Source organism: Treponema denticola ATCC 35405 (genome assembly GCF_000008185.1).
Taxonomy (GTDB): Bacteria; Spirochaetota; Spirochaetia; order Treponematales; family Treponemataceae; genus Treponema_B; species Treponema_B denticola.
Genome location: NC_002967.9, coordinates 1,438,568 through 1,553,910, shown reverse-complemented (window position 1 = coordinate 1,553,910; position 115,343 = coordinate 1,438,568). Strand labels below are relative to the sequence as shown.

General features: G+C 36.8%; 103 protein-coding genes and 1 tRNA gene (2 of these 104 running past the window's edge). 35 read left to right on the top strand and 69 right to left on the bottom strand.

Translation table 11 applies throughout. The features are described 5' to 3' along the window. From TDE_RS07210 to ppdK, 6 genes are all read right to left on the bottom strand, one after another. A protein-coding gene (locus tag TDE_RS07210) for an NfeD family protein (RefSeq protein WP_002671223.1) crosses the window boundary here: on the bottom strand, window positions 1-157 show its 5' portion. Its footprint begins 287 nt before the window's first position; only the first 157 of its 444 coding nucleotides appear in the window; the start codon lies at window positions 155-157; its stop codon lies beyond the left edge, outside the window. A 60-nt stretch (window positions 158-217) separates the two neighbouring features. Further along, on the bottom strand, window positions 218-421 hold the full coding sequence (gene rpmE / locus TDE_RS07205; RefSeq protein ID WP_002669000.1) for a 50S ribosomal protein L31: 204 nt from the start codon (window positions 419-421) through the stop codon (window positions 218-220). A 36-nt stretch (window positions 422-457) separates the two neighbouring features. Then, window positions 458-2,056 carry a transcription termination factor Rho gene (rho, locus tag TDE_RS07200; protein ID WP_390903209.1) on the bottom strand — a complete coding sequence of 533 codons (1,599 nt, stop codon included), beginning with the start codon at window positions 2,054-2,056 and terminating at the stop codon, window positions 458-460. 250 nt (window positions 2,057-2,306) lie between these two features. Continuing rightward, window positions 2,307-2,378 (bottom strand) — tRNA-Glu (locus TDE_RS07195). A 95-nt stretch (window positions 2,379-2,473) separates the two neighbouring features. Then, entirely contained in the window at window positions 2,474-2,851 is a 378-nt protein-coding gene (gene aroH / locus TDE_RS07190) for a chorismate mutase (RefSeq protein ID WP_002679161.1), read from the bottom strand. A 77-nt stretch (window positions 2,852-2,928) separates the two neighbouring features. Continuing rightward, window positions 2,929-5,730, bottom strand: coding sequence for a pyruvate, phosphate dikinase (gene ppdK / locus TDE_RS07185; RefSeq protein ID WP_002679160.1), 2,802 nt, complete (start codon window positions 5,728-5,730; stop codon window positions 2,929-2,931). A gap of 95 nt (window positions 5,731-5,825) precedes the next feature. Here ppdK and TDE_RS07180 point away from each other — a divergent pair, with 95 nt between their 5' ends. Beyond that, complete coding sequence (locus TDE_RS07180; protein ID WP_002679158.1) at window positions 5,826-7,058, top strand: CapA family protein; 1,233 nt, start codon at window positions 5,826-5,828, stop codon at window positions 7,056-7,058. 4 nt (window positions 7,059-7,062) lie between these two features. On the opposite strand, the gene TDE_RS07175 is transcribed toward TDE_RS07180, so the two are convergent. The 4 genes from TDE_RS07175 to TDE_RS07160 form a co-directional block, all read right to left on the bottom strand. Then, complete coding sequence (locus tag TDE_RS07175) at window positions 7,063-8,505, bottom strand: lyase family protein (RefSeq protein ID WP_002679156.1); 1,443 nt, start codon at window positions 8,503-8,505, stop codon at window positions 7,063-7,065. A 91-nt stretch (window positions 8,506-8,596) separates the two neighbouring features. Then, a complete protein-coding gene (gene bamD / locus TDE_RS07170; protein WP_002679155.1) occupies window positions 8,597-10,150 on the bottom strand; it encodes an outer membrane protein assembly factor BamD in 1,554 nt (517 codons plus the stop codon). Continuing rightward, window positions 10,147-10,563 (bottom strand): hypothetical protein, encoded by a 417-nt coding sequence (locus TDE_RS07165; RefSeq protein ID WP_002678158.1) that lies wholly within the window; start codon window positions 10,561-10,563, stop codon window positions 10,147-10,149. Before TDE_RS07165 ends, bamD begins: the two co-directional genes overlap by 4 nt. After that, window positions 10,544-13,486, bottom strand: coding sequence for an AAA family ATPase (locus tag TDE_RS07160; protein ID WP_002679154.1), 2,943 nt, complete (start codon window positions 13,484-13,486; stop codon window positions 10,544-10,546). The genes TDE_RS07165 and TDE_RS07160 overlap by 20 nt, the downstream gene beginning before the upstream one ends. Window positions 13,487-13,604: 118 nt before the next feature. Here TDE_RS07160 and TDE_RS07155 point away from each other — a divergent pair, with 118 nt between their 5' ends. After that, complete coding sequence (locus TDE_RS07155; protein ID WP_002671240.1) at window positions 13,605-14,225, top strand: helix-turn-helix domain-containing protein; 621 nt, start codon at window positions 13,605-13,607, stop codon at window positions 14,223-14,225. Window positions 14,226-14,254: 29 nt separating this feature from the next. Here the strand turns inward: TDE_RS07155 and TDE_RS07150 are convergent, their stop codons facing one another. Genes TDE_RS07150 through TDE_RS07135 form a run of 4 tightly spaced genes read right to left on the bottom strand, consistent with a single transcriptional unit; the run spans window position 14,255 to window position 18,962 of the window. Next, on the bottom strand, window positions 14,255-14,695 hold the full coding sequence (locus TDE_RS07150; RefSeq protein WP_002668975.1) for a response regulator: 441 nt from the start codon (window positions 14,693-14,695) through the stop codon (window positions 14,255-14,257). Window positions 14,696-14,716: 21 nt separating this feature from the next. Next, window positions 14,717-15,181 carry a chemotaxis protein CheX gene (locus tag TDE_RS07145; RefSeq protein WP_002668974.1) on the bottom strand — a complete coding sequence of 155 codons (465 nt, stop codon included), beginning with the start codon at window positions 15,179-15,181 and terminating at the stop codon, window positions 14,717-14,719. 24 nt (window positions 15,182-15,205) lie between these two features. Further along, a complete protein-coding gene (locus TDE_RS07140) occupies window positions 15,206-16,540 on the bottom strand; it encodes a CheR family methyltransferase (RefSeq protein WP_002671242.1) in 1,335 nt (444 codons plus the stop codon). 16 nt (window positions 16,541-16,556) lie between these two features. Further along, complete coding sequence (locus TDE_RS07135) at window positions 16,557-18,962, bottom strand: chemotaxis protein CheA (protein WP_002671244.1); 2,406 nt, start codon at window positions 18,960-18,962, stop codon at window positions 16,557-16,559. A 129-nt stretch (window positions 18,963-19,091) separates the two neighbouring features. On the opposite strand from TDE_RS07135, the gene TDE_RS07130 reads away from it, so the two are divergent. The 3 genes from TDE_RS07130 (at window position 19,092) to gap (ending at window position 22,217) form a co-directional block, all read left to right on the top strand. Beyond that, complete coding sequence (locus TDE_RS07130; protein ID WP_002679153.1) at window positions 19,092-20,249, top strand: hypothetical protein; 1,158 nt, start codon at window positions 19,092-19,094, stop codon at window positions 20,247-20,249. Continuing rightward, on the top strand, window positions 20,249-21,091 hold the full coding sequence (locus tag TDE_RS07125) for a hypothetical protein (RefSeq protein ID WP_002671248.1): 843 nt from the start codon (window positions 20,249-20,251) through the stop codon (window positions 21,089-21,091). Before TDE_RS07130 ends, TDE_RS07125 begins: the two co-directional genes overlap by 1 nt. 76 nt (window positions 21,092-21,167) lie before the next feature. Further along, complete coding sequence (gene gap, locus TDE_RS07120) at window positions 21,168-22,217, top strand: type I glyceraldehyde-3-phosphate dehydrogenase (RefSeq protein WP_002668968.1); 1,050 nt, start codon at window positions 21,168-21,170, stop codon at window positions 22,215-22,217. A 105-nt stretch (window positions 22,218-22,322) separates the two neighbouring features. Here gap and TDE_RS07115 read toward each other — a convergent pair whose 3' ends face one another. The 7 genes from TDE_RS07115 to TDE_RS07085 all read right to left on the bottom strand — a co-directional run bounded on the left by TDE_RS07115 (window position 22,323) and on the right by TDE_RS07085 (window position 28,114). Further along, window positions 22,323-23,066 carry a YebC/PmpR family DNA-binding transcriptional regulator gene (locus TDE_RS07115; protein WP_002668967.1) on the bottom strand — a complete coding sequence of 248 codons (744 nt, stop codon included), beginning with the start codon at window positions 23,064-23,066 and terminating at the stop codon, window positions 22,323-22,325. Between the two features lie 91 nt (window positions 23,067-23,157). Beyond that, window positions 23,158-23,472: a winged helix-turn-helix domain-containing protein gene (locus TDE_RS07110; RefSeq protein ID WP_002668966.1), complete on the bottom strand. Its 315-nt coding sequence runs from the start codon at window positions 23,470-23,472 to the stop codon at window positions 23,158-23,160. Then, window positions 23,469-24,074 carry a hypothetical protein gene (locus TDE_RS07105; protein ID WP_002679152.1) on the bottom strand — a complete coding sequence of 202 codons (606 nt, stop codon included), beginning with the start codon at window positions 24,072-24,074 and terminating at the stop codon, window positions 23,469-23,471. The genes TDE_RS07110 and TDE_RS07105 overlap by 4 nt, the downstream gene beginning before the upstream one ends. A 32-nt stretch (window positions 24,075-24,106) precedes the next feature. Further along, the gene (locus TDE_RS07100) at window positions 24,107-24,616 is read right to left on the bottom strand and encodes a hypothetical protein (protein ID WP_002679151.1); all 510 of its coding nucleotides are present in this window, start codon (window positions 24,614-24,616) and stop codon (window positions 24,107-24,109) included. Between the two features lie 167 nt (window positions 24,617-24,783). Beyond that, the gene (locus tag TDE_RS07095) at window positions 24,784-25,008 is read right to left on the bottom strand and encodes a hypothetical protein (RefSeq protein ID WP_002668962.1); all 225 of its coding nucleotides are present in this window, start codon (window positions 25,006-25,008) and stop codon (window positions 24,784-24,786) included. A gap of 109 nt (window positions 25,009-25,117) precedes the next feature. Continuing rightward, the gene (locus TDE_RS07090) at window positions 25,118-26,875 is read right to left on the bottom strand and encodes an aminopeptidase P family protein (RefSeq protein WP_002679150.1); all 1,758 of its coding nucleotides are present in this window, start codon (window positions 26,873-26,875) and stop codon (window positions 25,118-25,120) included. A gap of 102 nt (window positions 26,876-26,977) precedes the next feature. After that, window positions 26,978-28,114 carry a hypothetical protein gene (locus tag TDE_RS07085; protein WP_002679144.1) on the bottom strand — a complete coding sequence of 379 codons (1,137 nt, stop codon included), beginning with the start codon at window positions 28,112-28,114 and terminating at the stop codon, window positions 26,978-26,980. 125 nt (window positions 28,115-28,239) lie between these two features. Between TDE_RS07085 and TDE_RS07080 the strand changes: the two genes are divergently transcribed. From TDE_RS07080 to TDE_RS07025, 12 genes are all read left to right on the top strand, one after another. Further along, window positions 28,240-28,659 carry a hypothetical protein gene (locus tag TDE_RS07080; protein ID WP_002678138.1) on the top strand — a complete coding sequence of 140 codons (420 nt, stop codon included), beginning with the start codon at window positions 28,240-28,242 and terminating at the stop codon, window positions 28,657-28,659. A gap of 69 nt (window positions 28,660-28,728) precedes the next feature. After that, a complete protein-coding gene (locus tag TDE_RS07075) occupies window positions 28,729-29,730 on the top strand; it encodes a DHH family phosphoesterase (RefSeq protein WP_002679142.1) in 1,002 nt (333 codons plus the stop codon). 73 nt (window positions 29,731-29,803) lie between these two features. Continuing rightward, window positions 29,804-30,346 (top strand): hypothetical protein, encoded by a 543-nt coding sequence (locus TDE_RS07070; RefSeq protein WP_002668953.1) that lies wholly within the window; start codon window positions 29,804-29,806, stop codon window positions 30,344-30,346. A 141-nt stretch (window positions 30,347-30,487) separates the two neighbouring features. After that, window positions 30,488-31,348 carry a flagellin gene (locus tag TDE_RS07065; RefSeq protein ID WP_002668952.1) on the top strand — a complete coding sequence of 287 codons (861 nt, stop codon included), beginning with the start codon at window positions 30,488-30,490 and terminating at the stop codon, window positions 31,346-31,348. A gap of 281 nt (window positions 31,349-31,629) precedes the next feature. Then, window positions 31,630-32,487 (top strand): flagellin, encoded by an 858-nt coding sequence (locus TDE_RS07060; RefSeq protein ID WP_002668950.1) that lies wholly within the window; start codon window positions 31,630-31,632, stop codon window positions 32,485-32,487. Window positions 32,488-32,689: 202 nt separating this feature from the next. After that, window positions 32,690-33,061: a flagellar protein FlaG gene (locus TDE_RS07055; RefSeq protein WP_002668949.1), complete on the top strand. Its 372-nt coding sequence runs from the start codon at window positions 32,690-32,692 to the stop codon at window positions 33,059-33,061. Between the two features lie 44 nt (window positions 33,062-33,105). After that, the gene (fliD, locus tag TDE_RS07050) at window positions 33,106-35,064 is read left to right on the top strand and encodes a flagellar filament capping protein FliD (protein WP_002679139.1); all 1,959 of its coding nucleotides are present in this window, start codon (window positions 33,106-33,108) and stop codon (window positions 35,062-35,064) included. A gap of 9 nt (window positions 35,065-35,073) precedes the next feature. Beyond that, window positions 35,074-35,676 (top strand): hypothetical protein, encoded by a 603-nt coding sequence (locus TDE_RS07045; RefSeq protein ID WP_002668947.1) that lies wholly within the window; start codon window positions 35,074-35,076, stop codon window positions 35,674-35,676. A 118-nt stretch (window positions 35,677-35,794) separates the two neighbouring features. Continuing rightward, window positions 35,795-36,055, top strand: a complete 261-nt coding sequence (locus TDE_RS07040) for a hypothetical protein (protein ID WP_002668946.1) — start codon at window positions 35,795-35,797, stop codon at window positions 36,053-36,055. A 1-nt stretch (window position 36,056) separates the two neighbouring features. Then, window positions 36,057-36,488, top strand: coding sequence for a tRNA (adenosine(37)-N6)-threonylcarbamoyltransferase complex ATPase subunit type 1 TsaE (gene tsaE, locus TDE_RS07035; RefSeq protein ID WP_002679136.1), 432 nt, complete (start codon window positions 36,057-36,059; stop codon window positions 36,486-36,488). Beyond that, window positions 36,485-37,141 (top strand): tRNA (adenosine(37)-N6)-threonylcarbamoyltransferase complex dimerization subunit type 1 TsaB, encoded by a 657-nt coding sequence (tsaB, locus tag TDE_RS07030; RefSeq protein ID WP_002679135.1) that lies wholly within the window; start codon window positions 36,485-36,487, stop codon window positions 37,139-37,141. Before tsaE ends, tsaB begins: the two co-directional genes overlap by 4 nt. A 28-nt stretch (window positions 37,142-37,169) precedes the next feature. After that, window positions 37,170-38,330: an HD-GYP domain-containing protein gene (locus TDE_RS07025; RefSeq protein WP_002679131.1), complete on the top strand. Its 1,161-nt coding sequence runs from the start codon at window positions 37,170-37,172 to the stop codon at window positions 38,328-38,330. Between the two features lie 3 nt (window positions 38,331-38,333). On the opposite strand, the gene hemW is transcribed toward TDE_RS07025, so the two are convergent. Both hemW and lepB read right to left on the bottom strand, forming a co-directional pair. Next, the gene (hemW, locus tag TDE_RS07020) at window positions 38,334-39,506 is read right to left on the bottom strand and encodes a radical SAM family heme chaperone HemW (RefSeq protein ID WP_002679120.1); all 1,173 of its coding nucleotides are present in this window, start codon (window positions 39,504-39,506) and stop codon (window positions 38,334-38,336) included. Beyond that, window positions 39,506-40,207, bottom strand: coding sequence for a signal peptidase I (lepB, locus tag TDE_RS07015; RefSeq protein WP_002668934.1), 702 nt, complete (start codon window positions 40,205-40,207; stop codon window positions 39,506-39,508). Before lepB ends, hemW begins: the two co-directional genes overlap by 1 nt. A gap of 73 nt (window positions 40,208-40,280) precedes the next feature. Here lepB and smpB point away from each other — a divergent pair, with 73 nt between their 5' ends. Both smpB and TDE_RS07005 read left to right on the top strand, forming a co-directional pair. Continuing rightward, on the top strand, window positions 40,281-40,745 hold the full coding sequence (smpB, locus tag TDE_RS07010) for an SsrA-binding protein SmpB (RefSeq protein ID WP_002668932.1): 465 nt from the start codon (window positions 40,281-40,283) through the stop codon (window positions 40,743-40,745). A gap of 3 nt (window positions 40,746-40,748) precedes the next feature. Further along, complete coding sequence (locus TDE_RS07005; RefSeq protein WP_002679119.1) at window positions 40,749-41,615, top strand: TP0183 family DNA metabolism protein; 867 nt, start codon at window positions 40,749-40,751, stop codon at window positions 41,613-41,615. Here the strand turns inward: TDE_RS07005 and TDE_RS07000 are convergent. Together TDE_RS07000 and TDE_RS06995 are read right to left on the bottom strand one after the other, a co-directional pair. Beyond that, window positions 41,612-42,166 (bottom strand): L-threonylcarbamoyladenylate synthase, encoded by a 555-nt coding sequence (locus tag TDE_RS07000; protein WP_002679118.1) that lies wholly within the window; start codon window positions 42,164-42,166, stop codon window positions 41,612-41,614. The genes TDE_RS07005 and TDE_RS07000 overlap by 4 nt on opposite strands. Further along, entirely contained in the window at window positions 42,141-42,590 is a 450-nt protein-coding gene (locus TDE_RS06995; protein WP_002671296.1) for a septum formation initiator family protein, read from the bottom strand. The genes TDE_RS07000 and TDE_RS06995 overlap by 26 nt, the downstream gene beginning before the upstream one ends. Window positions 42,591-42,729: 139 nt before the next feature. Here TDE_RS06995 and TDE_RS06990 point away from each other — a divergent pair, with 139 nt between their 5' ends. From TDE_RS06990 to TDE_RS06970, 5 genes are read left to right on the top strand one after another with little or no spacing between them, the layout of a single operon-like run. Further along, complete coding sequence (locus TDE_RS06990; RefSeq protein WP_002679117.1) at window positions 42,730-45,114, top strand: hypothetical protein; 2,385 nt, start codon at window positions 42,730-42,732, stop codon at window positions 45,112-45,114. Then, window positions 45,114-46,049, top strand: a complete 936-nt coding sequence (locus TDE_RS06985) for a hypothetical protein (protein ID WP_002679116.1) — start codon at window positions 45,114-45,116, stop codon at window positions 46,047-46,049. Before TDE_RS06990 ends, TDE_RS06985 begins: the two co-directional genes overlap by 1 nt. Beyond that, window positions 46,033-47,562 carry a 6-hydroxymethylpterin diphosphokinase MptE-like protein gene (locus tag TDE_RS06980; protein WP_002679115.1) on the top strand — a complete coding sequence of 510 codons (1,530 nt, stop codon included), beginning with the start codon at window positions 46,033-46,035 and terminating at the stop codon, window positions 47,560-47,562. Before TDE_RS06985 ends, TDE_RS06980 begins: the two co-directional genes overlap by 17 nt. Then, window positions 47,559-49,082, top strand: coding sequence for a motility associated factor glycosyltransferase family protein (locus TDE_RS06975; RefSeq protein ID WP_002679114.1), 1,524 nt, complete (start codon window positions 47,559-47,561; stop codon window positions 49,080-49,082). The genes TDE_RS06980 and TDE_RS06975 overlap by 4 nt, the downstream gene beginning before the upstream one ends. Further along, complete coding sequence (locus TDE_RS06970) at window positions 49,082-50,509, top strand: diguanylate cyclase domain-containing protein (protein WP_002679113.1); 1,428 nt, start codon at window positions 49,082-49,084, stop codon at window positions 50,507-50,509. Before TDE_RS06975 ends, TDE_RS06970 begins: the two co-directional genes overlap by 1 nt. A gap of 130 nt (window positions 50,510-50,639) precedes the next feature. On the opposite strand, the gene TDE_RS06965 is transcribed toward TDE_RS06970, so the two are convergent. The 3 genes from TDE_RS06965 to TDE_RS06955 form a co-directional block, all read right to left on the bottom strand. Then, window positions 50,640-50,906 carry a type II toxin-antitoxin system Phd/YefM family antitoxin gene (locus tag TDE_RS06965; RefSeq protein ID WP_002671306.1) on the bottom strand — a complete coding sequence of 89 codons (267 nt, stop codon included), beginning with the start codon at window positions 50,904-50,906 and terminating at the stop codon, window positions 50,640-50,642. A gap of 62 nt (window positions 50,907-50,968) precedes the next feature. After that, window positions 50,969-52,333, bottom strand: coding sequence for a melibiose:sodium transporter MelB (locus TDE_RS06960; protein WP_002679112.1), 1,365 nt, complete (start codon window positions 52,331-52,333; stop codon window positions 50,969-50,971). Between the two features lies 1 nt (window position 52,334). Continuing rightward, window positions 52,335-54,659, bottom strand: a complete 2,325-nt coding sequence (locus TDE_RS06955) for an alpha-galactosidase (RefSeq protein ID WP_002679111.1) — start codon at window positions 54,657-54,659, stop codon at window positions 52,335-52,337. A gap of 112 nt (window positions 54,660-54,771) precedes the next feature. Here TDE_RS06955 and TDE_RS06950 point away from each other — a divergent pair, with 112 nt between their 5' ends. Further along, a complete protein-coding gene (locus tag TDE_RS06950; RefSeq protein ID WP_002679110.1) occupies window positions 54,772-55,971 on the top strand; it encodes a hypothetical protein in 1,200 nt (399 codons plus the stop codon). A gap of 23 nt (window positions 55,972-55,994) precedes the next feature. On the opposite strand, the gene TDE_RS06945 is transcribed toward TDE_RS06950, so the two are convergent. The 5 genes from TDE_RS06945 to TDE_RS06925 are packed head-to-tail and all read right to left on the bottom strand — an operon-like array spanning window position 55,995 to window position 61,801. Beyond that, window positions 55,995-58,451 (bottom strand): endonuclease MutS2, encoded by a 2,457-nt coding sequence (locus tag TDE_RS06945; RefSeq protein WP_002679109.1) that lies wholly within the window; start codon window positions 58,449-58,451, stop codon window positions 55,995-55,997. A 20-nt stretch (window positions 58,452-58,471) separates the two neighbouring features. After that, window positions 58,472-59,419 carry a ribosome small subunit-dependent GTPase A gene (gene rsgA / locus TDE_RS06940; protein WP_002679106.1) on the bottom strand — a complete coding sequence of 316 codons (948 nt, stop codon included), beginning with the start codon at window positions 59,417-59,419 and terminating at the stop codon, window positions 58,472-58,474. Window position 59,420: 1 nt separating this feature from the next. Then, the gene (murI, locus tag TDE_RS06935; RefSeq protein WP_002679098.1) at window positions 59,421-60,236 is read right to left on the bottom strand and encodes a glutamate racemase; all 816 of its coding nucleotides are present in this window, start codon (window positions 60,234-60,236) and stop codon (window positions 59,421-59,423) included. Window positions 60,237-60,262: 26 nt separating this feature from the next. Then, on the bottom strand, window positions 60,263-61,159 hold the full coding sequence (gene miaA, locus TDE_RS06930; protein ID WP_002679096.1) for a tRNA (adenosine(37)-N6)-dimethylallyltransferase MiaA: 897 nt from the start codon (window positions 61,157-61,159) through the stop codon (window positions 60,263-60,265). Window positions 61,160-61,171: 12 nt separating this feature from the next. Then, window positions 61,172-61,801 (bottom strand): hypothetical protein, encoded by a 630-nt coding sequence (locus TDE_RS06925; protein WP_002679084.1) that lies wholly within the window; start codon window positions 61,799-61,801, stop codon window positions 61,172-61,174. Between the two features lie 92 nt (window positions 61,802-61,893). On the opposite strand from TDE_RS06925, the gene TDE_RS06920 reads away from it, so the two are divergent. The 3 genes from TDE_RS06920 to rlmB all read left to right on the top strand — a co-directional run bounded on the left by TDE_RS06920 (window position 61,894) and on the right by rlmB (window position 65,012). Further along, window positions 61,894-62,742: a hypothetical protein gene (locus TDE_RS06920; RefSeq protein WP_002678060.1), complete on the top strand. Its 849-nt coding sequence runs from the start codon at window positions 61,894-61,896 to the stop codon at window positions 62,740-62,742. A 74-nt stretch (window positions 62,743-62,816) separates the two neighbouring features. Next, window positions 62,817-64,229, top strand: coding sequence for an MBL fold metallo-hydrolase RNA specificity domain-containing protein (locus TDE_RS06915; RefSeq protein WP_002679079.1), 1,413 nt, complete (start codon window positions 62,817-62,819; stop codon window positions 64,227-64,229). A 6-nt stretch (window positions 64,230-64,235) separates the two neighbouring features. Further along, window positions 64,236-65,012 carry a 23S rRNA (guanosine(2251)-2'-O)-methyltransferase RlmB gene (gene rlmB / locus TDE_RS06910; RefSeq protein WP_002679077.1) on the top strand — a complete coding sequence of 259 codons (777 nt, stop codon included), beginning with the start codon at window positions 64,236-64,238 and terminating at the stop codon, window positions 65,010-65,012. Here rlmB and hisS read toward each other — a convergent pair. From hisS to TDE_RS06765, 29 genes are all read right to left on the bottom strand, one after another. Then, entirely contained in the window at window positions 65,009-66,355 is a 1,347-nt protein-coding gene (hisS, locus tag TDE_RS06905; protein WP_002679075.1) for a histidine--tRNA ligase, read from the bottom strand. The genes rlmB and hisS overlap by 4 nt on opposite strands. 80 nt (window positions 66,356-66,435) lie before the next feature. Continuing rightward, a complete protein-coding gene (rfbB, locus tag TDE_RS06900; protein ID WP_002679073.1) occupies window positions 66,436-67,524 on the bottom strand; it encodes a dTDP-glucose 4,6-dehydratase in 1,089 nt (362 codons plus the stop codon). Window positions 67,525-67,542: 18 nt separating this feature from the next. Then, window positions 67,543-68,418: a glucose-1-phosphate thymidylyltransferase RfbA gene (gene rfbA / locus TDE_RS06895; RefSeq protein WP_002679070.1), complete on the bottom strand. Its 876-nt coding sequence runs from the start codon at window positions 68,416-68,418 to the stop codon at window positions 67,543-67,545. 47 nt (window positions 68,419-68,465) lie between these two features. Next, window positions 68,466-69,455: an NAD-dependent epimerase/dehydratase family protein gene (locus tag TDE_RS06890; protein WP_002679067.1), complete on the bottom strand. Its 990-nt coding sequence runs from the start codon at window positions 69,453-69,455 to the stop codon at window positions 68,466-68,468. A 5-nt stretch (window positions 69,456-69,460) separates the two neighbouring features. Then, window positions 69,461-70,531 carry a glycosyltransferase gene (locus TDE_RS06885; protein ID WP_002679065.1) on the bottom strand — a complete coding sequence of 357 codons (1,071 nt, stop codon included), beginning with the start codon at window positions 70,529-70,531 and terminating at the stop codon, window positions 69,461-69,463. Window positions 70,532-70,564: 33 nt separating this feature from the next. Continuing rightward, on the bottom strand, window positions 70,565-71,539 hold the full coding sequence (locus TDE_RS06880; protein ID WP_002679062.1) for a glycosyltransferase family 2 protein: 975 nt from the start codon (window positions 71,537-71,539) through the stop codon (window positions 70,565-70,567). 21 nt (window positions 71,540-71,560) lie between these two features. After that, on the bottom strand, window positions 71,561-74,311 hold the full coding sequence (locus TDE_RS06875) for a YidC/Oxa1 family membrane protein insertase (RefSeq protein WP_002679058.1): 2,751 nt from the start codon (window positions 74,309-74,311) through the stop codon (window positions 71,561-71,563). Next, the gene (locus tag TDE_RS06870; protein ID WP_002679056.1) at window positions 74,308-75,522 is read right to left on the bottom strand and encodes a CDP-glycerol glycerophosphotransferase family protein; all 1,215 of its coding nucleotides are present in this window, start codon (window positions 75,520-75,522) and stop codon (window positions 74,308-74,310) included. The genes TDE_RS06875 and TDE_RS06870 overlap by 4 nt, the downstream gene beginning before the upstream one ends. Before the next feature lie 26 nt (window positions 75,523-75,548). Next, the gene (locus TDE_RS06865; protein ID WP_002679054.1) at window positions 75,549-76,571 is read right to left on the bottom strand and encodes a glycosyltransferase family 2 protein; all 1,023 of its coding nucleotides are present in this window, start codon (window positions 76,569-76,571) and stop codon (window positions 75,549-75,551) included. Between the two features lie 2 nt (window positions 76,572-76,573). Continuing rightward, a complete protein-coding gene (locus TDE_RS06860) occupies window positions 76,574-77,893 on the bottom strand; it encodes a sulfotransferase (RefSeq protein WP_002671344.1) in 1,320 nt (439 codons plus the stop codon). After that, the gene (locus TDE_RS06855) at window positions 77,881-79,314 is read right to left on the bottom strand and encodes a glycosyltransferase (RefSeq protein ID WP_002679052.1); all 1,434 of its coding nucleotides are present in this window, start codon (window positions 79,312-79,314) and stop codon (window positions 77,881-77,883) included. The genes TDE_RS06860 and TDE_RS06855 overlap by 13 nt, the downstream gene beginning before the upstream one ends. A gap of 25 nt (window positions 79,315-79,339) precedes the next feature. Continuing rightward, on the bottom strand, window positions 79,340-80,347 hold the full coding sequence (locus TDE_RS06850) for a glycosyltransferase family 2 protein (protein WP_002679050.1): 1,008 nt from the start codon (window positions 80,345-80,347) through the stop codon (window positions 79,340-79,342). Continuing rightward, window positions 80,344-81,327: a glycosyltransferase family 2 protein gene (locus TDE_RS06845; RefSeq protein ID WP_010956968.1), complete on the bottom strand. Its 984-nt coding sequence runs from the start codon at window positions 81,325-81,327 to the stop codon at window positions 80,344-80,346. The genes TDE_RS06850 and TDE_RS06845 overlap by 4 nt, the downstream gene beginning before the upstream one ends. Continuing rightward, a complete protein-coding gene (locus TDE_RS06840; protein WP_002679047.1) occupies window positions 81,324-82,664 on the bottom strand; it encodes a hypothetical protein in 1,341 nt (446 codons plus the stop codon). The genes TDE_RS06845 and TDE_RS06840 overlap by 4 nt, the downstream gene beginning before the upstream one ends. Continuing rightward, complete coding sequence (locus tag TDE_RS06835; protein ID WP_002679045.1) at window positions 82,661-84,058, bottom strand: glycosyltransferase; 1,398 nt, start codon at window positions 84,056-84,058, stop codon at window positions 82,661-82,663. Before TDE_RS06835 ends, TDE_RS06840 begins: the two co-directional genes overlap by 4 nt. Then, window positions 84,046-85,152, bottom strand: coding sequence for a DegT/DnrJ/EryC1/StrS family aminotransferase (locus TDE_RS06830; RefSeq protein ID WP_002679043.1), 1,107 nt, complete (start codon window positions 85,150-85,152; stop codon window positions 84,046-84,048). The genes TDE_RS06835 and TDE_RS06830 overlap by 13 nt, the downstream gene beginning before the upstream one ends. Before the next feature lie 63 nt (window positions 85,153-85,215). Then, the gene (locus TDE_RS06825; RefSeq protein WP_002679040.1) at window positions 85,216-86,223 is read right to left on the bottom strand and encodes a GNAT family N-acetyltransferase; all 1,008 of its coding nucleotides are present in this window, start codon (window positions 86,221-86,223) and stop codon (window positions 85,216-85,218) included. Then, window positions 86,220-86,636 carry a sugar 3,4-ketoisomerase gene (locus TDE_RS06820; protein ID WP_002679039.1) on the bottom strand — a complete coding sequence of 139 codons (417 nt, stop codon included), beginning with the start codon at window positions 86,634-86,636 and terminating at the stop codon, window positions 86,220-86,222. The genes TDE_RS06825 and TDE_RS06820 overlap by 4 nt, the downstream gene beginning before the upstream one ends. Window position 86,637: 1 nt before the next feature. Beyond that, the gene (locus TDE_RS06815) at window positions 86,638-86,985 is read right to left on the bottom strand and encodes a WxcM-like domain-containing protein (protein ID WP_002679036.1); all 348 of its coding nucleotides are present in this window, start codon (window positions 86,983-86,985) and stop codon (window positions 86,638-86,640) included. A 15-nt stretch (window positions 86,986-87,000) separates the two neighbouring features. Further along, window positions 87,001-88,026 carry a glycosyltransferase gene (locus TDE_RS06810; RefSeq protein ID WP_002679034.1) on the bottom strand — a complete coding sequence of 342 codons (1,026 nt, stop codon included), beginning with the start codon at window positions 88,024-88,026 and terminating at the stop codon, window positions 87,001-87,003. 170 nt (window positions 88,027-88,196) lie between these two features. Continuing rightward, window positions 88,197-89,396 carry a hypothetical protein gene (locus tag TDE_RS06805; protein ID WP_002679028.1) on the bottom strand — a complete coding sequence of 400 codons (1,200 nt, stop codon included), beginning with the start codon at window positions 89,394-89,396 and terminating at the stop codon, window positions 88,197-88,199. 1 nt (window position 89,397) lies between these two features. Next, window positions 89,398-90,435 carry a glycosyltransferase gene (locus tag TDE_RS06800; protein ID WP_002679026.1) on the bottom strand — a complete coding sequence of 346 codons (1,038 nt, stop codon included), beginning with the start codon at window positions 90,433-90,435 and terminating at the stop codon, window positions 89,398-89,400. A gap of 35 nt (window positions 90,436-90,470) precedes the next feature. Then, window positions 90,471-91,853 (bottom strand): hypothetical protein, encoded by a 1,383-nt coding sequence (locus TDE_RS06795; protein WP_002679024.1) that lies wholly within the window; start codon window positions 91,851-91,853, stop codon window positions 90,471-90,473. A 26-nt stretch (window positions 91,854-91,879) separates the two neighbouring features. Continuing rightward, the gene (locus TDE_RS06790) at window positions 91,880-93,115 is read right to left on the bottom strand and encodes an ABC transporter ATP-binding protein (protein ID WP_002679021.1); all 1,236 of its coding nucleotides are present in this window, start codon (window positions 93,113-93,115) and stop codon (window positions 91,880-91,882) included. 8 nt (window positions 93,116-93,123) lie between these two features. Further along, a complete protein-coding gene (locus tag TDE_RS06785) occupies window positions 93,124-93,975 on the bottom strand; it encodes an ABC transporter permease (RefSeq protein ID WP_002679019.1) in 852 nt (283 codons plus the stop codon). 4 nt (window positions 93,976-93,979) lie between these two features. Then, window positions 93,980-95,830, bottom strand: a complete 1,851-nt coding sequence (locus TDE_RS06780; RefSeq protein ID WP_002679016.1) for a 2-aminoethylphosphonate aminotransferase — start codon at window positions 95,828-95,830, stop codon at window positions 93,980-93,982. Beyond that, window positions 95,823-96,959, bottom strand: a complete 1,137-nt coding sequence (aepY, locus tag TDE_RS06775) for a phosphonopyruvate decarboxylase (protein WP_002679014.1) — start codon at window positions 96,957-96,959, stop codon at window positions 95,823-95,825. The genes TDE_RS06780 and aepY overlap by 8 nt, the downstream gene beginning before the upstream one ends. Then, window positions 96,960-98,261, bottom strand: a complete 1,302-nt coding sequence (gene aepX, locus TDE_RS06770) for a phosphoenolpyruvate mutase (RefSeq protein ID WP_002679012.1) — start codon at window positions 98,259-98,261, stop codon at window positions 96,960-96,962. A 323-nt stretch (window positions 98,262-98,584) separates the two neighbouring features. After that, window positions 98,585-100,309 (bottom strand): cation:proton antiporter, encoded by a 1,725-nt coding sequence (locus TDE_RS06765; protein WP_002679009.1) that lies wholly within the window; start codon window positions 100,307-100,309, stop codon window positions 98,585-98,587. 109 nt (window positions 100,310-100,418) lie between these two features. On the opposite strand from TDE_RS06765, the gene TDE_RS06760 reads away from it, so the two are divergent. Together TDE_RS06760 and TDE_RS06755 are read left to right on the top strand one after the other, a co-directional pair. After that, window positions 100,419-100,658, top strand: a complete 240-nt coding sequence (locus TDE_RS06760) for a hypothetical protein (RefSeq protein ID WP_002679006.1) — start codon at window positions 100,419-100,421, stop codon at window positions 100,656-100,658. 23 nt (window positions 100,659-100,681) lie between these two features. Then, a complete protein-coding gene (locus tag TDE_RS06755) occupies window positions 100,682-101,347 on the top strand; it encodes a hypothetical protein (RefSeq protein WP_002679004.1) in 666 nt (221 codons plus the stop codon). A 122-nt stretch (window positions 101,348-101,469) separates the two neighbouring features. On the opposite strand, the gene TDE_RS06750 is transcribed toward TDE_RS06755, so the two are convergent. Both TDE_RS06750 and TDE_RS06745 read right to left on the bottom strand, forming a co-directional pair. Next, on the bottom strand, window positions 101,470-102,210 hold the full coding sequence (locus tag TDE_RS06750) for a flagellar filament outer layer protein FlaA (protein ID WP_002668795.1): 741 nt from the start codon (window positions 102,208-102,210) through the stop codon (window positions 101,470-101,472). A gap of 21 nt (window positions 102,211-102,231) precedes the next feature. After that, window positions 102,232-102,942, bottom strand: coding sequence for a flagellar filament outer layer protein FlaA (locus TDE_RS06745; protein ID WP_002668794.1), 711 nt, complete (start codon window positions 102,940-102,942; stop codon window positions 102,232-102,234). A gap of 207 nt (window positions 102,943-103,149) precedes the next feature. Between TDE_RS06745 and TDE_RS06740 the strand changes: the two genes are divergently transcribed. The 5 genes from TDE_RS06740 to TDE_RS06720 are packed head-to-tail and all read left to right on the top strand — an operon-like array spanning window position 103,150 to window position 109,321. After that, window positions 103,150-104,388, top strand: a complete 1,239-nt coding sequence (locus tag TDE_RS06740; RefSeq protein ID WP_002677985.1) for an HD domain-containing protein — start codon at window positions 103,150-103,152, stop codon at window positions 104,386-104,388. 54 nt (window positions 104,389-104,442) lie between these two features. Further along, complete coding sequence (locus tag TDE_RS06735; protein ID WP_002668791.1) at window positions 104,443-105,144, top strand: late competence development ComFB family protein; 702 nt, start codon at window positions 104,443-104,445, stop codon at window positions 105,142-105,144. Then, the gene (gene purQ / locus TDE_RS06730; protein ID WP_002671386.1) at window positions 105,144-105,959 is read left to right on the top strand and encodes a phosphoribosylformylglycinamidine synthase I; all 816 of its coding nucleotides are present in this window, start codon (window positions 105,144-105,146) and stop codon (window positions 105,957-105,959) included. The genes TDE_RS06735 and purQ overlap by 1 nt, the downstream gene beginning before the upstream one ends. 34 nt (window positions 105,960-105,993) lie before the next feature. Then, the gene (locus TDE_RS06725) at window positions 105,994-107,313 is read left to right on the top strand and encodes an SH3 domain-containing protein (protein WP_002678992.1); all 1,320 of its coding nucleotides are present in this window, start codon (window positions 105,994-105,996) and stop codon (window positions 107,311-107,313) included. A 4-nt stretch (window positions 107,314-107,317) separates the two neighbouring features. Further along, a complete protein-coding gene (locus TDE_RS06720; RefSeq protein ID WP_002678989.1) occupies window positions 107,318-109,321 on the top strand; it encodes an ABC-F family ATP-binding cassette domain-containing protein in 2,004 nt (667 codons plus the stop codon). A gap of 14 nt (window positions 109,322-109,335) precedes the next feature. Here TDE_RS06720 and TDE_RS06715 read toward each other — a convergent pair whose 3' ends face one another. From TDE_RS06715 to TDE_RS06695, 5 genes are all read right to left on the bottom strand, one after another. Further along, window positions 109,336-110,613 carry an ATP-binding protein gene (locus TDE_RS06715; protein WP_002668780.1) on the bottom strand — a complete coding sequence of 426 codons (1,278 nt, stop codon included), beginning with the start codon at window positions 110,611-110,613 and terminating at the stop codon, window positions 109,336-109,338. A 169-nt stretch (window positions 110,614-110,782) separates the two neighbouring features. Continuing rightward, window positions 110,783-111,406: a DedA family protein gene (locus TDE_RS06710; RefSeq protein ID WP_002668779.1), complete on the bottom strand. Its 624-nt coding sequence runs from the start codon at window positions 111,404-111,406 to the stop codon at window positions 110,783-110,785. A gap of 10 nt (window positions 111,407-111,416) precedes the next feature. Next, entirely contained in the window at window positions 111,417-113,369 is a 1,953-nt protein-coding gene (locus TDE_RS06705) for an NAD(+) synthase (RefSeq protein WP_002678987.1), read from the bottom strand. Continuing rightward, complete coding sequence (gene lgt, locus TDE_RS06700; RefSeq protein ID WP_002678985.1) at window positions 113,362-114,378, bottom strand: prolipoprotein diacylglyceryl transferase; 1,017 nt, start codon at window positions 114,376-114,378, stop codon at window positions 113,362-113,364. The genes TDE_RS06705 and lgt overlap by 8 nt, the downstream gene beginning before the upstream one ends. 14 nt (window positions 114,379-114,392) lie before the next feature. Then, a protein-coding gene (locus TDE_RS06695; protein ID WP_002678983.1) for a FapA family protein crosses the window boundary here: on the bottom strand, window positions 114,393-115,343 show its 3' end. 1,236 nt of this gene lie beyond the right edge of the window; 951 of the gene's 2,187 nt are visible here — the last part of the coding sequence; the start codon falls outside the window, past its right edge; the stop codon is at window positions 114,393-114,395.

Below are 115,343 nucleotides of genomic sequence, written 5' to 3'. Positions count from 1 at the left end.
TTTGAAGCCAAAGAGCTTGATTAATAAAAGGAATTAAACTAAAAACGGAAGTAAAAACAGCCCCGAAGCCGAAGAAGATAATAACAAGGCCGGGAATTATAAGCTCCAAGCCTATACACAACACACCTACCAAAAGCCAGATAGACCACCATCCCATAAACTACCCCCTAGAAAAAGCATAAGCACGAGAAAACCCGTGCTTAGCTTATAAAGACAATTAGTCTTTAATATTGTATCGTTTCTTAAAGCGATCAATTCGTCCTGCAGTGTCAACAAGCTTTTGTTTTCCCGTAAAAAAAGGATGACACTGAGAGCAGATTTCAACCTTGATATCTTTTACTGTAGAACGCGTATTTATTACGTTTCCGCAAGCGCAAGTAACGGTTGTTTCTTCGTATTTCGGATGAATATCTTTTTTCATACAAACCTCCCAAGGTAGTGTTATAATATACAATATTTACTCTTTTTGTGCAAGACCGGCATTCATTGATTTTAAGAACGCTTCATTATTCTTGCTCTTATTCATTTTATCTATTAAGAATTCGATAATATCGGCATCATCCATCGAGCTGATGAATTTGCGTAATATCCACATAAGCTGCATTTCTGCTTCCGTTAATAAAAGCTCTTCTTTTCGAGTTCCCGATCGCTTTATATTGATTGCAGGGAATAAACGGCGGTCTGAAAGCTTTCTGTCCAGGTTTACTTCCATATTGCCAGTTCCCTTAAATTCTTCAAAAATAACCTCGTCCATCTTGCTGCCGGTTTCAATAAGAGCCGTAGCTATTATCGTTAAACTTCCGCCTTCTTCGATATTTCTTGCGGCACCGAAAAAGCGTTTAGGCTTATGAAGAGAGTTTGAATCCACACCTCCGGATAGAACCTTACCCGAAGTAGGCATTGTCTGGTTATAGGCCCTTGCCAAACGGGTAATTGAATCCAAAAGAATAACTACATCCCTCTTGTGTTCAACAAGGCGTTTTGCCTTTTCAAGTACCATTTCAGCAACTTGAACATGGCGGGTTGCCTGCTCATCGAAGGTAGAAGAAATAACTTCCGCATTTACAGTGCGCTCCATATCGGTAACTTCTTCAGGACGTTCATCTATCAAAAGAACTATAAGATAAACTTCAGGATGATTGGCCGTAATTGCATTGGCTATCTTTTGAAGCATTATCGTTTTTCCCGTACGAGGAGGAGCTACAATCAATCCTCTCTGTCCTTTTCCTATCGGACAAAAAAGATTCATAATTCGGGTAGATATTTCCTGAGTAGTTGTTTCAAGGTTTAATTTTTCTCTAGGATAAAGGGGGGTGAGGTTATCAAACGGAATACGGCGCTGCGATTTTGCAGGCTCATCAAAGTTGACCGTTTCAACCCTTAAAAGAGCGAAATATCTTTCACCCTCTTTTGGGGAGCGAATTTGGCCGTAAACCGTATCACCCGTTTTAAGATTAAAAAGCCTTATCTGGCTGGGAGATACATAGACGTCATCAGTTCCCGTCAAATAGCTGTTTTGAGGCGAACGTAAAAAACCGTATCCGTCAGGAAGGGTCTCTAAAGAACCGGAAGCGAAAATAGTACCGCCCTGATTGGTATGGTTTTTAAGAATGTGGTAAATCACATCCTGTTTTTTCATTAAGGAAAGTTCATCCTCCGGTACGCCGTATTTAATGGCCATATCTCTTAAATCATGCATACGCATCTTTGTAAGATCGTTTATTATGATTTTAAAAGAACTATCTGATGCGGGCGGGACTTCTTCTTTTTCTTCTTGAATATCTTTAGGTATACGTTTTTTTGCAGTTACACTAGTTCTTTTTGCCGGTTTGGTTTCAACTTCATCTGAAAAGCTTTCTGTTTTTTTTCTTCCGCGGGAGCGGACAACAACTTTTTTTTCAAGAACTTCATCGTCTGCTTCATTGTTTTGCTCAATTCTTGTCTGCTCTACAGCAGCTTGAATCTCATTTGCCGGACTAAGGGATGGATCATCAGCCTGTACATCGGATTGGCTAAGACCTAAGTTTTCATCAGAATTAATCCCCGTATCAAACAAGGTATCCTCAGAAACCTGCGGCAAAGTTTTTCTTTTTCTTATTGTCATCGGATTTTTCTCCTATGCTATGTAACTTAAATACATCATTCCAAAATTCAGTATTCGGCTTAAGGAACCGAAAAAGACATGTAAAATGAATTGTTACTGTTGAATAGATTTTTAGTCTAACAAATTTATTTTATTTTGTCAAGTAAAGCTTTTTTAGCTTTCAGACTTCTAAAAAAATACCCTCGATTAAATCGAGGGTATCCATCTCCTAGGGGAATTGAACCCCTGTTGTCGGGATGAAAACCCGATGTCCTAACCACTAGACGAAGGAGACATGGTAAAACGCATCACATTGAAACGCATTGCGTTGACAAGAAAGGAATATATCATATTTTTATAATTATGTCAAGCAAAATTACAAAAATTCTTTTATTTATCCGTCTTGCTTATCAAATCAGGTCTTAACACTTCTGCTCCGCCCATATAAATATGAATCGGCTTTTTCCTGGAATAATAATAGATTAAAATTCTAATAGTTTTAGGTAAGCCGCCCTTCATACCGGGTTCTAAAGCACAAAAAAGGGCCGTATTTTTTGCAAAGCCGTTCTTTCTTAAAGCCGATGCAGGATTTAAAGCCCTTATATCGGAGGTAACCGTAAAATGTATTGAAACTATGTCCTTTTCAGACAAGGAATTTTCTCTCAAGATTCGGCTATAAAGGTTCACAGCTGCCGAAGATATACTTTCTTCACTATCTTCACAGCATACGGCCCCGCGTAAGGCTCTTAATTTTTTTATCAAGCTCATTTTTTTTGCTTAAAATCTTTAAATTAAAGCACTGCACCTTAGCTTATTACAATGGTGCAATGCTTTAAAATTAATTGTTATTTGGCAGGCTTATTAGCCGGCTTTTTACCGGTTTTAGCCTTTGCTTTTTCGGAAGGCTTTGAAGTTTTAGCGGCAGGCTTTGCAGGTTTTTTTGCGGCCGACTTGGATTTTAAGGCTTCAACTTCAGCCTGGGCTGCGGCAAGTCTTGCTATCGGAACTCGTAAGGGTGAAGCGGAAACATAGTCCATTCCTGCCCTGCAGAAGAACTTAACCGAATTTAAGTCTCCTCCGTGTTCACCGCATACACCTATTTCCAAGTTCTTTTTAACTTCTCTTCCTTTTTGAATAGCAGTAGATACCAAGATACCCACACCTTCTTGATCCAATGACTGGAAGGGGTCAGCCTTAAATACGCCGGCCTTGTTTTCATCTACATATTCAGGGAGGAATTTACCTGCATCATCCCGGCTTATACCTATGGTCATCTGCGTAAGATCGTTTGTACCAAAGGAGAAAAATTCCGCATATTCTGCTATTTTATCTGCAAGAAGGGCTGCTCTCGGAGTTTCAATCATAGTACCGACCATGTACTTAAGTTTTTTATCCTTAGCTTTTTTCTCGATGATATCGTCTGCAACAGCTCGAACCCTCTTTTCCAAAATCCTAAATTCTTTTGCATCGATTGTAAGAGGAATCATTATTTCGGGTAAAACGGCAATTCCTTTCTTTTGAACCGTGCAGGCAGCATTTATAATGGCAGTAACCTGCATTTCAAGAATTTCAGGATAGGTAATGCTCAAACGGCAGCCTCTGTGTCCCAACATCGGGTTTGCTTCGGTCAGCTGATCTACTCTGTTTTTAACACTTGCAAAACTTATATTAAGTTTTTCTGCCAACTTTTGCTGACCTTCTTTATCATGAGGAACAAATTCGTGTAAGGGCGGGTCAATCAAGCGGATGGTTACGGGATATCCGTTCATAGCTTTAAAGATACCCTCAAAATCCTTCGTCTGATAAGGAAGAAGTTTTTTTAGAGCCTTTTCCCTTGCTTCCTTGTTTTCTGCAATAATCATTTCACGGATTGCCTGAATTCTGCTCTCATCGCTAAAGAACATATGTTCGGTTCGGCAAAGACCGATACCTTGGGCTCCGTGGCCTACGGCAATCTTAGCATCTTCGGGCGTATCGGCATTTGTTCTTACCTTTATTTTTCGTATCTGATCAACCCATTCCATGATTTTTTTATAGGCTGCAGGAGGCTTGGGAGTAATTAAGGGTAACTCGCCCTTGTAAACAGCTCCTTTTGAACCGTCCAAGGTAATGTAGTCTCCTTCTTTTAAGACTATACCCTTAGCCGAAATTGCTTTTTTCTCGTAATCGATTCTTAAATTTTCACAGCCTACTATACAGCATTTTCCCCAACCTCTGGCGACTACGGCTGCATGGCTGGTTTTTCCGCCGGTTGCGGTTAAAATACCCTCAGCAGCGTGCATACCGCCTACATCTTCGGGGCTTGTTTCATGACGAACAAGAACAGCTCTTTTACCGTCCTTTGCAGCAGCTTCCGCAGCCTCTGCCGAAAGACAGATTATACCGCATGCAGCTCCCGGAACGGCAGGAATACCGTCAACAAGGTGAGCGCTTTTTATTTCGGAAGCTTTAGAATAATCCAAGGCCTTGTAGAAGACTCCTTCAATGTCTGAAGCCTTAATACGGCTAACAGCTTCTTCCTTGGTTATAAGTTTTTCTTCCACCATATCTACAGCCATCTGGAAGGCTGCTGCAGGAAGCCTCTTACCGGTTCGGCACTGGAGCATGTATAATTCACCTTCTTCAACGGTAAATTCCATATCCTGCATATCCTTATAATGCTTTTCAAGGATTTTGCGTGCATCGCAAAGTTTTTTATAAGCATCCGGATCTTTTTTTGCAAAAACATCGAGCTTAATAGGAGTTCTGATTCCTGCAACAACGTCCTCGCCTTGGGCATTAAAGAGGTATTCACCGTAAAAGTCGTTTTTACCCGAATTCGGGTCGCGTGTAAAGCAGACTCCTGTACCCGAATTATCCCCTTTGTTTCCGAATACCATCTGCATAACGTTTACAGCCGTCCCGCGGATTCCTACAATGTTTTCAACCCTTCGGTAAGTAACGGCTTTATCGGACATCCAAGAACCGAAGACTGCTCCGATAGCACCCCAAAGCTGCTTTATAGGATCTTGGGGAAAGGGAGATTTTATTTCTTTTTCATAAAGCTTTTTGGATCTATCGATAACATCCTGTAATTCCGGTTCGTTTACATCGGTATCCGAAACCTTTGCAGTCTGAGCAAGATTAAGACGTTTTTTTGTTCTTTTTTCTTTTACATCATCAAAAATTTTATCGAATTTTTCACGTTCAATGTTCATTGCCGTAGAACCGTACATCAAAATAAACCTACGATAAGCATCCAGGGCAAATCTTAAATTTCCGGTCTTCTCGGCCAAACCTTGAACGGATTGGTCATTTAAGCCTAAATTCAAAATTGTCTCCATCATTCCCGGCATCGAAACGGGAGCCCCTGATCGAACGGAAACCAAAAGAGGATCTTTTTTGTCCCCAAGTTTTTTTCCGGTAATTTTTTCCAATTTTGAAAGATAAGATTCAACTTGAGTTTTTAGTTCGACAGGATACTTTCTGTTATTTTTATAATACTCTTCGCAAACCTCGGTTGTAATAGTAAATCCGGCAGGAACAGGAAGTCCTATAGCCGTCATTTCGGCCAAACCGGCACCCTTGCCGCCCAATACTTCCCTCATCGTACCATTACCTTCAGCGCTACCTCCGCCAAAAAAATATACATATTTTGACTTTGCCATTGCATTGTCCTCCTTGAACATTGAACAATTATTACAATATATTTATATATTGTATCTTGTATAATATCAATTGTCAATGTATAATTATAACAATTATGAAAAAAAATCTTAACTATTATTTATTTTTATTTATCACAGCGGCGGTTTTTGTTTTAAATTCCTGTAATTCAACCGAAATTTCCGAATCAAAATTACCTCAAAAAGAAAATGATATAAGCGAACTTGTTTTAAGTTTCTCAGGCGATATTATGGCTCATGATGTCAATTTTAAAATGAAAGACTATAATCGAATCTATGATGATGTCAGGGATATTCTTTTAAACGATGATTTAACTTTTGGAAATGTAGAAACACCTGTCTGTGAAGAAAGACCGCTTTCAAGCTTTCCATGCTTTAATATACATAAAGACTATCTAAGAGCCGCTATTGAAGGGGGTTTCGATGTTTTCTCGTTTGCCAATAATCACACTAACGATCAGGGTATTCAAGGAATAGACGGAACTATTAAAAGTTTTAATGCTTTAAAAGAAGAGTATAAAAATAAAGAGCTTTTTTCTTCCGGTTTAAAAAACAAAGAAGATGAAGATTTTAAACCTGTTCTAATCGAAAAAAAAGGCTGGAAGATTTTATTTTTATCGGTAACGGAACTTATCAACTCTCACGGCAAATCAAAACACAGACTTTATTACTCGGAACCCACAAAGACAGGAAGGGAAAAACTTCTTTTATCCATAAAAAAAATGAGGGAAGAAAATCCTTGCGATATTTTTATTCTGTCTCTTCATCTAAACGAGGCGGAATACGGCCTTAAGGTTTTAGATAGTAAAAAGACATGGTTTAAGGCTTTAGCCCAAGCAGGAATAGATGTAGTCTGGGCTAATCATCCCCATGTTTTACAGGATTGGGAACTTTCCGATGTGGAAATCTTAACCGATGATTCCAAAAAAGATATTATTCAAATCAATAAAGGAGAGAATAATGAACCTCTTGACTCTTTTCTCACACATAAAAAAAATGCCTTTTTTATGTACTCTATGGGAAATTTTATTTCGGGCCAAAGGTGGAAGGTAAACTATGCCGATCCGGCTTACTACAGGGAATATACGGGAGACTCAATAATAATGCAGTTACGCTTTAAAAAAATAGACGGTATTTTGCAGCCTGAGATAGAGGCAGCCCCTGTTTTAATTACAAACTATAACGAAAAAGATGCACCCGTAATAAAACGCTTTACCCAAGAATGGATTGAGACCCTTCCCGAAAAAGAAAGGGCCTACTATCTTAAAAGGCTTGAGCTTATGAGGGCCTACTTACCTAAGCTAAAATAAAAACTTACATTAAAGCCTTATATTTTTCGGCCAAGGCTTTTGCCTTTACATTTGCAAGACCTCGGTAGCGTTCGGGGTTTGCAAAAAATTCTTCCGGCTTATCAAAGTTAAGCTCTTTTAATCTTTCCGTAACAAGAGCAAAGACCTTTTCTTCGGCCTTTAAGGCCTCATAAAAACTTATCTTTTGATTTTCGGCAGCAAGGGTAATCTTGCGTATTACCTCGTGGGCATCGGAAACGCCGCATTCCGCCAAAAGGATATAAGCGGGCTCGGCCATAACGCCTCCCCTAACCTTTCCACCGCCCTGTAAAAGGTTTTTGAGCATATTTTCCCTATCGGCCTGTAAGCCCTTTAAAATTGAATTCATACGGTTAAAGGCCAAGGCAAGGCCTGTCAGATAATCGGCTATAAACCTTTGGCTTGCAGAGTTGGATAAATCTCTTTGGTGCTCCGAGATTTGGTCCATATAAAAACTCATTATGCGGGGAGAAAAAGCCTTCCACAAGCTTTTTACATGCTCGGAATTCCATGGGTTACGCTTTTGAGGCATAGTAGAAGAGCCTACCTGTGTTGCACTAAAATATTCAAAAACCTCCCCTATCTCGGTTCTTTGCAAATTGCGTAAATCGTCTGCAAGGTTTGCAATTATGCCGAAGGCAATATTTGCTTCAAGAAGGAGGCGGAGCATGTATTCGGGCTCCACAAGCTGATGAGAATATTCTGAAGGCTTTAAGCCGAGATAATCAAGGTAGATTTTTTCAAATCTCATCGGATCGGAAACTATTAAAGATGCCGCATTATAAGCCCCGACGGCTCCGGCAAATTTTCCGCGCAAATCTTTTACAAGATCTTCCATTTTTAAAATCGACTTACCCAAACGGGCTACATATTCGGAAACGGCATAACCGAAGGTAATCGGAACCGCATGCTGACCGTGAGTTCTCCCTACCTGAGGTGTTTCAGCCTCTCTTTCAGCTATATCGCAAAGTAAAAGTTCGGTTTTCTTTAAAAGAGGAATTATTACCTTTATGACAGCGTCCCTTATCCTCATAGAAAAGGCCGTGTCGAGGATGTCGGCACTGGTAGCTCCAAGGTGAACCAAGGGAGCCGTATTTTCGGGGACTTTTTTCTTTAAGACATTTACCAAGGCTCTTATATTGTGCTGGGTCTTATGTTCTTCTTCATAAACTTCGGAAGGATCAATATTTAAGGCAATATCGTCCAATGTTTTTTCAAGCTCGCCGCTTAGTTTTGGAAGTAAAGAGCCTTTTTTTTCTTCTGCAATTTTAAGATGAGCCTTTACAATGGCCATTTCGGCCATGGCACAATAAACGATGCCTGCTTCTTCCGATAAAAAAACCGACAGTTCATCATAAAGACCTCCTTGCGGGAGGGAATAACGATGATCTATCGGCGATATATTTTTAAAAATACTTCTAGTTTCCATGTCCGATATAATGACCTAAAGAAGATGTTTAGTCAAGCGGTTTAAAATCGGCTTATAACTTAGCCTTTACAATTACAACCACTAGTAAATCCTATTTTATATCGATATAGAATTTTTTGATGTACCTTATTCTTGCGTCTGCTTTATCCCAAAATTTGCTTTCTGGATAGGCTTTAGTCAGGGTTTGATAGGCTTCCAAGGCTTTTTTTATGTTTTTATTCGGTCCGTTTAACTCGTATGCTTGACCGCGTAAAAATAAGGCCTCATCCAAATTTACCGAATAATTTTTAAAAAAATCTTCTGCCGAATTTAGAGCACTTGCTGCATTTCCTTCCGAAATATAGCCCCTTATCATATCCAACAACTCGGAAGCCGATTTAAAATCCTGTCCGGATGTTTTAGACTCTGACTTTTCGGTTACGGTTAAAAGATCGGGAGCATCATAAACCTTGGAATTCTCTCTTTTTTTAACTGAAGACTCCGCTTTTAACGGTGTTCCGGCCGAAACTTCATCCAATGTCTTAGATGAAGATGTATCATTATTAACCTTCCCTTTATCCGTACCATATTTACTTTCATTTTTTAAATCAGGTTTATTTTCCTTCTGAGCGTTTATAGGCCCCTTATAGTCAGGTGCTTTAACCGTATTATTAAGCTTTGTTTTTGCTTTTTCAACATGAACGGCAATAGAATCCGAAATAAAGTTATCCGAAAAAACATCAAAATATGAAAAGTTAAGAATATATGAGCCTTCATCTCCAGCTCCAAAATGGAAGATAGAGGTACCGCTTTGAAGTTTTCTTTGTTGATACTTTATACCTTTTTGTGCAGTGGACTCACCTAAATACACCCAACCCTCTCCCGGGTATACAACTTCAAGCCTTTGTCCCGTATAAAGCTTTACCGAACGGGAGGCTTTTTCTTCTTTTGAGTCATCAGGTTCAGTGCTTGGAAATTCCGAAAAAACGCGGGCGGGCTCACTGCCATCTTTAATTTTTTCCTCGTTCACAATATTCTTATCATTAACACCTGAAACTTCCGGAATAGAAGGTTTTGTTTCTGCAGCTGTAGGAGCTTTATCGGAACTTATTACGGGTTTTTCTAAAGATTCTTTTTTAATTTCAGGTTTCGTAACCTTATTAGGATCATCGGCCGGCTTTACTATTTGTTTTTTATCAGGCACGCTTATGGTGGCCTGATTAGATGTTGAAGGCGCCGAATCCTGAGGCTTTTTTTCTTCAGGCTTCTTTAAAGGCTCCGGTTCAATTACAGAAGGTAACTTGGAATCCGTATCTTTCGATGAGCCGGCTTCATTATTTGATGAGGCAAGTTCATTTTCATCTTCCGTATCAACTATCAGCTCCAATGCCGGTTTATCGGCAACAGGCTTAGGATCGGAAACGGATTCTACCGATTCGGCTTCAGGTACTTTCATGATTATAATCTTTTCGGAATTCTTAGCATTTTCAGAATCCTTGGAAGTATCAGTATCGGATTCCTTATCGGTTTCAGTTTTGGGTTCATTGACCGCAATATTTTCAGTTTTTTTATCTAAAGTTTCGCCTGTATTTTTTTTAGTACTTGCACAGGAATTCAAAAAGATAAAAATCAAAAATAATATTAATATATAACGTATCGGTTTCATGGAGCAGCCTCCAGTATTTTATCGGCAATTTTTTTGTTCTGTTTATGCAGTTCCTCCATATCCTTTTCGGCAGGAGGCTCATACCAATAGTCAACCTCTTCTTTTTCCCATATTTTATGCTGTTCCCGCGAAAACTGAATAGGAGGCAGATAAAGCGGTTCATCTATAATTTGCAGTTTATCCGTGTCTACCTTACCGGATTTAAAATCGGAATTTTTAGATGATAAGACAGCTTTTTTTGTTTCGGAATATGATGCATCATCTTTTTTTTGTGAAAATATAATCAAAAGGAGGCTTAACGTTAAGATAAAAATCAAGGCACATACAATTATAATAACCGGCTTTCTGTGATGAGAAAAAGAAACCTGCATGTTTTTAAAAATACCGCTTATTTTACTCTTGAGGTCTATCATTTTCTGAAATTTCCTCCTCATCGTTTACGGTTTTTATCCTTTTAGGCGGATGAGGCGGAATATAAACCCCCTCCTCAGGCTCAACATCTTCTTCTACAAAGGGCTCATTAACCAAGTCTATAGTTTTTGATTCAAGCTCCGTTTCATTATCCAGCCTTATGGCTATAACCTTTGAAACACCGGATTCTTCCATGGTAACACCCAGCATGGCATTTGCACCCAAAACAGTCTTTTTATTATGAGTAATAACAATGTACTGGCTTACATTTGCAAATTCACGAAGCGTAGTAACAAAGCGGGTAACATTTTGCTCATCGAGGGCCGCGTCAATTTCGTCAAGAAGACAGAACGGAGAAGGCTTAACCATATAGGTTGCAAATAAAAGAGCTACCGCCGTCATGGATTTTTCTCCGCCCGATAACAGACTGATATTTTCAAGTTTTTTCCCCGGAGGCTGTGCAAAAATTTCTATTCCCGATTCAAGCACATTTTTCGGATCGGTTAAGCGTATTTCAGCCCTTCCGCCGCCAAAAAGTCTCCTAAACATATTATGAAAATTCTTTTTAATCTTATTGTAGGTGTCCAAAAAAAGCTCGGTGGATTCGGCCGTAATCTCATCCGTAATCCTCTGCAAATCTGCACGGGCCTTATCAAGATCGCTTATATGTTTAGTTAAAAATTCATAGCGTTCTTTAACGCTTTCAAATTCTTCGGGAGCCATAAAGTTTACCCGTCCCAAAGAATCAAGTTTTTGCTTAATTGAAGAAAGGCTGTCCCTAAGATCATTTACAGATGAGGTAATAGTAAACATCCTCTCCTCAAACTCCATAAGCTCTCGGGAATGCTTTTCTCTAAAATTTTCTTTTGTGTTACGGATATCGGCTTCAATCCCTGCAAGATCCAAATGGAATTTTTCCAAAAGAGAGTTTGCTTTTGAAAGCTCTGCGTTAAGCTTGTCAACCTTCCCTCTCTTACTGGCAAGGTCGGAGTTTTTTATCGAGATTTCATTTTCAAGTTTTTCAAGCTCGGCACTTATCTTTCTTCCCTCATATTCCAAAGAATTTATCTCGCCTTCAAGTTCCGAAATATCTTCTTCCGTTTGCTTTAATTGTTTTTCTTCGGTAAAAAATTCGTTTTCAAGGTCATGAAGTATTTTTTTCTCTGAAGAAAGCTGACGTTCTAAAAGTTTAACCTGATCTTCTGCATTTTTTGCCTGAGCATCTACCTTCGCTCTGTTTACACGCAAATCTTCAAGGGTTTTGCGATAGTCGTTTATCTTGATGGAAAGCTCGTTATTTTCTTCTATCAGAGCGGCAATTTTTGTACGGTTATTTTCGATAGATTGCCTGTTTTCCAAGATAGCGGCATCGACTGCTCTTTTTTTGGTAATAATACCTTCAGGAGCCAAAAAGTCATCAATAAAACCTGCCGAAGATTTTTTATATTTTTCAAGGGCATTTTGAACTTCATCGCTTATGGATAAAAGTGAAGAAAAACTTTGAACGGAGTCTTCTGCGAATTTTTTTACATCATCTGCAGAGTGATTTTCTATCGAGGCAAAGTCGGAAAATATAGCCTTTTTTCCCGTAATTAAAACCTTTAACCGGTTTAAAGCACCATCCAAGTCTTTTTCGGCTTCCAAGCGATTTGCCGAGGAATAACCTGCCGATCTTAAATTTTTATCAAGTTCGGTAACGATATCTTCGGTTATGGACTTTAATTCAAGCTCCATATCCCCTCTCATATCGTCAAGCCTTTTTATATCGTCTTCAAGCCTTTTTACTTCTTCCTTGTTTGAAGTAATCTTATGGCTTGCCAAGTCTATGTTTTTTTCAAAGTCTTCGGCATTTTTTTCTATTGCAGAAACCTGTTTTTTAAACTCAAAAACATCGGCATTTTTTTCGGAAATATCGTCTTCAAGGCTTTCAATATTTTCCTTGGTTGAAGAGGTCTTAGCCTCCAGTTGGTTAAGCTTTAGCTTAAGCTCGGAACGGCGTTTATTGTAAATTTGAACCTGCTCCTGCTTACCTTTTTGTTCTATGGCCAGGTTTAGAACCTTTGTTCGGTAAGCATTAAACTTCTCTTCCATTTCATTTACGATATCCATATTTTCCGAAAGGAGCCCGTGAATACCGTCAATTTGCTCCTGTATGGAATCTCTTTTTTCGGAGGCTTCTTTTAAGCTCTGTTTTTTTGCGGCAAGACCGTCTACAAAACTTTTTAAGCGTAAAAGCTGAATATCTCTTTCATGTTCAAAAACGGCATCTTTTAGCTCACGGTATTTGATTGTTTGTTCAGACTGAATTTTTAAGGTATCATAGGATCTTCGGACCTCGGCCAAAGCAGCTTCAATCTGTTTCATATTTTCTTGGGTTTTTTCGAGCTTTCTTTCCGCATCCTGTCTTTTTACCTTAAATTTCGTTATACCGGCAGCTTCTTCAAAAAGATAGCGCCTTTCTTCAGGCTTACTCGAAAGGATCTGGTCGATTTTGCCCTGCTCCATAACGGAATATGCAGCCTTTCCGACACCTGTGTCCCAAAAAAGTTCTCTAATTTCACGCAGCTTTGCCGGCTGGTTATTGATAAAATATTCGCTTTCCCCTGAACGGTAAAGACGCCTCTTTATAGCTATTTCGCTTAAATCCAAATTCAAGAGGCCCTTTTCATTGCTTATAGTTAAGGTTACTTCTGCAATATTAAGCTGATTTCTCTTTTCGGTACCGTTAAATATAACGTCTTCCATTTTGTCGGCCCGTAAAGTACGGGACGATTGTTCCCCCAATACCCATTTTACTGCATCCACTACATTACTTTTTCCGCAGCCGTTGGGTCCCAGGAGGGCTGTTATACCATCTGCAAATTCAATTTTTACTCTATCGGGAAAGGACTTAAATCCGAAAATTTCAAGATTTTTAAGAAACATAGCCCGAACATCCTTTTAACATGTACATATAAAAGATTATACAATTTATTTGCTTGTTTGTCATTAGGAATTGAAAAGTTTTTAAGGGATAGGATAATTTTTCCGATAAAAGGGTGTTATGAAAGTGTTGGTTTTTGATAGAAAAATAGAAACTCTCGCCTTTTTGTGTGAAAAGCTGGAAAATCATGGAATTATAACTATTGCTGCAGAAAACGGCAGTAAATTTATATGTAATTATTTGGATCCCGAATTGGATGCCATCATTGTAGCAACAAAAGAATTGGCTCATTATAGTTTGAATGAAGCTCGATTGATAAAAAAGATATACAAGGATATTACAATTTGCACTTATTTTCACGAAGATTGCTATAATATAAAAAATATCAATATAGTAAGCTCTTCCGGAATACCTGAAAACATAAGAGGAAATGAAAAAATCCTCAAAATAATTCTTTCAAAATGTAAAAGAAGGCCTGATCTTAATAAGGACTATATTTACAGCCTGCCTAAAAAATCCGGAATCTTACTAAAGCATTTAATTATAAACAGACAAAAAGGATTAAGCGATGAAGAGATAAGCACAATTTTTTGGGGAGAAAAAATTCCTTCAAAACAAAACAGCATCTATAATCATGTTTACAACCTAAAAAAATCTCTCAAAAAAAGTTTTAGCAATAGATATACCATTTTAAAAGCAAACAAGCGTTACAGACTTATAAAACTAAAAAAAGAGGCTTAAACCATGGGATTTAAGCCTCTTTTATAAGATTAGGAAATACCTAGGACACCTGCGACACGCTCCAAAACTTTTTTGCGGTCAAGCGGCTTTACGATATAGTTCTTGGCTCCAAGTAAAAGAGCTTTTTTTACAAGTTCTTCCTTTCCCAGAGCACTTATCATAACTACCTTGGCATTTTTATCGAATGCCATTATCTGTTCCAAGGCAGTTAAACCGTCCATTTTAGGCATTGTAATATCCATTGTTACGAGGTCGACATTGGGACATAATTCTTTATATTTTTCAACGCCCTCAAATCCGTCAACAGCCGTAGCAACAACTTCATAGCCCTCGCTATTCAATATCTGTCCTATTTGCTTTGTAACAAATATAGAATCATCAACAACCAAAATCTTGTAAGGCGTTCCATCCGGTTTTTTCCCTTCAGGTGCCCTCTCGTTAATATTGGGAAAGTCCTGTTTCGATATCATAATAAAACTCCTTTAACTTTTTTATACTCGGTCACGAATTGCAACGTTGATTTCTACTCTACCTTGCGGAGCCGTCATCGGCACAATTAAAGCTTCGATATCATTATTGGATATCTTCATGTTTTCGCCCGTAAAAAGAGCCGGAGGAGTTAAGTCAAACTTAAATCCTAAGTCATGAAGCTTTGTTACAGCCTGCGCCGTAATAAGATTAGCCAATTCCGTAATCGTTGCGCGAGCAAGCTCATCAAATTCTGCCAATTCCTCGTTATTCATTGCAGAGGCAATCTTTAAAGCCGTATCCAAGGTCATATCAAAGATGACTCGGCCCTCAACATCCCCGGCAAGACCTACAATAGCTGCGACGCCCATAACCGGCATACAAGTCGATTTTAGGTACAAGTCGCCGCGTTTTATATCCTCACTTAAAACTTGTGACAGGATATTGTAAGCAGCTTCGCTAAACGGATTAATATACTCTACACGCATTTATTTCTCCTTATCCTTTTATATTTATTCTTTTGTAAAAATTACAATATCACCTGAGCTGTTTCTCAGCCAGCCGTCCTGCTTGGGCATTGCCTCATTATGACCCAGAATTATAAGTCCGGAATCCTTAAGTTTTTCCCTAAATTCTTCTATCAGGGTTCTCTGAACATTTGGGTTCATAAACGATAAAACATCCCTTGCAACAATTATATCTACATCGGGAACGGCATTTTGATGAGTACAATCATGGTACTCAAAAAGAATCATATCTTTTATCTCTTTTGAAAATGTCAAATTTCCGGAAGCAGTCTTTGTAATATGGGGCTCATAAATACCGGAAGCAATATCATCGGGAACCGAAAGCATGGGAGCATTCGAAATAGCCAACAAATCCGAATCATTTGCATAAATCTTTACATGAGCACGAGGATAACGCATTTTTAATAGAACAGCAAGGCTGTATGCTTCATATCCTTGACCGCATCCTATACACCAAACATTAATTACGGAAGAAGCATTCTCCGGAAGCATTTTATAATAGGCATTTATATAGGCCTCACTCCAAAAACTCTTTGTAAAAGGTGACAAGAAAGATGATAAAAATTCTCCGGCATCTTTTTCGGATTGAATTTGCAAACTTCCTGAAGGGCGTATATCCTTCCACTCCAAATACCTTTCCTTGACCCAATCTTCATTAACGGCAGAAATATAGAATTTACCCATAGCAGATAATGTATCGCCTATAAATTTTATATCCAGATTTTCTGAAGATTGACCGCCTTGAAGCTTTACCGGTTCCTTTACTACGCTTGCCGCAACAGGAGCCAAGTCTTCCTTGACTTCTTCTTTTTGACGCGAAGCAAATATCTTATCGACATCAAGAAGAATGTAAAGATGGCCTCCGTTTTCTACAACACCGTGAATATATTTAATATTTATATCGCCGAAGATAGGATGAGGGGGTTGAATTGTACTGCTGGATACACCCACAACCTTATCGATAAAGTCAACTACAACACCGAAGGTCTGATCTTGAACATTTATGATAACCATGCTTTCAGGCTGGTTTTTTTTGCGGGCCGGTACCGGAATATTAAAGAAAATACGCAAATCGATTATCGGAATAATATCACCGCGGAGGTTGTATACTCCCAAAACAAAGGGAGAAGTATTGGGTACATAGGTAAAATTTCCGGCCTTTGCTATTTCCTTAACACGCATAATGTCTATTGCATAATCTTTACCGGCAAGAGAAAATGTTACCATCTTAAAATCTACAACAATCATCTGCTCGTGTAGAGAATCAGTATCTCCGATGCCTACGCCCGTATTTACCTTTAGTTCTTTCATTTCTTCCATAATGTCTTTCCTTAACCTACCAAATTGAAGCCTCGCGGCGCTCCCTAGCCTGCATTTCCTGTTTTAAGCCAAGCTCAAGCAGCTGTGCAACATCTATAATCAACGAAACGGAGCCGTCGCCTAAAATAGAAGCACCGGCAATTCCCGGAGAATTAGTAAACTGATCCTTCAAGGGCTTTATTACAACAGCCTCTTCACCAATAAGACTGTCTACCATAAGACCTACTTTTTTTTCTTCGGTTCCTACAACAACTATATAATTATATCCGTCATCATCGGTTTCTGCCGATGTAATACCGAACAGGCGGTTAAGCCTTAAAAGGCTGTATACCTCATCACGGACATTAAAAACTTCATAATTATCTATGCGGTTAATTTCATCGGGTTTTACCCTGTGACTTTCTATAACCGAAGTAATAGGAATCGAGTAAACTTCGTCCCCTACCCTGATCAAAAGCCCCTGTATAATAGCCAGAGTCAAGGGAAGTTTTATAATAAAACGGGTTCCGACATTGGGTTCGGATTCTACCATAACCGTTCCGTTTAATTTTTCTATATGAGTCTTAACTACATCAAGACCTACACCTCGGCCAGATACGCTCGAAATCGTTTTACTTGTCGAAAAACCGGGAGCAAAAACCAACTGGAAGGCCTCAACATCGGTAAGGCTTTTATTCGGGTGTAAAATTCCTCTTTCAACAGCCTTTTGCTTTACCGCTTCAACATCAATTCCATGACCGTCATCGGCAACTTCGATAACAATCATATTGCCTTCGTTACTGGCTTTAAGAAGAAGGATTCCCTGCTCCGGCTTACCAAGACCTTTTCTTACCTCCGGAGACTCAACACCATGATCAAGAGAGTTTCTTACACAGTGCATTATAGGATCAAGCAAGTCTTCGACAACCGACTTGTCAAGTTCAGTATCTTCACCTTCAATTACAAGTTGAACATTTTTATTTAAGTCTCTTGAAAGGTCTCGAACCACACGAGGGAAGCGGCTGAAAATCTGACTGATGGGAACCATTCGTATTTTCATAACCCCTTCTTGAAGTTCGCCGGAAATACGGCCCAAGTTTTGAGATGAAGACTTAAACTTTGTAACGGCAGCCTTCATTAAAGAGTCAAAATCTCCGAAAACCTCCAAGAGGCTTGAATATTCGTTTAAAACATCCTGTTTTATGGAATTGATATCATAACCCTGCTGAATTTTTTCGAGGTATTCGGGCATCTTATCCAATAGCCTTCTAGTTTTATCCTTGTAAATTGTACTGGAGTTTTGAAACTTATCGTAGAGCTCTGCAAATTCAATAGTGCTTTGATTTAAAGAGGCCTTAGTTATAACGGTCTCACTTACCAAGTTCAAAAGATAATCTATTCTGTTTGCATCTACACGCAATATGGAACCGGATGAATGGCCGCTTCCTTGCGGGCTTGTTTGAGACTGTTTTTTCTCAGGTTTGGAAGGCTGTTCTTTAGATTCTTGAACAGGTTTTTCTTCCGTCTTTTCGGAAACTTTTACCTCAGAAACGCTAGCTTCGGGAGCAGACTGTGCAGGAGCAGCCTTTGCAGGTTTGGGACTTTCAGGAGTTTTATCCTTAATGTCAAGTCTTTCGGCACTTGCAGAAAGAGTAACATCGCCTATAAAGGCTGCCTTTTCCAATATTTTGCTGTCCGATGCTGAAGATAAAAAGTAAATTACCGTTTCATGGAATTCGTCTTCATATAAGGCATCAAAATCGGGAACTGTTTTTAAAACGCTGCCATAATCTTTTAAGGCGGCAAAAACCTGAATACCGCCTACGGAATTCATTAAATTGGATTCATCGAATTTTACTATAACGGCATATAAGTCTTCACCTTTTTGGATTGTCTCTGCCAACTCAAGAATTTCATACTCTGAAAAATAATCTTTGATATCCAAATTTGAAGCCGAAGCCTGAACTTTTGGTGCAGAAACAGGAGAAACTGATGCAGGAATAGAAACCTTAGGTGCCGAAGCCTTACTGCTCTTTTTTTCTGCCTTTGCAGGAATAAATGATCTTAATTGATTTACAATACCGGACACATCATCCGAGTATATGGAACCTGAGGCTCTGGCATCCAACATAAGTTTAATTATATCTATGGATTTTAACAGCAAGTCTACGGTTTCTCCGGTTACTTTAACTGAACCGCTTCTAATCTCATCAAGAAGATCTTCCATTGCGTGAGTAAATTTAGACAACTCCAACATCTCTACAGTAGCAGAACCGCCCTTTAAAGTATGAGCTGCTCTGAATATCTCATCAATGGAGTTACGATCCTCGGGATTTTGCTCTATAACCAAAACATTGCTTTCAAGTATTTCGACCTGTTGTTCAGCTTCACTGAAAAAATCTTTTAAAAGTTCTTCGTTATTGATATCAAGATAATCACTCATACGTATATTCTATACTATTTGCAATATTAGTCAAGAAGAAAACTGCTTTTTTTTAGTTTTTTTATTTATAAGAGCTTTTTTTTAAACTTAACTAGATTTTTTTTTAAATTTATTGTAAAATATGCAGGTATGAGTATCAAAAGCAAAAAAATAAAATTTTTATTATTCTTCTTTTTAATAAAGACTTCCCTTGTTTTTTCCCAAGGATTTTCGGTCCCTCATTTTGAAAACACCAATACTTTTTACGGCTTAACTACCAAACCATATGTAACCGCCGACTCTCTAATACAGCTCAAACTCAGGATGGAACCGTCTAATAAGTTTTACTTTGATATGAATATCGATGCAAATATTGACAAGCTTATAGATTTTTTTTCTCAGGCTCAAGATCCGAAGTTCGATGGAAATTTCCGCTTTTTAGGAGCATCCCTCAATTTTCCTAAAATACAAAATCGCCCTCTTTCTTTTGCTGTCTTTACCGGCACATATGATACCTTAGGTTCAGACTCCATTTTACAGGAACACCTTAAAGTAAAAATGCCTGATCCCGAATTTAGGCGTTATCATCCCGCTTCGGCTTTCCGTCCGCGCAATTTTGTACAAGGAACCGGATTTGGAATTTATGGAGCCTTTTTTTCCGGTTTTTACCTTGGAACATACCTGACTTGGAATGAAAAATTGGGAGATAATCTTCAGATCAAATCGGACTTTAGAATGGGCGGAGCCTTTGACTTTTTTGCCTTTGATTTTTTTGCCGGAGCCTCTTTTCCAAAAAATGTGATAAAAACAAAAATCAGGTCAGGTCTTGCAATGCTTTTTCAGGCAGATGACAGCTATGACTTTTTTACCGAGGTAGGTATAGCGGAAATAAAAATCGAAAATATTGATGTTAAAGACTTTACTTCAAATTTTTATGCATCATTTGAGGCGAGAATAAAAAAAGATTTGATAAGATCAAACATAGCTTGTTTTGTAGCACCTGTTTTTTTACTTCCCAAAAGCATCAATGATCCCTTATTAAAAGATTCTTTTTTTACCGGTTTAAGCGCTGATGTAGGCATTGGAAATCTTGAAACAAAAAACATGGAAGGCGGAATCCATCTGATGGGAACGGTAAATCCATTAAAACCTACAATGATAACCCCCTTCTCGTTTTTAATCAGTCCTTTTTATACCATAAGAGCAGACGGCTTTACACTCGATTTTCGTCTACCTGTAAATCCCCTGCTTTACAACGATATATCAAAAATGATAACGGCACAAATATCAATAAAGGCGGTGTACTAATGAAAAAGATACTGAGTATTTTGGTTTTTTTTACATGCGTGAGTATTTTGTTTTCTCTTGATGTTACGGCATCTATAACCGTGGGAAACACACCTTTTAACTCAAATGGTTATACAGGAAAAATACCTGACTTCGGATTTAAGTTGATCTTAAATGAAGATCTTGGTAAAAATGTAAACGGAAAATTAGCTATTGAAAGACATTTAGGCATAGGAAACATAATTTGGGGAAGAATAGCTTATACAACCGATATGATAAATATCGCAATCGGTCCGACGTTAAGTGTATTTAATGCAGGATTTGACAATAAAAATGTAAGCACAATTTTTCAGCCGGGTTTAGGAACATCCTTATCCTTTAAATTACCGATAGGTTTTTTTACATCATTGGATACAAATTTTTCGATTCCATTAGCATCGGTAAAAACTAAAAACGTATATCTTCAAAACGGACACTTTGACTTGGGCTGGAGATTTCCAAACATAATTGCATCCATAAAGTTGAGTCAAAAAAACAAAAGTATTGTTGACAATCCGGACGAAACACATATTTCAATATCCGATATAGGATTTTATACGGTATCATATTCAAAACCGTCGGGAATAAGAATTCCCTTAAATATAATTTATAGAGTAAATCATTTTCAAAAGACAGGATCACTAAATGAAAAAATAGCCGATATTGTGTTGGAAACAGGAATAAGTCATTCTGCTTCGAGCGATATTGAGTGGTTTGTTAATTTCGGCGCTTCGGTATTTTCTTTTTCTTTAACAAATGCCGGAAGCCGGGTTAAAAAGTTTTTTTTCAATGCTGAAGCCGGTATTGTGTTAAATTTTAACTAAATGGCATGAACTTAAATAAAGTTGACATATGACCTAATATAGGTTAATATAAAAACAATAAAAATAAGGAGTTTTTATGAAAGTAGCTATCAACGGATTCGGAAGAATCGGAAGACTTGTTTTTCAAGCCTTGGTAAATCAAAACTTGCTTGGAAAAGACAAATTCGATGTTGTTGCGGTTGTTGACCTTTCAACGGATGCAAAGTATTTTGCCTATCAACTAAAATACGATTCGGTTCAAGGCAAGATGGACGCCAAAATAGGCACTGACGGAGATGATGTCCTTGTAGTAAACGGCCATAAAATTAAGTGTATATCGGGAAAGGGATTAACTCCCGCACAATTACCGTGGAAGGAGCTCGGAATAGATGTTGTAATTGAAAGCACCGGTATTTATACAAATGAAAAGGCCTATGAACACCTTGAAGCCGGAGCAAAAAAGGTTATTATCTCCGCTCCCGGAAAAAGTAAGGATCCTGCAAAGCCAATTAAAACATTTGTTATGGGCGTAAACGAAAACGAGTATAAGGCATCAGAGCATCATGTAGTTTCAAATGCAAGCTGTACTACAAACTGCCTGGCTCCTGTTGTGCACGTTCTTTTAAAAGAAGGATTCGGCATTGAAACAGGCCTTATGACAACCATTCACGCCTACACGGCAACTCAAAAGACGGTAGACGGTGTTTCTCTAAAAGACTGGAGAGGCGGACGGGCTGCAGCCGTAAATATTATCCCCTCAACCACAGGCGCTGCAAAAGCTGTAGGAGAAGTTCTTCCTACTACAAAAGGAAAACTGACAGGTATGTCCTTTAGGGTTCCTACCCCCACAGGCTCCGTTGTGGACTTAACAATCCGCACAGAAAAAGATACCTCTATCGAAGAAATTGATAAGGCAATAAAAAAAGCCTCGGAAAGCTATCTAAAAGGTGTTTTAGCCTATTGTGATGAAGAAATAGTTTCTACCGATATTATTCACGATCCTCATTCTTCAATCTATGACAGCAAGGCAACTTTACAAAACAACCTTCCAGGTGAAAAGAGATTCTTTAAACTTGTTTCATGGTATGATAATGAGTGGGGTTATTCCAATAGAGTAATCGATCTGCTTAAATTTATAACAAAGTAAAATTACATTAAGAATTTAAGTAAAAGAAAAAAGCCCTTGCAGTTTTTGATTAAGCTGCAAGGGCTTTTCTTTTAGACAAGCGGCTGCCTAAAGGATTTTCAAAGATTATTCCGGCATTTCAAAGCCTTCGGGGATTTCGATATTTGAGGAAACGGTCTGAACATCATCATCTTCTTCCAACTTATCGATCATCTTTAAGGCTTTTTGAGTTGTATCGGCATCTAAGGCTACATAGGTATCGGGAACCATCGATACGGCAGCAGATACGGATTCAAAGCCTTTTTCCTGTAAAGCTTCAAGAACCGAAGCAAAGTCGTTGGGATCGGTTGTTACGGTAATAACACCGTCTTCAGTCGCAATATCTTCGGCTCCTGCCTCAAGAGCAGCTTCCATAATTGCTTCTTCACTGACCACCTCGGCATCATACTCTATAACACCTTTTCGGTTAAACATATAAGCTACGGAACCTGTTGCACCCAAGTTTCCGCCGCTCTTTGTAAAAATATTTCGAACACTGGCTGCTGTTCTGTTTTTGTTGTCCGTTAAAACTTCAACCAAAACGGCAACTCCGCCGGGGCCGTAGCCTTCATACAAAAGCTCCTCATAGTTTACAGCTCCAAGCTCTCCTGTACCCTTCTTAATTGCTCTTTCTATGTTGTCTTTAGGCATGTTTGCAGCACGAGCTTTTAAAACAGCTGTTCTAAGTCTTGGGTTAGTAGCCGGATCTCCGCCTCCCATTTTTGCAGCAATTGAAATTTCTTTGATAAATTTAGTAAACAGCTGACCTCTTTTAGCATCAGCTGCGCCCTTGGCATGTTTAATTGTCGCCCATTTACTATGTCCTGACATGAAAACTCCTTACTCTCTTTCTAAAAAAAATAGATTTTAATATTACACAAAAAGACAAAATATGTCAATGGAGCCATGAAAAAAACACTACCTATTCTATAAGGGATGTAAGCTGTTTTATATAATTTTTTACGGCCTTACGCCCCTCATCCGTCACAGAATAAAGGGTAAGGGGCTTGCGGTTTACAAAAAGTTTTTCAACCTTCAAATATCCTGCATTTTCCAGCTTTTTACAGTGTGCGGTTAAATTGCCGTCGGTTGCATTTACCTTTTCCCTTAGCAGGGTAAATTCTATTTTTTCACAGCCGATTAAGACGGACATTACCGCAAGCCTAAGACGAGACGATAGCTGTTCATCAATAAGACGATGATCAAAAGAAGTTTCCGTATTATCGGGTATACTCATTTCGCTTTTACCGTTTTTTTCCGTTTACCTATAACTATAGCAACAGCGGCAGGTAATCCGAGCAATATGAAGGTTGCCACTCCGATTATAAGAGGAGCCGTATATTGTGCGGCAAAAAGACAGACAACTCCACATCCTGCCCAGCACAAAGCTTCAATACATAAAAAAAGGCGCAGCTTTTTTTGTACCATAGCTGCGGTTGCGGCATGACCTATGGCAAGACAAAGGCCGATATTAAAAAAGTTTGTATTAAAATCAAGTTTTCCTAAAATACCCAGTATCATGCCTAAAATAAGGCCGGCACCGATACTTCCCCACAAGGCAGCAAGAATCCTGTCGGTAACCCTTTTAATCTTTATTTTTTGCTTACGCTTCATAAAAAGAGCTAAAAACAATTGACATGCCGTCATTATAAAAAGCCAAAGCAGAGGGATAAACAAACTAAAACCTGACTTCGCCAAAAAATAGGATATAAAAGTGCCTATAGGAATCGTAATTCCGTACAGTAAAAAAGGCACTATCATATCTTCAAGCCCTTCTTGAACATCTTCAGTTAATGCACTTATTAGAGCCAACCTTTCTTTTATCTCTTTATCATTCATAAAAGTTCCCTTACAATACTAAAAAGTTAATGCTATTTTTCACGATACAGCATCGGAAACGTATAACGTAAACCGGTCTTTGCAGTAAAACCGAAGCCTCCGCCGCCCATTTCTATAAAAAAGCTCAAACCAGCCGGGCTTTTTCCCATAAAAAACTCAAAGCCGAAAAATCCTTGTCCCGTTACAAGCACCTTGGGCTTATTTTTTTGAACCGGAAAAATTACTATGGGACCTCCTCCTCCGTAAACTCGGATGTTTGCTGTTTGCATCAATGACCCGCCAAGAACAGAAAAATCAAGCACATAATATGGAGTTCTTCGCTGTGAATTAGGAAAAAAACAATCAGCATTTAAGTGTAATGCAAAGGCATTATGAAAAAGCCAAGGAGAAGTAATGGCTAGCGATATACCGAAATCACTTTGCCTGCCGATAAGCCCATACTCTAATGCAAGGCCGGTAACATCACGGTTTTCCTGCTCCGCATGAATAAAGGTAAGAACACTTAAAAACAAACAGATAGATAGAAAGAATATTTTTTTCATTATGAACCTCCTTAGATTCCTATATGATAATAGCATACCTACTTTATTTTGTAAAGTACTTTATTTTATAAATTTATAATTCTACCCTGTTGTGATTATTTTTATTAAAGATTTAATCAAAAAAAAAGACCCGATTACATATCGGGTCCTTTTCAAACCATAATCTCTTATGGGCGTCTTGCAGCAACACCTTTTTCAATAAGTGCTATGAACTCATGTTCATACCAATCTTGAGAATAAGGAAAATGCTTTCGGATAATGGGTTTTAATTTAAATTCGATAGCATCTTTACAAGCTTCGCAGACGTCATATTCGCGGATATGCCAGTAAGTCATTCCCGTAACAGGATTCACCAGCTCTTTTCTACAAATATCACAGTTTAATGTCTTCATAATAATACTCCTTACTTTGTTTATATCAGTATATAACATTCTATATCATTTTTCATACTTTGTCGAGTAAAAAAATGATTTTTTTCAATTTTAAAGCATTTTTTATAGCTTAAATTGCCTTTGTTCTTTCTTTTAAGAAAATTTTATGATCTTCATCCAAATAAGGTATAAGTCTTTCACAAACTTCTTTATGATACTCATTAAGCCATTTAATATCCTCATCCGAAAGAATTCCTGGTACAATAGGTCTTGTATCAATTGGACAAAGAGTTATTGTTTTAAATTGATAGAATTCTCCGTCTTCGGTGGTTTTAAATTCGGTGGTAGCAACAAGGCTTTCAATTCGGATTCCATGGCTTCCGGCAACATAAAGGCCGGGCTCATTGGATGTTACCATACCAAGCTTCATAGGAACATCCAAAAAACGGCTTGAAATAGATTGAGGTCCCTCATGAACTGAAAGAACATAACCTACCCCGTGACCCGTCCCATGTTTATAGTCCCTTCCATAAGCCCAAAGATGCTCTCTGGGGATAGTATCTATGGCATGGCCTGTAGTTCCGGCCTTAAACTTGGCCCTGGCAAGAGAAATATGAGCTTTTAAAACAAGGGTATAATCCGTTTTTTCCTGTTCTGTAAGTTCTCCAAGTTTAATGGTTCGAGTAATATCGGTTGTACCGTTTAGATACTGACCGCCGCTGTCCAAAAGCAAAAAACTTTTGGCTTCAAGTTTTGCAGAATTGGAAGGTGAAGGAGCATAATGGATGATAGCTCCGTTAGGACCATAGCCTGAAATAGTTTCAAAACTTTCTTCAAAAAAGTCCTTGCCTTCGGCACGGAATTTTAAGAGCTGCTCGCTTACATCCCATTCGGTAATACCCTTTCCGGCATTTTCTTCTACCCATTTTAGGATTTTTACCATGGCAGCGCCGTCTTTTTCCATAGCATAATCGAAGTTTTTAAGTTCAACTTCATTTTTTATTGCTTTAAGAGTTGAGGTTAAGTTTAAGCCCTTTTCGGTTTTAGCTTTTATTTGGTTGTATAGATAAACATTTGTTCTTGCAGGATCTATGTAAACTTTCCCTGTAAGTTTTGCGGCTTCTGTAAATACGTCTTCATATCCCATCACCGTAATACCTTGTGAAGCAAAGTATGACTTAACATCATCAGTTAATTGCTTCTCCGAAATAAAAATAACGGCTCTTGCTTTATCTACCAGCGCATACGCAGTAACTACGGGATTGCATCTTATATCTCTTCCTCGGACATTAAAAAGGTAACAGACGTCCTCCAGGGCTCCGATAACCGTAGAATCTGCCTTTTTTTCGGCAAGCATTGAGCGGACTTCTTGAATCTTTTCTTTTGCCGATTTTCCGGTATATTTTTCATCAAGTATAAAAGCCTTGCTTAAAACTGCCTGAGGACGGTTTTCCCATATTTCGCCTATTAAATCGATATTGGTAACAAATTCTATACCTTCAAGCTCCTTTTTCATGGAATCAAAATTGAACACTGAAACAACCTTACCATCCATTCCGAGTTTTTCACCCGATTTTAAGTTGGATTTTAAAAACTCGTTTATGGTAGGAACACCGGGTTCAAGCATTTTATAAAGTTCAACAACCGAACCTTTAAGCTGTTTTTCAGCCTGTAGAAAATACCGGCCGTCAGTCCATAAAATAGCCTTATCCTTTGTAACAAGGACGGTTCCTGCCGACCCTGTAAAACCTGAGATAAACTCCCGTGTTTTATAGTTTTCAGGTAAATACTCGCTCTGATGGGGATCAGAGGACGGAATTAAATAAGCACTTAAAGAATGCTCTTTCATTTTTTGCCTTAAAGCGGCAACTCTATCATTTACAGTCATATAAAACCATCCTAAAGATTTATTTTATATTGAGTATAATACTATTTATATTTTATGTAAAGCCGTTTACGGTTAGAAAGGGCAAACAATATCAATAATACATTATCGGTTTAAATGATATTGATAAATTCTATAAACTATATCCCTTTTTGCTCCTGTTTTCTCAATATCGGTAATCATAGGAATATTATACTCCCAAATAGTGGAACCTTCGCCTTCCAGATAGCCTTTTTTTATAGCCGCTTGGTAAAGACGGGAGTAAATAGCTGCCGAAACACCTTTGTTGTGATACTGAGGATCAACAAAGAGAACAAAGGTTCTAAGGCGCTTCATCTTACGTTTGTAATAAAGGAATTTAAAGATACCGAACGGGAAAAGCTTTCCTTTAAGGTGTTTTAATACATCATTATAGTCAGGAAGGGTAACATTAAATCCGATGGGCTTGCCCTCATTGCTCCTTGCAATAAAAATTAGCTCCTCATCTGCAAATGAAATAAGCTGTTTTACAACCATATCTATTTCTTTGCGGGTCATAGGCATAAAGTCTTCCCACTCTTCCGGCTCGGAATTAAGGAGGATTGAATGAATATCGCCGGCCTCACGCTCAACATTATTTTTTAAATCGATAGTATCTACATGAAAGCCGTATCGTTTTTCTACCAAGGGGGCTAAGCGGACATAGCGGCTTGCATCTACATCATCAAAACGGGCATGATAGGCATAGCAATCCCAATATTTTTCAAATCCGTACTTGATAAAAAAATCGTTATAATATTTTTTGTTATAGGTATTCATTATATAGGTACGGGTTTCAAAATTGTCGGTTATAAATCCGCGGTTATCTTCCCCTCCCGGAAGAGAAAGAGGCCCTTTAATTCTGTCCATACCTTTTTGTAAAAACCATTCTTTTGCCGCATTAAGCATTTTTTCGGCAACAGCATAGTCTTCAATACATTCAAATTGAGAAATATAACCGACCTTCATTTTTTTATAGTCATTCAATTTCTCATCAATACCGTACAAAATACGTCCAACCGTTTTGCCTTCAATCTTAGCAACCATTTTTACGTGAGGACCTACATCACATAAAGAATTATCGGCTCCGGACACGTACTTTTTGTATTCGCTTATAATAGGCGGTACCCATGAGCTATCATTCTTATAAAGCTCAAAAGGTAAAAGAGCAAATTCATTTAATAATTTCGAATTATTAACTTCAAATAAACTAATTTTATCCATTTTTTATTCCTAGGTGAAACAAAATAGCATTTTTTATAAGTCTTTGTCAATATTGTAAGATTTTTACGTCTTTACGCTTGCAAAATTCATAACTTATGTGTATAATGGGGTAACTGGAGGAATATATGAAGAAATCAATATTAAGCTTGGTCTTTTTAGTTCTAATTTTTTCCCTTTTTACGATTGCCCCGGCTTTTTCACAAAAGATTGAGGAGGCGGATGTTTATTATGTAAATGTTCAAATTTTGAAAATATTTACACATTCAGATGGTTATTATATTATTTACCGAAGAGCGGGATTAAAGCATGCAGAAGTTTTTATTCCAAAATCTTGGCTTGACCCTAAAGACGGACGAGCTAGGTTGGAATTGGTAAACACCAGAGTTAATCCGTATTTATCTTTTTATCTTAAAGACGGAAAATTTGATCGTATAAAAATAGCTGCTCCCAGAGATTTAGGAAGCCCCATATGGGGTGTATTAAAAGATCCGAATAAATATAACGGCAAATTTGACGGCGTAGAAAGTCTTGAACTAAAATTTTAACATCTAAAACAATCTAAGCTATTTACATCCTCTAAGGTAAACACCTTAGAGGAATTTTATGAGGAATACATGCATAACAGTAGCAGCTCAACAATCGGGAAACCTTTAATTCCCCAAAAATTGCCGGAATTTTTAAATGCGTATGAAAATTTTATAATTGCAGGTCATAAAGAGCCCGATGGGGATTGTATCGGAAGCTGCCTTGCAATGTCTTTCTTTTTGAAGAGAAAAAATAAAAATTGTATTTTAATGTCGGCGGGACCTTTTAAGCGTACCGAAATAAAGGAATATGAACATCTTTTTACGGATAAGCTGAAAATTTCCGATAAAATAAATCCTAAAACTACGGGGCTGATAATCCTTGACTGTTCAAACTTTGACCGCGTAGGTGAAATAGCAGAGCTTATCAGCGGTTTTAATTACATTATAATTGACCATCATGCTACCAATACCGAAAAATCGGATACTTCTCTTATAATGCCGGAAGCCCCTTCTACAACCTATCTAATTCAGTCAATAATTGAAGAAATAGGAGAAAAACTTACAAAAGAAGAAGCCGATGCCCTGTTTTTCGGTCTTTGCACGGATACGGGATTTTTTAGACATTTGGATGCAGGAAGCGCAGAGGTTTTCGCTCACGCATCCCGTCTTATTGAAGCCGGAGCCAATCCAAAACAAACCTTTATGAAAATAAACGGAGGTAAAAAATTTGAATCACGCCTCCTTATTTCCAGAATTCTAAACAGAATGAAGACCTATTATGACGGAAGACTTGTTGTTTCGTATGAAACTTATGATGATTTACTGGAATTCGGCCTTGAAAGCAGAGATTCCGATATATTGTATCAATTGATTCAGTCGATAGAAGGGGTCGAGGCAATCTGTATTGTACGACAAGACTCTCCAAGCCACTGCTCGGTAGGTTTTCGATCCTTGGATAAGATTGATGTAAGCAAGATAGCCGCATCATTTGGAGGCGGAGGTCATAAACAGGCTTCAGGCCTGTACATAGAAGGGAAATTTGATGATTTAATTCCAAGGTTTGTTGAAGCCTTTGGAACTCAAATGTAAGTTTTACATTGTTTTTTTTTTAATAATGTGATAGAATACTTTTTATAATTAAAGTTTTTATGGGAGAATAGTCTTGAATAATGATGAAATTTTGTTTCCACTATTAGAAAAAGGTGATATCAAACGTACAATGGAGCTGGCCTCGAATGAGAACAAAAAACCTTTTGAAATCGTCTCTGAAGGCATGAACATAGTGACGGCGTCTATTTTAGCAGATATACCCTCAGTTTATAAAATGGATTTGATAAGAAAGGTAGGCGCCCTTTTTTCTACTCAAGAGTATTGTGAACTGCTAAATCAAAAAATGTTCACCCTGAAACCTGAAGAACGCGATAAACTAAAAGATCAGGGTATTCTTATAAATAGAGAAACGACCCTTCCCTATTGCCAATGGTTTAATATTTTCGAAATAGCCTTTCCTTGGCTGCCCCTTTCCGTTTTTGAAGATTTTGCGTTATATCTTAGAGACGAAAAAAAACTGATACTTGATAAAGAAACTATTGAAATTGTAAGAGATAATTTTTCAATATCAAAACGATATTCTGAAAGGGAGCTTTCCCGTCTTTTTGATTCAAATGCACTAAAAGATCCGGCAGATATCGATGATGAAGCTTAAAACCTCATTTTTTTTAATTTTTTTTTAAAAAAAGCCTAAAGTTTTAGAAACAGAAAACCGAAGATAGATAATGAGGGTTTTCTATCCTCAAAACAAAGCAAGGATGCTTTGTAAACACATTATTCCAGGGAGGAATATCTTATGATTATCAATCACAACATGAGTGCGATGTTCGCACAGAGAACGCAGGGTGTTACCAATGTACGCATCGGTAAAGACATCGAAAAACTTTCATCCGGTTTACGCATTAACCGTGCAGGCGATGACGCTTCCGGCCTTGCAGTTTCCGAGAAAATGAGAAGCCAGATTCGAGGTTTAAACCAAGCTTCTGCAAACGCTTCAAACGGTATTAACTTTATCCAAGTAGCCGAAGCTTTCTTGCAGGAAACAACCGACATCATGCAGAGAATCCGCGAACTCGCTGTTCAGGCTTCAAACGGTATCTATTCTGCCGAAGACAGAATGCAGATTCAGGTCGAAGTTTCGCAGCTCGTTGCCGAAGTTGACCGCATTGCAAGTTCAGCCCAATTTAACGGTATGAACATGCTTACAGGCCGCTTTGCACGCGAAACCGGTGAAAATGTTGTTACCGGTTCTATGTGGTTCCACATCGGTGCCAACATGGATCAGAGAATGCGCGTTTACATTGGAACAATGTCAGCTGCAGCTCTCGGTATCCGAGATATCGGTGATGAAAAAATCATGACAATCGAAACAGCCGATGCTGCAAATAGGAGCATTGGAACAATCGATGAGGGTCTTAAAAAGATCAACAAGCAAAGAGCTGACCTTGGCGGTTACCAGAACAGAATGGAGTTGACGGTTGTCGGTATCGACATTGCTGCCGAAAACCTCCAAGCTGCTGAGTCAAGAATCCGAGATGCAGACATGGCAAAACAGATGGTAGAATATACAAAGAACCAAATTTTGTCGAATACCGGTATTGCAATGCTCGCTCAGGCTAATAACAATAGCCAGCTTGTAATGTCTCTTTTAAGGTAACAAATTTGTAAAATACTCTTGTATTTTTTTAATTATAGGAGTATAATGTGTTAAGCGTCAGGGGAATTTCCCCTGACGCTTAAAAGATCTTTGAAAAAATGCCCTTGATGGGCGGCCCTTATGAAGCCCTGTATTTACAGTATTATTAGCAGTTTGAATAAAATTGTTAATAATACTGTCTTTATAATTTGTATAAAAGGCGCAAAATTTTATGCAGTTATAAAATACAGGAGTATTTTTCAGCAAAGGATGCTGAACTATAGGACTTCAGGGAGGGTCATATGATTATTAATCACAATATGAGTGCAATGTTTGCACAGAGACAGGGAGGAGTCAACGAACTTCATCTCGCAAAAAACATCGAAAAGCTTTCCAGTGCACAAAGAATCAACCGTGCAGGTGACGATGCTTCAGGTTTAGCCGTATCCGAAAAGATGCGCAGCCAAATCAGAGGTTTAAACCAAGCCGGACAGAATATTCAAAACGGTGTTTCTTTCATTCAAGCAACGGAAGGTTACTTAGGTGAAACGACAGATATAATACAGAGATTAAGAGAGTTGGCTATACAGGCCTCAAACGGTATTTACTCCGCCGAAGACAGGATGCAGATTCAAGTTGAAGTTTCACAGCTTGTTGATGAAGTAGACAGAATCGCAAGCCATGCTCAGTTTAACGGAATGAATATCCTGACAGGCCGTTTTGCTCAAGATTCCGTAACAGGACCTATGCAGCTCCATGTCGGTGCAAATATGGATCAAAGAGAAAAGATCTATATAGGAACAATGACAGCTACAGCACTCGGTATTATAGGAGCACAACAAGGCGGAGAAGACAAGATGATTTCAATGTCTTCAGTAGACGGTGCAAATATGGCATTGGGAGCCCTTGATAATGCTCTTAAGCAGATTAACAAGCAGCGCGCAGACCTAGGTGCATATCAGAATAGGTTTGAAATGGCATATGACGGTATAGCAATTGCTGCCGAAAATATGCAGGCTGCCGAATCAAGAATCCGAGACGCAGACATGGCTAAAGAGATTGTAGACTATACAAAGAACCAGATCTTGATCCAATCAGGAACTGCTATGTTGGCACAAGCCAATGCTCAGCCTCAAGCTGTTGTTAGGCTTCTTCAATAACAAAGCAGATCTTGTAAAGGCCGATACTGAAAGAGATAACCGGATGTCATCTCTTAAAATTAAAGACCTTTAGAATCTTTAGGAAGAAAGAAGATGCGCCCTTCTTCTTCCTTTTTTTTACTGCTAAGAGTTGATGCTTAAAACGTTAAACTATATTTAGATGTCACGGATGATGTCTATTTTAAAGCCAAGGAGGTTTTTTATGAGTATAGAAATAAACGGCATAGGGCACCAAGCAGCATTACAACAAAAACGTGATACAGTGATTAACGGCTCAATGAGAGCTGCATCGGATGTAATAGTACAAAAGGAAGCTGCCGAACAAGCCGAAAATCAAAAAACGCTGGTGGACCCGAATGAAATCTCAAAAGCGGTTGCACAAATCCAAAAATTATGCGACATGTGTGATCGAAAATTACAATTTAGAGTAAATAAAGAAACAAACCGTATCGTTGTTAAGGTAATAGATGCAAATACCGACAAGGTAATAAGGGAAATACCATCCGAGGCAATACAAAGACTGCAGGCAAGAATACTTGAAACAGTCGGCCTTTTATTCGATGAATCAATATAGTCGGAAATTTCCCTTTTTTAGGTATTAAAAAAATAGGGGTTTAAATGTCCGATTTAAGTATACCGGGAGTCAATAATACATACGAAAAGCTCGTTGAAGCTTTGATGAAAAAGGAAAGAATTCCTCGTGACAGAGAAGCCGAAAAACTCGAGCGTCTAAAATTGCAGGATGATTCCTGGAGGCAGGTAAATAAATTTTCTCTTGAAGTACGAAATGCTGCGAGAGACCTATATTCTTTTAATAATCCCTTTGTAGAAAAAATAGCAGAATCCTCAAATGAAAGATCCTTTACCGCAACAGCTTCAAGAGGAGCTAAGGATCAAAATGTAAAACTTAATATAGTTCAAGTTGCAGAATCCGATAAATTTTTAAGTACCGAAATCAATAATGACCTTCAAATAAAAAAAGGTATATATACTTTTAAGGTAGGAGAAAAAACCATATCCGTAAACTGGAAGGGCGGAAAATATAAGGGTTTTATAGACCTTGTAAACTCAAGAGCAAAAGAAATTTTAAATATAAGCGAAATAAAAATAACCCCGGATACGAAGTCCTTACTTTTTTCATCCAACATAACAGGAGCAAAAAACAGATTGGAGTTTGCAGATGATGCCCTACCCTTTGCCATTGAAATGGGACTCATCAAAAAGAATGATACATCTGCCATAAAAACTTCAGTTTCCTCCATTGAAACTAAGCCCGAGACCTCTCAAAAAATAGATTTTTCCGAAACTGTAAGAGCCAAGGGGCAATATGTCATGGAACTTACGGTTTCAATTAAGGAACCGTCAAAAGAAACCGTAAAAAAAGAAGAAACGGGCGAAAAAATCTATGAGCAAATAGGCTCAATCGCATACAGAGGTATTGTAATACAAAATGAACCTTCAAACGACGGCCTTGAAAAAACGAAAATGGAACCCAAGGAAACCTCAGGTCCAAAAGTTGATATGAATATTTTAGCCTTAGAATCGACAAGAGGAGTACTTATTCCCCTACCCCCTCTTTCGGAAAATGCCGAAAAACAGACAATTACGATTCCTTTGGCTGAATACGGAGACGTAAAAGCTCTTGCAATAAACAATAATAATTCAGAAAAGGCCGTCTTTATAGAAAATATTAAAATATTTGATCCTAAGGCAGCCGGAGACTATGTTCCCGTAAACCCGGTTTCAACGGCACAGGATGCGATAATCAATTTTGAGGGCATTCAAATTAAAAGAGAAAAAAACGATATCGACGATTTAGTGCCTAATGTAACCATTCATGCCCATGAGTCTTCGGAAAAGCAGGAAAAACTTACCATAAAACCGGATGTAGATGCCGTCAAAAATGCGATCATCGAGTTGGTAGCCAAATATAACCGTGTTTTTGCTCAAATAAATATTTTAACGCAAAATAAGCCCGAAATCATAGAAGAACTGACCTATCTTTCAGAATCGGAAGTTGAAGATGCTCAAAAAAAATTAGGTTTAATGTATAGCGACTCTACTCTGATGACATTAAAATCCAATTTAAGGCAAACAATAAATACCGCCTATAAACCTGCAGATGATTCTAAAATATTTATGTTGGCTCAACTTGGAATTTCCACAAAATCCGATTCTTCGGGCGGCATAGACATGTCGCGCCTTCGCGGATATCTGGAAATTGACGAAAAAAAGCTTGATGAAGTCTTAAAGAACAATATGGAAGAGGTAAAACTGTTTTTCGGCTTTGATTCCGACGGAGATATTTTAATAGATTCAGGCCTTGCTCATGCAATGTATGAATACATAAACCCGTACACACAAAGAGGCGGTATCTTCGGCATAAAAACCGATTCTTTAAAACTAAAGATGGATTCTTCCCAAAAAAGAATAGAAAACTACGACAAAAAACTTGCCGAAAAAGAACTGGCGCTTAAAAAGAAATACGGAATAATGGACGGTACCTTAAAAAGTTTACAAAAACAGTCCCAAACGATGGATAATTTTAACAAGCAACTTCAAAATCAAAATAAATAAGGAATAAAGATGAAAGTAAAATTAAACGGACAAGAAATTAAATTAAAACTTGAACAAGAAATAACTATAGGTGATGTTCTTGGGAATATAGAACAAGAATGCAGAAATCATAAAAGCACTATAACCCAAGTCTTAGTGAATGGAAATGAATTAACTTTAAACGAACTTGATGAGCTTTTTCAAGATTCTCATCAAATGGAAATAAATATTGAACTGTTTACAACAAGCGGAGAGGATATACGGACACTATTAAAAGGACTCGGTGATGAATTTATAAAAAATTCGGAAGAAATCGAGAAAATTCCCATTAAAGTTCAAACGGGAAACGATGTTGAAATTATAAAGACAATTGAAACCTTCTCTATTAATTTGGCAAAACTCTATGAAACAGCTAAACTATTTGATATTGCAGAGATTAATGAAGATCTAAAGTTAGGAGAGATGACCCTCTGCGAATACCAAAGAGAGATATCTTCTAACTTGGACGCTATTATTAATGCAATAGAAGATACCGATACGGTAGAAATTTCTGATATTGCAGAATATGAATTGGCACCGCTTGTAAAAAAGCTTGGAAATGGGTTATTATCAATCAACAACCCCGACGCATAGCATCGGGGTATGTTGTTCTCATAAGGAGGTTGCAGTCGGCTTTAATACCCTTTGTTACGACGCAGAGCGTCGGGGTATTAAACCCTCCGCACGAATAAAGGCATAACGGAGAATAAAAATGATTGTTTCTGAAATAAAAGATATTGAAAAAGAAGATACACATATATATTACAGACAAAAATATGTCGGAACAGCAATATATACAATATTGGGTAGAGAACAAAACGGAAAGGTAGAATTTTTTGTAGAACACAAACCTACGGGAGAAACCGAAATACAGGTACAGATGATAGACAAAATAGACTATCCTGTTTTACAAATAATGATGGAATTAAAAGCCTGCGTCCGCCGTTTAATCGAAGCAAGGAAATTACCGTAAGATGGAATTTACAGTAAAAACCGAAGAAGACACTATTAATCTAGGAAAAAAAATAGGAAAAAAGTTAAAAAAGGGAGATGTAGTAGCCCTTGACGGTTCTTTAGCAGCAGGAAAAACCTATCTGACAAAGGGTATAGCCCAAGGTTTGGATATTGAAGAAGATATTACAAGCCCTACTTTTACCCTAATATCGGAATACTCAGGCCGTTTGCATCTATATCATATGGATGTATACAGACTTGAAGGAGTTGAAGATTTTTTAGACCTTGGTACTGAAGAAATGTTATATGGAGATGGAGTTTGCGTGATTGAATGGAGTAAAAAGGTAAAACAAGTATTACCCCCAAATACTATTTATATCGGCATAATGGTAAATGATGATAATTCCAGAAAAATCATCATCGATAACAAAGACTTCTGTGGGGCTTTATGAACATAGTTTGTATCGATACATGTTTTTCCTCTGTTGCAATAACGGCTCAAGGAAATGCCGGTACATTTACCTCCGTTTTTACACCGGCTAAAGCCAGACATTCTGCCATACTGATCCCCGCAATAGAAACTGCCGTAAAACAGGCAGGTTTTTCTATAAACGAAACCGATGTTTTAGTATGTCCTCAGGGGCCGGGAGGTTTTACCGGTTTAAGACTTGCTTACTCAACAGCAAAAGCGATTCAGCTGCAAACTAATGCCCGGTTTTTTTGTGTTTCTATTTTAGAAGCTCTTTGTTCTAAATATGGCGATAAAAATCAGTTTTTATCGGTTATTGATGCAAAAAGAGACTGCTTTTATGTGCAAGCATTTGAAAACAAAAAGCCGATCTCGGAAGCTTTTGATATAAGAGCAGAAGATGCTCTTAAACTGATTGACAAAAATAAAAAAACTATTATTTGTGGCTTTGGGACTGAAAAATTTAATGAAGAAGCGGGAGCATCTATTGAGTCGAATAATATTACCTTGATAGAAGCAGACAAAGAAACCCTTTCAAAAACTTTACTTGATTGTTTTCTTACAAACAAAAATTGCAAAAAAGTTGAAGATCATGAGGGACCCGTGTATATCAGAAAGAGTGATGCAGAGTATTAGGTATTTGAATTTATAAGGATTTTAGCCTATGAAAAAAAGGAAAAACAAAAATAAATCTAAAATAAAGAGCAATGAAAAAGACTTTCTAACCCTCGATGAAGTAGAAATGCTTGATGAAGTAGAAGAAGAATTGGAAGAAATGAAGGAAGATCTTTATCAAGACGATCAGGACAATCCGATGAATTTTAACAATACTGAAATTAAAACCGAGGTTTTAAAAACAGCTGTAGACTTACTCGCTACACCTACTGTTTGCTCAATGCTTCTGGATAAAAATTTTTTAATATTATACATAAGCGATGCAGTAAACCATCTTTTTGAAGGGTATCACAATATAGAAAAAAAACCGTTTTTTAACATATTCGGAAGTACACTTGAAAAATCCGCCCTCGACGACCTTTTAACAAAATTAAAAAGTCCTAATCGCGGCTACTCATGGTCAGGAGTTTTAAGGCATAAAACAAGATACCGTAAAACTATGTATACAAAGACAAACATATTCCCTTTATTTGATAATAATACACTCAACGGATACTGGGTTATGTTTGAAGATATAAGCAATTCTTACTTAAGTCAGTATAAGGGTATGATGGAAAGTCTATTAAATGCCTCAAAACTAAAGGATAATGATACGGGCTTTCATAATGAAAGACTCAATTATTACTCAAAGGCCCTTGCAGAAGCCTTGTTTAAGGAGAATTTATTTCCTCAAATAGATGCAGACTTTATAGATAATATTTCATCACTAGCTGCCATCCACGATATAGGAAAAATAGGAACTCCCGATTATATTCTACAAAAAAAAGGGGCGCTTAATGATGTAGAATGGGCGGTTATGAGAGAACATACTATTAACGGAACCCTTATCCTTGCAAACTATCCTATCCATATGGCAAAAGAAATTACTCTTAGCCATCATGAGCGCTGGGACGGAAAAGGCTATCCTTATAAGCTTGCGGGCGAAATGATTCCCTTATCTGCACGTATAGTGGCTGTAGCCGATGTTTACGATGCACTTAGAATGAGAAGATCCTATAAAGAAGGGATATCTCATAAAGAAAGTATCGAGCATATTATAAATGGAGCCGGAGCCCATTTTGACCCTACTATAATTGAAGTCTTCAAAACTATAGATAAAGAATTTAGTTATATATGGGAACAAAATAAGGATCAAAATCAGGCCGTATAAATTTTAAAATAAGGAATCAATTTCTTGAAATAGTTCCTGTAAAAATAAATTCAAGTAAAGAAATCCTTTTTCCGTTAAATAAAATCTTTTTTCCGTCAAAACGGCCTCATTCCTATCCAGCCATTTTGAAATAGTTTTTCCTGCAAATACCGAAATATCCTTACCAAACCTCGATTTAAAAAAAGATCTGTCAATACCCTCGGTAAGTCTTAAGCCCATCATAAAAGCTTCTTCAATAAATTCTTTTTCATCAATGGTTTCGTACTCATACACCTCATCCCTATTTTTTAAGGTCATCCATTTTTCTATATTTTTAATTGCAGAAAATCGCAATGCGTTAGCATGTGCGTTAGCATGCAAGACTTTTCTATCAAAAAAAATTGAACCGAAGGCTCCCGGGCCTACCCCTATATAATCCTCCAACCTCCAATATTTCTCATTATGTATACTTTTGTATAAGTTCTTATATGAAAAATTAGACACTTCATATTTATTATAGCTGTTTTTCTCCAAAATATCCTTACCATAGCTCCATAACTCGGCTATTTCATCATCTTTTTCGGGCGGTAACTTTGTATTTGAACAGAGGGCGTATAGTGAAAAATGCTCCGGTTTAAAATGTAATAAGGTTTGGATATCATCTTTTAAAATACCTAAGCTTTGTTTATTTAGCCCTGCGATTAGATCACAAGAAAGGATTAGACCTTTTTGACTGCGTAAAAGCTCAAGGGCCGAAAGGCTCATTTTTCTACATCCCCTCCTCTTACAGGCACTTAAAACCTCATCATTAAGAGATTGAATTCCTACGGAAAACCTATTAATCCCTCCACTGACTGCAGCGGACAAAAAATCTTTAGTTAAATCTTCAGGATTAATTTCGACGGTAAATTCTCTATGAGGATTTTTTTGAGCAGCCGGTATTTGAGATGAAAGATAATAAAGATCATCAGGAGATAGAAGAGACGGAGTTCCTCCGCCTATATAGACGGTATCCCATTCGTTTATGGAATACTTATCCGCTTGAATTTTTATATCTTCAGCCAATCTTAAAACAAAGGGGCTTAAATGACCCGATAAGATATTTTTAAACCGGCCGGCACGAACAGAAAAAAAATCGCAATAATTACATTTTTGGAGACAAAAAGGTATGTGTATATAAAGGCCGGCCTTTTTCATCAATAGGATTTGAATTCTTTAAACGGCCAATATTTTAGGATAATTTTGCCGTATATTTTTTTATCTCCTTCAACAGCTCCCCAAAGACGGGAATCATCAGTGATTATCCTATTATCGCATAATACAAAATATTCGCCTTCTTTTAGAACCGTCTCCGGGTATGCTCCAGAAAAGGGTAAGGATGAATCCCAATGCTCCGGTAAATCCTTAACTTCAATATCATAATTTTGTTGAGCTAACTCAAATTCGGTCAAAAAATGACTCGAATCCTTGGTTTTTATGTGCAATACAAAATTTTCCATATAAAGAGTATCTCCGGGTAAGCCTACAATTCTTCGTATGGAATAGGCGTCTTCACTCTGCAAATCAAAGGGCCTTAAAAGCTGAAATGTAAAAAAGCCTGTAAGGGTATTTACAACCGATTTAAAAAAAGACTTATTTTGCGATAATGTATCATCGATGACAACCAAATCGCCGCGTTTAGCCGACGCCTGAGAATAGATAGGAGTCATTAAAACCATATCTCCCGTAGAAATTTCAGGAAACATGGTGTCGGTCTGTAATCTATAAGTTTTTAACAGATATGATGTTATGAGTATATATGAAAGAAAAGTAAAAACCACCAAAAAAACAATAAAAAAAACTTTGTTTTGGTATTCCCTCTTTGCCGTATATGAAAAATTTCGATATTTTGCAGTCATTATTATCCCTCAATGCATAATATCATTTTCCGCTATCGTTGACAAGTGTCTAATCTATGAATATAATGTGCATATGGAGAAAACACCTGTAAAAATCATAGCAAAAAACAAAAAGGCTTTTTTTAATTATACCGTTGAAGAAAAAATAGAATGCGGCCTAGTCTTAAAAGGTACGGAAGTCAAATCTCTCAGAGAAGGAAGGATATCTTTTCCCGATGCCTTTGCCGAAATTAAAGATAATGAAGTATGGGTTAAAAATTTTCATATTTCGGAGTATATTTACTCTTCCGTTTTTAATCATGATCCCGAAAGGCCAAAAAAACTCCTTTTAAAAAAGGATGAAATAAAAAGATTAAAACGAAAGGTGGAGGAAAAAGGTTATACCCTTGTTCCCTTGGAATTTTACTTTAAAAACGGTATCGTTAAGGTACTCTTAGGTGTTTGTAAGGGTAAAAAGACCTTTGATAAGCGGGCAGACATAAAAGATAGAGACATAAAAAGAGATATGCAAAGGGAGATAAAAATAAGGGGTAAGTAAATAATGAAGATAAAAAAGTGTTACGGATTTTTAATATTTTTGCTTTTAATGCTTTCTATACCGGTTGTCAGAGCCGGAAGCATGTTGTATGCATCACCTACTGTAGGTGTTTTTAAACTTGAATCTAAAAATATAACGGAACAAACAACGGCAACAATCAGTAATGCTATTTTCAGCTTTGTAAAAGAATTAAAAAAATACGATATTGTAGATATGCGCTCTACTCCGGTTACCGAAACGGATGCTCAGCAGCGCTTCGATTATGTTTTTGCAGGTAAAATCACCGGACTGGAAAACGGAATACAGCTTGAACTTATGTTAAAAAATTCGTCGGATAAGATCACAAGACGGATATCTAAAATTTATCAAAGCGTCAATTTAATCCTATTGGACTCGAGGGTTCTTGTATCGGATATTTTTGATAAATCGGTTAATTTATCGGTTACCTATAATCCGGAGGACTCGGATTCTAAGGAAAATTCAGAAGTAGAAGAGGTAAAAAACATCGATATACTTTCAGGCTCATGGCAAGGAGAAGAAGGGCTTGAAAGGGTCGAACTTATGAGGGGAGGAAGAGGAATAGCCCTCCTTTCGAGCGGAATAACAATCCTGCTCCAAATAAGGATACATGAAGGCTATCTGACAATAAATCAGTCAGGAAAGCCCATGCCAAGACAATTTATTAACTTACCTGACGAAATAGCCAAAAAGGCCGCAGAGATGGGGAAAACCCCCTCATGGAAGTTTTTGGTTTCTGCCGACAATAAGATTTTAGTCGGAGAAAAAACAGATATCGAAATAGTCTATCACGGAAATACCCTTGTTTCGGTAAATGAAGTTATAAAAAAAGTACGCTGGATAAAAAACTAAAAACTTATTTTTAAGGCACCCTGCCTGATTATACAAGGCTCCTTATCGGTTAAGCTTACAATCGTGGACGATAAGCCTTTTTGCTCTCCTCCGTCAACTATCAACGAAACCTTATCTTCAAACTCGCTTATTATATCCCTAATATCACTTAAAACAGGCTCTCCCGAATAGTTTACGCTTGTAGAGTAAATGGGGAAACCCGTCTTTCCTATTAAATTTCTAAGCCAGACATCATCGGGGCATCTAAAAGCCGAAGTTCCCCTGCCCTCCTTATCCTTTACTATTATGCTCAAAGGAGCCGGCCAAAGATTTAATAAGATTTCGGGAACAGGAGTATCCGTATATTTATAAATATCTTGAGGTTTTTCAATGAGGCTGATAAAACTCTTTTCAGCCCCTCTTTTTTTGATTTTAATGATTTTTTCTTTTGTAAAAGGCATTATACCCGAAAAACCGTAAACGGTATCGGTAGGAACTATTATAATTTCACCCTTTTTTAAGACAGAAGCTGCTGTTTCTAATGATTTAGGATCTTTTTTTAAAATAACCATCTTTTCTTACCGCCAACATCTGAAAAATGATAACAATTATACCTAAAGATGCCGCTATTGTTTTGCATATGTAATCTGAAAGAAAATACGGAGTTTCAATTTTTAAGATTGTTCCGGGATTTAAGCCCTTCCCAAATCCGGAATTAAAGTTTACAAGCTTAATTATTCCCTCATTATCATATATATAACCCAGTTCATGGGCATAAATAGCAATTGTTTCAGGGTCATAGGTTAAATTTCTTATCAAACTGTCCAAATCGTCTCCGGTTTGCCTAAGAGAGCGGACATGGTTTACAAGAGTATCCCGCTGAGCTTCTATAAAATGCTGTGCATATATTCCCTTAGGACCTAAAAACACGGTCAAAACAGTGTAAGCAAAAACAGTAATAAAAATGGGAATAAGTACTTTAAAATATATTTTCATAGTCTAAAATATATAACGGCATTTTATGTTTTTTCCTTGAATTTTTTGACAATTTATTTAGACTAAATAATTTAAGGTTATTTACAAATTCTGTCGATATATAGTATAATTATAGATATAAGTTATACGGGAGAATAGCATGGCATTAGATTTTAACAAAATTGAAGAACCGGATGATTCGGTTTTTCCGGTAAAACTTGAAGATGATTCAAATCTCGATATGTATGGTGTATGGGTTAAAAAAAGGCCTGAACATAAAGACGGTTATGAAAGTGTGTTGCCTGTAGAAAATGAGAATGCTGAGGCTCCTTTTGAAAACGACATATTGGAATTTGACGACCATGATATTATAAACTTAGATAATTCGGATGAGCCTTTAGAGTTTGAAGAATTAACAACATTGAATAATTTTGAAACTATAGACAATGAAGGTAATAAAACTGAAGAACATCTTGAAGATTTAAGTATTACTTCTGAGGATGATATTTATGGAGATGAATTCGATATTTTTGATGAAGCTGATGCCGTAGTAATTGATGAAGATGCTAAGGATAGCTTTGATATTGATCTTGATGTAATGCCGAAACTTGAAGAAGAAACCGCATCCGATATAAATGAATTTGAAACTCTTGATTTAGATGACTTCCTAAGCGATTCTGAAGCCCTTGAATCAACCGACAAAAATGAGAATAAAAATGAAGACGGAAGCCTTGAACCGGATAACAATATAAAACTGGATCTTTCTTTTGACGAAGACTATTTGGAAACAAAGGGAAGCGATGCCATAGATTTTGAAGGAAACGAAAGCTTTGAAATAAGCTCGGATGAACCTGATACAAGTGAAACCTCAGCAGAAAACAAAACTTTAGATATTGAAAATTTACCTGAAAGGACGATTGACGATATATCCGATTTTGATGAAATTTTAGACGAGCTCGAAGCTGATAGTGAAACCGATAAAGAAAATATAGAAGAACTCACGGATGAAATTCCTCTTAATATTACAGTAGATGAATACTCGGATATAAGCTCTCTTGCAGGTAAAACTATGGGCGGCGATGATGACTTAGAAGATGTCGAAATATTCAGCGGAATTTCGGAATTTGAAGAAGCAAAAGAACTTGAAAATACTGAAGAAGAAAAGAAAGAAGATGATGGCTTGGTAATAGAAAGCACCATAATAGAAGCAGGTAATATAGACGAAATTCGAAAAGAAAATCAAAAAATTATGGCTGACTCTTCTGCTGCAGATATGGAAGAAAAAACAGAAGTAATCGATGATTTTGACTCAATGTTGGATAGCGTTATGGGAGAGTCGGCAGCCCAGGCAGAAACGGAAAAAGCCGTTGAAGAAAATGACAATATGTTTTTTGACGATATTGAAGCCCTTGAAAATGATCTTTTAGACTCAGGCAGCCAAGAAATACCGGAAGAATTTACGGAAGACCTTTCAGTAATTCAGTCCCACAAAAAAAATGACGGGGCACAAACGGCAGCAACACAATCCAATATTATTGCAAACGATAAGGCTACCGAAATCTTAACCCAAATTGCAAGCGAATTAGTAGACATCAAAAATGAACTTGCAAATATGAAATTTGAAATGGCCCAAACACAACAAAAATTGGAAGAGTCAAAAATCTCGGCATCTCAAGAAAATACTATAACCGGCAGCATTTTAAATGATGTAGCTGAGAGCGATAAAACAGGATTCTTTAATGATGATGACGGAGATGAAACAATCGCCCTTACAGGAGATGAACTTAATAATATATTGATAACGGCCGATTTCACGGAAGAAAACACGGAAAAAGATTACGAAATACCCGAAACATTGGATGAAATTGATGAAGCTTTCCTCGATGATGATAACATTGAGAAAGATACTAAGGATGAGCCCGAAGTTTTTGCCGATGATGACCTATTAAACGCTGTAGAGCCTGAACATATCAATGACTTAACTGATGACATCAGCTATCTTGATGAAGATGTAGAGCTACACACTGAAGATGAACCGGATGAAAAAATCGAAGAGATTGAAATAGAAGATTTCCTTTCCGATGATACGGAAGAACCCGCTTTAGAAGATCATAACTTGGATGAATCCGGTACTGATGAGGGTGGAATTCTGGATGACTTTGACATGCCTATCACAGAGCTTGAGCTGCCTGACGGACAAAGTATTCCTCTGGGCGATGAATACAGCGGTTTTGAAGCTATTACGGAAAAGATTGAAGAAGGCCATGATGAGGCTTCGGACTTTGAAGATGCGGTATTTTCACCCGAAGAACTTGATCAAGCTGCCAAGGATATTCCAAGACTTGAGCTTAATGAGAGTGCGGCAGAAGAACAAAAAGTACAGACCGAAACCTTACCGATTCATTTAAAAGATGAAATCAAGTCTGTTCTAACATATATGGATCAGCTTTTGGAAAGTTTACCTGAAGAAAAAATTGAAGAATTTGCAAAGTCTGAATACTTTGATACCTATAAAAGACTTTTTGATGAGCTGGGGATATCCTAATGGGATTGAGGCAGAAGGCGGAGGCTGTAAGTATAAAAGCTTATCAGCCTTCACAAGCACCGACTGAAAGGCCTCATTCACCTTTTTTTGATGCAAAAAACAATTTTCAAGCCCTGCTTAACAATCTCCAAATTGAAAAGGGCGGTTTTTTGGTAAAAGCCAATGAAGATTTTTATAACCTCTGTTTTGCTGCAGGCGTGGATATAACTACTTTTCATAGGTGCATGATACCTTCAAGCATTATAGAAGGATTTGAAGCTAAGCAAAATAACCGGTATTCTCTTACAAATAAGGATTTAAGCTCGATAAAGAATTTCTTTTCTTCTCAGGAGTATATAAGCATCACGGATATTATTTTATATCCGCTTGAAGAAGCTAAAACTTTTTTATTTTTAATAAAATCGCAAAAAGATTTTTATAGAGAAGCCTTTGACTTTGAAAAAGCGGATAAGCTTGTAAAAGAATTTTTACCGTACTATGACCAATATAAACAGATTATAGAAACGGCAAGGCCGGTATACCCTTTTCAGTATGGTACGGACACGATAATGCTTAAAATAAAATCGGCCTTAAACCTTAATAATACGGCCCATTTATTAAAAATCTCATTTTTACATGTTTTTACCGATAGGGTCACACTGCAAAGCGATTTAAATACTCTCGAACTTTATTATTCGATGATAAATAAAATTCTTAACCTGATAGGAAAATCCAATATGGCAATGTTAGGTATGGATAATAATCTTTATGCATCAATATTCTCATCGGAAACCCTGCCTATGGATATTTATACACAAAAAATAACGGCAAGCTTATCCAAGATTTATGGAGAAGACATCTGCTCTAAAATCTTGATGGACTACACAGGAACCTCAAAAGATATAAACGAGATAAAAACTTTTTTTAAGGCCGTGATAAATGATAAAACAAGTTAAATTACACTCTTCATATAACCCTCAAAAAGAAGCCGAAAGGTTTTCCGATACAATACAGGGAAATCCTAAAATTATCGTTATCACGGAACCCGGAGAATCTTACCTTGCATCGGCTTTACGTAAAAAATTTCCTAAAGCTAAATTGATGGCCATGAGGTACACGGACAATTATTTTTTGGAGTCGGATAAATTCTGGGATAGAGTTTGGAGACCGGCTTCAGGGAATCCGTCTTTTTTTTTGGTCAATAATATTCCGGATGAATTTTTATCGTCTACTTTGTTTTTACCTTGGAAGCCGGCAGAAAAAGTTTGGCCTGATTCGGCTTCTTGGGTATGGAAGGAGATATCCGAAGCCGTAAAAATAATACAGAGCCTGATAGCGACAAGAAGTTTTTTTGGAAAAAGATGGCTTAAAAATATGGGCGATAATTTTATCTTTACCGAAAAACCCGTCAATCTCGATTTTTTTGGTGAAAATAATATTGAAAATAACGAACCCTCTTTTTTTGCAGGGGCCGGCCCTAGTTTAGATGAGGTCTTGGATAATTACTCTGACAATATAAACGAAATATTTAACATGGCAGCGGCTTCAGCCCTGCCTGCCGTCTTAAGCCGTAATATAAAGCTTGATCTATGTGTATCGACTGACGGGGGATTTTGGGCGGCAAATCACTTAAAATATTTAAAGGATGAAAAATTTAAAGAGACTGCCCTAGCCTTCCCGTTGGAAGCAAAAATTCCTTATCAGATTCTAAAAAACAATAACTGTCTTTTTTTAAGCTACGGCTCAAGCCTTGAAAATCTTTTTTTTACAAACTTAGGTATTACTCCAATTCCGGCAAAAAGAAACGGAACGGTGTCCGGTACAGCAATAGAACTTCTCTTAGACGAGGCCGGAGGAAAAATCTTTATTGCAGGCTTGGATTTAAAGGAATCAAAGGGCTTTTCCCATTGTTCTCCCCATGAAAGTCAAATACAAAAAGAAATTAAAGCAAACCGCTTAGATACTCTATCCACTTTTGCAGCTATATCGAATTTTGATCTGCGCTCCTTAAAAACTTACGAAAAATGGTTCAGCCGAATACCCGTGCCGAGGGCTGAAAGACTTTTTAGGATAGGAAAAGACCTTCCACCTTTAGGGAATATAAAATCAATAGACGGGGAAGATTTTAAGGCTCAAACAAGAGGTCGAGAAAACACAAATAAAAAAACTATTCAGGTAAGGCGACTAGAACACAAAACTCCTAAAGAAAAAAAAGCCATGCTTTCCGCAATTTACCAAAACATAAAAGAGGAAATAAAAAACAAGACTTTTTTTGATAAAATAAAAATAAGTGCAAAGGAAAAAGAATTAAGCAGTCCTGAAAAAGAATTATGTGAATTTATTTCTTTTCAAAATTATATGACATTTTTAAAAGAAAAAGATAGTCACAATGAAGCGGAAATTAAACTAAAACTTGAAGATGAAATAAGCTCCTTTTTAGAAAATCAAATTGGAAGGCTTAAACCATGAATTTTTTTGACAAGAATATAGAAGCATTAAAAAAAATAAATTTAAAACTTGCCGAAGATATTATAAATTCCGATGATAACTCCGATTACTCTTCCGATAAGGATGTATCTAAAACAGGATTTGATCTTCCTTTGCTAAAAAACGGCAAACTTCTTCATTCTAAATATGACCCATTAAAAGAAGCATCGAGACTTTTTACGGGTAACGAAAATTTTATTCTCTTTTGCGGATTGGGGGCGGGTATTCACATAGAGTTTTTCTTAAATAATTTTAAATCAAAATACTGCGCCGTAACCGAAGCAAGTTTTTCAAATTTTAAAAGCTTATTTAAAATTATAGATTTTTCACATCTTATTCTAAATAAGAACCTATCTTTTTTACCACCTCTTGAATCTGAAAACTTTGAAAAAGAATTTATCAATAGCTATATTCCGGCCATCCACGGCAATTTTGAGATAAAAATTTTAAGGCCTTGGGAAGATTTTTACAATGAGAAAATCCAGACATTCGAAAAAAAAATTCAAGCCTCATTAGAAAAAATACAGGCAGATGTTTCAACTCAAGCAGCCTTCGGTAAAATATGGATGCGGAATATTATGCAGAATTTAAAAACGGCATCTCTAATAAGACCGTTTATTCCTAAAACGGATCCTAGTAAAAAAGCCTATATTTTAGGAGCCGGTCCGAGCCTTGAATCTGCTTTGGAAAATATAAAAAAATACAGAGACTCCATCGTTCTTTTTGCTTCAGATACGGCCTTTCCCGTTTTAATATCGGCAGGAATAGAGGCAGATTTTTTTGTGACAATGGACCCGCAAAATATTTCTTATGCCCATTGTTTTAAACCTTTTACAAAAAGCACCGTAGGTATATTTGACCTTTGCTCAAACCCGATTCTTGCGCGGGAATTCTTAAAAAACGGCAATTCTTTTTTCTTTACAAAAAGCGCCCATCCATTTGCCCAATATGCTTCCTTTTTTTCTCCCTTCCCTTATATGGAAACAGGAAGCGGGACTGTCGCCCTTGCGGCAAGATCGGCTGCCCTTTCCCTTGGATTTAAAGATTTGGAATTTTTCGGTTTGGACTTTGCTTATACCGGCGGTAAGGCATATGCAGCCGGAACATATCTTTCAAAGCAATTTGAAAAAACGTCTTCTAAAACTTCGCCTTTGGAAACAAAATTTTGTGACCTTATGTTTAGAACGGAAGTAAAAAAAACGCAAGAAAACGGAAAAATAACTTATACTACAGCTCTTTTAGACGGGTATAAAGCTTTTTTTAAAGGGGTAATCAGCCTTAATTCCGCTTCCCCTGTATGGAAAAAAGAAGACTTTTCAATATTCCAATATGAGGAATTTATACGTCATCTAAAAACGCCGGCTTGTAAGGATAAGAAGATGCTGACAACGGCTCTTTTACCTTATTTTGCATATTTAAATAAAAGATTATCTAAAAATATCTCGAATTTTGCCGATGTAGAACTTGTACTATCTCAAATTCTGGAGTATACTGTAAGTTAATGAAAAAGATGTATATTGGCATATATGCCGCAATAGCTTTATTGATTATAGTAGGAACATTTTCATGGTTTATATATGGGATTATAAGGGATTCCGATACCGGTGCGGAGGAAGCCAAATCTACATTTGCTTATTTTGCAAAACAGATTATAATCTCATCCGAAAAGGAAAACTTTGCCCAAAGTGAATATAATCAAAGATTGTATGCACTTGCGGATGAGCTGGAAATCAAGGCCTTTGTTATTTCCAAACCTTCTAAAAGTATCGTAATTTCTTGGCCCAAAGATTCCGACCTAATAAGCTATGATGAAGGCGGTAATTTTGTTATAAAACCGGCCTCCTTATTTATAAAAAATCACAGCGGAAAAATAAATGTAAAAACAATGAAAAGCTATGATACCGAGCTTGTATTGACGGCCTCTATCCCGACATTAAAACCGGCAGCAATCTATTTAAGAATTAGAAGTGCATTTTTTATAATATTAGCCGTAACAATTTTAACCGTAATAATAATTCTTTCTACAAATCTTACTAATACTCAAGACAGAGTATATGCAGATATAAATAAAAGAACCTTTGAGGACGATTTTAAAGACGATATAAGCTTAAGCCCCAAAACATACGTTGAAGAAAATAAATATTATGAACCTGAAGAAGTCTATCCTCATGACTATACCGAAGCAAAAAAGGAAGATGAAGCAGGTTTAAGGCCTATCGAAAATACCAAGTCCGGCAAAGATGAGGATATCTATGGCCTTGAAGATCTGGATAATTTAAAAATTACACAGCAGTTCCCTTATGAGGCAGGCAAAGAAACAAAGCTTAAAGAAGAAAAAGATATTAGCTATATAAGTTCGGATTCGGAAGAATACAATGATGTTAAAGCATCGGATTTCGGCACTGTAAACGCAGAAGCCATAGAAAAGGTGAGAGGCCTTTATTCTCCTATTACGGGAATAAGCTGGCAGGAATATTTACCCGAATATCTGGAATCGGAATTACGAAGAGCTGCATCATCCGAACAGGACATAGCCTTAGTTATTATGAAGCTTGAAGATTTTACTCTCGAGAGCATGATAGGAAAGAAGATTTCGGCTCTTTTAATAGACTTTATAAAATTCAGGGATATGATTTTTGAATTTGATAATAACGGTTTTGCGGCTATTCTTCAAGACACCAACTTAGATGAGGCGATGAAAAAGGCCGAGGAAATATATAAGGGAACCAAAAATATTTTAACCGAATACGATATATCGAAATCGGTGTCGATAGGTATTACAACAAGAACATCCCGCCTTATTTCGGCAGGAAGAATGATTGAAGAAGCTCAAGCAGCGGTAAACCGTGCTATAAAAAATAATGAAGATCCTATAGTAGCCTTTAGGGTAAATCCGGACAAATACAGGGAATTTATTTCGGATAATTAAATAGGTGAATCATGTACCTGTAACCAAAATACAATTAAAACGAACTTAACAAAATCTCAAATCATCAGTGAAAAATAAGAATGGTCATAAATCTTTACCGTTTTTTTCCGGTAAATTACCTATTTATACATTATTCACTAATAAGCTTTTGAATTTCTTCAAATACATCTTTTGATGAAAAACGTTTTCCTGTTAAAGAAGCTTGTTTTTCAGCTTCCTGTAATTTAGAATAAATATCGCTTTCAAATTTCATATCTTCAAAAGTTTCCATACTCATTACAACCATATCACCGTAGCCATTTTTAGTTAAAAATACCGGTTGTTGACTTTGATGCACAATCTTTGAAATATCGGCAAAATTATTACGCAGATCTGAAACAGGCCGTATTGTATTCATAGCAAACCTCCCATACTTAATTTATCATAATTATGATAAAATTTCAATAACTGCGTCTTTCCTTACTCCTTTTTAACCAGCTCGCCCCGCTCTTCAAGTTCAGTTAAAATGTTAGCATAGGTTTTTTCGTCGATTTTATAGCGGAGGCGGTATAGGATGTAGCTGCCGACTATACAAAAAAGAGGAAAGACGAGCATGGCTGTCTTCATCATTAAAAGGCCTTCCTTTGTAACCTCGGCAGCGGATGAGGCTTCTTTGATTCCTGAAATGATGACGACTGCGCTTACGATGCCGTTTCCGATAGCTCCTGAAAGTTTATTGATAAAGGGCTGAATCGAAAACGAAATGCTGTCATTCCGTTTGCCCAATTTCCAATGGCCGTAGTCAACACAATCTGCGAGGAACATGAGCATCATAAGCTGAATAAAGGCCTGACCCACAAAGAGAAGAACTCCCGAAATACCGATAAAAAACATGGTATTTGTAGGAGCAAAAAAGAAGAGGATGTAACCTGCCAAAACCATTATTATCGAAGCCGTATAAATTTTTTGCCTTACAAAAAATTTACTTAAAATCGGAAAAATAATCAGGGCCGAAATTTGGGAAAGGCCTAGGATAATTGCAAAGACGGAATACATACCTTCATCGCCGTAGGCATACTTAAAAAAGTAAAGTCCGAAACCGGTTGTGGTCATGTAGCCTATCATAAAGAGAGTCATGGCTATAGCAGTTAAAAGGAGCTGGTCATTTTTTACTATAACGCTCAAGAGCTCTTTAAGGGATGTATGTTTTTGAGGCTTTGTTATTTTAGGTTCTTTTACTCCTATTAAGGTTATAATTTGACCGAGCCACATAATTAGGGTAACCATAATTGCAAAGAAAAAATATCCCTTTGCAAGGCTTCCCATCTTATTACCCCATGCGGTTGTAATGGGAACTATGCCTGCAACAACAAAGAAAAGTCCCACATTTGCGCAAATACGGGCAATAGATCCTATTTTTTCTCTTTCTTTTTGATCCACACTTAATGAAGGAAGCATTGACCAATAGCTTATATCGTTTGTGGTAAAAGCAATACCCCATAAAAGATAGATAATGCCGAAGAAGGCTGCATAGGCTCCTCCCTTAATCCCAAAATCCGTAAAAAGAAGGATTGTAAAAATCCCTGAGGTCAAGGCTCCGAAGGCTATCCAAGGCTTAAATTTTCCGTACTTGGTTTTGGTATTATCTACAATCAAACCCATAATCGGATCGTTACAGGCATCAAAGATGCGGGCTGCAAGAACAATAACAGTAATACTCCACAATACATTTGTAGGAACATAAATTACATCGGTCATGTAAAAAATAAGGTACATGCTTATCAAAGAGTACACCATATCTCGGCCTATAGTTCCAAGGCCGAAAGTCCATCTGTTTTGTTTCATTTTAAATGACCTCCTTCGTTACAAATAAACAGGAACCGAAGTCTCCCCAAAGATGAGTCTTATCATTATAATAAGTGCCCATAAACTGATTATTTAAAAGAATACCGTAGTCCAACAGCTTTCCTGAAGCTCGATATTTTTCTACACAATCTAAAAGAGCATAATACTTGTTTACCGTTCTTAAAACAAGTCCCTCAGGATTTAAAGAAATGGGAAGCACATGTTTAATCAAACCTCCGAAACGCTTTATATAGAGGCTTTGAGGTTTTGTTTCAACCTCGTATAAGGCATTTTCCTTCATTCCTTTAACTTTTAAAATACTGTGCCCGTCGGCAGTCCGTGCCTTCATCTGAAAAAGGCCTGATACGGCAGTCCTGCCGTCAGAACATTGCCAATGCCTCTGATTATCTTTATGAGTACCTATAACCGAAAAAGAACCGAACTGAAAAATTTTTCTGTATTTTTTATAAAAAGAAATTTGTTCTTTTATTTCTTTTTTTTCGGCATGGGTTAAAAATTTTAGATCCAATTCATAACCTAAGACCCCGAAACAGGCGGTATTAAAGCGGGTACTCAAGGATGTTTGCCTTAGGGTCTGCTGATGAGGCGAGGCCGAAACATGGGCACCCATAGTAGAAAGCGGATATAGGAGACTTAAAGAGCTTTGTATTTCCTGCCTTTCCACAGGGTCGGTATTATCCGAAGTCCATATCTGGGGAGAAAAGCAAAGCATTCCAAGATCAAAACGGTTTCCTCCTGAAGAACAACTTTCAAGCAGGATATGAGGCCGAGGAGAAAAAATCCTCCTTAAGACTTCATAAAGGCCTAAAATATATCGGTGATAAAACTCTCCTTGATTTTTTAAAGAAGGAGAAAAAGCTGCCGATATGTGACGGTTCATATCCCATTTTACATAAGAGACATCCGCCTCATCTAAAATCCGTGAAACATTTTCAACTATATAATTCCTCACTTCTTTAAGACAAAGGTCAAGGACGAGCTGATGCCTTCCTCTGACCGGCTCCCTGAAGGGCTCTTTTAAGGCCCACTCGGGATGAGAACGGAATAGATCGCTGTCCTCGTTTACCATTTCAGGCTCAAACCAAAGCCCGAAGTCAAGCCCTATTTTACGCACCCTGTCGGCAAGTTTTTTAATTCCGCCGGGGAGCTTTTTTGTATTTACCCGATAGTCGCCGAGGCCTGCACTATCGTTATTCCGGTCTCCGAACCAGCCGTCATCAAGCACAAAAAGCTCAAGCCCTAGTTTTTTTGCCTGACGGGCAGAGCGTAAAAGGCTTCGGCGGTTAAACTTAAAAAAATCGGCTTCCCAATTGTTTATTAAAACAGGCCTTTCTTTTTCTTTCCATTCACCCCTTACAATACACTTATTTATAAAGCCGTGCATATTTGAACGAAGCCCGTTAAATCCCCTATCGGAAAAAGAAAGAAGAGCCTCAGGCGTTTCAAAGCTTTCACCTTTTTTTAAATCCCAAGAAAAACAATGAGGACTTATCCCGATACCGATGCGGATTAAGTCCAAATGACTTTTTTGAACAAATCCTAAATGATTGCCGCTGTAGATAAGGTTGAACCCGTAGACCTCTCCCCTATCCTCCTCTGCTCCGTGAGCTGCAACAAGAAAACCCGGATTGTGACGGTTAGAGCTTGCTCCGGTTGTAGACTCGTTTACCCACATCCCATAGGAAATTTCTTTTTTGTGGAGATGAGCTTCTTTAATCCAGCTTCCGTCAAGGGTGAACATATCGAAGCCCCTGTCCGGAAGATCTATCATCATACTCATAAGGCGGCGTATTTCCAAGGCTTTTTCATTATTATTTGTCAAGACAGCACGCCTTGTTATAAGATTAAAGGACGGAAATACCGTATAGTAGAGTGCAAGACTAACATCGTTTATATCTTTTAAATTTATGATAAGGGTTTCGGCGTCTTCATTTCCGTCAATGGCGTAAGGAAGAGTCTGCATAGGTTTCAAGCCCTTTTCTATCTTATGGGATTGATAAACAAAATCGTGCGTAAAAGAAGAATCGGGCATTCTTATTTCGCAAGGAGAATAACGGTAATCCCCCCTGCCATTTCCCGACCATTGCAAGGGGATATTATCAAGCACATATAGGGGGGCTTTTTCATCATAGCAAACGGAAGAACCTGTCTGTGCCGTTCTTTTTACAAGGAGACCCTGTATATCGCCTCTTTCCATCTTTTTACCGTAATGCACGGTTTCCAAGTGGCCGTAAGGACTTATACGGAACCAATAGCTTGAGTTCTCGGTTTCCAGATAAAAAACATCATCTTCAAATTGAATCATAGCCCGAACAGTATAACATAATTTTTAAAGATATGCAAAGTAAATTTTATATTAAAACTATAGTATTATTATTAAAAATAAGTTATAATTATAGAGTAATATGAGGGAAAAAATGAAGAAGAAAAACGTTTTATTATTTTTTTTGTTTCTAAGCTGTTTCTTTTTTTTAAGTGTTTCTCTTTCGGCAGAACAAATGTATTCCCCTTCATGGGGCTATGCACTCGACCTGCCTGAGGATTTTGTTTTAGCCAATAGAGAAGGAAATGAAAGATATCTTTTTCAGCATGCTATTCTGCCGGTTGATTTACAAATTGCCTTGTATGAAGCACCCCAATTTAAGAGCGTAAAAGAAGCGGCCGAACATGTTTTTAAACAGCTAAAAATGACTCATAAGGATGTGCCTTTTGTATGGAGAAATAAGGAAGCTCTTTTATCGTCGGTATCGTTTTTATATTCGCCTTCCGAAAAATATAAACCTAAGGAGCTTTCAGGCTGGGTTTTAAGCCTTGAGCTGCCCAATAAAACCGGCTGGCTGGTTCTTCTTACCTATACCGACAAGGATAAGGCAAAGGAGTGTGAAAACCTTATGATTTCTTCCATTGACACGGTTTATACCGATACAATGTCTTATTTTGAGCCCGGGCCGGTTACAACAGCCCTATATCCTAAAACAAAAGAAAAAACTATCGAGTATACTTTTAACAATAAAAACATATCCTTTACGATAGATGAGTCCGATGCGGAAGCAAACAAGTCTGTAATTGACAGGGAATTTTCTGTTTTGACTATATATTTAAATCATGATAATTTAATCGCAGCTTGGCAGCGTTTTTATAAGATAATTTTTAGGGATGCATGGAACCGCATAGCTCCAGCTTCCTTTGCCGTATATACTTCGCTCTTTGATGAAAACAATCAAAACGGATTTGCCGAAAAAGCGGCAAAAGAACTGCTTCTTTTAGTTCAAAATTTTAACTATGAAAGAGACAGAAAAGGAAGCGATTTTATAAACTTACCTCAAGCCCTTACGGAAAAAAGAGGCGACTGCGACAGCAGGGCTCTTCTTATGGTGCTAATGCTAAAACAGATGAACATAGATGCAGTCCTTTTGGTTTCTCCGAATAAGTCCCATGCCATAGCCGCAGTAGACTGTCCTGGAAGCGGAACCTGTTTTACTCACAATGGAAAAACCTATCTAGGCTGTGAAACTACGGCCCATGTTCCTATAGGAGAAATAGCCGATGAAATAGCGGCTCCCGAAAATTGGTTCCCCGTAGATTTTTACGTAATAGAAAATTTTGAATCAAATTAGCTTGCGTTAGCCGCAGCATGGCCCTAACCGAGGCTTACTATCGTCTTCCCCGATCCGCCTTCTTCCGGCTTTGCAAAACGGAAAGCCTTTACATAGGGACTTCGTTTTAAAAAGTCGTGAGAAAGTTCTTGAAGAATTCCATGACCCTTTCCGTGAATAATGGCAAATTCGGTGATACCGTGCACCAAGGCAAGATCCATCTGATCCTGCAAGGCCTTTTGAGCTTCCTCAGCCCTCATTCCTAAAAGACGGAGCTCAAAAGAAGGACGGGAAGAAGGAGCACTTGTGTCGCTTATAATGCTGACAATGGGTTTGGAAAGTTTAAGTTTTTCCTGATTTTCGCAAACCTCAATATCGTCCTCGGCAATAGTAAGTTTTAAGTTATCGACGGCAACAAGCCACTTTCCTTTTTTTTCTTCACGGATAAGCTCTCCGTTACGGTTGAGGCTTTTTATTATAACCCTTGTGCCTTCGCGGAGCTCAGGATTTTGAGGAGCCTTATTTTTTTCTTTTGAAGAATGAAGTCTTTCATCTATCTTTGTTTGTTCAAGTTTAAGGGCCTCATGTTCTTTGTCCAAGTCTTTTTCAAAATCGTCAATCCATTTTTTGACGCTTAAAGTTTTTTCTCGGCTTAGCTCTCCCTCTCTCAGCTCCCGCACAAGGTTTTCAAGGAATTTTCTTTTTTCTTCAAAAAAGAGGTCGAGCCTTTTTATTCCGTCTTTTTTCAGCTCCAATTCCTTTTGTTTTAATTGAAGTTCTTTTAAATCGGAACGCCGCCTATCCTCTTTAAGTTTTAATTCTTCTTCTTTTTTTTGAAGTTCAAATTCGTTTAGGTCTTCATGCTTTTGAATAAGGCCCTTTATAAGATCGGAAACATCGGCCCTGTTATTTCCCAAATAGGTGTGAGCTTTTTCGATTATATGTTCCGGAAGACCGTTCCGCTTGGCTATGTCAACGGCATGGCTTTCTCCGGGAACTCCCATCAGTATCCGATAGGTAGGGCTCAATGTGTTTTGATTAAATTCGACCGAGGCATTTACACAGGACTCCTTACTATAGCCGTAATTTTTTAAGGCACCATGATGGGTTGTAACAAAGACAAAGGCTTTTTTTTCTAAAAGATCATCGAGAACTGCCATAGCTATTGCACAACCTTCTTGAGGATCCGTGCCACTTCCAAGCTCATCAAGAATTATAAGACTTTTATCCCCTGCCCTCCTTATAATTTCGGAAACATTTTTCATGTGAGCCGAAAAGGTAGAAAGGGATTGATCCATAGACTGCTCATCGCCTATGTCGCAGGCTATAAAATCAAAATAAGGAAGACGGGTCAAAGGGCCTGCAGGAACCGGCCAGCCTGTTTGGTTTATCAGAGCAAAGAGAGCTGCCGTTTTTAAGCTTACGGTTTTTCCTCCGGTATTCGGGCCCGTTATAATAAGCACCCTATCATCTTTAGATAATTTTAGGTCTATAGGAACCGCCGATTTTCCAAGCAGGGGATGCCGGGCTTGATGAAGATAAAAAGCAAGAGGGGTTCCTTTTGAATCATGGCTGCCGTCCTTGTCTATTGAATGGCTTAAGCCTAAATCTATACTGCCTGCAAAGACACAATTATTGGAATGAGCCCATCGGGAAGCGGCGGCAACACAATCCAATTTTGTGATTGCTTCACAGGCCTCTTTTATGTTTTCGGTATGCTCTGCAATTTGGGAAGTCAAGTCCTGCAATAGCCTTAAGAGTTCACGCTCATATTCGGCATGAGCGGCGATAAGGTCATTATTCTTTAAAACTATTTCTTCCGGTTCAAGATAAAAGGTTTGCCCCGATTGAGAATACTCATGAATGATACCCGGAATCCTTCCTTTAAAATTTGATCTTACGGCTATAACCTGCCTTCCGTCTTTGACCGTAGGAAGATTGGATTGAAGCATTTGACGGGTTGCATCATTTGTAAAATAATTCCGCATAGTTTTATCTATGTCGTCCTCGATAGAGCGTATTTTATTTTTTATTGCCCTCAAAGAAGGAAGGTCTTGCAATTCTCCGTTTTCATCTATAAAAGAAAATACAAGATTTTTTAGATGGAGCATATCGGGTATTTTTTTTACAAAGGAAACAATCGAGTTTTCATTTAGGTCTTCATTTTCTAAAAAAGGACTCAGCCATTCATGCAAAGAAAAAACGGATAAGGCTAAAAGTCCGACCGAATAAACGCCTTCAATATCAAGGGCAGCTCCTTCAACTTCTATGCCTTCAAGAAAGGGAAGAACGGGAGGCCTGTACTTTATTGGAGGAGCCTTATATGCCCTTAAAAGACTTAAAAAATCAATCCCTAATTTTTTTTCTTCTTCTATTTTTTTAATATCCGTATCCGGATTCTTTTTTAAACAAAATTCTTTTCCTTCATCAGTTACACAATAAGAGGCAATAATTTCTCTTATCCTCGAAAACTGCAAAACTTCCAGCGTATGTTCAGTCATATCTCACTCCTACCCTACGATTAATACTTCTTTACCGTTTCTTGTAATTCTTTATGTATAAGCTCAAAACTCGTATACCTATCCTTATGAATATTTCCTTTTTTAAGGGCTTCCAAAATGGCACAGCCTAGTTCATGGGTATGGGTGCAGGAAAGGCCGAATTTACATGAGCCTATAAGCTTTTCCATTTCGGGAAAATATAGGGCCGTATCTTCAGGTTCGATGCCGTAAATTGCAAAATGCCTCACACCCGGCGTATCAATTATGTTTATCGAATGTTCTTTCCCCTTTGAAGTAAGAGCTTTTATTTTAAAATACTCTCCTTGTGTTGTCGTGTGGGTGCCTCGGTCATACTTATCCGAAATTGCAGAAGTTTTTAGATTTAAATCGGGGGCGATAAAATTTAAGAGTGTACTTTTACCTACTCCTGACTGTCCTACGAGGGCAGAAGTTTTAGACGAGAGGCTTTCAATTAAGTTATCCATTCCCCTGCCCTCCTTTGCCGATACTTCGATGGTTTTATAGTCCAATCTTTTCCAATCCTCTATTCTATCTCTTACATCAGCCAAGATTTTTAAATCACACTTATTTATAACAATTAAAACCGGAATCTTTTGAATCTCGGCTTGCACTAAAACCCTGTCCACAAATCGAGGGCGGAAGGGAGGATTAGCAGCAGAAACAACACAAACAAGCAGGTCGATATTTGCAGCTAAAAGCTGGGGCATATTCAGTTTTTGATTTAAGCGTAAAAAAGAATTTTTTCTTTCTATTAAACCCGTTATCAAGCCTTCATCATCAGAGTGAGTATCGGGCTCAAGATTTACAAAATCTCCGGCAGCAAGAGGATTATAGTAAAGAGCAGAATCTTTTAGAACCTTCCCCTTAATGGAGCAGCTTCTGAATTTTCCGTCTTCACATTCAACATAAAAAATATTATTAGATCCTTTTAAAACCAATCCTTTCATTTTAGAAGTAACCTAAAGTCATATTAAAGAGCTCCGCATAAGCGGAATATTTTTTTGTACTCTCTTCAGTTTTTTCCGAGGTGATATAAAAAATATCTTTTTGAATATTTTTTAATTTCTCATCCGTCTTTGATTTTTGTGGAGGAGATATTTTTAAGGCTTGATTTACAACCCCATCCAAAGAGTCCACAATCTTTATATCCGGTTCACACTCGGATTTAAACTCATCTCTTAGGTGGAGAAAATGTGTACAGCCTAATACAGCAGTATCCGTTCCCGCCGATTTAAAAAACTCAACCGCAGGACGGATTCCGGCCTTTTTATCTTCCTCAGAACCTGACAATAAGGTATTCTCTATTTTAGAGACCAAAACGGAATCTGCACGCATAAAAAATTTACAATCGGCTCCGAATTCCTCAATGAGATTTTGCACATAGATATCGTTTACCGTTCTTTCGGTTGCAAGGACGGCAATTTTTTTATTTTTACTTGTTAAGGCCGCAGGCTTTATAGCAGGAACAGTGCCCACAAAGGGTATCTCAAATTTTTTACGCAAATGTGAAAGAGCCGAAACCGTCATCGTATTACAGGCTATTATTATAACGGAGGGTTTAAGTTTTTCGATTATTTTCTTTACCAGGTCTTCGGTATATTCTATTACATCTTCCAGTGTTTTTTCTCCATAGGGAAAATGTTTTGTGTCTGCGACATAAGCACAAGAACTTTGAGGTTCCAATTCTTTTAAATGCCTTAAATAAGGCAGGCCCCCTATGCCTGAGTCTATAAAAACATATTGAACGTTTTGTTTTAAAGTCAATTTTCCCTCCAACGCTAATTAAAAACTCACTTCAATACCCAGTTTATTTTTACCCCGTTTTTTTCCATACGACGAAACCAAGTTTCCTGCCGTTTCGCAAACTGACAAATGGCACGGTAAAGAGAATCAACGTACTCTTCCCTAGATTTTATTTTGCCTTGAAGATATTGAGCGGTAAATTTATATTCAAGCCCTAAACTTTCAAGCCTTTCCCAAGAAAAGCCCTCCTTGTGAAGGCTCTCGGTTTCTTCTATCATTCCGTCTTTTATACGCTCTAGGAGTCTAAGCCTTATTCTTTCCCTTAAAATCTCCCGCGGGTATTTAAGGCCTATTATAAGGGGGCGGATGTCGGGACGGTTGGCGTTTAAGATTTCGGCTGCATCGGGATGGGTCTTTTTATATTCCGCAATTTCAATAGCCCGCATAAGCCGATCCATATTTTCAAGGTCGGTCTTATTATGCATCGGAACATTGTATTCAAAAAAAAACTTTTGCAGTTCCGTCAAATCCTTACCGGCCAAAGAAGCCCTCAGTTCTTCATTTTTTGGAACAGGAATAAGTTCGTATTCCCTTATAAGAGAATCAAGATACAGCCCCGTTCCTCCTGCAAAAATGGGCAGCTTTTTTCTCCTCTTTATATCTTCAAAGGCCTTGTAAGCATCATTTTGAAAATCAAAAACATTGTATTCCCTTTCCAAGGTGCAAATATCGATTAGGTGATGGGGCACATCGCCGTATTCTTTTAAGTCTTTTCCGGTACCTAGGTCAAGGCCCTTATAAACCTGCCTTGAATCCGCAGAAATGATTTCTCCGCCAAGCTCTTTTGCAAGGCCTACGGCATAGGAAGTTTTTCCCGTAGCCGTAGCGCCCAGCACAACAACCGAATTATGTTTATCCGATAAAGACAAAAAATCGAGATTCATAAAATGAAAAACTTACAACCGATTCCGGACAATATTTAAAACAACTCCCACCAAAAACATACCGCAAGAAACAAAAGTATGCATATTTAAAGATTTGGATAAATACCAACTTGCAAGAGCATATGAGCCTAAAAGGCTAAAAATGATAAAAGAAATAAAGGCTATCGCATAAACCATAAAATCCATGGAAATCGTTAAATTCGCCGACAAAACATAGTAAACAAAATCAAAAATAAGGATTGTGCCTGTTATTATAAGGAGGAATAAACTAAGCTCGGTTGAATCGGGCGTATTGATATTCCTGTAAAATAGATAGGCAAAGACGGCACTAAAAATACCGAAAAGAGCCGACAAGCTATTGCTTAAAGTTTCTTCAGAAAGAGACCATGAAATCAAAAAGAAAAAAGCCAATCCGAAGAGAGCGTTTAAGAAAAAGTACTGGAAGAAAAAGCGGCATAAATGGGAACTCAAATAAGATGAAATTTGCAGACTGGAAAAAGGAAAAAAAGAAACAATTATCAATGACACTATTCCACCCAAAATACCGAATAAAAAGGCTGCAAACTTACCGCCTTGTTCCTTTGAAAATGAGGCATAGAGTAAAAAAACTAAGGGTAAAACTAAAATAAAAACAAAGTTCATAAGGCTTATTTTACCATAAAAATACCAATATATCAAGTATTTTTGAATAATTGCCTTTACAAATATTTTTTTTACTGGTATACTGCTCTAATATGACAATTGCAGGAAGAAACAGAGCGCGCCTAGTCGCCATATGTATTGCAGCTTTAATTCTTATATTATCCTTAATATCCTTTGTAGGTATTGTACTTAACGGAAACCTTGATAATTCCTTGGTAACGGGCACAAAATCTGCAGAAAGCTCGGGAATTACTGAATTTATACTCAGCCTTTTAAGAAATAATTATAACGGCTATGCGGTATTAATAAGTATCTTGGCCTTTCCGTTTTTATCGCTTGGCTTTTTAATCTTCGTCTATTTTACATTTAAAAAGACTCATGCAATCGAAATATCCTTTTTTGCCATGTTTACCTTATGCATAAGCTTTGAAAGTATAAGGCTTGTTTTTCCTCTATATAGCTTTTCCAATATAGTGCTGGATAGTATAGCAAATCTATCCCGATTGGTATATTTTTTCAGATTAGCCGGAATTATGTCCATCTTTATGGCAGGCATCTTTGCCAACAAAATAATAACTAGAAAGATATCGTCAGTCTTCTTTTTTATTTTTTTTATATCTTTTTTAATATGCTTATCAATGCCTATAAATAATTTTTATATAAGCAGATACTTTCTTTCGGATATTAAGGCAGGCCATTCATATATATACCTGTTTTTAATAGCTGCACTTTTAGCCTGTGTAAATTACTTTTTTGTCTATATCACAAAAAACATAAAAGAGTATTTATTTGCAGCCCTTTCGCTGACAGGGGCCTTAATAGGTTATGCGGTTCTCTTATATACATCATCTTATACCCTCCTGGGTATAGGCCTTGCCTTGTTTATTTTAGGAAATCTCAGTTTTATAAAGTACATACACAGCTACCACATATGGCAATAAACCTCTAGACCATCTATAACAATAGCTAAAAAATAGGACTTGATTTTTCGCCGATTATGATGTATGCTTAAGCTATGGCAATTAAATTTTACTCGCTAGGTGCTGCAGAAGAAGTTACCGGATCTAAACACATTCTTGAAGTTGACGGGCATAAATATTTGATAGACTGCGGAGCTTTTCAAGGAAAAAGAGCAGAAGCGGACAAGAAAAACAGGGATTTTAATGTTCCGGCTCCTGAGCTGGAAGCCGTCATTTTAACCCATGGTCATTATGATCATTGCGGTTTATTACCCTTGCTGGGAAAGCATGGATTTACAGGCAACATATATGCAACCCCTGCCACCAGAGATATAGCAAACCTTGTTATGATGGATTCTGCACGAATTCAAGCCAGAGATAGGGAGTATTTATCCAAACAAGCTGCAAAAAAAGGAGAAACCTTTAAATGGGTGCCTCTTTTTGATGAAGCCGATGTAATTCAAACAGTCAACCAGTTTGTAACAATTTCATATCATAGGCCTGCATGGATAGGCCCCAATGTTCAACTGGAATTCTATGATGCAGGGCATATTTTAGGTTCAGCGATGGCTGTAATTACCGCCAAAGACTCGGATGGGAAAGAGGTAAAAATAGCCTTTACAGGAGACCTAGGCCGAAAAAATAAGGCTATTATCCGCGATCCTGACATTATTCCTCCTGTAGATTATATAGTTATTGAAAGCACATACGGAAACCGGCGCCACGAGGAAACCGATAATGCTTTAAAACTTCTTGCCGAAAAAACACAGGAAATTGTACAAAATAAGGGAAAGATGATTATTCCCGCCTTTGCCGTTGAAAGGACTCAGGAAATCGTCTATTATTTTCACCTCTTAGTCGATAAAAGAATAATTCCCGATATTCCGATTTATGTAGATTCTCCCATGGCCGTAAACGCAACGAGTATATTTCAGGTACATCCCGAATGCTATGATGCACAAACACATGAGGCCTTTTTAATTCATCATAAAAATCCTTTCGGCTTTAACTCGCTCAAATTTATAACCAGCGTAGCCGAGTCCAAGGAATTGAACAATATTGACGGTCCCATGGTTATAATAAGTGCGGACGGAATGTGCGAATTCGGACGAATTACCCACCATCTTGCAAACAATATCGAAAAGCCATCGACAAAGGTGCTGCTGGTAGGTTTTATGGCAGAAGATACTCTCGGCCGTAGACTCCAAAACAAAGAACAAGAAGTAAAAATTTTCGGTGAATGGCATCAGGTACGGGCTGAAATTTTGCAGATAAACGCCTTCAGTGCTCATGCCGACTATTTTGAGTCCAGAGAGTGGCTGGACTCCTTGAAGAATCCTAAACTTAAAACGATATTCTTGGTTCACGGAGAGCCTAAGGCTCAAACTTATTTTACCCAATACTTAAACGAAAACGGTTATAATGATGTAAAAACGGTAAAATACGGAAGAACATACAAATTGGACTAGAAATTTATGAAAAAAATAATTACTGGTTTTCATGCTATAGACGAGATTTTAAGAGCGGAAAAACTTAAAATAGAAAAAGAAAAGAACCGGAAGCCGAGCCTTGAAATTTTTTACTCTAAAGAAGGACCAAGGGTAAAAAAAATTTTGGAAGCGGCTCGTAAATTGAATCTAAAGATTGAAAAAAAAGACAATCAATTTCTTGATTCCCTTACTAAAACCTTGCCGGAACAGTTAAGGGATCACAGGGGTATTGTTCTTGTAACTGAGGCTGAAAATCAAAAAAAAGGAATGAGTGTAGATGAGTTTTTTGCAAAACTTGCAGAAAAAGGCTCGGCTTTTGTGGTAATCCTCGACTCCGTTACTGATCCTCACAATACGGGTTCCATTATACGAAGTGCGGACCAGTTCGGAATAGACGGAATAATAGTTCCGGAAAACAAAAGTGCGGGAGGCTTTGAGATTATAAGCAAGGTAAGCGCAGGAGCTTTAGCCTGGGTTCCATTCGTGGAAGTAACCAATTTGGTAAGAACCGTAGAAAGGCTAAAAAAGGAAGGCTTTTGGATTTACGGGGCAGATGCAGGAGGCAAGGCCCTACCCAATCTTACGTTCCCAAAAAAGACAGTCCTTATTATGGGAAATGAAGGAAGGGGAATGAGCCGCCTTGTAGAAGAAACCTGCGACGAAATAGTGTCAATTCCGACAAAGGGAAAACTTGACAGCCTAAATGTTTCCGTCGCAGCAGGCATTCTATTATACGAAATAAGCCGGAAAAAAGAGGTTTAATTTTTTGAAGCTCTTATCTTTTTTACGGCCTCGCTAAGAGGCGTTTCATCCTCTGTTCTATTAGTCATATCTTTTAATTTTATCTTAAACCTTTGAGGGGCCTTATCGAATTCTTCCACACAAGAATCTTTATCTAAGAAAAGCCCCCACCTTATGTCTTTTTTTTCGGCATAGGTGTACTGATGATTCATCTTTTTAGGTTCAGGATATACTTCAGCATTTATTTTTTCGGCTTCAAAAAAATTTACTATCTTATACGAAAGAACCAGATCATCTTCAGGTAAAGAAAAAATAAGGAGGTCGGTAAAGCTGGCCTTTGTTTTTTGATGGCCCAAGAGTTCAAGGGCAGCTAAAAGCCTGTCAAGCCCTATGGAAGCACCCACTCCGGTAATACACTCCTTCATATAAAGAGCCGTAAGGTTATCGTACCTTCCGCCTGAGCAAACAGAGCCTATCGATGGTAAATCGTTTAAAAAGGTCTCAAATACAACACCGGTGTAATAATCCAGACCTCGTGTAATTGAAGGATCAAAAACAATTGAATCTTCAATACCTACAGCCTTTACCAAGGCATAGATATCTCTCATGCGTTTTGTATCTTCGTCGGGGCCGCCTGCGAGGTTTTCCAAGTGGGAAAGAGTCTTTTCAAAGTCTTCGCTTTTTAACTCCTTGCTTACACCGGAAATATAAGCCAATATTTTTTTGGCACTTTCTTCGGAGCTTATATCGGTAAGGAGCTTTAAAACCTCGTCCTCCCCTATCTTAGCAAGTTTATCTACAATACGCAAAACCTCTTCGCTGTCTTCCGATAGGTTTAAAGACTTTAAAAAACGGTTAAATATACCCCTATGGGAAACGTGTATTTTAAAATTGGAAACACCTAATTCGTTTAAAGCTTTTTTAATAAGACGCAAAATTTCAAAATCAACGGCAGCCGAATCGGAACCCAATGTATCAAAATCACATTGCAAAAATTCCCGATACCGTCCGGCCTGAGGCTTTTCACCGCGCCAAACCTTTCCCAAATGGTAACGCTTAAACGGGAAATATATCTCGGACTTATGTTCTGCAACAAATCGAGCTAAGGGAACGGTTAAGTCAAAACGCATAGCAACATCCCGTCCGCCATTGTCGCTAAACCGGAAAACCTGCTTTTCGGTCTCTCCTCCGCTCTTTCTCAATAGAATCTCGGAATATTCTAAGGCAGGGGTGTCTATAGGCACAAAGCCGTAATCCCTAAAAACCTTTACCAGTCTTTCCATAAGAAGAGCTCTTTCAATCTCATCTGCCGGAAGGAAATCTCTAAATCCTTTTAAAACTTTCGGTTGTATTAAATCACTCATAGTTTTTATTTTACAATATTTTTTTAGATTGGGCAAGAGTCAAGTCAATATTGACTAAGTCATGTTGACTACGGCAACACCTATCTCTCTTTATAATTTTTTTCTATCCAATTTCGGTACTCACCGGAACGGACATTTTCTATCCATTTCTTATTATTTAAATACCAGTCAACAGTATTTTCAAGTCCGGTTTCAAAATCAAAGTTACGCTTCCAATTAAGTTCATTTTTTATCTTGGTACAGTCAATAGCATAGCGGCGGTCATGTCCAAGCCTATCGGTTACATGTGTAATAGTTTTTCTTACATTTTCTTCCTCAAGACCTGTCTTTTTGCAAACGATTTGAATGAGCTTATTTAAAAGCTTTATATTTTCCCATTCATTTTCGCCGCCTATATTATAGGTCTTCCCCGCTCTCCCGTTTTTTAGTATAAGCCTTACAGCTTCATTGTGGTCTTCAACATGTATCCAGTCTCTAATCTGCTTACCGTCACCGTAAACTGGAAGATTTTTACCTTCAAGCATATTTAAAATCATAAGGGGAATCAATTTTTCAGGGAATTGAAACGGCCCGTAATTATTGGAACAGTTTGAAATAGTAGCAGGCAGCCCATAGGTATGGAAGTAAGCTTTTACCAAGTGATCGCTTGATGCCTTGCTTGCAGAATAAGGAGAACGAGGGTCATAGGCTGTAGTTTCTTTAAAATAGCCTTCAGTGCCCAAAGAACCGTAAACCTCATCCGTACTGATATGGTGAAAAAGAACATCATCACGCATTGTTCCGTCAGGTTTTTTCCAAAATTGCTTTGCAGTCTCCAAAAGGTTAAAGGTTCCCAAAACATTTGTCTTTAAAAAAACCTCAGGACCCAAAATAGAGCGGTCAACATGACTTTCAGCTGCAAAATGAACAACCGTGTCTATATTATATTCCGTAAAAATACTATTTATAATTTCTTTATCGCAGATATTTCCATGAATAAAAAAGTATCGGCTTCCGCCGAATTCGGATTCCATATCGGCAAGGCTTGCGGCATTACCTGCATAAGTAAGAGCATCAAGATTTATAATACGACCCGTAAATGCGTCTTCTTTTTTTAATAAGGTTCTGATAAAATTAGAACCTATAAAGCCCGCACCGCCGGTTACCAGTATATTTTGTAAACTTCGCATTTAGAATAGCTCCTTAACTTAACAATTTTCCGCAATATATTTTAGATAATCTCCATATTCATTATTATAGGAAGAAGATAAATTTAAAAGCTGAGTCTTTGAAATCCATTTTTGTAAATAAGCTATTTCTTCTATACAGGAAACATACATTCCCTGCCTCTTCTGAATTGTTGCTATAAAATTTGAGGCTTCTAAAAGACCGTCATAAGTTCCCGTGTCAAGCCAAGCCATGCCGCGCCCCAGCTTTTCAACTCTTAATTTGCCCATAGCCAGATAAGCATTATTTACGGATGTAATTTCAATCTCGCCTCTGGCCGAAGGTTTAATCGATTTTGCAATTTGAATTACTTCATTATCATAAAAATATAAGCCTGGGATTGCATAATTTGATTTTGGATTTTGAGGCTTCTCCTCAATACTCAAAACATTTCCTTTATCATCAAAATCAACAACTCCGTAAGCTCTCGGATCCTTAACATAATAACCGAAAATCAAGGCTCCTCCATTATCTTTTATGGAGGAAACTGCATCTGCCAAAGTGCTGCTGAAACCTCTTCCATAAAAAATATTATCACCCAAGACCAAAGCACAAGAATCAGCACCGATGAACTTTTCACCCACTATGAAGGCATCAGCAAGGCCTCGAGGTTTATCTTGAACGGCATACTCAAACCTCATACCCAACCAATTTCCATCACTGAAAAGTTCCTTAAAAAGTCCTATATCCCGCGGTGTAGATATAATTAAAACTTCACGTATACCGGCAAGCATCATAACCGACAAGGGATAATAAATCATGGGCTTATCATACATTGGTAAAATTTGTTTTGAAACAGCCTTTGTAAGCGGATATAAACGGGTTCCGGCCCCTCCTGCTAAAATTATTGCCTTCATAAAAACCTCTATCCAAAATTGATGATATAAAAATTTATAATAAGTTTCTACTCAGTATGAAAAACATGATCTTGAATCTTATCAATGAATTCATATTTTATAGTATTGTATAAGCCCTCGCTTAAAGATACGGGAGCCTTAAAATCGGTTTTAGGTATATTGATCGTATCAAAAAGAGTATCGGCACAGAATTTTTTTACCCTGATTGAACTGATTGCTAATTTTTTTCTCGATATTTTAGCAAGTAAGTCAAAGCAAAGACCGCCGCAATAGCCCAGCCAATAGGGCCAATGAAAAATTTTATGATTCTTATTTCCTAAGATTTTATAAACTTCATTGGCAAGAGAATTCATATCAAAGTCGGGTTTATCTAGATAATTAAATAAGTGTTCACCTTGTCCGTTATTTAAAGAAAATTCGATAAAGGCAGCTACATTTTCAACATAGGCCATTGATTTTTTATTTTTACCGTTTCCGACAAATGGGAAAAAGCCTGAACTGATTTGTCTTAATAGATTATAAACATTGCCCCTATTTTGCTCTCCGAATACAACAGTAGGTCTTATTATCGTAAGCGAATTTTCGTTATCGTTTTCAATCCACGCACGGTATTTTCCTTCAGCAAGCCATTTTGTTCTGCCATAATCATTAAAATAATTTATTTTACCTGTTTCGTTCGTATTTAAAGGTGCAAAACCGTATACCGCAACAGAGCTTGTAAAAATAATTTTTTTTATTCCCAATTCCGAACAGACCTTGCATACATTTTCTGCACCGTCAACATTTACTTCATCATATAAGCTTTTAGGTTCAACATCATCGCGATGTTCAGCCGCCAAGTTGATAACGCAGTCAAGGCTAGAGGATAATTCTTTTTTTAAAGAATCTATATCCCTTACATCAGCAAAGGCTCTCAAGTTGGGATAGTATTTACTATCCTGTTTATCAAGAATTTTAATTGTATGTCCGGACGCTAAAAGTCTCTTTGTTAGTCTTGTTCCTATAAAACCGGAACCGCCTATTATTGCTATGTGCATTTGTTTTAATCCTCTGCTATCTCTTTGTATAAACTACGATAATTTTTCCACATAATATCCAAAGTAAAAAACTTTGAAAATTTTTCAAATGAAGCTTTTCCCATTTTAGCCTTTTTTTCGTCATCTTGCAAGATAGCACCTATTGCCTCAACGGCACCGTCATCGGTTTCAATTAGAGCACCATTTGTAACATCAACTAACTCAGAAATTCCGCCTACATTTGATGCAACTATAGCCTTTTTATAAGCCATGGCTTCTATAATAGTCATCGGGAGCCCCTCATAGTTGCTAAATAAGACAAAAAGATCACAATACGGCAAAAGGCTTGACGCATTTGGATAGTCTCCAAGCAATAAAACATTGGAAGGGATAGAATAGTCCTTTTTTATCTCATCCATCGATTTTTCGGCAGAACCGCCGACCCAGACAAAGAGGTAATCTTTCATTACAGGATCTGAAGCAATAGATAAAAAACTTTCAAATCGTTTTTGCCTGGAAATACGGGCTATTGTCATAATAACTTTTTTATATGAAGATGAGTCAAAAGGTTTCGGAGAATCAACAGAATTTAAACTTATACCATTGTAAATTGTCTTGATATTTTTAGTAATTTTTTCTTTATATAATTTTTTTTCGTCATATTTAGAAACTGCAACTATTGCACCGCAGAATCTTTGTAAAAAACGTTCAAGCGGTAAAAAAATTCTATGATGGAGACGGATGGAATCAAAACCGTGCACAGTATAAATTATTTTTTTTCTATATTTAAAGCCCGCAAGACGGCCTAAGGTTCCGGCCTTACTTGAATGTAGATGAATAATATCGGGGGCAAATTCATTAATTACCTTTTTTAGCTCAAAATAGCATTTCAAATCCGGTAACAATCTAATAGGCTTTATCATATTTTTAATCTTAAATTGAATAACCGAAGAACTTAAATTATCCCATAGATATCCGCCATTCATTGAAGCTACAGCTACTATGTTTCCTTCATCAGATGCCATATTGGCCAAAGAAATACATACGGTTTGAGCCCCGCCGAGTTCAGTGTTAGTAATTATGTGTAAGATTTTCATTACTCTCTCTTAAAAAACAAAGTTATACAACAATTACTTAAATATTTTTAATAATAAACGAAGCGGTACACAACGAGCAACGAGTATTGCCATCCTATTAATAAATCTACCTTTTATGCTTTTATATAAAAAAAACTTATTTTGAATAAAAATTTTATTTATTTCTTTATCTTTTACATTTGACTTCAAATAAGCAACCAAATTCGCCAGATATAGATTCGCAATAAAAAAATTTGCTTCTTTTTTTACCAACGAATAATATTCAGCGTTATCAATTATCGTATCACGAACAATTTCAAAAGATTTTATTCTATCCATATTATAACTTTTATACCCTTGCATTACAGAATCATCACGTATCTGATAAATAAAACAGATACGTTTAGAATAATATGCACTATTTGATTTTGTAAAAGCGTTAACCATAAAAACTAAATCACCGCCTATTTTTATACCAACCGGAAAAAACAGATCATTGTCATAGATAAAATCTTTTTTGTAAATTGAACTGCAAATACAACAAGGCATCTTTTTTGAAAGAAAGTTCTTTTTTATACTATTGTCATTAAAGTGTCGTTTATCCAGTTGAGCGGATGAAACAATTTTACAAACTTGACCATTTCTTTCTACTTCATAACCAAAATTAAAAACATCTATATCGTTACTTCCTAATAACAACTGTTGAAAGAAGGCAAGAGTTCCGACAGGAATAGTATCATCACTATCTAAAAAATACAGATATTTACCTTTTGCACATTTTATACCTGTATTCCGTGCTCCACACTCCCCTTTATTTTCTTGATTAATAACAGTTATAAAAGGATACTTATTTGAAAAATCTTCAGCAATTTTTTTTGTAGAATCTTGAGAGCCGTCATTAACAATGATAACTTCAATACTGTGTTTCTTGCACTCAAACACTTGCTCGACCAAAAAGGAAAGCAAATTATGCAAAAAACGTTCTGCATTATATGCAGGAATAACAATTGAAAGCAACATATTGTTCATAATTTTTGAATTCCTTTTTTACTATTCATTTATAAAAGCTTTTTTACTCCAACATTTCGGATTATACACATTTTCTTTTACATAAATCCAATCCGTTGCCGTAGTTTTAAACTGTGTCAATTTTAATTGATGGCCAGCCTGCCAATCACCGCCGTGCATAGCTTTTATAAGGATTTTATCTTGAGAAGATTTAAACGGTAAACCACTGAACGGATTTTTTTGCAATTCGGGAGCAAGTCCTTCTGTTGCTAAAATCGGAATATCGGCTAAGGTCATAAAGGTATAATCCTTTTGTAAGGGGCCATCTGTGTTAAAATCTTTCATCATAATTAAAGGAATCAGACTTTCAGGAGAAATACCGGTATCGTCAAAGCCGTTTAAAAAACTCATATCAATTGTACGTATTGAAGATCTTCCATGATCGCCTGCGATGATTATCCTAGAATTATCCCAACAATCATTATCTTTTAAAAAACGGAAAAACTCAGCACAGGATTCATGTGCTAAATAATTTGCATAAAAATGTTCAGCTGTGTATTCGTTAAGACAATATTTTTTTGCAAGAGGAATAAGTTCTTCCCGCCGTATAAATTGTATATCGCTGTCCTTCGGCGGCTCATGCGTTGTATTGTTTACAATAATATTAAGACAGTCTCCCTCAGGTACAAATTCAACTTCTTTATATAAATTCTCAAGGGAAGAATATGCATCTATAAATAACATTTTAATATGATTGGATACATCAGGTGCCGTATAAGCACCGCTATTATAAAATACTTTTCTTACTTTTGAAGGCAATATCCTAAAAAAGGAAAAATAGAGCATGTTGCGTACAACAGGATTTGTCTCTTTGTCTCTTTGTCTCTTTGTCTCTTTGTCTGTTTGTCTGTTTGTCTGTTTGTCTATCCGTGCCAAAAAATCTCTGCTGTACTTTCCAGCCCCATCGATATTTTGAGCACGCATATCATATTTTGCAAATACGGATAAATCGGGTATCCATGAATAGTTTAGCCATGAGGGGTCCGTAAAGCTTACCAACCAATTATGTTCGCTGAACAGCCGCGGCAGCACGCTTAAGGCTTCATTATGTTTATCGACAAGCAATTCATTAGAGCGTTTATTTATATTTTCCGGCGTATATTCATAGCCGCCGAAAAGAGACGGCGTACTCATATTGGTACTTATGCCGAAAGCTATGCTGTTTTCAAAAACGGTAAATCCCGTATATTCTTTTTTTACCAGATCATTATGTTCGAATACTGGGTCGATAAAAAAATTCATAGACCTGTCAAGCATCAAAATAAAAATATTTTTTCCGGTTTTCGAGACCCTATATACTTTGTTTACCTGTTTTTCATTGATTTCGCCAGCCAGCATACGCCGGTAAGATTTTTGAATTGAAATGCAAGAAAAACCTGTTATAACCAAAAAAGTTAAAACTACAATATTAAGAAGTGAAGGCAATAATTTTGAGAATTTTGAATATATTAAGGCGATTACTACGGCAAATCCTGCAATTATTGCCGCCATATTTACGGCAAAATACCGCATAGAATGTCTTAGTCGCGTTGCATCGTCAAAAATTAAAATATTACTGATATCACCGTAATTACCCGTAAAAATGAATGCATCTATAAGTGCCGCCGTGAGCAACAGTATCGCCGTATATGCAAAATATTTCTGTACATTTTTTGAAAAAAGTTTATATATGCACAGCAGCCAAAACAAACAGCCCAAACTTTGAATAAACGGATAATACAGAACATTTAAAGGATGTTTAAAGTTGCCAAAATTTGAAAATTCTTGCGCCGAACTTGCTATCGTTGCCGACGGAATAACCAATCCAATAAGAACACACAGCGCAATTGCTGCGGATAAAAAGATATAAAAACATTTTTTATCGTTGTTAAAAACAGATGCTGATCGCCTTTTTTCAAAAAAACAAAACAGCTTTTTAATTAACGGTATTACTACTATGCCAGCAGTTAAAAGACCTGAAAGAGCCGCAGGTCTTTTAGTTTCACTGATCGTCATTACGGTTGTAATGCTCGTTACAATTATCATGGCAATTACGGTAATTATATACCATGTTTTGCTACTTAATTTTACTTTATAAAAAATATTTTTTAATAAAGAAAACAGATTGTTAAGCGTCCAATAAAAAACCAAGCCCGACGGCGAGTTATAAAGCAAAAGTAAAAAAATAAGAGCCGTAATGTAAAGCGTTAATTTGTCTTTCAATTCAAGCCCTTTTGTATATACGGCTGAAGCGGATATATTTATAAGCGTCATTATAATAGGCAGAATATTTACCGAAATATTTCCTAAGCTAAGCAGTTTATCGGGAGAACCTAAATCGGTAAAAAATAAAAACGAGCTTTTAGCCATAATCGGTGAATCGGACAAAAGCTTATACGCCGCAATAAAAAAAGGAATCTGAATAAAGAGCGCGAACATACTGCGCAAAGCGTAGAGCGGATGATAATTGTTTTGACGGTAATATGTAGAAAGCATTAAATATCGTTCATCGCCTTTAAATACCGCCTTTATATCGGTAATTTTAGCTTTCATCTTTTTTTGAATGGCGCGCTCTTTTTCTTGCCATTGTTCGGCTACATTATACATCGGAAGACATATTATATTGATGCCGAGGCTTAACAGTACAATCGAAATACCGATATTGCCGTTTGTAATGATGTTCACCACAAAAAAGACAAATTCGACAAACAAGTAGACCGGGTAAATTAAAATCGTATACAAAAAATTTATCATATTGTTTTTATCTCCGTTAAAAAATCGTAAACCGCTTTTCCCGCACAACCTCTGTTTTGCCATGCAGTATCTTTAGCTTTCAGTCTATTTTCTTTAAGCGTTTCACTTTTACAAGCTTCGGAGATAATCTCTTTTATATGATCAAAGCTATTAGAGTTAAGCTCCACACCTATTTCCTTTAAGACGGAAAACTTCCACGGAGTCTCTTTTAAATCGCCTGAATCATAAGGGCGATGATCGAATTCGTTGTTACAGTATAAGAACGGCTTATCAAAAAGAAAACAATAATCAAAAATAACACTGGAAAAATCGGAAATCATAATATCAGCTTTTGAAAGTGAATCGATGTTTTCAGAATTATAATCCCAAACAAAATTCGCGACATCTTTATATTTTCCCTCCAATCTTTTAAGCATATCGGGTTCCGAAGTCTTGCTTTGAGGATGCGGGCGGATAATAATATTCCAACCGGTTTCTACAAGCGGAGTAATTAATTGTTCGCCGTATTTTGATAAGATGCCGCTTGCGCCCCAAGAAGGCGCAATTAAAACTGTAAAATCGGAACTTTTTTCAGGCAAATTTTTTATTTTTTCGCTTAATACGTCAAGATAAGGACAGCCGACTACACGCAAGTTTTTTGGAGGAAGATTACGTAGGCTTTCCAGTTCACGAATTCCTTTTACCTGATACTCACCCGATAAAAGCACTGAATCAAAATAATCAAGACCAAAAAGCCGGTAACTTGTTGCATCATCAAGCGCATGAAGAATATGGCTATAATGCCTGACATGCTTTGAGCGTTTCAGCTGATATACGTCCAATCCCGGTGTCGTCATCAAACAAATATCAGCTTCAAGCATATTAAGACGAGCAAAAGCTTTGTTGCCTTTGCCGATATATTCGGGCTTTACATAGGTATAATGTTGTTCAAATACCGGATCATCTTCCGAAGATGTATAAAAAACAAGTTCTTTTTGATGTTCTTCAAACTCATTACATATAGGCAAAAACACATTCCAATAACGTTTACCTTCAGAATAAATTACAATGGTATTTTTATTACCGGAACCTTTTGCCTTATCTTTATATACAGCGACTTTTAGTTTGATAAAAGCGGTTTTCGCTACAAAATACAACGTTGTAATAAGACCTATCACAATGGAAAAAAGTATACTACCCGTACCCGGATCGATGTATAACAAAAGAATCATAATGCCTAATGTAAAAATGGGCAGCTTTATTTTTGCTGCGGCTTTTTATCATACCTCCTGATTATCTTTTTTATCATTTCACGCAATTTTTTAGAAATGTATCTTTTTATTACGGCTCTTATTTTATACATTACGGCATCACGTGTTACCGCCGGTTTTGTTTTATTAAAATACGGTGCAGCAGCCTCGGCACTGAAATAATCTTTAAGCAAATCAACTGCCATTTTTCTATCCGTTTTGTTCGTCTTCAGTAAAATAAGGTTATAATATACATACCGGATGTAATAGCTTTCTATATTTAAAACAGCCTCTTTATGTTCAGAGGCATACGATTCAAAAAAAAATCTAAAACCATTTAAAATAGCCACAACCGAATCCAAGTCTTTTTGTATACTTGCAAGGTTTTTACGTGTATTTGATATACCGCTTTCATCATTGTAAATAACAAGAACATCGTCTATCGACGAATAACTTTTTGCATAGTATGCAATAATCACAGATTCATAAAAATCCTCACCCATCACGGCATGAAAGTCTGACATTTTACTAAAAGCATTTTTCAACAATTCTGTTTTATATGCTTTATTCCAAACAGTACCTGCACGGGGGTACCGATCATACACAAGTGAGCTAAAAAGTTTATCTACCGTTATGGCAGAATCGGGCACAGTGTTTTCATTTGCGTGAATAGAGTGATATCCATACTCAAGAACTTCAACGGAATTTTTACAAAGTGCATTATAAATAACTTCGACGGCATGAAGATCCAATACATCGTCGCAATCTAAAAATAAAATATAATCACCTGATGCATTCAGGACGCCTGTTTTACGCGCCAAATAAAGCCCTTTATTTTTGGCGTGAGTCAGTACTTTAATACGCAAATCAGTTTTTGCATAGTCTTGCAAAAGAACTGGGCTTCTATCTGAAGAACAATCGTCAACGCATATGATTTCCAGATCGGTATAAGTTTGCCTTATAACACTGTCAAGAGTTTCGGGGATGTACTGTACTCTGTTAAATATGGGAATAACAATAGTGAATTTCATTTTTATCTTTTTTTGTATTTACAATATATAAATACAGAATACATATACTCAAATAAAAAACTACACAAAAACACTCCACATTTAATAAGACCCTTTATTTTTGTTTTTAGTGTATTGCGATGCGCCAAACTTTCGAATGCTTCTCCAAAATTTGTTATACCAAATAAAAATACAGGCAACTTGTGGTTATATTTAAGCGGTAAGTTTTTTTTACTTTGAACAGCATCTGCCGATTTTATACAATCCTCTATCGGTTTATTTGTGTCTACATTGATTTCCTTGCTATCGATAAAGTCATCAGGGAAATGATAGCAATACTCAGACAATTCATATTCTATTTTTAAAACATCATCTTTCCATTGAGGATAATTTTTAAATTTATAGGTATTTTTAATCGATTGAGCGGGATTAAAACATTTTAGTTTTTTTATATGATCTTTATCGGTAAAATTAAGAAAGCATTTGATTTCGTCCAGAGAAGTTTCATAATTAAAAATAAGGTCCTCAAAATGGAGCAATAGAACATTTTTATTTTGTACTTCTTGCTGTTGTGAAAAACGGATACCGCGATACCAGCGTATAAAGGTATCAACATCATCAGTTGGAATATACGATTCACCCCACGAACTTTTATTTAATACATACATGTCGCGAGGATCCCTGTCAACAATGATAACTTTGGTATCCGGTGCATAATTTAAATATGCCGATATATCATAGGCAGGGAAAAACTGATCAATTAAAATTTTTTCGCCGTCTACGTGAACTTCTATTTCTGCAATTAATTTACCTATATATTCTTGTGCTTTAAGATAAAACAAATCGGTAAAATGCGCATAGTAAGACTTATTTCGCATATGATAGGCAGGATGCCATGAGTTCGGTTCAAAGAGCGAGTAACGTGAATATGAATATTCATTTAAGAAAACCTGTTTTGCTAAATTATAATACAGTAAATCTTCTTTTGAAAGTTTAATCGTATCTGTTCCTCGGTGCCAATTTCCTTGCCATTGAGCAATACAAATTGAATCGATAAAAGATTTGGAATGCCGTAGAAAATTGCCGTTGAAATATTTTTTGAATGAGCGCTGCTTATTCAACACATCCGCAAGTCTAAGAAAACGCTTTATTGCAAGATCGGACTTTAAACGATGACCTTCATGTAAGGCACTTTCCAAATCACGTATTCCATCCGGTTCATGTAAAAATGAACATTCAAATTCCGCACTTAAACTTTTTACACTTTCGAATTCTTCAATAATATTCGTTACCGCAGAGCTTCCTGTAGTACCATAACCCGTACATGTTATTATTTTAGGCATTTTTCGTCCTTAAAATGATTTTCCGACCGCTGCAATATAGCCGGTTGTGTAAAAAAACGGATCGGTAATGTAGGAATATAAAATAACAACCTTAGAAAATAGTATCCGGTCAAAGCAAAATTCCTTATAGATGGTTTCATAAAAAAGGTACTTATCGAAAATCGCAATCTCTGTATAGCAAAATTAGGACACCAGATATAGGCTCTACGAATCTTTTTTACAGCTGTTGCTTTATCAATACGCCGAAATCCAGAATTACCTTTTTCAGGTAAAGAAGAAACAAGTTCATCAAACCGAATAACCGTGTTTTCTATAGAAAATTCTTTGATTTTTTTAATACAATTTTTTGACATCCTATCGTAAAGATCTTTATCGGTTAGCAAAGTTTTTATCTTTTCCGCATAATCATCGACATCCCAATCCGCTACTAAGCCGCAATTTCCATTATCGGCCAATTCTTCGGACGCACCCGCAACAGGTGTAGTTACAAATGGTTTTTCTAAAGTCATAGCTTCCAAAACAACGGTGGGGAAACCTTCGGCAAAAGATGAGATGCAAAGCATGTCTGCAATTTGAATATACGGCAAAGGATTTTGTTTATATCCTAAAAAAGATACAACTTCCGTCATACGCAACTCATTTACTAAACGTATTAAGTTTCCTTTTTCTTCTCCGTCTCCTATAATAAGCACATGACAACATATATTTTCTTTTTGTAATTTTGCGGCAGCTTGTATAACAAGAGAGAAATTTTTACGCTTTTCTAATCGCCCTACGCAAGCCAAAATCGGATAAGTGTACCGCATACATTCATTGATGTTTACCTTTGATGCCTGTACTTTTGTATTTTCTATATCAAACGCATTATAAATTATTTTTGTTTTATTCAAATATTGAGGGAATATATCTTTTAATGATTGTAATGATTTATTCGATATTGTAACTATCCTATCAGCATAGTTCCATGCACTATCTTGCAGTTTTAAATTATATTTATCATTCAAAGACATGAGTTTCGGAGACAAATCGTAAATATCAGTATGAAACCAACTTATCGTCTTCTTATCAGGAAATGCTTGAATCATAAATGAAGGTATTTGGTAATTCCATGTAACAATGACGTCATACTCATCAAAACTCTTTATTGCACGTATTAAAACGGGATATTTTTCAATACAATACTGAGTAAAGTGTTTATTAAAACGTGACTCATGCGTACCATTTATAAGCGGCGTAAGCAATTTAATATTACTGCTAATAGGCTCTTGTTTTACATAAAAACCGACTATTTCCTGTATAGCTATTTCATATTTTTTAGTATCCAAATTATTAACAAGAGTTGTTAAAACCTTTTCGGCACCTCCGCCGTTTGAATGAGTGTAGGTAATAAAAAGGAGCTTTGTTTTTTTTTGGTTATTCATTTTATTAAAAATACATCTAGACTTATCAGTTACTAGAAATACATACTTTATTCTTCCGTGCAACTATTAAACACACAAATCCATACGGTAAGATATTCTTGATAAGCTGTTTAATATTATGCATAAGGAATCTCTTGAATATCGTTAATCTAATAGCATGATATTCATTAGGCAATTGTCTTATTACGAACATAATACTATGTAGTGAATTAGTCCAATACGCAAAATTAATATATAGTTCCCTAATATAATCTTTTACATATTGTACATATTGTTGTTCATTATTTTTTTCAAAAAATGAAACAAGATTTTTTTCAATATTTTGAAAACTTTCAATGATGCGTATGAGTTTCTCTCGGTTACTAAAAGTATTATTTGATGTAATACCAATATATCGAAAATAATTATAAAGCGGAATATCAATAAATTTTTTCTTGTTCGAAAAATATTCTATAATCACTGATTGATAGTAGTCTTCCGCATAAACTGCATAAGAATTGGAAATTGTATCGTAAATTCGTTTTAAAAGTTGCGCGTTATAGCACTTATTAACAAGATTATGTATAGCTTTATTCTGCAAAACATCTGCTAAAGTTTTATGCGTTTCATCTTCTAAAACTGAATGGTAAAGCGATTTTTCACAACCCAGTACATTATATATCCTAAACTGTACATAATCCGGTTCATCGATAAGACTATCAGACAGAATTCGTAAACTATGCACTTCTAATGAATCATCTGCATCCAAAAATAAAATATATTTCCCAGCCGCTTTCTCAACAGCAGTTTTGCGGGCTAAAAAAAGTCCTTCATTTATATTTTTCACGATATATTGTATTGATAAGCGGCTTGAATATTCCGCTATTATTTGATCACACTCCTCTGAACAAGGTGAACCGTCGTTGACAATAACCGTTTCTATTTTTTTTGTATCAAAGGTTTGATTTACTATAGAATCCAATGCACGCGGCAAATATTGTTCCGTATTATAAACAGGAATACAAATCGAAAATAAATAATCGTACATACTCATCTTCCCAACAAACGCTTTAGACCGTTAAACGGCTTTTTCAGCAACACTGCAAAAATATGCAAAGGACGATACTCCTGTTCATTTTTGACGATTTTTGTATGCAATGCATTTATCTCCTGCATCAATAAAGGTATCATACCGTCAGCACCAAACCGATTTTGTATAATATTGATAACTTCAGGCGAAGCTGTACGTTCCAAAATTTCCAAATAGATTGTGTTAAGATAACGCCGAACATACTGCATATAGTCCGAACAATTTTCTTTTTCAAAAAAACAAAAAAGGTTTTGAGTTATATTATTCAAACTTATGTCGATATTTTTTACCTTTTCAAGGTTATCATAATATGGAATATTGCTTATCCCCGTTGTCATTCGATAATTATAGAGGGGAATATTAATAATTTTTCGTGTTTTAATATGACATTCGATTATTACCATCTGATAATAATCTTCGCTAAATACAGCATAAAAATCCGGTAAAGAATCGTAAATTGGTTTTATAATATTTGCACTATAACACTTATTCCACAATGTATGATTAGCTTTTGATAATAACACATCAGTAATTTCTTTTGTCTTATCTTCTTTTGAAAAATGCCATATTTTTTTTTGCCCATTAGCATAAACCATATAATAGCCGAATTCTATATAATCGGGTCTACTATTAGTCAGCTCTTTTGCTAATATTTTTAATGTGTCACATTCCAACCAATCATCCGAATCTAAAAATAAAATATAATCACCCGAAGCATTTTGTACTCCAACTTTGCGTACACAATGATGTCCTTTATTAGAGTAATTATGGATTATTTTTATTTTATCCGCAAATGCAGACAAGATTTGTGCCGAACCATCGGTTGAACCGTCATTAACACAAATGAGCTCATAATCGGTATAGGACTGATTTAAAACGGACAAAATAGCAACTTCAACATATTTTTCGGTGTTATAAACAGGCATTATAATCGAAAATTTCATATATTACCTCTTCGAGAATAAAAAAAACAAAAAGTAAAAAATATAAATTCAAACGGAAAAAGCGGTAAATATATGCACACTTTAATAACGCCTTTACATTTTAACTTTTTGGTTTTGCGCACTTTAAAACTTTTTATCGTTGATATAAAATGGGTAGCATTGACAATAAGAGAAAATGTTTTTTTTGTATATTCTTGCGGTAATTTTCCATGATATTGCACATATTCAGAAGCTTTTTGAATATCCTCAATAAAAATGTGCGTATCAGGGAACTCAGGTATCGATATCGGAGGATAGTTTTCAAAAGGAAAACAAAATTCCTTTAATTCATTTTCTATTTTTTTTATATCTTCTTTAAGCGCCGGATATCTTTTATAAACTTGAGTGTTTACAATTGACTTTTCAGGATCAAAATATTTCTTTTTCCATGCATGTTCCTCTGTTGTTAATCCCGTAAATGTTTTTATCTTTTCAAGTGAAGCATCATAATCATATATAAGAGATTCAAAGGGAAGAAATAACGCTCTATCTTTCCATTCGGTGTTTATTTTATACCGTTCAAAACGAGTAGCACGATACCAGTTTATAAATTCATCAACATCTGAAGGAATAAAACCCACTCCCCATTCACTTTTATTTACCGAATACAAATCACGAGGGTCTTTATCTATTACCAGTATTTTTATGTAATCAAAATACCGGCTATAGTTACCGATGCTGTATGCCGGCAACAACTGGTCAAACACTACATATTTTGTTGAAACAGGAAGATTTGAAAATACATTTGCTATATATTGTTTTGCTTTTTCATAAAAGTCATCTTTTTTAAAACCGTAGTAATATGGTGATACAGGGTGATAAGAAGGAGTCCAGCTGTCAGGCTCATAACTGCTAAAATGTTTTTTTTCGTATAGTTTTTCAAAAAATAGTTGAGCAAAAAAACAACGCCAATATTCTTTTGCAGATATTTTTTTTGTTTCCAGCGAGCGGTGCCACCATCCGTTCCATTTACAATCAATGATTGATTTAATAAATCCTTCTGCAGAAGAATAAAATAAATTGTCAAAATATTTTTTATAATAGTATTCATTCTGTAAGTTTTCAGCTAAAGTTAAAAAACGTTTTATCGCTAAATCAGTTTTTAAACGATGACCTTCCGTAAAAGCTTTTTCCAAATCAAAAAGCCCATCAGTTTCATGCAGAAAAGTACATTCAAAATCATTACCAAAACTAGTTACAGAAGAAAATTCTTCCAAAATATTTGTTCCGGCAGAACTTCCCGTTCCGCCGAAACCTGTTGATGTTAAAATACTAAAAGGTAATGCCTTGTATTTCATAAGGAATCCTTTCGTAATAACACTTTTTTTGCTGTACATATTCTTATCGGAGTACAAAGTATGTAGCGGAACAAATTCAAAATATGATAACCTAAAAGCATAAAATGATAAAGAGTTTTACGGGAGGCAAATCTTGTAATTGAAAACTTTATCCTTTTTATTATTTCATCGGGGTGCCACACATATACAGCTTTTACTTTTTTAAAGGCTTCTTGTTTTGAAAGACAAGAAATTTGTATATCCTTTTTCTCAGGTAAAGAGGCAATAAGAATATCAAACTGCTTCACAGTATTTTCTATGGAAAATTCTTGTATTTTTTTAATACAATTTTCCGACATTCTATCATAAAGAGTCTTATCGGTTAATAACATCTTTACCATTTCAGCATAATCGTCAACATTCCAGTCGGCAACCAAGCCGCATTTTCCGCCGTCAGCCAGTTCTTCAGAAGCCCCTGCGACGGGTGTTGTTACAAAGGGCTTGCCTAAAGCCATAGATTCCAAAACAACAGTAGGAAAACCTTCTGCCAGTGATGACACACATAACAATTGTGCCCGGCTGATATAAGGTAAGGGGTTTTGCTTATAGCCTAAAAAAAAGACTGAATCAGTTATACCCGATTCAGCCACTAAGCGTACAAGCGGTTCTCTTTCTTCTCCGTCACCGATGATAAACAAAGCACATTTAATATTATCGGTTTTCAATTTTGCAACGGTTTTTACAAGAAGAGAAAAATTTTTATTTTTATCTAATCGTCCTGCGCAAACTATAATCGGTAAATAACAGTTTTCATAAATATCTTCAACTCTTTCGGTTGCTTTTATTTTTGAATTTTTTACATCGAACGCATTATAAATTATTTGCGCTTTGTGCATATATTCAGGGAAAACAGTTTCCAGAGACTGCAGCGATTTATGTGAAATCGTAACGACCTTATCAGCAAAGCCCCAAGCGTTTTTCTGCAGGTTGTACCTACTTTTGACAGCAGTTGAATTATCTGAAATATCCAAATCATCAATAGCTCCGTGAAACCAGGCTATCGTTTTTTTTTCGGGAAAAGCAGGAAGCATAAATGATGGTAATTGATAATTCCATGTAATTATAACATCGTATGCATCAAAATTATTCAGAGCTCTAATAATTTCCGGTTTTTGTTCAAGGATATAGTCTAATACCTTAATTTTATAATCTCGATCATTACAATGGTAAAGCGGTGGGAGTAATTTAATATTTGAATTTACAGGTTCACATTTAACATCATACTTTACTATTTCAAAAATAGAAATATCGTATCTTTCCGCATCCAAATTATTAACAAGCGTTGTTAAAACCTTTTCGGCTCCGCCTCCGTTCGAATGTGTGTAAGTAATAAAAAGAAGTTTCAGTTTTTCCATTCGTTTACTTTTTCAATTACGTAATTAACTTCCTCATCGGTTAATAAAGGGCTCATCGGAAGACTAACCACTTCTGCATGTATTTTTTCACTTATCGGTAAGTAAAGATGAGAAAACTCTTTATATGCTTTTTGTTTATGGGGCGGAGTCGGATAATGAATAACCGTCTCTATTCCACAATCTTTTAAATAATTAATGAAGGCTTTTCTGTTTTGAACTCGAACGCAATAGATATGCCACACGTGTTCTTCTTTTTGGTGCAGTTTAGGTAAAATAACAGCTTTATTTTTTATTCCGGCATTATACATCGCTGCGATTTGACGGCGGCGATTATTGTCCGCATCAAGTCTTTGCAGTTTTACCGAGAGCACGGCGGCCTGTATTTCGTCAAGACGGGAATTTTCTCCCTTATATTCGTGCACGTATTTTATACTTGACCCGTAATTTGCCAGCTTTCGTACGACATCTGCAAGTTCGTCGTAATCAGTTGTAACGCAGCCGCCGTCGCCTAAACAGCCCAAATTTTTACCCGGATAAAAACTAAAACCTGCGGCATCGCCGAAAGCTCCGCTTCGTTTTTCGGTTTGTTTTGCGCCGTGTGCTTGAGCCGCATCTTCAATCACTCTTAAGTTGTGCTGCTTTGCAAAGGCAGTAATAGCCTCCATATTACAAAGTCTGCCGTATAAATGCACCGGCATAATAGCCTTTGTTTTTGAACTTATCTTATCTTCTATTTTTTCTACGTCAATTAAATAATCATTTATATCCGGTTCAACAAAAACAGGCGTCAAATTTTCGGCACTCACTGCAAGAATAGTAGCTATAAAAGTGTTTGACGGAACAATAATTTCATCACCTTCTTGAAAAACACCAAGCAACTTGTAAGCACGGAGAATCAATTTTAAAGCTTCAAGACCGTTTCCTACACCAATGCAATACTTAACTCCGCAAAATTCTGCAAACTCTTTTTCAAATGCTTTACATTCCTCTCCGTGAATATACCAGCCTTTTTTTACAACCTCATTTATTTTTTGCGAGAGATACGGTTCAAAGCTTTCAGTTATTTTTTGCAATGATAAAAAAGGGATATACATACTTACCTCGATATTTGATTTTTTGTTTTGTAATCTTTTCCATATTTTTCTATATCGTGCATATTATACCTTCGGCGTTAACATTTTATAAAAGATTTTATTTATTGAATAAGTACTGCCGTATGATTCTTTATTTTTTAATAAACCCTGATTAAGATAATGGCCAAAATCTTCAGTTGAAACACCCCAAGAAATTCTTTTATAATTTATTTTTTTTGCTTCAACTATCATAGAATAATACATAAAACTCATTGGGCTTAATTTTGCAAATTCTTCCTTAGAACATAAATATTGAGTATGTATCGTTTTTGTTTTTGGAAAATAAAAAAGCACAGCGCCCGCAACTAAATCATTTTGAATATACTCTCCGAAAAAAGAAATATTATCAGAAATATGGACATTTTTTAATTCCATAAACTCATTAAAACTATGTACCGGCTTTGTATTATATTTTCTCAAAGTATGTGCAAGTATGGTATATAGTGCTTGTATTTCATCACTAGTATGTATCTGTCTACAAACCGCACCTATTTTCAAGCAATTTGTTATGTTCGTTCTTTTCCCTTGACTAAAATTGGATACGATATGCTCATCATAATTTTCCAGATCAATATATGTATTCAGTTCGGAATATTGTTGATATTTTTTATAATACAAAAGATATTCCAAAAGTGCAGGACTTTCAATAGATAAAATATCCGGTGTTATTTTTAAATAGACGGAAGTATATCTATTCTCCATTAAATACTGTTCAAAAACTTCAATTATTTCCAAAAGACCATTACCGGAATAATGCTTTTTATCTATAATTATGCCGCCATAGGTAGAACCTTTGTGAGAAAAAAAACAAGTCGGATCCTTAGGATCCTTGCAAGCAGGAATTACAGCAGCCAAGTTATCCTTTTGATTAAAAATTAAAAGAGAACAATCTTCAAATCTATCTTCAGGATGATAATTTAAAAAACTTCGGCTTTGTAAAAAAGTTCCGTTAATCGATTTATTTAAAACAAAATCATCCCAAAGCTGTTCGTATTTTTTTTCATACGATTCTATTCTGAACACTTTTGTCATATCCCTAATTCATTTATTTTTCGATATTTTAAAAATTCATCATAGTTTCTGATATAATCGGTTTCAGTATAATATTCAGAAGCCAGCACTAATGCTACCGAACCGAAAGAAAAATTCGTAAGGTTCCTCCAAATACCGGGAACTATCAATAACCCCTTTGACGTACTATTTAAAAAGATTTTTTTCTTATTTTTTCCGTCATCAAGTTCAACATTAAAAGATCCTGAAGCGGCAAGAAGAAGTTGAAATAGTTCTTTATGCGCATGAGCTCCCCGTTCCTGGTTCTCGGGGACACCGTAAAGATAATAGATACGCTTTACCTCAAACGGCACAACACTTTTATGATTGAGGTGCGTTATATTATTTTGTGATATCAAATCGATTATTTTAGAATCGGCAGTCGAATAAATCATCTTAAAGCTCTAGTCGTACATTAAAATCCGGTTTTGAACATAAAATTAATATAACAGTATTTTCCGTAAAGCCGGAAATTGAAAAATCTTTTTTGCTTACGTGTATGCCTTTGTCAGCTTCATCAGCAATATATTCGGTCTCGGCATTTTTTTCAGCTAATTTAAATATTCCACATAATGGAAGCAATAGAAAATCCGCATTATTATTCCGAAAAAGATATTTTTCCGTCTCAATTTTAACAGGTAATAATTTTACAGATGCGATTATAAAAGGAACATGCCGATTACTTTCCAAATAGGAGAGAGAACCTCTTGTATCGGTAATTTTAGGCAGTTTAATAATATTCATATTTTAAATAATAAATTACTTTACTCCAAATGGCATTTTTGCAGTATCTTTCATCATCTTAAATAATTTTTGCTTATGAGTTAATTTAATAATATTTTTTTCGGCATGAGCTTTATATAAATCTATATAATCCTTATATTGAAAATTAAGATCATTATTGCAAAAAAAATCGGGGTGAGTATTAAGATATTCAATTAGTTTTTCGAACGCCCATTCGCTTAAGCGTTTTTGTTCGTTCTTACATGTTTTGGAAATAAAGTTGAATTTTATATCTTTTTCCAAACAGCTTTCCAAATCAGGAAAAGTTTTTATCATATCGGTATATGTTAAATTTAAATAGTTGTCCAATATAATGTTATTTTCAGCAGTGTGACAATAAGCATACCAATTATTATCGCCGCTGAGATTGCAATTATCTGAAAAACGCCGATACAAAACTGTAGGTTCAGGCAAAACTGCAATTTCTCCATACATCATACAACGTATATTCAAATCATAATCATGCATCAGAATAAGGTTCGGATTAAACATTTTGGTTTTATTAAATAAACTTTTTTTAAAAGCTATTCCCGGCGAGGGAATTCTGTTTTCAATATAAAAAAGAGTGTTTAACAATTTGTATTTATCAATATAAGGAGGTTCTTGGATTTTATTTAAATAATTATTGTTTTCGTCTATTACCTGTAACTTTGAAAAAACAGTTTCTATTTTTTTATCTTTTTTAAATTCATTTATTACAAGTTCCAAATGAGCAGGAAGAAGAATATCATCGCTTGCAATAAGCGTAACATATTCACTCTGCGCCTTTTCTATTCCATCATTAAAAGTTACACCTGGTCCCCAATTTGTTTTATGTTTAAAATATCGTATCTTGCCAGATAGGTATTTTTGCACCACACCCTCTGTGTTATCGCTTGAACAATCATCAATTATAACAATTTCAAAATTTTTATACGTTTGTTGCAAAACGCTTTCGATTGTCTGAGAAATAAAATCGGCTTTATTATAGGTAGGGATTATTACTGTTATCGTATTATTCATGTTTATAACTTATATTATTTAAATTCCACAACCTTATCTTTGTTTTTGGTTTGATATTCATTAAGAAACTTAAGTTGCTTATAAAAATCCGCAAGATAATAAGGAAAAAACAATATCAGCTTTATTATGCCTTTTATCTTTGAAAATATCGTTTTTCTGTCTTTAAAATTTTATATTAGTTCTCCTAATTTTGAGAACAAAAAAGCGCCTTGTTTATTTGAAAACGGCAGCTTTCCCGTTTTTTGAAAAATACAAACGGTTTTGCGTATATCTTCCAGTGTTTCTCTATTCTCACCTTTTATTTCCTCAGGAAGAAAATGACGTATTTGTGTTTCGGAGTAAGGATAACAAAATTCAGGCAATTTCTTCTCTATTTTTTCAATATCTTTTGCATATTTCGGATATTTTCTAAACAACTGCGTATTTGTTTTTGATTTTTCCGGAATAAAGATCTGCCCTTTTTTTATATGTTCCGAATCTTTTAAGTCTAAAAATTTTTTAATTTTTGCTAAACTTCCTTCATAATTATAAATTAAACTTTCAAATTGAAGATGCAAAATATTTCCGGCATTATTTTCTTTTTGCGGTTTTATACATTGTCTTTTATACCGATAATATTCTATCCAGCGATCGACATTCCAAGTCGGCATATACCATTCACCGTATATTTCTTTATTCATTACATATAAGTCGCGAGGATCCCTATTGGCGATTAGGGCCTTTGAATTTTTATAGTACATTAATTCTTGCGGCGTGCTTATACTCGCACTATATAGGGCATCTGCAAGTACATACCTTTTGTTTTTTTCATAAAGCGGTGCAAATACTTTTTCGATGTACTCATGCGTTTTATCATAAAAATCATTGGGAAAATTACCGTAATACACTTTTCCGAATGGAATATATGAAGGTTTCCACTGATATGGTTCATAGGCTTCATAGATGCGTTTACCGTATTTATAATTATAAAGTCTTTGTGCTTTTGAGAATATAGCATGTTCAGCCGGATCAAGAAAGGTATAATCATAATCTTTATGAACGGCACCTAGATAATTTTCCGTAACGGAATCGATATATTCGATTGTATAGTTTAAAAATTCGGGACCGAAATTATTTTTATAATCACTATCTCGTGAAGCTTGATATGCATTATATAAAAAAACTTTTGCAGCCTTATCTATACCGTTACCGATTTTCAAAGCGGTCTCTAAAGCAAATATATTTTCCGTAAAGAATTTACATTCAAATTCCGCTCCGCCCTTAAGAACCGAAAAACAAAAAAATTCTTCCAAAATATTTGTAATAGCGGAACCTCCTGATTGTGCAAAACTTGACGTTCCTATAATTATCGGTGAGGGAGAAAAATTCATATTAATGTTTCCTTATTTTTTGAATCAGCCGTACAAAACCGTATGGCAATAAAAACTTGATTATTTTTTTTATTGCTATAGATTTCTTTTTATATATTTTGCCGTTATCCGCAGCGGCTTCTTTGAAATATTTTTCATCTTCAACGATTATATCAAATAATTGTATTATGTCAGACTGTATAATTGTTTGTGTAAATTCATTCTTATCTATCGCTTTTTTTAATTCTTCAAAGCATTCTTTGACATAAAACAATGAATGATGTATAAAATAGTCGGCATGTGTATACTCGAAATATCGGAAATAATCATAATAAGACTGAGCCGCTAAGAGATTTTTTTTAAACTGAGTTAATCTTGACCATATTCCCGCATTAGGTAATATTCTATAAACACCACACATGATATTGTTAAAGTAAGCCTTTCCATATTTTAGATGTAAAATGAAACGATCCGTATCACCTTCAAAAGAATGCTCAGAGACTGTACCGATAGCAGTTTCAATTATTTCAGGTATCCCATTTTTAAAAAGGACATTACGATAGAATTGTCCCGTAGTCTGTGTAATATATATGCGACCTGCAAAAAGATCTTCAATCGTATATGACGAATTCACAATATTCGAATTAATGAATGGATAACAAGTTCCATCAGGCAATAAACATTTTACATTTTCATAATAAATAACATATTCCAAATGTTTCTGCAAAAAATCATATGAACGCTGCAAAAAAAGATCATCCAACCAATAGTCATCGGCATCTAACAGACAAAAATAGGGAGTTTTTGTAATTTTTTTAGCACGTAAGACATTTTCTAAATAACCTCCATTTTTTTTATTAAACAGAGCCTTTATTTTATCCGGATACCGGTGAACATATTCCTTGATAATTTCAATGCTATTATCCTTTGTTGAATTATCATCGGTAATAAGTAGCTGCCAGTTAAAATTTGTTTTTTGTGATAATACGGAATCTATGGCACTTTTGATATATTTACTTTGATTATAATTTGACATAATAATTGTTAATTCGGGTTCCATTAAATACTCTCCGTATTATATTTATAGGCAAATATTCATTTTATTATTCTTAAAACATATTTTATAATTTTTTTTATATATTTTTTTAGTACAGTAAACAGGATTAATATAGACCTTTTACTATTTACTAATTTATCAGATTTATGCAAGAGCTTCCTTATAGTTTTACAATCAACAATATCTTTGGGCTTTTCATTACGTTTCTTTTTTAAAGAATAAAGAGCTTCTAATGAAAGGATTTTAAATCCTTCATAATAAAAATAATACGAGCTGTTATAAATAATATCATACTTTGACGCAGGATAATATCTCAGTTCGGAATCATGACTTGATATATTCTCATCTTCACCGTTAAATTTTTTAGTTCCACTGTAAAGGAAATCTATATCTGCGGATTTTCTTATCCCCAAGATATTTAACGGAGATGAACCTACAATGGAAAAATCGTTTATATCTAAATCTTCTTCCGTAATTCTATTTTTAAATTCCATCAAATATGAATCATAATCAGAATCCTCGAACCCAAAAGGTCTAAGATTCATTATTTGAATTGAATTATCATTAAAAAAAAATTGAGCGAGTGCTAAAGCTTCCTCTCTATAGTCATTAATATGTATAGAATAGTTCCCTATATTGAATAAACCTCTAACTCTTTTTTTTATTTCATTCAAACAATCAAATTGCTCACATACAAAAACGTATGCACGTAAATTACCTCCATTTCCCATTGATTCATGTGCATGAGATTGGGCACCTAAATAACTATTAGAGGAATCCCCAATCCATGACTCTCTTTGCCAGAAAGATCCATAAGACATTTTTTTCAAATTAACGTAACCATTATAATTCAGTGCGATTGATTTTTTATAATAAATATTTCCGTACTCTTTTAGAATATTTTCCACATCGGGATCAAATTCTTCACTTATTACCGAATGTAAATTAACTATATATGCATTGGGCTGCATTTTTACATACTCTATGGCAGCATAATCGGCATACTTCCTGTCTAAGCCACGTTCTAAAAAGAATTTATAATCATATTCATCTTTCCTTCCGTCATTTTCAATAAAAATATCAGTATCTAGCAGGCACGCACATGCTAATCTATGAGCTCCATCTGAGATTTCGCCATTAGTCCCAATGGGAATAATGCCGAGAGATTTATCAAACCCTTTCTCTTTAATAGAATTATATAGAGCATCAAAACTTAATACAAAATCCTCTGGAGTACTTTTTTCAACGCCATCACTTGGTTCCTCTTCGTAAAAATTATTAAAAGCTTTTATATGATTTAAATAAAGGTTTTTGAAAAAAGGAGTCTTCTTATCTTTATTTTTAATATATATATATTTAAAAATCAGATCAAATCTATTATTTTGTAAAAATAGTTCCTTTGCATTTTTACGAATAACCATATTTTCTCCCAATAAGTATTAAAAAATTATATAAGCATACCTTTTATTGTAAAATCAGTATCAGTAATTGGTATTAAAACAGAAGCAATATAATCATCAGGGTCTATAATCCAATTACAATTTCTAATAGAACTAAAAATCGATACAAGATATGAATTATTTGGTATAAAAAATTTGGGCGGGATAGTAAATTCAGAAACATTATCCTTTTTTTGAAGTTTTGCTATATTATATACTCCTGTTATAATCATAAGACGCATATTTTGAAAATATATATACAAACCGAAATCAAACATTTCATCAAGCTCATTAATATCGAAAGTGATTCTTATTTTAAAACCTTCTTCATAATTTATAGGACGATCAAATTGTTTGCCACTCATGTCTACAACTTCAAGACGCTTTGGTATAAAATTAGGATGATATATATCGCCATGATTTATCCAAATAGTAGGACGGCTTATCTCTCCTCTATCACCAGTTCCCATATAATAGCTAATGGAGTCATCAATATTATCACTTGTGAATTTCAACCTACCTTTCTCAAGAATAACTCCCTTATTACAAAGTGATTTTACCGCTGCCATATTATGGCTGACAAAAAGAACCGTTCTTCCCTGTCCTGTCGAAAGTTCGCTCATTTTTCCAATTGCCTTCTTTTGAAACTCTGCATCACCCACAGCCAGCACTTCATCAGCTATCAGAATATCGCTATCCAAATGAGCGGCAACCGCAAAGGCAAGACGAACATACATCCCGCTTGAATACCTTTTTACCGGCGTATCTATGTGCTTTTCAATACCGGAAAAGTCTATAATCTCATCAAGTTTACGGTCAATCTCCCGTTTTTTCATACCGAGGATTGCTCCGTTAAGATAGATATTTTCTCTTCCCGTAAGTTCACCATGAAAACCCGTACCTACTTCCAGTAAGCTTGAAACCTTTCCTCTTATTTTTACAGTCCCTTCAGTAGGAGTAGTTATACGGGAAAGCGCTTTTAAAAGAGTCGATTTACCGGCTCCGTTTTTGCCGATTATACCAACCCTGTCTCCCTGCTTAATATCAAAAGTTAAGTCTTTTAAAGCCCAAAATTCGGTATCAGAGCCTTCATACTTATCAGCCCCTATTTTCCCGTGAGGGTCTTCCTTTCCTCGTTTTAATGCCCACCAGCTTTGAATATCCCTAAAAAGAGCTCCGTTATTGATAACCCCAAGCTTGTACATTTTTGAAAGATGCTCTATTTTTATAACCGTATTTGACATTTCAATCTCTACACCACATCAATAAAATTACGCTCATTTTGATTAAACATAATAAGCCCTAAAAATAAAAATAAAAAGGTCAGCAAAATACTTGAAATAATTGCCTGGGAAGGAATTCCTCCGGCTCCATAAAACCAAACCCTAAAAAGTTCAATAGGAGCATTCATGGGATTAGCATATAAAACCCAATGGAATCGTTGAGGAATTTGAGATACCGGATAAACTACAGCCGTAGCATACATTGCAAGATTTAAGGCAAAATTTACGAGGAGTCTCAAATCCTTATACTTAGTTGTTAAAGCTGAGATAACCATCCCCATACCCGTTGCAACAGCTGCAATCCAAATCAAAAGAAAAGGAAAAAAGAAGGTGAAGAAAGAAGGTCTTAAAACATCGGAAGTTACAAAATAATAAACAAAAAAGCCCATTAAACACAAAAATTGCACCAATATTCTTGTAACATTACTCGCAATATTGCTTATAGGAACGGTTAAACGCGGGAAATAAACTTTTCCGAATAAGTCCTTATTGTTGACAAAAATATTTGTTGCATCGGTAAAACAACCTGCAAAAAAAGTCCACAACATTGTTCCGGCATAATAAAATAAAATATGAGGAACGCCGTCAGTACTTAGTTTTGCCAGATTACCGAATACAAAGGCATACATTACAGTCGAGATAAGCGGGTTTATAATAAACCACAATGGCCCCAAAATTGTCTGCTTATACTGTGTAACAAAATCTCTCTTTATAAAAAGAGCTATCAGATCCCTATATCTTATTACTTCACGGATTGGTATATCCAAAAGCTTACGCTTTGGTTCTATAATTAAATCCCAAGATTCCTCACATGTTGGCATATAATTACACCCCTACCCCAATTCCATTCATATATTCTTTAAGTTTCACCGTAAAGCGGCGCATTTCTTCAGGTTGGATATCGCCGATATTGGCAATGCGGAATGTATCGATATTACCAAGTTTTCCCGGATAAATTGTAAAGCTGTGTTCTGCAGCAAAATCATGCAAGGCTTCAAAGCTGTATTTAGGAGTTTCAGGCTCTAAAATTGCCGTAATAAAATGACTCTGGTGTTCTTCTTTTACCAGCATTTTAAGACCGAGCTTTTTAATGGCTGCGACTAAGATATTCCAACATGCGGTATAGCGTTCATAGCGTTTTTGCACCGTTTCCTGTTTTGTTTCAAGCACGGCCTGACGCAAGGCATACATGGTTTGTACGGGCGGCGTAAAACGCGTCTGATGCGTTTTTGCAAAATAGGCATATTGGTCATAAAGATTTAAATAATAGTTCCGCATTGGATAATCTTTTGTTTTTTCAAGCTCTGCCTTATTGCAAATCACAAAACCGACACCGGCCATTCCTTGAATGTTTTTATTGCTGGTAGAGGCCATAAAATCGATACCGAGGCTTTTTAGATCCATGGGCATTCCGCAATACGCGCTTACCGCATCCACAATCGTAACCATGCCGTATTTTTTAGCCATAGGACAAATGATATGTAATGGGTTTAAAAGTCCTGTAGTAGTTTCATGATAAACACAGGCAAGGTGAGTATATTTTTTTGTTGCAAATTCAGCTTCCAATTTTTGTAAATCCAAGGGTTCATATGTCGAGCTTTTAAAAATATCCATAGGAATTTTATAAATATCGGCAATTTTGGCCATGCGGGCACCATATGACCCATTGTCTATTACCAAAAGCCTTCCCGTATCAGGCACGCATGAAGAAACCATAACCTCATCGGCACCGGTACCGGAACAGCCGAACATCACGGTTTCATATTCATCGGGATTGGTTTCGGAAGCGAGAGCAAAAAGTTTTAATTCATCACAAAGCCATTGCATTAAGTCACCGAATGCTTTTTCACGCGGGCAAATATCGGCAGAAACTTGTGCATATTTTACGCTGTCCGTAGTGGTTGCAGGACCGGGATTAAGTAAAACCTCACGGCGTACCGCACGCAGCTTCTCGTTTTCAACAATATGAGGATAAATATTTTTTACAGCCATCTCTAAATGGTCTTCGTTATCTATTTCGCGCCAAACAAAATATTCTATTCTTTTTATTGCGACAGGTATCGTTTTTGCCGCTTCCAAAAGTGCATGCTCATATTCCATCTTAGGTAAATCACTGTGATGTATTTTTGCATAAGCACACATCTTATCCAATGTGCTCTTGGTTAATTTGGTAATACCGACAAGCTCTCCAAAAATATTTTTTAAAGCATCCCTATTTTTAGAAAGACCTGTAAGACAATTCTTTTCATCAGCCTCAAGATACACCTCATCACCTGATTTGGTAGCTCCGCTTGCCAATATTAGATTTTTACGCTCATCGTTTATAAGAGAAAATAAACCGGCTGAATCATAAATGAGATCGGATTCTAAAAGTAAAAAAGACTCGTTCACAAAGGAAGCACAAACTTCAAGGGTACCCATGCTGCCGGTATTTGCATAGTTTTCATTCTTTACCGTGATAATCGCTGGATATTTTTTTGCGAGGTTATCATAGTACTCATTGCAATGTCCCGTTCCGATTACGATTTTTTCAATTCCGTGAGCAAGAAGCTTTTGTACGGATTGCTCCACAATTGCAGTGCCGCCTATCTCCAAAAAGCCTTTCGGCATAGTTTTGGTTTTATCTTTTAAGCGCGAACCTAAACCGCCCGCTAAAATTACAGCTTGTTTAATCATGTTTCTCCTCCAAAAATTCCATAAATGCTCTTTTGTTTTCGATAGGCGATGATTTAGGTCTTCCTAAATCCGCTCTTGCTCCCTTTGACACCAACACTTCGATAAGAAAAGATCCTTCAGCTGAAGATAAATCTTTTAGCTGAGTTTCAAGTTCTTTAATGGTTTTAACCGATACCACCTTAGTGTAACCGCAGGCAAAAGCGATACTGCAAAGATTTATTTTTCTTCCGACAGTGGGCTGTCCTCCAACCGAATCATGTGCACCGTTATTTAAAATGATGTGCACCATATTTTTTGGCCTTTGTGAACCTATTGCTGTCAGCCCCCCCAAGTGCATAATAGCAGCTCCGTCTCCATCTATGCAAAATATCTTTTTACCGGGTTTACTCAAAGCAATACCTAGAGCAATTTGTGAAGCATGACCCATAGAGCCGACAGTTAAAAAATCTTTGGCATGACCTTGGCCGTGTTTATCACGGAGCTCATAAAGTTCCCGCGAAGCCATTCCTGTGGTAGATACAAAACAAGCATTTGAAGGAGCATTTAATATTATTTTTTCGATTGCTTCCTCGCGGCTCATCTCGGCAGGAACAGCTTCATTTGTTTTTAACTTATAAGAATCAAAAATTCCTTTACGCACTACAACTGCGTAAGGAGAACTTGAAGCTTTTATATGAGAGTAAGCCTTTTCAAGCTGAGCTCTTGCCTCAGCTTCTTCATCCGAAAGAATACAATAGGGAATTTCCATTGCATCAAGGAGGGAACAAGTAACCCTGCCCTGCTTTATATGCTGAGGCTCATCATGCACATTAGGTTCCCCGCGCCAGCCGATTACCAGCAGCAGAGGAACTGAATATACTTCTCTGTCTGCAAGCGAAAGCAAGGGATTGACCGTGTTCCCTAAACCGGAATTCTGCATATAAACAAGAGGAACCCTTCCTGTTGCAAAATAATGTCCTGCGGCAAGTCCTACGGCACAACCTTCATTTGCTGCGATAATATGATTTTTACCTTCTACATTATCGGTAATATAAGCACAAAAGCTTTTTAAAAGGGAATCGGGAACACCGGTAAAAAAGTCGGTTCCGTTTTCTTTTAACAGCTCATAAAAAAACTGAGGTCTTATCATTTATTTAGTCCCCGGAATAAGTTCCAAAATTTGTTTAATCGAAAGGCACATGTCATTTACCTCTAAAGAACGCTCGGCCTCTAAAATTGTCTGAGCTGCTTTAAGCATTGCAGGATATGAAGCTCGCAACATGTGGTTGGCATAGATAATTATATTTGCCCCCCAAGAAGCCAATTCCTTTTCGGTAAATTGATTATATGTTGTGGGTACCAAAACTATCGGCACCTTTTCATATTCCTTTCTAAAGCGTTCGCAAAATTCTTTTATATCGTTTCCATGTTTTTCTTTGCTGTGAATCATAACGCCATCGGCGCCGGCTTTTACATAGGCAAAGGCACGCTCCAAGGCTTCATCAACCGAATGACCTGCTATAAGAGATTCAAGACGGGCTATTATCATAAAGTCCTTTGTAACTTGTGCCTTTTTTCCCTCGGAAATTTTATGACAAAAATCTTCGACATCTGCCAATTCCTGCTTTGCTTCCGTGCCGAAAAGGCTGTTCTTCTTTAAACCAACCTTATCTTCGATTATGATGGCAGAAACGCCGTTGCGTTCAAGAGTTCGGACAGTAAAAACAAAGTGTTCGGTCTTTCCCCCGGTGTCCCCATCAAAAATAATAGGCTTGGTAGTGCATTCAAGAATATCGGTTAAACCTTGCAAACGGGTTGTAAGGTCAACAGCTTCTATATCTGGTTTTCCCTTACTGGTGGAGTCTGTCAAGCTGGAAGACCACATTCCGTCATAGCGGTGAACACCGTCATCTTTTTGCACTTCAAGATTTTCTATGATGAGCCCCGAAAGACCTGAATGGGCTTCCATTATGCGGACTATCGGTTTAGCTTCAATAAGCCGCCGTAAGGTTTTCATCCTGATTTCGGGGGTAGTACCTATACTGTGCATGTTCGAGGCAAGAGCGCTTGAATTAATCCCCTTGGTGTACGGGACTTCAATAACCTCGCCGCCCCATTCTTTCATCACTTCGATAACCTCATCCCGAATCTTACTTAAAGAACCGCTTTTCCAATCATCGCCGTGAATAATAAAATCGGGCTTAAGTTTTTTTAAGTTCGGAATATAAGACCAATCTTCCTGAGGAACAACTTTGCTTACACCCTTAATATTTTCGACTACCTGTTTACGCTGTTCATACGTGAGATATGGAAGCCTTTTATGGGAAACGATTGCACTGTCTGTCAATAAACCGATTATCAGCTGCCCATGTTTTGCACCTTCGTTTATTATGTTAATGATACCCGGGTGAATAATATCCGCAGTAAGCCCTAAATAAACCCTTTTTTCCATAATTAAAATTCCTTAATGTAATCTAAATTTTCTTTACTATAACAAAACTCTGCCCCGCCATATCAATATGATCCTTATACTCTTCTACAGTCAGCTTGAAAAGGTTTTGCACATAAAAAAGCTCTTTTTTTTCAAAAGAGCATAAGAAACCTTTGCTTTTTTATATTTTTTATAAAAAAGCTCATCTTAAAAAAATGACCAGCTGCCTGCAAAAGATCGCCGAAACAGATTCCAATGCCGGAAAACTTCAATATTCCGTGATAATACAACAAAAAACAAAGATTTTCAATAGGTTACAGCTATTTAAAACAAAATGTCTACATTTAGTCCAAACCATAGGCATTTTTATGCAGTTCTATTATTTTTCCGTGTAAAAAATGATCTACAGCATCTTTTTCAGCCATACCTAAAGGCTCGCCATTATCTCCGATTATAGGAATAGCGTAGGTGTCTTTTTCGGTATAAAGTTCATATAGATCTTTTAAACCTGTTTTTTGAGAGCAGACAATATCGGCAGGCTGCATTATGTCCATGGCAAAAACACAGTCATAGATAGCAGTCATTGTCAAGGTTTCTTTTAAATGTTCCAAACTTATTATACCGGTAAGCCTTCCGTCATCACCTTTGACAGCATAATTTAGGTTAGGACTATGACTAAAAGAATCTATTATCTCATTTAAGGGCATATTTTCAGAAATGATGGCAGGAGATTCGGGAGAACATATAACCTTGCCGTTCAACATAACATCCCCAAGAGATAATGTAGTAATCAAATCCTCTTCGGTAACATCAAGCCCGCATTCTCCCGATTTTTTTACCCCGTATTTTACAAAAATAGGTCCGACCAGTTGAACTATAAAGGTTGTGGCCGTAACTATAAGCAGGATTGTAGGCCCTATGGTATCCGAAAAATCCTGACCTGCCGAAATTGAAAGGCCGATGGCAACACCGGCCTGGCTTAACAGACAAAACGGCAAGTATTTCTTTACGGTTTCCGGAGCCTTTGTAAGCATGGAACCTAAAATAGCGCCTATTGTCTTTCCAACGGTGCGCAAAATAACATATAAAAGAGCCAGAAGACCGATAAAGGGCGTTACATTCCAAATGTTCAATTTTGCCCCGACCAAAACGAAAAAAAGTACATAAATAGGAGGGGTAAAATTTTCTACCAGGGTAAATGTGGAACGGGTTTTTGCAGGAGCAAAATTAACCATAAAAAAGCCTAAGGCCATTGCAGCTAAGATAGTATCCAGAGCAAGAAGATAAGCAATACCGGTAGAAAGGAGGAGGCAGCCCAATGAAAAGCCCAAAATTCTGCCTGAATCCGTCATCATATTTCTGATAATCAAACTCAACAAAAAGCCTATCAGGCTTCCCAAACAGATAGATCCGAAAATATTATAAAGAAGTAAAAGGATTTGTTTTCCGAAACTTGCCGTTTGAGCTCCCAAAAGAGAAGCAGCTATTGAAGAAGCAAGGGCATATAACACAAGGGCAACGGCATCATCCATTGCAACAATACCTAGAACAGTAGTTGTTAAAGGGCCTTTTGTTCTGTTTTCGCGTAAAACATCGGTAGTTGCCGCAGGAGCCGTCGCAGAGGATATGGAGCCCAAGATTAAGCCTATAGAAAAGGAAGCGGCAAAATTCTTTGTAACAAAATATGCAACAAGGGAAATTACGATAGAGACAGTTATAAAAGGAACTATGGACTCAAAAATCAAGATACCGACAAACTGGGTTCCGTATTTTTTAATTACCTTGGTTTTTAACTCCCCTCCTATTAAAAAGCCGATAAGAGCTAAAGCGATACTCGATAAGGGATCCAATGCAGTAATTATTTGAGCCGATAAAATCTGAAAACCGGACTGCCCTATTATTATGCCGATTACAATATAACCTACAACCTGAGGAATTTTTAGTTTTTTAAAAACAGTTCCTCCAAGAGCACCTAAAAGCAATATTATGCCTAAAAGTAAAATAAGATTTGTATTTTCAAGCCGTGAAAAGTGCATAAAAGCGGGAAGGAATTCAGCCAATTTATTCATATCCGTAAATACTACCCCTTTCAAAAAAAAATGTAAATAAGATAACGGAAAAAAAAGTAAGATTTTTAAGTAAATTGACAAGGACTTAAAAAGAGTGTAAACTCCTCCTATGACCCTGTATGAATATTATATCGTTTACCCTGACGGAGAAAAACAAGAAATAGGAGGCCCCATATCTGTAGGAGCCTTTTTAGACATCAATGGAAATGAACTGCCTCAAAGACTTCCTACGAATAAGATGATAGTGTATCAGGTACAAAGTAAACGTACTATCGAAAACCGCGGAATAGTCCAAATTATTTATGTTGTCGAACAGCTTGATGCCGAAGAACTTTTAGACTATGTTTAAAAACTGAAAACCACTTACATCAAATGATAAATACCTACAATGAAAGTGATTTGCACAAAAGTCTAAAAGAACACTTTTGCCCAAAAAACGGAAAAAAAGAACAGCCGCTTTTAGGAAGCATCTGCGATATTCTTTGCGATGGGGGACAAGTAATCGAAATACAGACTTCAAATCTAAGCGCTCTAAGAGTAAAGCTAGAAAAATTTTTACCTTCGCACAAAGTTTTAATAATCTACCCCATAGCTGTCGATGCCTATATACAGATCATAAATCAAGACGGTTCAACAAGACATAGGCGAAAAAGCCCCAAGCACGGCTCCTTTTTTCAAATTTTTAGAGAACTTTCCGGCCTTTATCATCTGATAGATAATAAAAACTTGAGTTTTAAACTTGTATATATAAACTGCGAGGTTATAAAAGCCGATACAGGGCCTAAAAAAAGAAGAGCTTACCGCCCCGGAGTTATAAATAAAAAACTTATCGAAATCCACAGCACCGAAGACCATAAGAATATGAAAGCTATATGCAAAAAGGTCTTAGATCTTCTTCCTGAAGAATTTACAAATCAAGACATAAAAAATATCGGAGCAAAAAGCTATGCCTCTTATACAAGCTGGTTTTTAAGCAAGGCAGGACTGACAAGTTCTGAAGGCAAAAGAGGAAGGTTTAAACTTTACAAGAAAATTTAGATTAAAGCTCTTTTATCGATTTACAGCCCTGAGTAATAAAAAAAGGTTAAAAACATCCATAGGAGTTTTTAACCTTCTTATGATAAAACTTAAAGTTTCAAGATAAAATTATCAGGATAATTTTACCAGTTATCAGACATATCGTCCTGATCTCGCATATCAACTTCATATAAGTCGCTTACAACGCGAAGATCATCAAAGTAGATGTAATAATGGCCATAAGCCTCTTCCGGATCACATTCAACACGGAATCCTACGATTTTAAGCCCCATGCTTGTACCATAGTGATAATCCTTTTGGATGATACCCGTCTTTCCGGCAGCGTTCTGCGGGGGAATAGCGACAGTCATAAGCTTCCAACCGGAATGATTGAGTTTTCCAACATAAAGTTCAAATCTCTTTCCCCAAAAGTCTTCTACTATTAATTTCATTGTGTGGGGATAACTTCGGCCTACAACCCAAACACTTGCAGTTTTTGCGATTCCTTCTACGGGGAGAGCCTTTGTTGCATGAACTTCAAACGAGTTATATCCGCGTCGGTAAAAAGAAACTTTTACACCCAGAACTTTCTCATCTGCAAGCTCAAGTCCTTCTTCTGCAGGAATCGGTTTTTTGTTCAAGGGATTACCGTTAAAAAGTCTGGCACGTACTACACCTTCATCGGCAGACATCATTGCGTACCAAGTACCTTCGGTTTCAAATTTTTCAATAGAAACTTCTTTAATTCTCTGCTCTGCAGTATCAACACCGACTTTATTAGGATCGGCAGCATCTATTGTAGAAAAATCATTATTATTTTGCTGGGCAAAAGAAAATGCAACAAAACCTACCAAAAACAAAATTATAGCTATACTCTTTTTCATTATCTAACCTCCACGCTGAGCCTATTCGGTTTTTTCACCGTCAAAAGATTGATCAGCCAATTCGTAGCCGTCATAAGAATCAACATAGACATCTGTCAGGGCTTTAAATTCATCAAAAAATATCTTAAATGAATCAACTCTTTCAAAAGGTGCCGTTCTGATTCTAAAAGCTACAAAAGTCATCTTATTTTTATTTCCAATATATCTGGATGCCTGAGGTATGTTTGTAGGAACAGTCACATGCATATTTTTCCAGCCTTTAAAGTTAACATAACCTAAGGGAAGAGCATGAGTTCTTCCTTCACAGTCCCGAACAAGAATTTCTATGTTATAGTAATATCCGGCACCCCAAACCCACATATCCAATCGGTGAATATTCCCTTTAAAGGGAATTTCATAGGGTTTACCATCTTTGGTGGGAACAACATCTACCCAGTTATCACCTTTTCGGTTAAATTTAAACTCAAGCCCAAGAAATTTAGCATTTTCAGCATCATCATGCATTACCTTTACTGCATGAGGCATTCCGTTAAGATATTGAACCTTGGGATAGCCTTCAGTAATAAATTTACTTCCAACAGCCTGATAAGCCCAATCTTGGCCGTCAGGATTATCAAATGTATCGACCATATAAGTTTGATAATTAATCGAACCTTGCTGCGCCGTTAAAGGTGCAAAAGCGAACAACAACATTAAAGCAATGCCCGCAAAAACTAAACCGCCATGTTTCATTTATAACTCCTTTTGTTTCGTTTCAAACTCTGTGTTGTATTATATTGTAAAAAACATTATTTGTCAAACAAAAAACAACATTTTCTACAAAAAATAAATACACATAGTGAGTATCGGCAAATTCAATCCGTTTCTACAGGGGTATTCAAATATAAAACCTCTGTTATCGACATTATACCAAATTTATGTTAGAATATCAATTACCTTATGATAGAATTAAGCGATTTTTCAAAGCCTATTCGAGATCCGATATGGAAACATATATGGATGAATGATGAATTATATGCCGTAACAAAGACAGACTCTTTTATGCGTCTATATAATATAAAACAGCTGGGCCCGACAGAGCTTGTTTATCCCGGTGCCGGCCATACAAGAGCCGTCCACAGTATCGGAGTTTACAACATAGCCCTAAAAATGCTCAATATTTTGTTAAAAAAGGGGGCGGATTCTTGGGTTTCAAAAGAAGGCTCTATGTCCTTTTTAGCGGCCGCCCTACTCCATGACCTCGGCCACTTTCCGTTTACTCACTCCCTCAAAGAATTAAAGTTAAAAGAGCATGAAGAACTTACCGGAGAGCTTATCTTAAAAGAGCCTTTGCGTTCTGTAACAGCCAAAACAGGAGCAGTCCCTGAGCAGACGGCCGCTATAATAACAGGTAAAGGCAAGGAGGACTCGGAAACCGTTTTTTTTCAAAAACTTCTTTCAGGCGTCTTAGACCCCGATAAATTAGACTACCTAAACAGAGATGCTTTTTATTGCGGGGTTCCTTACGGGATTCAAGATACCGATTTTATCCTTTCACAGCTTCTCCCCGATAAAAAAAACGGAATAAAAATAGAATCTAAGGCAATCTTAAGCGTTGAAAGTATCCTGTTTTCAAAATATCTTATGTATAAATCGGTTTACTGGCACAAAGATGTGCGGATTGCAACGGCTATGATGAAAAAAGCCATATTTACAGGACTGGAAAGGTCGGAATTCTCACCTCAAGACCTGTACCACCAAGATGATGATGGCATTTTCAGACTTTTAGAAAAAAGCAATTACCCCGAAAAAAAATTAGCAGAAGACTTAAGACTTGGTAAAATATATCGCATAATAGCCGAGGAAGCCTTTCAAAGCGATAATCCCAGACACCGCAGCTTAGAGGACCTGCATAAACGCCGAGCAGCAGAAGAAACCTTGGCTGAATATTTTTCAAATAAAACGGGGAGCAAAATAGGCAGTGAAGACATTATTATAGATATACCTGAACGTATTTCTTTTGAATCCGATCTCTTTATAGAAGATGAAAAAAAGATATTCAGTGAAAGCTCCACCGTTTTCTCAAAAGAATTTATAAAAACTCTTGTACCTTCTTTAAGAAAAATAAGGATAGCCGTTTCGGATAAAATTTATAAAAAAGTCATAAATCTTAAGCAAACAACCTTGCCGATTTTTTAAATATAGGGTAAAATAGGTTGGCACCGATATGCCGATTAACCTAAGGAGAGTATTATGATCATTCATAACGTTATGGAAGACTTGGTATATACCGAAGTCAACAAACTATTTGATGAAGCCGAAGAAAAAAAAGAAAGCTGGCTTACATGCAGTTGTATGCAATGCAGAGTTGACACCATGTGCTATGTACTCAACCGGGTTAAACCCCGCTATATAAAATCGGGGAGAGGCCTCGCTCACTTTTTAAAATTCGAAAAAACGGAAAAAGTACAGATTATGGCCGATATTACAAGTTTGGTAATTGAAGGTATGCACAGGGTTCTTTCTACAAAAAGGCCTCATGACCATGAACCCATATTCGAAACCGAAAACACACCCGTTTTTAATTTTCCTGCCATAACAGGCAATATTTTAAACGGAAGCAATTTTAGACCGATGGAAGATGCTACGATAAGCCTTAAAATGAACGGAGAGCTGGTATCCCAGATGAGCATTCTTTGGGATAATCCTTATACAATATCGGAAAAGACACCCGGAGCTTATACCTTTTGTCCCAAAGCAATTCCTGCAAAAAATGCAGGAGATAAGGAAAAGTTTATTTTTGTCCTTAAAGCTGAAAAAGAAGGCTTTGATCCGACTAACTTTTCATTCGATATTGAATTAACGGCAGAAGACATGGTAAAATCTCCTTTGGACTCTTCAAATTTTTATCAAATCAAAAATTTGTTCTTATGCGAACACAGTGAGGAAGAATGATGATGAAACCCAGAGCCCTAGTATTACACGCAACAGGCACCAATAGAGACGGAGATGCGGCAAGAGCCTTAGAACTTGCCGGAGCAGAACCCGAGATTGTACATATAAACAAACTTAAAGCAAAAGAAAAAAATTGGAAGGATTATGAAATTCTTGTAATTCCGGGCGGTTTTTCTTATGCAGATGCTCTTGGGGCAGGCAAACTCTTTGCCCTCGATTTAAGCAATTACTTTTTTGACGAGGTAAGCGAATTCGTAGCGGCAGGAAAGCCGGTCATAGGTATTTGTAACGGTTTTCAGGTTTTGGTAAAATCAGGCATCCTTCCCGGAAAGGAAAAAGACGGAAAGGTAATTTTAGATAAGGACGGCTATAAAAACAGACAGGCTACCCTAACCTATAATAAACAAGGCAGATTTGAGTGCCGCTTTACAACTATGATTCCTCAAAAATCAAACTGTATCTGGACAAAGGACCTAAAGGGCAATATACACTGCCCCATAGCCCACGGTGAAGGACGGTTTTTGACCGACTCTCAAAAAACTCTCGATGACTTGTTCGAAAAAGGACAGATTGCTCTGGTTTACGGAGGAAAAGATGCCGAAAAAAGCATTCCCGCAAACGGAGAGTATCCTTTTAATCCTAACGGATCTCTTGCCGATATAGCCGGCATATGCAATACTAAGGGAAATGTGCTTGGCCTCATGCCACATCCCGAAAATAATGTAGTTATAAGAGAAAGGGATTCTGAAGAAGAAAAAGAACGCACAAAACTCTGCCTCGATATGTGGAAGGCCGGAGTCAACTATGTTCTATAAAAAAATATTTTAAGAAATATTTTGAGGTATTTGCATGAATAATTTTTTTCAAAAACGAAAGCTGTTTATTTTTATCGCAGTGATTGCAGCATCGTCAGCTCTTTTTTTGAGCTCATGTTCAAAAAAGCTGGGGTACGGTGTAGTAAACTGGTCAATTCCCGAATATAACCTTACTGCAGGAGATATAATTCCGGTTTATGTAAAATCGAATATTGAAAAGGTTTACATTGTAGGCCTCAACGAAAAAACATCGTTAAGAGTCGAGATTCCTCTTTGGAAGATAACCTTTTTTGAATCAAAAAAAGATGCCGCCAGGTTTCAGGCAAGGTTAAGCGAACATAAACACGCTTATGCAAGGGTTAAGTTGGACGGTCTTCCGATGCGGTCAAACCCCGACAATACCTCAAATCAGGTTTACCGATTAAAATTAGGACAACCTGTAAAAATTCTTTGGTTTGGAGAAGGCGTTCCGGTTTTAAAGGGCGGAAAGCCTATGGACGGCCAGTGGTATGAGGTTATAACCGAGGACGGCGTAAGAGGTTGGTGCTTTTCATATAATCTAAGCATCTATGATGAAAGAGAAAACGAATCCTCCGAAGGCACAAATTTAGCCCAAGAAAAAGATGCAGAGCTTGAGGCGGTTCTAAACGAATTTTGGTATCCCGAACATTACAGAAAAATGATAAACAACAGGCAGGTTGATCTCGATAAAATGAGCCTTACTTGGGGCTTTTTCCCCGGTTTACGGTCAGGCATTGCAAGAGTCGAACTTCAAAACACAAGGCTTTCTTTTCCATACACGAAGGTTGTCAAAATCGGAAACAAATACCTCTTTGAGGGCACCAACCTTTCGATGCAGATAAGGGGTAAGGATATCATCACTCTCGAATTCTCCGATACTAACGGAAAACTCAGGCAGGAAAATTTTATCACCCTAAATGCCACACCGGAAAATATTATCAATAACGAAATAAAAAGAAGAGAGGCAGTCATACAAAAGATAGCCAAAACTTCAACCGAATTTACATCGGAGAATTTCGGGTCTTTGAAAATACTGCCTGACGGTCAATTTATTTGGAGCGGTTATAACCTTCTTTCCCCCTCCATTATACCTTCAGGAGCAGGATCTTCAGGAAAAGTAAGCTTAAAACATTTTTTGGACAAAAAACTTTTATCCGACTATGAAGGTGTTTTAAGTTTTAAATTTGAAAAAAGCCCTGAGCCGGTTGTATTTATGTACAGTATTTCCTCCAAGGGGCTCCGCCTTGAAGCTGTAGAGTCTTCAAGTATACAGGATAATATTGTAACACGCCGGAGTTTAGATCCGGTAATCTTGTTCTTTGCAGCAAAATAGAGCCATGCCCTTTATACAGCTTTCAAAGATTTCTCTTGCCTTTGGGGACAGAGATATTCTAAAGGATATAACCCTCATCTTAACAGCCGGAACAAAGGCAGCTCTTACGGGAGCAAACGGCTGCGGCAAGTCTACCTTAATGAAGATTGTTGCCGGTCAAATAAAGGCTGATTCAGGGGATATAGCCACAGAAAAAGATACGTCAATAGCCTACCTTCCCCAATCGGGAATCGTCCACAAGGGCAAGACCTTGGCGGAAGAGGCCGAAACAGCCTTTGCCTACGGCTACGATATTATCAAGGCCATGGATGAGGTCGGCGAAAAGATGAAAACCGAAAAAGATGAGCAAAAACTACTCACCTTGGCAAACGATTATCATGCCTTGCAGACAAGGCTTGATAATTCCGGCTGGAATTCAAAAAAGGGGCTTATTGACGAAACCTTACGAGGCTTGGGCTTTTCTTCAGCGGATTTTAATAAGAACACGGAAGAATTTTCGGGCGGCTGGCAAATGCGTATAGCCCTTGCAAAGGTTCTTTTACAAAATGCCGACATAATTGTTCTTGACGAACCCACAAACTATCTCGATATCGAAGCCCGATCTTGGCTTGAGCTTTGGCTTAAAAAATTTAAGGGAGGCTTTTTGCTTGTAAGCCATGACCGCTACTTTTTGGATCAAACTGTAACCGAAACTTATGAGCTTTTTAAGGGAACCTTAAAAAAATATAAGGGAACCTACAGCGATTATGAGAGGATAAGAACTATCGAAGTTGAAGGCCTTATAAAGGCATATGAGCAGCAGCAGGAAGAAATAGCCAAAACCGAAGACTTTATCCGTAAATTCAGATATACGGAAAGCCGCGCAGCCTTGGTGCAGGACAGAATAAGGCGGCTCGAAAAAATGGAAAGAATAGAGCTTCCCGAACATCTAAAAAAAATCCGCTTTAGTTTTCCTCCGGCACCCCATTCGGGAAAGATAGTCCTTCAGGCAGAAGGAATAAGCAAGGCGTATAGCAGGGCCTCCGGCCCGGCTGTAAGCCCGACCCACAGCCAAACCGGCGGCCTTCATAGGGTAATCGAAAATTTGGATTTAACCGTCGAAAAGGGCGAACGCCTTGTTTTGGCAGGAAAAAACGGAGCAGGAAAATCAACCCTCCTGCGTATTCTTGCAGGAGAGGATAAAAACTTTACAGGGAGCTTAAAAGAAGGTGCCGGAGTTAAAATGGGCTATTTTTCGCAAGATGAATCCGAGACCATTACGGGGAGCGAAAGCATAATAGACCTTCTCGAACGCTCGGCTCCGACCGATCTTGTTCCTAAGCTTTACGATATGCTTGCAGCCTTTTTATTCCGAGGAGATGACATTTATAAAAGCCTTTCGGTCTTATCGGGAGGAGAAAAATCGAGACTTGCCCTCCTCCTTCTTCTTTTAAAGCCCTTGAATCTTTTAATCTTGGATGAGCCCACAAACCATTTAGACCTGCATTCAAAGGATGTGCTCTTGGATGCCCTAAAACGATTTGACGGAACCATAGTCTTTGTATCACACGATAAGGGCTTTATACAAGACCTTGCAACAAGGGTATTGGAACTCAAGGCTGATGAAGAGGGCTTAAATCCCTCAAGAATCAGAAATTTTCCGGGAACATACGATTATTATCTTTATCGAATCGAACAAGAAGAGGCCGAAGATAAAAACGGGGCTATAAGAAAAACCGATAACACAAATCCTTCAAAGGCCTCTGCCAACCTATCCTACGAGGAACAAAAACGCCTCCGCTCGGAAAGAAGAAAACTAGAAAAAGAAGAAGAAAGGCTTTTAAACGAAATAGAAAAATGCGAAACGGAAATAGCGGAAAATGAAGCCCTCCTAGCAGAGCCCGAAGTCTACTCCAACGGCGAAAAAAGCAAGGCGGTTCAGAAAAAAATAGAAGAGTTAAGGGCAAGGGCTGAAGAACTTTCGGAAAGCTGGGCAGAGGCGGCTTCAAAATTGGAAGCGAGTGTTTAAATCGGAAAGACCTTTTACCACTTTAACGAAGTTATCGGAATTACAAACACCCCGTCTTTACGGCAGTAAGCAGCATTTGCTAAGCCGCATATAACACCCATAAACTTAGGATAGCCGGCCCCTTCAGCTTTTAAACTGTCCCTTATCTTAATAAGATTTGCGGCAGCCTCATCTATTTGATTTGCTCCAAGTTTAATTTCAAATGCGGCCCAAGAACCGTCCTTCATTTCTATAACGGCATCTATTTCCCGATTTTTATAATCTTGATAATGATAAACCGATGCATCAAAAGTATCGGCATACACTTTTAGGTCTCTTTCGCATAGAGCCTCAAACAAGAAGCCCAATGTTGATAAATCGGATAAAAGAGTTTTTTCTCCGGCCCCAAGTAAGGCACAAGCCAAAGACGGGTCTGCAAGATGCCTTTTTTCCATTTGTTTGATACGTACGGAAGACCTAATATTATGAGAGAAAGGTAATTGATTATCGGTTAAAAAAAGGCGATCAAAGATATTAAGATAAGTTGCAGTAGTTTCTATATCAATATCTTCGTAATCTATTGAGCTGATATCGTTTTTAAGGGTGCGGTTCGATGCCGTACTGCTTTCATTGCGGGCAAGGGATTTAAGAAGGAGCTTCATTTTTGATGCATCTCTTTTTATACCGTCAATCCTAAACACATCATCTGACAAAATAGCATGGAGATATTCTGCTGCCGTTTTTGATGAATTTTTAGCACTATAACCTACATTTGCAGGCCAACCGCCTCTGATTATTAAATTTATAATATCAAGCAGGCTGACTTCTTTTATCGGAGAAGAACAAGATGAGCCCTCACAAATAGCCTTTAGCGAAACCTCCCCTGTAGAATCCTTTGACTCATACAAAGACATAGGCCTCATCCTCAATCTGCCTATCCGCCCCGCACCGCTGTGCAAAATCCCTTTATGATTAGGTGTGGCGGAACCGGTAAGTATAAATTGACCTTTTTTGCCCCTCTTATCCACTTCAAAACGTACAGCATCCCATAAAAGAGGAACATCCTGCCATTCATCTATAAGACGGGGTGTTTCACCCAAAAGGACAATATCGGGTGTCATCTCGGCCATTTTTCGATTTTGAAAAGAGCCTTGAGGTGAACCTAGGTAAAAAGAGCTTTTACTGTGATAGGCTGATGACCATGTTTTACCACACCATTTAGGCCCTTCGATGCAGACAGCTCCAAAAAGAGTCAAATATAAATCTATTTTATCATCTACAGCACGGGGTATATAATTTTGAACCTTTATCATATAAAATTCCTAGTAAATAAATTATATACCAATCCTATATATTTTGCAATGCCAATCCGATAGATTTTTGAATATCAACCCAATATATTTTGCAATGCCAATCCGATAGATTTTATATCAAGTAAAGATTCACATAGAAAAAATAAGCTAAATCAAAGTAAAAAAGGTGTTATTTTTTCTCTTGGTCGAGTTTTTTATCGGCAAATTGGAAGAGCTTTCCCGAAGTTACAAGATAGGCACCGGCAGCCAAGAAAAGAACAAACATTACAATTCCGAATATCTTCATAAAATCGCCGCCTTTCCTGCCAAAAAAGTAAACCAGACTGTACAATACGGTAATATTACATATTGCAGCTATTAAATCATAGATAAAAAATTTATAGAACGGATATTTTACGAAGCCGCTCGTCATCGATACCACATTGCGGACTCCGAAGGGGATAAAGCGGCAAATTATAAATGTAAAAATGCCGTGTTTTTGAAGGGCTTTTAAAAGGCGGTAAGTATTTTCCTTTGTTATAATTTTTGAAAAAAGCCCCGTCGATATCGATCCCTTAGCAATCAACCTCCCCCAACCATATACCATACAGTCGCTTATAAAAGCCCCTGCATACAGAGCTGCCAAAAAATTCGGAATGGAAGCCTTTTCGCCTTGAGAAAAAATAGCCGACATTGCAACAAGAATATCTTCCGAAATAGGTATATTAAAGCCTCCGAGCAGCAGACCGATAAAAGCCACAAGAGGAAAATAAGTTATATAGTTACCTATCCAGTTCAAAAACGCCGTCAACATGCAGGTTATGTTACATTATTTTAAGCAAAAATTCAAGCTCTGTCAGCCATATTTTTGCAGATATTTCGGACGGCATAAGCCATTCACCTCGGGGAGAAAGCGAAAAACCGGTAACCGAAGCTCCTTCGGGACTGCATGATCTTTTAAACTGCTGGGAGAAAAATCTTTTATAAAAAAGATTCAGCCATTTTAAAATATCGTCCTTGGAATAAGAGGAATTCTTAAAGGCTTCACAAGCAAGAAAATAAACCTTTTTAGGCGAAAAACCGTTTCCTATTGCATGATAAATAAAAAAATCATGAAGTTCATATGGCCCTATTATATCCTCGGTTTTTTGAGAAATTTCTCCATTTTCAGGCGGAAGAAGTTCCGGACTTACAGGCGTATTTATTATATTTGATAGAAGCTCAAAAAATGCGTTGTTTTTCTTTTCATCTTCAAAAAAAATCTTATTTTCGGCAAAGGCAAGTATACAATCTTTTAGAAGAGTCTTTGGAATTGAAGAGTTGACCTCGTACATCGACATCTGATCCCCTCCGTAGGTCATCCATCCCAAGGCCGACTCAGAGAGGTCTCCCGAGCCCACCATTATACCGCCGATTTGGTTTGCCTTATCCATCAAAATTTGAGTTCTTTCACGGGCTTGGGCATTTTCATAAGCAATATCATGATTATCGATATCCTGACCTATGTCGGAAAAGTGCTGCATCATAGCCTTTTCAATAGGGATTTCCAAAAGCGTACAGCCCAAGGTCTTTGCAAGAGCCGAAGCATTGTTCTTTGTTTTTTCGGTCGTGCCGAAACCCGGCATGGTAACGGCATAAAGATTTTTTAAATCAATATTTAAAAGTTTAAGGGCATAGGCACTTGCAAGGAGGGCCAAAGAAGAATCCAAGCCTCCGGAAATACCTACAAGGCATTTTGAACAGCCTATAAACTGAAGCCGCCTTGCAAGGGCAGAGCTTTGAAAGAAAATAAGCTCCGAAAAGAAATTCTTATAGATAAACTTTTTATGAAGTTCATCGCAATCAGGTAAAAAAGGATTTTTTTGTACATGATAGTTTAAGGTCTTCTTGGTATTGGAGCGTTCTTTTTCGATTACAATTTCCCAATCGGAATCAGAAGTTTTCGAAAGCCTTGAGCTTAATTTTTGTATATTTAAAAATTCCGTATCAATGTCGGAAGCTATGTAAGAAACTTTTGCAAATGATGTAAACTCAAGTTCTTTTCCGTTTTCAAAAATACCGCATTCGCCTGCAAAAACATAATCCGAAACCGACTCCCCCATTCCGCAGTTTGCAAAAGCAATGGCCGATTTTTTTGCGGCTGAAAGAGCCTTATACCCTTGCCGCATAGCAGAAGAACCAAGAGGCTTTGAAGGCTCTGCAAGAGGATTTAAAATAAGATCGGCACAAGAAGAAGAATCAAATGAAAATGAAAAGCCTGTGTTAAAACCGCAAGAATCCTTATAGCTTACAATAAATTTAAATTCCTTTCCAAAGGGAATATTTTCTCCGCAAAGCGGAATCAGGCACGGAGCATCTTCAAAATCGCAAAAATAGGAACTTAAAAATCCGTAAGGAAGATGCGGAACAAGAGCTATAAGTTTTCCGTTTTCGATTACGGCCGAACAAGTATAAAGATTTTGCCTATATAAAAAAGGAAGACCGATAACAGACACAATAGAAAACTGCTTAGTTTTTTCGGCTAATATCTTTACCGCGTCAAGGGCTTTTTCGATTAAAAGAGACTGTTTAAAAACGGAACCTAAGGAAGCCCCCGTAATTGAAAGCCGAGGAAAAAGAATAAGGTTTGCACCATCTTTTTCGGCTTTTTTTATCTCTTGAAGATGAATATTCACATTTTCTTCTATGTCTGCAAGAGAAATTTTAGGCGATGAAACCGCAATACGGTAAAAGCCGAGTTCTTCAATACAAAAGTTAGAGTCCTTTTTTTTATCCATCTATATTTCCTTTTTTTTCTTTTAACTTTTTTTCTTGCAAATAAAGAATTAACATCGCAGCAAGAGAGGCTAAGATCATCAAACTACATAGAATTTGCCCGGTAGATATGTTTTTCCACGATTCATAAACATAAATATTGGCGGCCCCTGTCCCAAAGGATATTGGGTAGCCCTTATTGGCATCCGGCTGGCGGAAATATTCGATAAAAAATCTAAAAAAGCCGTAGCCCAATGTATAAACACAAACCAAAAAGCCGTCAAAGGGCTTTTTCTTGCGAAGCAGCCATAAGATAAGCCAAAGAATAATCCCTTCAAAAAAGGCCTCATAGAGCTGGCTCGGGTGGCGGGGCAGATTTATCATAGAGGCTCCATCCTGTACAAGCAAACCTGCTTGTTCTGCAAAATCCCTGACCCAACTTTCGGCCAGATAAAATCGGTCAGAAATTGGAGTTTGAGGAAAAATCATTCCTATCTTACTCGTCGTTATGCGGCCGTAAAGCTCACCGTTTGCAAAGTTACCGAGACGTCCGAATGTGTAGCCTAGAGGAATTGAAACAGCCATAAGGTCTGCAACTGCCGCAAATTTAAATTTAGATTTTTTTGTCCAGAGGATGACCCCTAAAAAACCTCCTATAAAGCCTCCGTGATAGGACATACCTTGAAAGCCCGTAAAGGTTAGATTCCCGGCTCCATCCCTTGCAAATGGCCAAAAAATAAGCCAAGGAGCTTTTAAGTAGGTTTCAGGATTATAGACCAGGGTTCCGAAAATTCTCGCGCCCAAAATAAGCCCTAAAATTCCCCAGATAAAAAGGTCTGAAATATCATCTTGTGTCATAGCCTTTTGACAGCCGGAATATCGTTCAAATTCGCCATGCTTTACCTGATAAGAAAATAAAAAATAAGCTATTCCAAAGGCAACAAGATACATAAGGCCGTACCAACGTAAAAACGGCAGCCCCGGAATAATTTCGGGATGGAGCCATGAAGGATATTGTATAGCTAAAAGCATTTTAAACCTCTTAATTATTCTAATTCAACTTCAACTTCTTTAATAGGCGAACATATAATTTGCCCGTTTTTTTCATCGAACTCAAAAAATACGTTATGATGAGTTTCCATAACTTCAAAATAGCGTCCGTGGCTTTCAAGAACAACGCCCGGATAAACCGAACCTGTAACCTTTATTTTTGAAGGAATGTGAAATTCAAAATTTTCTTTTAGATTAAATATGCGGACCGTAAGAGCACTGTTTCTTTTTAAAAGCTTAACCTTTTTCTGTCTTAAGGCATCGACATCAGGGGGATTTGCCTGCAAGTCTTTTTCGATTTTTGCAAGCTCGGCATTATTATCTTCTATTTCTTTTTCACGGACTTCAATTTCATCTTTTATCAAGTAATCCTGTCCGAACGAGATAATTGTCCTTATGGTTTTTTCGGCCCCCAAGTCATGAACCGAAACACCCTTTGCAGCATGGATGCTTCCGCCGAGCAGTACACCGGGGTTGCCTGTCAAATGAACGGTACCGTTTGTTTTTACCAAACACTTAAAACAGTAAGAAGCTATACTTATATCGCCGCCCGAAAAAACTCTGGCATTTTCCGCATATTGTAAATCGGTTTTATCCTTAGCCCAAACGGTTCCCCTTCCCTTTCCGTTTATACCGCCGTTTAAGGTAAGAGAATCCTCAGAATAAATCAGAGCTTTTTCTACAGTTCCGGTAATTGTCAATTTTCCCTTTGATTTTACCTTTACGTCATCTTTAATATCTCCGGTAATAATCAGGTTGCCGGGAAAACTTATATCGCCGAATTTGGTATCTATATCGCTTTGAATGGTTTTAAGCGAAGATATTACAAGGGCATTGTTAAAAAAAGAAAGCTCTCCCGATTCTGCAGCAAAAAACTTAATAACGTGCTTTTCTTCGGTAACTTTTATTGTTTCATCATTAGCAGGCAAATCCGTTGGCTCGGCATT

Coding starts and splice junctions, on each gene's coding strand:
- rpmE (WP_002669000.1), bottom strand. CDS start 421: ATGAAAAAAGATATTCATCCGAAATACGAAGAAACAACCGTTACTTGC.
- aroH (WP_002679161.1), bottom strand. CDS start 2,851: ATGAGCTTGATAAAAAAATTAAGAGCCTTACGCGGGGCCGTATGCTGT.
- ppdK (WP_002679160.1), bottom strand. CDS start 5,730: ATGGCAAAGTCAAAATATGTATATTTTTTTGGCGGAGGTAGCGCTGAA.
- TDE_RS07180 (WP_002679158.1), top strand. CDS start 5,826: ATGAAAAAAAATCTTAACTATTATTTATTTTTATTTATCACAGCGGCG.
- TDE_RS07175 (WP_002679156.1), bottom strand. CDS start 8,505: ATGGAAACTAGAAGTATTTTTAAAAATATATCGCCGATAGATCATCGT.
- bamD (WP_002679155.1), bottom strand. CDS start 10,150: ATGAAACCGATACGTTATATATTAATATTATTTTTGATTTTTATCTTT.
- TDE_RS07165 (WP_002678158.1), bottom strand. CDS start 10,563: ATGATAGACCTCAAGAGTAAAATAAGCGGTATTTTTAAAAACATGCAG.
- TDE_RS07160 (WP_002679154.1), bottom strand. CDS start 13,486: ATGTTTCTTAAAAATCTTGAAATTTTCGGATTTAAGTCCTTTCCCGAT.
- TDE_RS07155 (WP_002671240.1), top strand. CDS start 13,605: ATGAAAGTGTTGGTTTTTGATAGAAAAATAGAAACTCTCGCCTTTTTG.
- TDE_RS07150 (WP_002668975.1), bottom strand. CDS start 14,695: ATGATATCGAAACAGGACTTTCCCAATATTAACGAGAGGGCACCTGAA.
- TDE_RS07145 (WP_002668974.1), bottom strand. CDS start 15,181: ATGCGTGTAGAGTATATTAATCCGTTTAGCGAAGCTGCTTACAATATC.
- TDE_RS07140 (WP_002671242.1), bottom strand. CDS start 16,540: ATGGAAGAAATGAAAGAACTAAAGGTAAATACGGGCGTAGGCATCGGA.
- TDE_RS07135 (WP_002671244.1), bottom strand. CDS start 18,962: ATGAGTGATTATCTTGATATCAATAACGAAGAACTTTTAAAAGATTTT.
- TDE_RS07130 (WP_002679153.1), top strand. CDS start 19,092: ATGAGTATCAAAAGCAAAAAAATAAAATTTTTATTATTCTTCTTTTTA.
- TDE_RS07125 (WP_002671248.1), top strand. CDS start 20,249: ATGAAAAAGATACTGAGTATTTTGGTTTTTTTTACATGCGTGAGTATT.
- gap (WP_002668968.1), top strand. CDS start 21,168: ATGAAAGTAGCTATCAACGGATTCGGAAGAATCGGAAGACTTGTTTTT.
- TDE_RS07115 (WP_002668967.1), bottom strand. CDS start 23,066: ATGTCAGGACATAGTAAATGGGCGACAATTAAACATGCCAAGGGCGCA.
- TDE_RS07110 (WP_002668966.1), bottom strand. CDS start 23,472: ATGAGTATACCCGATAATACGGAAACTTCTTTTGATCATCGTCTTATT.
- TDE_RS07105 (WP_002679152.1), bottom strand. CDS start 24,074: ATGAATGATAAAGAGATAAAAGAAAGGTTGGCTCTAATAAGTGCATTA.
- TDE_RS07100 (WP_002679151.1), bottom strand. CDS start 24,616: ATGAAAAAAATATTCTTTCTATCTATCTGTTTGTTTTTAAGTGTTCTT.
- TDE_RS07095 (WP_002668962.1), bottom strand. CDS start 25,008: ATGAAGACATTAAACTGTGATATTTGTAGAAAAGAGCTGGTGAATCCT.
- TDE_RS07090 (WP_002679150.1), bottom strand. CDS start 26,875: ATGACTGTAAATGATAGAGTTGCCGCTTTAAGGCAAAAAATGAAAGAG.
- TDE_RS07085 (WP_002679144.1), bottom strand. CDS start 28,114: ATGGATAAAATTAGTTTATTTGAAGTTAATAATTCGAAATTATTAAAT.
- TDE_RS07080 (WP_002678138.1), top strand. CDS start 28,240: ATGAAGAAATCAATATTAAGCTTGGTCTTTTTAGTTCTAATTTTTTCC.
- TDE_RS07075 (WP_002679142.1), top strand. CDS start 28,729: ATGCATAACAGTAGCAGCTCAACAATCGGGAAACCTTTAATTCCCCAA.
- TDE_RS07065 (WP_002668952.1), top strand. CDS start 30,488: ATGATTATCAATCACAACATGAGTGCGATGTTCGCACAGAGAACGCAG.
- TDE_RS07060 (WP_002668950.1), top strand. CDS start 31,630: ATGATTATTAATCACAATATGAGTGCAATGTTTGCACAGAGACAGGGA.
- TDE_RS07055 (WP_002668949.1), top strand. CDS start 32,690: ATGAGTATAGAAATAAACGGCATAGGGCACCAAGCAGCATTACAACAA.
- fliD (WP_002679139.1), top strand. CDS start 33,106: ATGTCCGATTTAAGTATACCGGGAGTCAATAATACATACGAAAAGCTC.
- TDE_RS07045 (WP_002668947.1), top strand. CDS start 35,074: ATGAAAGTAAAATTAAACGGACAAGAAATTAAATTAAAACTTGAACAA.
- TDE_RS07040 (WP_002668946.1), top strand. CDS start 35,795: ATGATTGTTTCTGAAATAAAAGATATTGAAAAAGAAGATACACATATA.
- tsaE (WP_002679136.1), top strand. CDS start 36,057: ATGGAATTTACAGTAAAAACCGAAGAAGACACTATTAATCTAGGAAAA.
- tsaB (WP_002679135.1), top strand. CDS start 36,485: ATGAACATAGTTTGTATCGATACATGTTTTTCCTCTGTTGCAATAACG.
- TDE_RS07025 (WP_002679131.1), top strand. CDS start 37,170: ATGAAAAAAAGGAAAAACAAAAATAAATCTAAAATAAAGAGCAATGAA.
- hemW (WP_002679120.1), bottom strand. CDS start 39,506: ATGAAAAAGGCCGGCCTTTATATACACATACCTTTTTGTCTCCAAAAA.
- lepB (WP_002668934.1), bottom strand. CDS start 40,207: ATGACTGCAAAATATCGAAATTTTTCATATACGGCAAAGAGGGAATAC.
- smpB (WP_002668932.1), top strand. CDS start 40,281: ATGGAGAAAACACCTGTAAAAATCATAGCAAAAAACAAAAAGGCTTTT.
- TDE_RS07005 (WP_002679119.1), top strand. CDS start 40,749: ATGAAGATAAAAAAGTGTTACGGATTTTTAATATTTTTGCTTTTAATG.
- TDE_RS07000 (WP_002679118.1), bottom strand. CDS start 42,166: ATGGTTATTTTAAAAAAAGATCCTAAATCATTAGAAACAGCAGCTTCT.
- TDE_RS06995 (WP_002671296.1), bottom strand. CDS start 42,590: ATGAAAATATATTTTAAAGTACTTATTCCCATTTTTATTACTGTTTTT.
- TDE_RS06990 (WP_002679117.1), top strand. CDS start 42,730: ATGGCATTAGATTTTAACAAAATTGAAGAACCGGATGATTCGGTTTTT.
- TDE_RS06985 (WP_002679116.1), top strand. CDS start 45,114: ATGGGATTGAGGCAGAAGGCGGAGGCTGTAAGTATAAAAGCTTATCAG.
- TDE_RS06980 (WP_002679115.1), top strand. CDS start 46,033: ATGATAAAACAAGTTAAATTACACTCTTCATATAACCCTCAAAAAGAA.
- TDE_RS06975 (WP_002679114.1), top strand. CDS start 47,559: ATGAATTTTTTTGACAAGAATATAGAAGCATTAAAAAAAATAAATTTA.
- TDE_RS06970 (WP_002679113.1), top strand. CDS start 49,082: ATGAAAAAGATGTATATTGGCATATATGCCGCAATAGCTTTATTGATT.
- TDE_RS06965 (WP_002671306.1), bottom strand. CDS start 50,906: ATGAATACAATACGGCCTGTTTCAGATCTGCGTAATAATTTTGCCGAT.
- TDE_RS06960 (WP_002679112.1), bottom strand. CDS start 52,333: ATGAAACAAAACAGATGGACTTTCGGCCTTGGAACTATAGGCCGAGAT.
- TDE_RS06955 (WP_002679111.1), bottom strand. CDS start 54,659: ATGATTCAATTTGAAGATGATGTTTTTTATCTGGAAACCGAGAACTCA.
- TDE_RS06950 (WP_002679110.1), top strand. CDS start 54,772: ATGAAGAAGAAAAACGTTTTATTATTTTTTTTGTTTCTAAGCTGTTTC.
- TDE_RS06945 (WP_002679109.1), bottom strand. CDS start 58,451: ATGACTGAACATACGCTGGAAGTTTTGCAGTTTTCGAGGATAAGAGAA.
- rsgA (WP_002679106.1), bottom strand. CDS start 59,419: ATGAAAGGATTGGTTTTAAAAGGATCTAATAATATTTTTTATGTTGAA.
- miaA (WP_002679096.1), bottom strand. CDS start 61,159: ATGAATCTCGATTTTTTGTCTTTATCGGATAAACATAATTCGGTTGTT.
- TDE_RS06925 (WP_002679084.1), bottom strand. CDS start 61,801: ATGAACTTTGTTTTTATTTTAGTTTTACCCTTAGTTTTTTTACTCTAT.
- TDE_RS06920 (WP_002678060.1), top strand. CDS start 61,894: ATGACAATTGCAGGAAGAAACAGAGCGCGCCTAGTCGCCATATGTATT.
- TDE_RS06915 (WP_002679079.1), top strand. CDS start 62,817: ATGGCAATTAAATTTTACTCGCTAGGTGCTGCAGAAGAAGTTACCGGA.
- rlmB (WP_002679077.1), top strand. CDS start 64,236: ATGAAAAAAATAATTACTGGTTTTCATGCTATAGACGAGATTTTAAGA.
- hisS (WP_002679075.1), bottom strand. CDS start 66,355: ATGAGTGATTTAATACAACCGAAAGTTTTAAAAGGATTTAGAGATTTC.
- rfbB (WP_002679073.1), bottom strand. CDS start 67,524: ATGCGAAGTTTACAAAATATACTGGTAACCGGCGGTGCGGGCTTTATA.
- rfbA (WP_002679070.1), bottom strand. CDS start 68,418: ATGAAGGCAATAATTTTAGCAGGAGGGGCCGGAACCCGTTTATATCCG.
- TDE_RS06890 (WP_002679067.1), bottom strand. CDS start 69,455: ATGCACATAGCAATAATAGGCGGTTCCGGTTTTATAGGAACAAGACTA.
- TDE_RS06885 (WP_002679065.1), bottom strand. CDS start 70,531: ATGAAAATCTTACACATAATTACTAACACTGAACTCGGCGGGGCTCAA.
- TDE_RS06880 (WP_002679062.1), bottom strand. CDS start 71,539: ATGAACAATATGTTGCTTTCAATTGTTATTCCTGCATATAATGCAGAA.
- TDE_RS06875 (WP_002679058.1), bottom strand. CDS start 74,311: ATGATAAATTTTTTGTATACGATTTTAATTTACCCGGTCTACTTGTTT.
- TDE_RS06870 (WP_002679056.1), bottom strand. CDS start 75,522: ATGATTCTTTTGTTATACATCGATCCGGGTACGGGTAGTATACTTTTT.
- TDE_RS06865 (WP_002679054.1), bottom strand. CDS start 76,571: ATGAAATTCACTATTGTTATTCCCATATTTAACAGAGTACAGTACATC.
- TDE_RS06860 (WP_002671344.1), bottom strand. CDS start 77,893: ATGCCTAAAATAATAACATGTACGGGTTATGGTACTACAGGAAGCTCT.
- TDE_RS06855 (WP_002679052.1), bottom strand. CDS start 79,314: ATGAATAACCAAAAAAAAACAAAGCTCCTTTTTATTACCTACACTCAT.
- TDE_RS06850 (WP_002679050.1), bottom strand. CDS start 80,347: ATGAGTATGTACGATTATTTATTTTCGATTTGTATTCCTGTTTATAAT.
- TDE_RS06845 (WP_010956968.1), bottom strand. CDS start 81,327: ATGAAATTTTCGATTATAATGCCTGTTTATAACACCGAAAAATATGTT.
- TDE_RS06840 (WP_002679047.1), bottom strand. CDS start 82,664: ATGAAATACAAGGCATTACCTTTTAGTATTTTAACATCAACAGGTTTC.
- TDE_RS06835 (WP_002679045.1), bottom strand. CDS start 84,058: ATGGAAAAACTGAAACTTCTTTTTATTACTTACACACATTCGAACGGA.
- TDE_RS06830 (WP_002679043.1), bottom strand. CDS start 85,152: ATGTATATCCCTTTTTTATCATTGCAAAAAATAACTGAAAGCTTTGAA.
- TDE_RS06825 (WP_002679040.1), bottom strand. CDS start 86,223: ATGACAAAAGTGTTCAGAATAGAATCGTATGAAAAAAAATACGAACAG.
- TDE_RS06820 (WP_002679039.1), bottom strand. CDS start 86,636: ATGATTTATTCGACTGCCGATTCTAAAATAATCGATTTGATATCACAA.
- TDE_RS06815 (WP_002679036.1), bottom strand. CDS start 86,985: ATGAATATTATTAAACTGCCTAAAATTACCGATACAAGAGGTTCTCTC.
- TDE_RS06810 (WP_002679034.1), bottom strand. CDS start 88,026: ATGAATAATACGATAACAGTAATAATCCCTACCTATAATAAAGCCGAT.
- TDE_RS06805 (WP_002679028.1), bottom strand. CDS start 89,396: ATGAATTTTTCTCCCTCACCGATAATTATAGGAACGTCAAGTTTTGCA.
- TDE_RS06800 (WP_002679026.1), bottom strand. CDS start 90,435: ATGGAACCCGAATTAACAATTATTATGTCAAATTATAATCAAAGTAAA.
- TDE_RS06795 (WP_002679024.1), bottom strand. CDS start 91,853: ATGGTTATTCGTAAAAATGCAAAGGAACTATTTTTACAAAATAATAGA.
- TDE_RS06790 (WP_002679021.1), bottom strand. CDS start 93,115: ATGTCAAATACGGTTATAAAAATAGAGCATCTTTCAAAAATGTACAAG.
- TDE_RS06785 (WP_002679019.1), bottom strand. CDS start 93,975: ATGCCAACATGTGAGGAATCTTGGGATTTAATTATAGAACCAAAGCGT.
- TDE_RS06780 (WP_002679016.1), bottom strand. CDS start 95,830: ATGATTAAACAAGCTGTAATTTTAGCGGGCGGTTTAGGTTCGCGCTTA.
- aepY (WP_002679014.1), bottom strand. CDS start 96,959: ATGATAAGACCTCAGTTTTTTTATGAGCTGTTAAAAGAAAACGGAACC.
- aepX (WP_002679012.1), bottom strand. CDS start 98,261: ATGGAAAAAAGGGTTTATTTAGGGCTTACTGCGGATATTATTCACCCG.
- TDE_RS06765 (WP_002679009.1), bottom strand. CDS start 100,309: ATGAATAAATTGGCTGAATTCCTTCCCGCTTTTATGCACTTTTCACGG.
- TDE_RS06760 (WP_002679006.1), top strand. CDS start 100,419: ATGACCCTGTATGAATATTATATCGTTTACCCTGACGGAGAAAAACAA.
- TDE_RS06755 (WP_002679004.1), top strand. CDS start 100,682: ATGATAAATACCTACAATGAAAGTGATTTGCACAAAAGTCTAAAAGAA.
- TDE_RS06750 (WP_002668795.1), bottom strand. CDS start 102,210: ATGAAAAAGAGTATAGCTATAATTTTGTTTTTGGTAGGTTTTGTTGCA.
- TDE_RS06745 (WP_002668794.1), bottom strand. CDS start 102,942: ATGAAACATGGCGGTTTAGTTTTTGCGGGCATTGCTTTAATGTTGTTG.
- TDE_RS06740 (WP_002677985.1), top strand. CDS start 103,150: ATGATAGAATTAAGCGATTTTTCAAAGCCTATTCGAGATCCGATATGG.
- TDE_RS06735 (WP_002668791.1), top strand. CDS start 104,443: ATGATCATTCATAACGTTATGGAAGACTTGGTATATACCGAAGTCAAC.
- purQ (WP_002671386.1), top strand. CDS start 105,144: ATGATGAAACCCAGAGCCCTAGTATTACACGCAACAGGCACCAATAGA.
- TDE_RS06725 (WP_002678992.1), top strand. CDS start 105,994: ATGAATAATTTTTTTCAAAAACGAAAGCTGTTTATTTTTATCGCAGTG.
- TDE_RS06720 (WP_002678989.1), top strand. CDS start 107,318: ATGCCCTTTATACAGCTTTCAAAGATTTCTCTTGCCTTTGGGGACAGA.
- TDE_RS06715 (WP_002668780.1), bottom strand. CDS start 110,613: ATGATAAAGGTTCAAAATTATATACCCCGTGCTGTAGATGATAAAATA.
- TDE_RS06710 (WP_002668779.1), bottom strand. CDS start 111,406: ATGTTGACGGCGTTTTTGAACTGGATAGGTAACTATATAACTTATTTT.
- TDE_RS06705 (WP_002678987.1), bottom strand. CDS start 113,369: ATGGATAAAAAAAAGGACTCTAACTTTTGTATTGAAGAACTCGGCTTT.
- lgt (WP_002678985.1), bottom strand. CDS start 114,378: ATGCTTTTAGCTATACAATATCCTTCATGGCTCCATCCCGAAATTATT.